Annotated in this window: 92 protein-coding genes (2 of these 92 only partly in view); 28 read left to right on the top strand and 64 right to left on the bottom strand. The window is 36.9% G+C overall.

Going from position 1 to position 115,343, the window contains the following annotated elements:
* The 5 genes from JML65_RS01285 to JML65_RS01305 all read right to left on the bottom strand — a co-directional run.
* Positions 1-668 carry the 5' portion of a heme ABC transporter ATP-binding protein gene (locus tag JML65_RS01285; RefSeq protein WP_047485535.1) on the bottom strand. Its footprint begins 106 nt before the window's first position, so 668 of the gene's 774 nt are visible here — the first part of the coding sequence; the start codon lies at positions 666-668; its stop codon lies beyond the left edge, outside the window.
* Positions 668-1,708 (bottom strand): FecCD family ABC transporter permease, encoded by a 1,041-nt coding sequence (locus JML65_RS01290; RefSeq protein WP_084086056.1) that lies wholly within the window; start codon positions 1,706-1,708, stop codon positions 668-670. The genes JML65_RS01285 and JML65_RS01290 overlap by 1 nt, the downstream gene beginning before the upstream one ends.
* A complete protein-coding gene (locus tag JML65_RS01295) occupies positions 1,692-2,570 on the bottom strand; it encodes a hemin ABC transporter substrate-binding protein (protein WP_202269673.1) in 879 nt (292 codons plus the stop codon). The genes JML65_RS01290 and JML65_RS01295 overlap by 17 nt, the downstream gene beginning before the upstream one ends.
* Positions 2,571-2,679: 109 nt before the next feature.
* Positions 2,680-3,783 carry an HmuY family protein gene (locus JML65_RS01300; RefSeq protein WP_202269674.1) on the bottom strand — a complete coding sequence of 368 codons (1,104 nt, stop codon included), beginning with the start codon at positions 3,781-3,783 and terminating at the stop codon, positions 2,680-2,682.
* 10 nt (positions 3,784-3,793) lie between these two features.
* Positions 3,794-5,911 carry a TonB-dependent receptor plug domain-containing protein gene (locus tag JML65_RS01305; protein ID WP_115917237.1) on the bottom strand — a complete coding sequence of 706 codons (2,118 nt, stop codon included), beginning with the start codon at positions 5,909-5,911 and terminating at the stop codon, positions 3,794-3,796.
* Between the two features lie 96 nt (positions 5,912-6,007).
* On the opposite strand from JML65_RS01305, the gene JML65_RS01310 reads away from it, so the two are divergent.
* Positions 6,008-6,805 (top strand): T9SS type A sorting domain-containing protein, encoded by a 798-nt coding sequence (locus JML65_RS01310; protein ID WP_115917239.1) that lies wholly within the window; start codon positions 6,008-6,010, stop codon positions 6,803-6,805.
* Positions 6,806-6,995: 190 nt separating this feature from the next.
* Positions 6,996-8,288 (top strand): T9SS type A sorting domain-containing protein, encoded by a 1,293-nt coding sequence (locus JML65_RS01315; protein WP_047485549.1) that lies wholly within the window; start codon positions 6,996-6,998, stop codon positions 8,286-8,288.
* 71 nt (positions 8,289-8,359) lie between these two features.
* Here the strand turns inward: JML65_RS01315 and JML65_RS01320 are convergent, their stop codons facing one another.
* The 3 genes from JML65_RS01320 to JML65_RS01330 form a co-directional block, all read right to left on the bottom strand.
* Complete coding sequence (locus tag JML65_RS01320; protein ID WP_047485551.1) at positions 8,360-8,650, bottom strand: putative quinol monooxygenase; 291 nt, start codon at positions 8,648-8,650, stop codon at positions 8,360-8,362.
* An 89-nt stretch (positions 8,651-8,739) separates the two neighbouring features.
* On the bottom strand, positions 8,740-9,627 hold the full coding sequence (locus JML65_RS01325) for a sulfite exporter TauE/SafE family protein (RefSeq protein ID WP_047485553.1): 888 nt from the start codon (positions 9,625-9,627) through the stop codon (positions 8,740-8,742).
* A 203-nt stretch (positions 9,628-9,830) separates the two neighbouring features.
* Positions 9,831-10,238, bottom strand: coding sequence for an RrF2 family transcriptional regulator (locus tag JML65_RS01330; protein WP_047485555.1), 408 nt, complete (start codon positions 10,236-10,238; stop codon positions 9,831-9,833).
* 143 nt (positions 10,239-10,381) lie between these two features.
* Between JML65_RS01330 and JML65_RS01335 the strand changes: the two genes are divergently transcribed.
* The 3 genes from JML65_RS01335 (at position 10,382) to JML65_RS01345 (ending at position 12,606) form a co-directional block, all read left to right on the top strand.
* Complete coding sequence (locus tag JML65_RS01335; protein WP_047485559.1) at positions 10,382-10,810, top strand: DUF4268 domain-containing protein; 429 nt, start codon at positions 10,382-10,384, stop codon at positions 10,808-10,810.
* Positions 10,811-10,922: 112 nt separating this feature from the next.
* Positions 10,923-11,561: a hypothetical protein gene (locus JML65_RS01340; protein WP_047485561.1), complete on the top strand. Its 639-nt coding sequence runs from the start codon at positions 10,923-10,925 to the stop codon at positions 11,559-11,561.
* A gap of 286 nt (positions 11,562-11,847) precedes the next feature.
* Positions 11,848-12,606 carry a T9SS type A sorting domain-containing protein gene (locus JML65_RS01345; protein WP_202269675.1) on the top strand — a complete coding sequence of 253 codons (759 nt, stop codon included), beginning with the start codon at positions 11,848-11,850 and terminating at the stop codon, positions 12,604-12,606.
* 45 nt (positions 12,607-12,651) lie between these two features.
* On the opposite strand, the gene gldG is transcribed toward JML65_RS01345, so the two are convergent.
* The 4 genes from gldG to kbl all read right to left on the bottom strand — a co-directional run bounded on the left by gldG (position 12,652) and on the right by kbl (position 17,035).
* Positions 12,652-14,322 (bottom strand): gliding motility-associated ABC transporter substrate-binding protein GldG, encoded by a 1,671-nt coding sequence (gene gldG / locus JML65_RS01350; protein WP_202269676.1) that lies wholly within the window; start codon positions 14,320-14,322, stop codon positions 12,652-12,654.
* A 4-nt stretch (positions 14,323-14,326) separates the two neighbouring features.
* Complete coding sequence (locus JML65_RS01355; RefSeq protein WP_047485567.1) at positions 14,327-15,055, bottom strand: ABC transporter permease; 729 nt, start codon at positions 15,053-15,055, stop codon at positions 14,327-14,329.
* Positions 15,056-15,114: 59 nt separating this feature from the next.
* A complete protein-coding gene (locus JML65_RS01360; RefSeq protein WP_084086064.1) occupies positions 15,115-15,666 on the bottom strand; it encodes a CopD family protein in 552 nt (183 codons plus the stop codon).
* A 172-nt stretch (positions 15,667-15,838) separates the two neighbouring features.
* The gene (gene kbl, locus JML65_RS01365; protein ID WP_115917246.1) at positions 15,839-17,035 is read right to left on the bottom strand and encodes a glycine C-acetyltransferase; all 1,197 of its coding nucleotides are present in this window, start codon (positions 17,033-17,035) and stop codon (positions 15,839-15,841) included.
* 159 nt (positions 17,036-17,194) lie between these two features.
* On the opposite strand from kbl, the gene JML65_RS01370 reads away from it, so the two are divergent.
* On the top strand, positions 17,195-18,073 hold the full coding sequence (locus JML65_RS01370; protein ID WP_202269677.1) for a cupin-like domain-containing protein: 879 nt from the start codon (positions 17,195-17,197) through the stop codon (positions 18,071-18,073).
* A gap of 61 nt (positions 18,074-18,134) precedes the next feature.
* Here JML65_RS01370 and JML65_RS01375 read toward each other — a convergent pair whose 3' ends face one another.
* From JML65_RS01375 to priA, 3 genes are all read right to left on the bottom strand, one after another.
* Positions 18,135-20,069, bottom strand: coding sequence for a M1 family aminopeptidase (locus JML65_RS01375; protein WP_202269678.1), 1,935 nt, complete (start codon positions 20,067-20,069; stop codon positions 18,135-18,137).
* 83 nt (positions 20,070-20,152) lie between these two features.
* Complete coding sequence (gene dacB / locus JML65_RS01380; protein ID WP_084086068.1) at positions 20,153-21,622, bottom strand: D-alanyl-D-alanine carboxypeptidase/D-alanyl-D-alanine-endopeptidase; 1,470 nt, start codon at positions 21,620-21,622, stop codon at positions 20,153-20,155.
* Positions 21,623-21,783: 161 nt separating this feature from the next.
* A complete protein-coding gene (priA, locus tag JML65_RS01385; RefSeq protein WP_202269679.1) occupies positions 21,784-24,231 on the bottom strand; it encodes a primosomal protein N' in 2,448 nt (815 codons plus the stop codon).
* A gap of 103 nt (positions 24,232-24,334) precedes the next feature.
* Here priA and JML65_RS01390 point away from each other — a divergent pair, with 103 nt between their 5' ends.
* Complete coding sequence (locus JML65_RS01390; protein WP_202269680.1) at positions 24,335-25,099, top strand: sulfite exporter TauE/SafE family protein; 765 nt, start codon at positions 24,335-24,337, stop codon at positions 25,097-25,099.
* Here JML65_RS01390 and JML65_RS01395 read toward each other — a convergent pair.
* The 9 genes from JML65_RS01395 to JML65_RS01435 form a co-directional block, all read right to left on the bottom strand.
* Positions 25,096-26,004 carry an AEC family transporter gene (locus JML65_RS01395; protein ID WP_047485579.1) on the bottom strand — a complete coding sequence of 303 codons (909 nt, stop codon included), beginning with the start codon at positions 26,002-26,004 and terminating at the stop codon, positions 25,096-25,098. The two genes, JML65_RS01390 and JML65_RS01395, sit on opposite strands and share 4 nt — an antisense overlap.
* A 143-nt stretch (positions 26,005-26,147) precedes the next feature.
* Positions 26,148-26,495 (bottom strand): hypothetical protein, encoded by a 348-nt coding sequence (locus tag JML65_RS01400; protein ID WP_202269681.1) that lies wholly within the window; start codon positions 26,493-26,495, stop codon positions 26,148-26,150.
* A 4-nt stretch (positions 26,496-26,499) separates the two neighbouring features.
* Entirely contained in the window at positions 26,500-27,780 is a 1,281-nt protein-coding gene (locus JML65_RS01405; RefSeq protein WP_202269682.1) for an SPFH domain-containing protein, read from the bottom strand.
* A gap of 16 nt (positions 27,781-27,796) precedes the next feature.
* Positions 27,797-29,038: a hypothetical protein gene (locus JML65_RS01410; protein ID WP_202269683.1), complete on the bottom strand. Its 1,242-nt coding sequence runs from the start codon at positions 29,036-29,038 to the stop codon at positions 27,797-27,799.
* Between the two features lie 154 nt (positions 29,039-29,192).
* Positions 29,193-31,664: a beta-mannosidase gene (locus JML65_RS01415; RefSeq protein ID WP_202269684.1), complete on the bottom strand. Its 2,472-nt coding sequence runs from the start codon at positions 31,662-31,664 to the stop codon at positions 29,193-29,195.
* A complete protein-coding gene (locus JML65_RS01420; protein ID WP_202269685.1) occupies positions 31,657-32,043 on the bottom strand; it encodes a GxxExxY protein in 387 nt (128 codons plus the stop codon). The genes JML65_RS01415 and JML65_RS01420 overlap by 8 nt, the downstream gene beginning before the upstream one ends.
* Before the next feature lie 632 nt (positions 32,044-32,675).
* Entirely contained in the window at positions 32,676-33,338 is a 663-nt protein-coding gene (locus tag JML65_RS01425) for a copper homeostasis protein CutC (protein ID WP_202269686.1), read from the bottom strand.
* A gap of 16 nt (positions 33,339-33,354) precedes the next feature.
* On the bottom strand, positions 33,355-33,918 hold the full coding sequence (locus JML65_RS01430) for a hypothetical protein (RefSeq protein WP_202269687.1): 564 nt from the start codon (positions 33,916-33,918) through the stop codon (positions 33,355-33,357).
* Between the two features lie 249 nt (positions 33,919-34,167).
* Positions 34,168-35,163: an isoaspartyl peptidase/L-asparaginase family protein gene (locus JML65_RS01435; protein WP_047485592.1), complete on the bottom strand. Its 996-nt coding sequence runs from the start codon at positions 35,161-35,163 to the stop codon at positions 34,168-34,170.
* A gap of 113 nt (positions 35,164-35,276) precedes the next feature.
* Here JML65_RS01435 and JML65_RS01440 point away from each other — a divergent pair, with 113 nt between their 5' ends.
* From JML65_RS01440 to JML65_RS01455, 4 genes are all read left to right on the top strand, one after another.
* Entirely contained in the window at positions 35,277-35,882 is a 606-nt protein-coding gene (locus tag JML65_RS01440; protein WP_047485594.1) for a Crp/Fnr family transcriptional regulator, read from the top strand.
* 297 nt (positions 35,883-36,179) lie between these two features.
* Complete coding sequence (locus JML65_RS01445) at positions 36,180-36,458, top strand: DUF3302 domain-containing protein (RefSeq protein ID WP_237390754.1); 279 nt, start codon at positions 36,180-36,182, stop codon at positions 36,456-36,458.
* 5 nt (positions 36,459-36,463) lie between these two features.
* Entirely contained in the window at positions 36,464-37,621 is a 1,158-nt protein-coding gene (locus JML65_RS01450; RefSeq protein WP_084086077.1) for an HlyD family secretion protein, read from the top strand.
* Position 37,622: 1 nt separating this feature from the next.
* Positions 37,623-39,023 (top strand): TolC family protein, encoded by a 1,401-nt coding sequence (locus JML65_RS01455; RefSeq protein WP_202269689.1) that lies wholly within the window; start codon positions 37,623-37,625, stop codon positions 39,021-39,023.
* Positions 39,024-39,145: 122 nt separating this feature from the next.
* On the opposite strand, the gene JML65_RS01460 is transcribed toward JML65_RS01455, so the two are convergent.
* The 6 genes from JML65_RS01460 to JML65_RS01485 all read right to left on the bottom strand — a co-directional run bounded on the left by JML65_RS01460 (position 39,146) and on the right by JML65_RS01485 (position 45,857).
* Positions 39,146-39,574, bottom strand: a complete 429-nt coding sequence (locus tag JML65_RS01460; protein WP_115917325.1) for a DUF6691 family protein — start codon at positions 39,572-39,574, stop codon at positions 39,146-39,148.
* 83 nt (positions 39,575-39,657) lie between these two features.
* Positions 39,658-40,221, bottom strand: a complete 564-nt coding sequence (locus JML65_RS01465; protein ID WP_202269690.1) for a YeeE/YedE family protein — start codon at positions 40,219-40,221, stop codon at positions 39,658-39,660.
* Between the two features lie 10 nt (positions 40,222-40,231).
* A complete protein-coding gene (locus JML65_RS01470; protein WP_202269691.1) occupies positions 40,232-41,653 on the bottom strand; it encodes an MBL fold metallo-hydrolase in 1,422 nt (473 codons plus the stop codon).
* Between the two features lie 248 nt (positions 41,654-41,901).
* The gene (locus JML65_RS01475; RefSeq protein ID WP_202269692.1) at positions 41,902-42,696 is read right to left on the bottom strand and encodes a sulfite exporter TauE/SafE family protein; all 795 of its coding nucleotides are present in this window, start codon (positions 42,694-42,696) and stop codon (positions 41,902-41,904) included.
* A 238-nt stretch (positions 42,697-42,934) separates the two neighbouring features.
* A complete protein-coding gene (locus JML65_RS01480; protein WP_084086083.1) occupies positions 42,935-43,573 on the bottom strand; it encodes a Crp/Fnr family transcriptional regulator in 639 nt (212 codons plus the stop codon).
* 16 nt (positions 43,574-43,589) lie between these two features.
* A complete protein-coding gene (locus JML65_RS01485; protein ID WP_202269693.1) occupies positions 43,590-45,857 on the bottom strand; it encodes a family 20 glycosylhydrolase in 2,268 nt (755 codons plus the stop codon).
* Between the two features lie 249 nt (positions 45,858-46,106).
* Here JML65_RS01485 and JML65_RS01490 point away from each other — a divergent pair, with 249 nt between their 5' ends.
* Entirely contained in the window at positions 46,107-46,928 is an 822-nt protein-coding gene (locus tag JML65_RS01490) for a DUF4197 domain-containing protein (protein ID WP_047485613.1), read from the top strand.
* Positions 46,929-47,096: 168 nt separating this feature from the next.
* On the opposite strand, the gene JML65_RS01495 is transcribed toward JML65_RS01490, so the two are convergent.
* Positions 47,097-47,750, bottom strand: a complete 654-nt coding sequence (locus JML65_RS01495) for a CoA transferase subunit B (protein ID WP_047485615.1) — start codon at positions 47,748-47,750, stop codon at positions 47,097-47,099.
* Positions 47,751-47,871: 121 nt separating this feature from the next.
* On the opposite strand from JML65_RS01495, the gene JML65_RS01500 reads away from it, so the two are divergent.
* A complete protein-coding gene (locus JML65_RS01500) occupies positions 47,872-49,674 on the top strand; it encodes an ABC transporter ATP-binding protein (RefSeq protein WP_047485617.1) in 1,803 nt (600 codons plus the stop codon).
* Between the two features lie 56 nt (positions 49,675-49,730).
* On the opposite strand, the gene JML65_RS01505 is transcribed toward JML65_RS01500, so the two are convergent.
* Positions 49,731-50,432, bottom strand: a complete 702-nt coding sequence (locus tag JML65_RS01505; protein WP_047485619.1) for a CoA transferase subunit A — start codon at positions 50,430-50,432, stop codon at positions 49,731-49,733.
* Between the two features lie 385 nt (positions 50,433-50,817).
* Between JML65_RS01505 and JML65_RS01510 the strand changes: the two genes are divergently transcribed.
* Positions 50,818-52,356, top strand: coding sequence for a membrane-binding protein (locus JML65_RS01510; RefSeq protein WP_115917269.1), 1,539 nt, complete (start codon positions 50,818-50,820; stop codon positions 52,354-52,356).
* A gap of 177 nt (positions 52,357-52,533) precedes the next feature.
* Here JML65_RS01510 and JML65_RS01515 read toward each other — a convergent pair whose 3' ends face one another.
* Entirely contained in the window at positions 52,534-55,272 is a 2,739-nt protein-coding gene (locus JML65_RS01515; RefSeq protein ID WP_202269694.1) for a fibronectin type III domain-containing protein, read from the bottom strand.
* A gap of 292 nt (positions 55,273-55,564) precedes the next feature.
* Here JML65_RS01515 and rplS point away from each other — a divergent pair, with 292 nt between their 5' ends.
* Positions 55,565-55,921 (top strand): 50S ribosomal protein L19, encoded by a 357-nt coding sequence (gene rplS / locus JML65_RS01520; protein ID WP_047485623.1) that lies wholly within the window; start codon positions 55,565-55,567, stop codon positions 55,919-55,921.
* A gap of 84 nt (positions 55,922-56,005) precedes the next feature.
* Here rplS and JML65_RS01525 read toward each other — a convergent pair whose 3' ends face one another.
* Entirely contained in the window at positions 56,006-56,449 is a 444-nt protein-coding gene (locus tag JML65_RS01525) for an SRPBCC family protein (protein ID WP_202269695.1), read from the bottom strand.
* A 151-nt stretch (positions 56,450-56,600) separates the two neighbouring features.
* Positions 56,601-57,383 carry an AraC family transcriptional regulator gene (locus tag JML65_RS01530; protein ID WP_202269696.1) on the bottom strand — a complete coding sequence of 261 codons (783 nt, stop codon included), beginning with the start codon at positions 57,381-57,383 and terminating at the stop codon, positions 56,601-56,603.
* 75 nt (positions 57,384-57,458) lie between these two features.
* Here JML65_RS01530 and JML65_RS01535 point away from each other — a divergent pair, with 75 nt between their 5' ends.
* Positions 57,459-58,601 carry a multidrug effflux MFS transporter gene (locus tag JML65_RS01535; RefSeq protein ID WP_202269697.1) on the top strand — a complete coding sequence of 381 codons (1,143 nt, stop codon included), beginning with the start codon at positions 57,459-57,461 and terminating at the stop codon, positions 58,599-58,601.
* Between the two features lie 487 nt (positions 58,602-59,088).
* On the opposite strand, the gene JML65_RS01540 is transcribed toward JML65_RS01535, so the two are convergent.
* The 5 genes from JML65_RS01540 to rpsA all read right to left on the bottom strand — a co-directional run bounded on the left by JML65_RS01540 (position 59,089) and on the right by rpsA (position 67,627).
* Entirely contained in the window at positions 59,089-60,084 is a 996-nt protein-coding gene (locus JML65_RS01540; protein ID WP_202269698.1) for an alpha/beta fold hydrolase, read from the bottom strand.
* A gap of 85 nt (positions 60,085-60,169) precedes the next feature.
* A complete protein-coding gene (locus JML65_RS01545) occupies positions 60,170-61,156 on the bottom strand; it encodes an EamA family transporter (protein ID WP_202269699.1) in 987 nt (328 codons plus the stop codon).
* A 134-nt stretch (positions 61,157-61,290) separates the two neighbouring features.
* Positions 61,291-63,930 carry a T9SS-dependent M36 family metallopeptidase gene (locus JML65_RS01550; protein ID WP_237390755.1) on the bottom strand — a complete coding sequence of 880 codons (2,640 nt, stop codon included), beginning with the start codon at positions 63,928-63,930 and terminating at the stop codon, positions 61,291-61,293.
* Positions 63,931-64,190: 260 nt separating this feature from the next.
* The gene (locus JML65_RS01555) at positions 64,191-65,612 is read right to left on the bottom strand and encodes a T9SS type A sorting domain-containing protein (RefSeq protein WP_047485636.1); all 1,422 of its coding nucleotides are present in this window, start codon (positions 65,610-65,612) and stop codon (positions 64,191-64,193) included.
* A gap of 227 nt (positions 65,613-65,839) precedes the next feature.
* Entirely contained in the window at positions 65,840-67,627 is a 1,788-nt protein-coding gene (gene rpsA, locus JML65_RS01560) for a 30S ribosomal protein S1 (RefSeq protein WP_047485638.1), read from the bottom strand.
* A gap of 279 nt (positions 67,628-67,906) precedes the next feature.
* Between rpsA and JML65_RS01565 the strand changes: the two genes are divergently transcribed.
* A complete protein-coding gene (locus JML65_RS01565; protein WP_202269700.1) occupies positions 67,907-69,169 on the top strand; it encodes a carcinine hydrolase/isopenicillin-N N-acyltransferase family protein in 1,263 nt (420 codons plus the stop codon).
* A gap of 105 nt (positions 69,170-69,274) precedes the next feature.
* Positions 69,275-70,582 carry a DEAD/DEAH box helicase gene (locus JML65_RS01570; protein WP_047485641.1) on the top strand — a complete coding sequence of 436 codons (1,308 nt, stop codon included), beginning with the start codon at positions 69,275-69,277 and terminating at the stop codon, positions 70,580-70,582.
* 122 nt (positions 70,583-70,704) lie between these two features.
* On the opposite strand, the gene JML65_RS01575 is transcribed toward JML65_RS01570, so the two are convergent.
* The gene (locus tag JML65_RS01575; RefSeq protein ID WP_202269701.1) at positions 70,705-71,598 is read right to left on the bottom strand and encodes an SMP-30/gluconolactonase/LRE family protein; all 894 of its coding nucleotides are present in this window, start codon (positions 71,596-71,598) and stop codon (positions 70,705-70,707) included.
* A gap of 255 nt (positions 71,599-71,853) precedes the next feature.
* On the opposite strand from JML65_RS01575, the gene ccoG reads away from it, so the two are divergent.
* Positions 71,854-73,296 (top strand): cytochrome c oxidase accessory protein CcoG, encoded by a 1,443-nt coding sequence (ccoG, locus tag JML65_RS01580; RefSeq protein WP_052188495.1) that lies wholly within the window; start codon positions 71,854-71,856, stop codon positions 73,294-73,296.
* A 69-nt stretch (positions 73,297-73,365) separates the two neighbouring features.
* Here ccoG and JML65_RS01585 read toward each other — a convergent pair whose 3' ends face one another.
* The 3 genes from JML65_RS01585 to JML65_RS01595 all read right to left on the bottom strand — a co-directional run bounded on the left by JML65_RS01585 (position 73,366) and on the right by JML65_RS01595 (position 78,139).
* Complete coding sequence (locus tag JML65_RS01585) at positions 73,366-74,247, bottom strand: AraC family transcriptional regulator (RefSeq protein WP_202269702.1); 882 nt, start codon at positions 74,245-74,247, stop codon at positions 73,366-73,368.
* Positions 74,248-74,376: 129 nt separating this feature from the next.
* Positions 74,377-77,067 (bottom strand): reprolysin-like metallopeptidase, encoded by a 2,691-nt coding sequence (locus tag JML65_RS01590; protein ID WP_202269703.1) that lies wholly within the window; start codon positions 77,065-77,067, stop codon positions 74,377-74,379.
* A gap of 292 nt (positions 77,068-77,359) precedes the next feature.
* Positions 77,360-78,139, bottom strand: coding sequence for a hypothetical protein (locus tag JML65_RS01595; RefSeq protein WP_202269704.1), 780 nt, complete (start codon positions 78,137-78,139; stop codon positions 77,360-77,362).
* Between the two features lie 425 nt (positions 78,140-78,564).
* On the opposite strand from JML65_RS01595, the gene JML65_RS01600 reads away from it, so the two are divergent.
* Both JML65_RS01600 and JML65_RS01605 read left to right on the top strand, forming a co-directional pair.
* Positions 78,565-78,909 carry a MerR family transcriptional regulator gene (locus tag JML65_RS01600; protein ID WP_047485652.1) on the top strand — a complete coding sequence of 115 codons (345 nt, stop codon included), beginning with the start codon at positions 78,565-78,567 and terminating at the stop codon, positions 78,907-78,909.
* A 188-nt stretch (positions 78,910-79,097) separates the two neighbouring features.
* Positions 79,098-80,366, top strand: a complete 1,269-nt coding sequence (locus JML65_RS01605) for a helix-hairpin-helix domain-containing protein (RefSeq protein ID WP_202269705.1) — start codon at positions 79,098-79,100, stop codon at positions 80,364-80,366.
* A 131-nt stretch (positions 80,367-80,497) separates the two neighbouring features.
* Here JML65_RS01605 and JML65_RS01610 read toward each other — a convergent pair whose 3' ends face one another.
* The 6 genes from JML65_RS01610 to JML65_RS01635 form a co-directional block, all read right to left on the bottom strand.
* Positions 80,498-81,721 (bottom strand): YncE family protein, encoded by a 1,224-nt coding sequence (locus tag JML65_RS01610; RefSeq protein ID WP_202269706.1) that lies wholly within the window; start codon positions 81,719-81,721, stop codon positions 80,498-80,500.
* A 326-nt stretch (positions 81,722-82,047) separates the two neighbouring features.
* Positions 82,048-82,770: a 23S rRNA pseudouridine(2604) synthase RluF gene (rluF, locus tag JML65_RS01615; RefSeq protein WP_047485656.1), complete on the bottom strand. Its 723-nt coding sequence runs from the start codon at positions 82,768-82,770 to the stop codon at positions 82,048-82,050.
* A gap of 68 nt (positions 82,771-82,838) precedes the next feature.
* Positions 82,839-83,537, bottom strand: a complete 699-nt coding sequence (truB, locus tag JML65_RS01620; protein WP_084086102.1) for a tRNA pseudouridine(55) synthase TruB — start codon at positions 83,535-83,537, stop codon at positions 82,839-82,841.
* Positions 83,538-83,580: 43 nt separating this feature from the next.
* A complete protein-coding gene (locus JML65_RS01625; protein WP_047485661.1) occupies positions 83,581-84,399 on the bottom strand; it encodes an undecaprenyl-diphosphate phosphatase in 819 nt (272 codons plus the stop codon).
* A gap of 95 nt (positions 84,400-84,494) precedes the next feature.
* Positions 84,495-84,791 (bottom strand): DUF3098 domain-containing protein, encoded by a 297-nt coding sequence (locus JML65_RS01630; protein WP_174772348.1) that lies wholly within the window; start codon positions 84,789-84,791, stop codon positions 84,495-84,497.
* 2 nt (positions 84,792-84,793) lie between these two features.
* On the bottom strand, positions 84,794-85,693 hold the full coding sequence (locus JML65_RS01635) for a cell division protein FtsX (protein WP_115917293.1): 900 nt from the start codon (positions 85,691-85,693) through the stop codon (positions 84,794-84,796).
* Positions 85,694-85,784: 91 nt separating this feature from the next.
* On the opposite strand from JML65_RS01635, the gene rsmA reads away from it, so the two are divergent.
* Positions 85,785-86,555 (top strand): 16S rRNA (adenine(1518)-N(6)/adenine(1519)-N(6))-dimethyltransferase RsmA, encoded by a 771-nt coding sequence (gene rsmA / locus JML65_RS01640; RefSeq protein ID WP_047485667.1) that lies wholly within the window; start codon positions 85,785-85,787, stop codon positions 86,553-86,555.
* Positions 86,556-86,693: 138 nt separating this feature from the next.
* On the opposite strand, the gene JML65_RS01645 is transcribed toward rsmA, so the two are convergent.
* Positions 86,694-89,069 carry a T9SS C-terminal target domain-containing protein gene (locus JML65_RS01645; RefSeq protein ID WP_047485669.1) on the bottom strand — a complete coding sequence of 792 codons (2,376 nt, stop codon included), beginning with the start codon at positions 89,067-89,069 and terminating at the stop codon, positions 86,694-86,696.
* 188 nt (positions 89,070-89,257) lie between these two features.
* On the opposite strand from JML65_RS01645, the gene JML65_RS01650 reads away from it, so the two are divergent.
* Entirely contained in the window at positions 89,258-89,452 is a 195-nt protein-coding gene (locus JML65_RS01650) for a hypothetical protein (protein WP_202269707.1), read from the top strand.
* Between the two features lie 5 nt (positions 89,453-89,457).
* Here the strand turns inward: JML65_RS01650 and JML65_RS01655 are convergent, their stop codons facing one another.
* From JML65_RS01655 to JML65_RS01685, 7 genes are all read right to left on the bottom strand, one after another.
* Positions 89,458-93,036 (bottom strand): choice-of-anchor L domain-containing protein, encoded by a 3,579-nt coding sequence (locus JML65_RS01655; RefSeq protein WP_202269708.1) that lies wholly within the window; start codon positions 93,034-93,036, stop codon positions 89,458-89,460.
* Positions 93,037-93,206: 170 nt separating this feature from the next.
* Positions 93,207-95,564, bottom strand: coding sequence for a choice-of-anchor L domain-containing protein (locus JML65_RS01660; protein WP_084086105.1), 2,358 nt, complete (start codon positions 95,562-95,564; stop codon positions 93,207-93,209).
* 261 nt (positions 95,565-95,825) lie between these two features.
* Complete coding sequence (locus JML65_RS01665) at positions 95,826-96,356, bottom strand: DUF1003 domain-containing protein (protein ID WP_047485674.1); 531 nt, start codon at positions 96,354-96,356, stop codon at positions 95,826-95,828.
* Positions 96,357-96,365: 9 nt separating this feature from the next.
* Positions 96,366-97,136: a TIGR02757 family protein gene (locus tag JML65_RS01670; protein ID WP_410668630.1), complete on the bottom strand. Its 771-nt coding sequence runs from the start codon at positions 97,134-97,136 to the stop codon at positions 96,366-96,368.
* Between the two features lie 7 nt (positions 97,137-97,143).
* The gene (locus tag JML65_RS01675) at positions 97,144-98,058 is read right to left on the bottom strand and encodes a ribonuclease Z (RefSeq protein ID WP_202269709.1); all 915 of its coding nucleotides are present in this window, start codon (positions 98,056-98,058) and stop codon (positions 97,144-97,146) included.
* A 148-nt stretch (positions 98,059-98,206) separates the two neighbouring features.
* On the bottom strand, positions 98,207-98,794 hold the full coding sequence (gene rdgB / locus JML65_RS01680; protein ID WP_202269710.1) for an RdgB/HAM1 family non-canonical purine NTP pyrophosphatase: 588 nt from the start codon (positions 98,792-98,794) through the stop codon (positions 98,207-98,209).
* 28 nt (positions 98,795-98,822) lie between these two features.
* A complete protein-coding gene (locus JML65_RS01685) occupies positions 98,823-99,653 on the bottom strand; it encodes a CPBP family intramembrane glutamic endopeptidase (RefSeq protein WP_202269711.1) in 831 nt (276 codons plus the stop codon).
* Between the two features lie 289 nt (positions 99,654-99,942).
* Between JML65_RS01685 and JML65_RS01690 the strand changes: the two genes are divergently transcribed.
* Positions 99,943-101,538, top strand: coding sequence for a peptide chain release factor 3 (locus JML65_RS01690; protein WP_047485685.1), 1,596 nt, complete (start codon positions 99,943-99,945; stop codon positions 101,536-101,538).
* Between the two features lie 393 nt (positions 101,539-101,931).
* Entirely contained in the window at positions 101,932-102,876 is a 945-nt protein-coding gene (locus JML65_RS01695) for a DUF4349 domain-containing protein (RefSeq protein ID WP_202269712.1), read from the top strand.
* A gap of 360 nt (positions 102,877-103,236) precedes the next feature.
* On the opposite strand, the gene JML65_RS01700 is transcribed toward JML65_RS01695, so the two are convergent.
* Both JML65_RS01700 and JML65_RS01705 read right to left on the bottom strand, forming a co-directional pair.
* Positions 103,237-103,602: a hypothetical protein gene (locus JML65_RS01700; RefSeq protein WP_047485689.1), complete on the bottom strand. Its 366-nt coding sequence runs from the start codon at positions 103,600-103,602 to the stop codon at positions 103,237-103,239.
* Positions 103,603-103,623: 21 nt separating this feature from the next.
* Entirely contained in the window at positions 103,624-104,763 is a 1,140-nt protein-coding gene (locus tag JML65_RS01705) for an acyl-CoA dehydrogenase (protein ID WP_047485691.1), read from the bottom strand.
* A 242-nt stretch (positions 104,764-105,005) separates the two neighbouring features.
* On the opposite strand from JML65_RS01705, the gene JML65_RS01710 reads away from it, so the two are divergent.
* Positions 105,006-106,784: an AMP-dependent synthetase/ligase gene (locus JML65_RS01710; RefSeq protein WP_202269713.1), complete on the top strand. Its 1,779-nt coding sequence runs from the start codon at positions 105,006-105,008 to the stop codon at positions 106,782-106,784.
* Between the two features lie 549 nt (positions 106,785-107,333).
* Here the strand turns inward: JML65_RS01710 and JML65_RS01715 are convergent.
* Both JML65_RS01715 and JML65_RS01720 read right to left on the bottom strand, forming a co-directional pair.
* Positions 107,334-108,110, bottom strand: a complete 777-nt coding sequence (locus tag JML65_RS01715; protein ID WP_047494193.1) for a zinc ribbon domain-containing protein — start codon at positions 108,108-108,110, stop codon at positions 107,334-107,336.
* Between the two features lie 3 nt (positions 108,111-108,113).
* Positions 108,114-109,211 (bottom strand): Nif3-like dinuclear metal center hexameric protein, encoded by a 1,098-nt coding sequence (locus tag JML65_RS01720; RefSeq protein WP_202269714.1) that lies wholly within the window; start codon positions 109,209-109,211, stop codon positions 108,114-108,116.
* A 189-nt stretch (positions 109,212-109,400) separates the two neighbouring features.
* Here JML65_RS01720 and JML65_RS01725 point away from each other — a divergent pair, with 189 nt between their 5' ends.
* Both JML65_RS01725 and JML65_RS01730 read left to right on the top strand, forming a co-directional pair.
* The gene (locus tag JML65_RS01725) at positions 109,401-110,228 is read left to right on the top strand and encodes an ion transporter (protein WP_047494200.1); all 828 of its coding nucleotides are present in this window, start codon (positions 109,401-109,403) and stop codon (positions 110,226-110,228) included.
* Between the two features lie 43 nt (positions 110,229-110,271).
* Entirely contained in the window at positions 110,272-110,430 is a 159-nt protein-coding gene (locus JML65_RS01730) for a hypothetical protein (protein WP_156126115.1), read from the top strand.
* Positions 110,431-110,528: 98 nt separating this feature from the next.
* Here the strand turns inward: JML65_RS01730 and JML65_RS01735 are convergent, their stop codons facing one another.
* Both JML65_RS01735 and JML65_RS01740 read right to left on the bottom strand, forming a co-directional pair.
* Positions 110,529-112,490: a T9SS type A sorting domain-containing protein gene (locus tag JML65_RS01735; RefSeq protein WP_202269715.1), complete on the bottom strand. Its 1,962-nt coding sequence runs from the start codon at positions 112,488-112,490 to the stop codon at positions 110,529-110,531.
* 136 nt (positions 112,491-112,626) lie between these two features.
* Positions 112,627-115,343, bottom strand: the 3' portion of a protein-coding gene (locus tag JML65_RS01740; protein WP_202269716.1) for a fibronectin type III domain-containing protein. Its footprint extends 970 nt past the window's final position; only the last 2,717 of its 3,687 coding nucleotides appear in the window; its start codon lies beyond the right edge, outside the window — the gene reads right to left on this strand; its stop codon occupies positions 112,627-112,629.

A 115,343-nucleotide genomic window follows, 5' to 3' on the forward strand; every position in this document is an offset into this window, starting at 1 on the left:
GTTCCATACGCAGAAACTCTTCCTGATTTCATCAGTAAAATCTTATCTGCAAATTGTGCAGCAAGGTTCAGGTCATGTAAAACAACAATCGCACTATTGGCTTTTTGTGTGAATTTTTTGATAATATCCAACGCTTTATACTGGTGTTTTATATCCAAATTATTCAGCGGTTCATCCAGAAACATGAGTGTATGGGCAATTTCATTTTGAAGCTGAGCCATCACACGGGAAAGGTGTACCCGTTGTTTTTCTCCTCCGGAAAGCGTATTGTATTCCCTGTCTTTAAGGTGAAAAACATCTGTTTCGTACATCATATTATTCATCGCTTCAAGGTCTTCCTTCCCGGGTTGGGAATCAAAATAGGGATATCTTCCCATCATCACAACATCTTTTACTTCCAGGGGAATATCATTGCTGTTGTGTTGGGAAAATTTGGCTTTATGTTTAGAAAGTTCTTTTACATTCCATTCGCTGATGGGTTTGTCTTTAAATAAGACTTTTTGTTTTCCGGTTCTCACCTCATCTGCCAAAACACTTAGCAAACTGGACTTTCCGGCTCCATTTGGACCTACAATTGCCAGAAATTCTCCGTATTCCAGAGAGACATCTACTCCATCCAGGATATGAAAATCTTTATGCTTATAATTAATCTGATGGGCCTTGATCATTAGAGAGCTTTTTTAAATTTAACTAAAATAGCGATAAAAATAGGGCCTCCCATTAAAGCGGTAAGGATTCCTATCGGCAGTTCTGAAGGTGCTACAATACTTCTGCTGAAGGTATCTGCCGTTAAAAGCAGGATACTTCCACATAGGGCTGATAATGGCAGAATAAATGCATAATTGGATTTGAATAAAAGTCTCAAAATATACGGTACAATAAGCCCCACAAATCCAATGGTTCCTGAAAATGCAACGCATGTTCCCACCATTAAAGCTACAATAATAATAATCTGCTTTTTCAGCCTTTCTACATTGATACCCAAATGCTGTGCATCTTTTTCTCCCAGCATCATTGCATTGAAAGCTTTTCCTTTTGGAAGCAGAATAATGTAAGCTATGATTAAAACAACTCCCAAAATAATGTTCTTCGTCCAGGTAGCTGCTGCCAGACTTCCTAAGTTCCAGAATGTCAAATCCCTCAGCTGTTCATCTTTTGAAATATAGATCAGGAATCCGGTAATGGAGAATCCAATTGCCGTAATGGCAACTCCTGTCAACAGCATCATCACCACGTTGGTTTTTCCTCCGCTTGTTGAAATCCTGTACACCAACATCATTGATAAAAAAGATCCTATAAAAGCCGAGATTCCTACCAGTGAGAATTGTACGGCTTCAGGAAGATATTCTTTGAAATGCCCTCCTAAAACAATTGCAATTGCTGCCAATAGTGTCGCTCCCGATGTAAGTCCTATTAAATCTCCCGTCGCCAGAGGATTCTTAAACAACCCCTGCAGGCTTGTTCCTGAAACCGACAACATGCTTCCTATTAAAATAGCCATAATAATTCTGGCTGCCCGTACATCCCAGACCACATATTTATCACTTAAAGATAAATTGGGGTCTCCTTTTATAAACTGCCACAGTACTTTGAATGCGGAATTTCCGCCAAAGTCATAGACTCCTGTATTAAGTGACAGTACTGCTATAATCACAAGCAGTACTGCACTTATAGTAAGATAAAAGTATAGTTTACTTTGTGTTCTCAATTAAAAGTTTATTTAATCCAACTGCTGCTTCTCCTAGTCTCGGTCCAAAACCTGAAACTAAACCTCCGTCCATTGCAATGATCTTTTTATTTTTCCCTGCATTGGTTTGGGATACTCCCGGCATCTTAAGTGCACCTTCGTTTCCTCCTGCTCCCTGTAAACCTGTTGTAAAGAAAAATAATACATCAGGATTAGCTTTTACCACAGCTTCCGGAGTTAACGGTTTGAAATCTTCAAATTCAGTAACTGCATTTTCTGCTCCTGCAAGGTTGATCAGGGAAGCCATTGGTGTATTTTTACCGGCTACCATCAGCATGTTTCCTCTTGCGTAGATAAATAATACTTTAGGTTTTTTAGCGATAAGCTGTACCTGTTTCAGATCTGCATCTATTTTATCATTCAGCTTTTGGTAATCTGTATTTCCAATTGCTTTTGCTACTTCTTCGATCAGTTTTTTAGTACCGTCTACCGTGTACTCCTGCTTGAATACTTCTGCTTTGATTCCTGAAGAATTGATTTTCCCCAATAATTCCGGATTGATATCTTTATCAGAAGCCAGAATTAAAGTGGGATTTACCGCCATGATCGGTTCAATGGTCATTGATCTTACATGGCCCAGGTCTTTAGCTGTAGCTTTTAAACTTTCAGGATAAGTACTGGTAACATCAGTTCCCACGATTTCTTTTTCATGCCCTAAAGCACTTACGATCTCGGTGATTCCACCGCTTAATGTTACAATTTTATTATTGCTTTTGGGAGCTTCAGATGAAGCTTCCGTAGTATTTTCTTTTTTAGCTCCTTCTTCTTTTTTGCAAGAATATACTGCTACAAGAACAGAAGCTGCAAGGATGAATTTTTTCATAAGTACAGATTTATTTTTTCTAGGTCTATGCAATTACCATCCTCATCTGCCTTTGTTTACCGGAGAGTTTCGTTAATGGCAATTTCATGATATATGATTATTTGATTTTTTATAATGCTTTATACTGGAACATGGGATGTCCTCTTTCTCCTTTGTCATCGGTAAGCTGTACGAATCTTAGCTTAAAATAAGATCCCGATGCATCTTTAATGATATAAAATACATCTCCTTTTACCTTAGATCCGGAAGGTCCTACTTCTCTCCAGTTTCCTCCAATTATTCTTTGTTCGTTATATACCAACTTTGAATCATCCACATCAGCTTTTTTAAATTTATTATAAGCGTCTACAGCAGACCCGGAAGCTATTTTCACTTCATAAGCTCCTACCTTAGCAACATTATTGATGGTTACAAAATCTGAATTCACATAGCTTCCTGCCCCCTGAACAATATTGGTAAACACAGAGAAACTGATGTCCCATTTATTTTTCTCAGGCTGAACAGCTACTTCCTTCCCTGTTTTTGAATTGAAGAAAGTAAAGTTATAGGCGTTATTTTTCTTGATGATCACCTCTTTTATTGCACTGCCAACAGCATTGATATCTCCGTATCGTACTTTGTAATCATTAGCCTGTCTTGTCACCTGTATTTTCATCCAGCCTCTTTCATCTCCTCCTGCAATGGTAGATCCCACAGCAATGCTTCCTTTATAGATTTCTTTCCCCAAATTCACAAGATAAACTGCATTTTTAGCAGGATCTGCATCGATTTCTGCTATCGCAGTTTGACTGGAAGGATAGTTCCCTTTCACATCGTCAATATAAATGGTATTTTCAGTATCAAAGTTGGCAACCTGTACTACCTCTTTTAGACTGCTTACGTCAGATTCTTTCACAGATGCAATGTCTGCAACATTGGGAATTTTAGCCGCAGCCATCATGATGGATGTATTTAAAACCACTTTAAATTCAGTCCCTGAATAAAATGCAAGATCCCAGTCTGTCCGGCTGTTTACCGTCTGTCTTGGTTGCCCTTCCTGATCTACATCACTAAAATCTATCCATACCTGATTCGGCTGTGCAGAGCCTCTTACATCCGGTTTTACAGATACTCCCTCTGAAGGAACTACAGGTACCGGATCTTCGTTATCATTGATGCAGGACTGTGATACAAATGACACTCCCAGCATAAGATAAAATAGTATTTTTTTCATTTTTAGAATTTTAAAAATTGTAGCTTAATCTGGCCAGATAACTTCTGCCATAGAAAAGATTAATATTCGGATCTGCAGCCTCATGTGTATTTCCCGGAAGTGTTGTATCCCTTATGGCAGATACATCAAAAATATTCTTTACTCCCAGGCTTAGTTCCAGTTGGTTCTTGAAAAAAGGCTGCGTAACAATGAAATTCATCATATGGAAATCATCTCTTTCTCCAATTCTGTATTCAGGATTCTTCAGGTCAGATGATAATACAAACTCCTGAGTTTTTCCGGTGTATTTATAGAATAGTGAAAGTGTAGTATTGATATTCGGAACAGTATAATTCACTACTGCATTAGCTTCCAGTGTATAGAAGAAATCGTTGGGTGAAACTGCATCTCCGTCTTTTAACTGCTTAGCAATCCCATAGTATGCTACATTGGCAGCTAAAGCAAGCTGATTTTTCTGTGCTCTGAAATTGGCTTCAAATAAATAGGATTCATATTTATTCAGGTTAAGATACTGGTATTTCAAAGGCTGTCTGCTTACTGTTACAGACTCTATTCTATCCTTCACATGAAGATAAGTAGCACTCGCTCCTACCCCTAAGTTCCAGCCTGAATCTGTAGCAATCTTTTTTTCTCCGTTTACGGAAACGGTCATTCCCTGTTCCGGTGTAAGGTTTTCGTTTCCTCTGATATCATGATTACTGTCTACCATATAGGTATAGAGCTCATCAAAATTCGGAAATCGGTTGGCACTTCCTACGACCAATCTGAAATTATCATTTTCAGTTGCTTTCACTCTGGCAGTCAGTGAATAATTATGTTGGGCATCAAACTTATCACTCAGTGCAAGGCGATATCCCGGACGTAATGATAACCAATCTGTTGCATTCCATTCGATGGACATAAAATTGGCATAGTTAAATATCTTTCTTTTTATATTATCCGTTCCCTGAAAGGTTCCTGCAATATTTCCGGCATATCCGGAAGTGTGATCCAACTCATACCCTAACTGGAAATCAATCTTTTTACTGTCTAAAAAATTACTGAATACCCCTCTTGAATAGAAAACATCTGCTTTATTATACGACTGGTAGGCCACTTTGTCGCCAATTACCTTTCTGTTAGGAATATCGTATTTGAAATCTCTGTATTTTCTGTCCTGAGTTTGATAAGAAAAATCTCCGGTATAGTTTACCGCACCCAGTTTGGTTTGCACATTAAGTTGGTGCAGATATCGGGTGGTCAGATAATCTCTGTCATTAGAGAAGTATGTTCTGTCGGTGACACTGTAAAAATGTTCTCCTACCGTTGGATTATAATAGTTTAGTTTTTCATTGACAAAACCAAATTTGTAAAAAATGGAGGTTTTATTTTTACTGTATCTAACAATTCCGTCTACATTCAGAACGTCCTTAGGCTGCCATAGGTATCCTCTTTTCCCGTCCTGTTCAAAATATTTATATCCTTCCTGAGTTCCTCTGAACCCCTGAAAATCATTATGATTAATATTGGCTCCTACATACCAGTGATCATTGATATTGTATCCTACATTCAAAGTCTGGATATGTCTTCCTTCTCCTTTTTTCTTGAAATCATACTCTTTTCCCACTGTTTCTTCCTGTACAGAAGCGTTCAGGGTTAAGGGTTTCTGACTGTTTTTCTTGGTGATGATATTAATAACTCCGGCAACAGCATTGCTTCCATAATCAACACCCATTGAACCTCTTACAACCTCTATTCTTTCAACATTATTGACATTAAGCTTGGTAAGGTCTATATTATTTCCAAGACCTATGTCTCCTACAACAGGAATATTGTCTATCAGCACTTTAGTGTACTCTCCTCCAAGTCCCATTAAATTGGCTGTAGAATTTCCTGATTGACGATCAGAAATAATCAGTACATTCAAACTTTGGTTAAGAACATCTGCCACATTGGTAGCTGCCATATTCTTAATCTGTTCCGCATTAATAACTTCAACTTTATATATAGATTTATTAATAGACTGTTGTGTATATTGTCCCGTAACGACAACTTCTTCTATTTTTTTCTGTTTAAGAGAATCCTGCTGTTGTGCACTCACCAAAAAAATGGCTGACAGAGATAGTATTGAAAGCACTTTCTTCTTCATAAAGGCAAAAAATTTTCGACAAATATAAGGCTTTATTTAGAATAGTTAAAAATAATTATATATTTTTGTGGAATAATTCTAAATAAAAATAATGCTATGAAGTTACAATTACTTTTAGGAACTTTAGTGTTAACAGCAGCTACAGCGAATGCTCAGTTAGCCACTATTAATGAAAACTTCGATACTTTCGTTGCGGGTCCTGCAGGTCCTGCTGCGGCATGGCCACAAAAAAACTGGAATAGAGTTCAAAATGCGACGGATGGTCCATGGGTATATGCAGCCGGAACAACCAATAAGACAGTTCAATATTATAGCTTCAGTTCAGCCAATACGGCGGGTTATCTGATCTCTCCACAGATTGTGGCTCCGGATGGAACAAAAACAGTTACCTTTATTGCAGCACTTACTTCAGGATCAGCATCCGGTGCTACAGGAACTATAGAAGTTGGGCTAGTTAACAGTACTTCTGATATGTCGTCATTTACTCCGATAGCGCCTGTCATCAGCTTAAACCCAACGAATACGCAGTATTCTTTACCGGTACCGGCTTCTTCCAATCAGTATATCGCTTTTAAAATTATCGGAAGTGCCATGCACACGGCTATTCAGATGGATGATGTGATCTACAACAATGCAACGCTTGCTGTGACGGAAAATACAAAATCCAATGACGAAATCAGATTCGCTGTCAACACCAATAATACAGCATTGGAATTTGTGGCAAAAAAAGACCCTAAAAACATACAGATCTACTCTGCTTCAGGTCAAAAAGCAGCGGAAGGAAAATTAGACAGACAAAGTTTTGATATCAGTACGCTTCATACCGGGGTATATTATACCATCATTGAAACAGCTGATGGAAAAACCATCAAATCAAAATTCATAAAAAAATAAGGTTTATTAGACTATTACCTTTATAAAGCCGGTGAGAAATAATTCTCACCGGCTTTTTTATTCCATTGTATCAGTTTCAACCGGAGATTAATAGGGAAACACGATATAAATCATGTTTTTATTTAGACTGATTAAAAATAATTATATACTTTTGTGGAATCATTCTAAATAACGATATAAAAAATAAGTTATGAAAACAAAACTATTATTGGCTTCAGTATTGGCTCTTTCTGTTCAGCAGACTGTTTTGGCACAAACTGATGCATTGGGATACTCTCAGGTAAATATGACGATGGGAAATCAATATCAAAACCGTGTATTTTTTGATTTTGCAGATGCAAACGTGATTTCTCAACCAGCCAATACCTGGGATATTGCATTTTATAGAAACTCATCCTATGCATTTGGTTCAAGAATTAATGATGCTCTTGACATCCAAGTATATGCAGTTTCAACCAATTTAGCTGACTGGGACAATATTAGCCTGAATAATGAATCTTCGTGGGGTGAACCTCTCTACAACCCGGATCAGACCACTGATATAAGCCAGGGAGCTTTTGAACAAGGGCCTGTGACCCCAACAACTCCAAACCAGATATCAACAGGCTGGGGTCTGTACAACGGTATCACTCACCATATCGATGGAAAAGCAATTTTTGTTTTAAAATATCCTACGGGAGCTTACGTCAAATTTGCTATTGTAGATGCTTACGGCGGATATACTTTTAAATATTCAAAATGGGACGGAAGTGCATGGGGCCCTACGGAAACAAGAACCCTTGCTAATGGAACAGATGACGCTTTCTTTAATTATTTTTCATTTAACACAGGGGCTAAAGTTCCCAATATGGAACCATCCAGAAGTGCATGGGATCTGATGTTTACCAAATATTATACATTCTATATGGGGGTTCAGATGTATCCTCTTTCCGGACCTATCCAAAGCCCCAACATCAAAGTGGCGATGGTACAACCTGAGAGCCAGGCGACTTCTGCCTATACAATCCCCGCCACGACGAGCTTCTCTTCCAATATTACAACTATTGGCCACTCATGGAAAGGGATCAGTACCGTGAAGAGTGATGTGGTATATTACATTAAAAAAGGGAGTGATTATTACAGAATGTACTTTGTAACCAATGGAGGAGCAACTACCGGAGATATGTATTTCAAATACAAAAAAGTGACAGCTACCTTAGGAATAACAGAGGTAGGAAAAAAGGCTTCTTTTGGAATTTATCCGAACCCTACTTCAGCTGACAAAAAAGTTACTGTTCTTTTTGATGTCAAAGAAAGAGCCGGCAACAAAGGAAGCGTAGAGGTTTACGATCTTACGGGAAAACAGGTTTACTCATCAGAATTGACCAACCAGACCGGTTTCTATAAACAAGACATTAACTTATCTCACCTTACTTCAGGAAATTACCTTGTAAAAATAACTTATGGTGGTACTACTGAAACGAAAAAACTTATCGTGAAATAATTTATTTTAATACTTTCTATTTTTTCTAATAAAAGGGCGGTTTCAGAATGTTGAAACCGCCTTTTATATTATTAATAGATTTTAAATCCTTTGTATACTTCTGCTGAACTTTCCATCATTCTGGAAGTATCTCTGCGAAAGTCTAACAGGTGGTCCTGCCCTATATGCCTGTTGTGATGATCAACACTTTCCCAAAGCTCTATCAGGAAGAAAGTTCCTTTGTTATCTTTGTCTTCCACAAGATCATACTGCAGGCAGCCTTCTTCTTTTCTTGTTTCTTTTACAAGCTTCTGAAACAGCTCTACAGCATCCATCAGGTAATTTTCATTAAACTTAAAAAGTGCAATGATATGTAAATTCATTTTTAATTATTTAGTGATGTAAAAGTAAAATATTTTCAAAATCAAATACACTTTTGAGCCTTTTATTTTTCAATATCAGGTCATAAATTTTAACTGAATACTGATTTATAAATAGTTATAGAACTCATCACAATCACCAGCAAGCCTATGAACACAAACATTTTCTTTACAGGAAGCTTTGCCGTAAGCATGGCAGAAAAAGGAGCTGTAATAATCCCGCCTATTAGAAGTCCTAAAATAATGTTCCAGTGCTGGATGCCGAGGGTAAAGAAAAAAGTAACTGCAGCTGTTATCGTCAGTATAAATTTTGCAACCGTAGAACTTCCTACGGCAAATCTTGGAGTGAAAGCATTTTTAATTAATGTTCCTGTTACCAGCGGGCCCCATCCCCCTCCTGCGAAGGAGTCTATGAAACCTCCGATCACTCCAAGTCTTGTCAGATTAGTCTTCTTTTTAAGTGCTTTATTCTGTTTTCCTTTAAAGGCATTGGATAGTATCTGCAGTCCCAGATAAAGGGTATAGAAGGCAATAAGTGTTTTAGTAATCTTAGCATAATATTCTCCAAGATAGGTTAAACTTACAGCCCCAATGACCGCTCCGATAACAGCAGGGATTGCTAATTTTTTCACCAAAGTCTTACTTACATTTTTGAGTTTAATATGACTTATACTTCCGGCAGCTGTGGTAAAGCTTTCTGCAGAATGTATACTGGCGCTTACAATATGGGGTGGGATCCCCAGAAACATAAGAGTGGTTGTACAGATGACCCCATACCCCATTCCCATCGAGCCAGCCACAACTTCAGCAAAAACACCCACCAGAAGCATCCAATAAAAAATGTAATGGTCTTTAGCCAAAATGGTTAAAAGCTCATCGAGATATCCCCATTCATACATTAAAAAACCAGCAGTAAATAATACTGCAAGGGTTACAAAAAGTACATTGAGTCTGATCTGAATTTTTCTTGAAATCACCATATTATAAAATCTTTATAACTTCAACAGCATTTATCTTACTTTCAGGGGTTTCAAAATTTTTAAAAACTAATGGTGTAAGCTGCTCCAGTAGATCTGCTTCTTCTTTTGAAATCATAGTTTATTCATTTGAAGTTATGCAAATATCCAATAAAAATATTATCCTACCAAACAAGTAGACTAATAATTCGAAAAAAAGGACCGGGTTAATCAACCAGATCCATTAAAGTTTTTTTCTCAAGAATATTCAGTGAGGCATCCCGAACCTCAATCAGTACATCATGGAGACCGCAGTGATCTTCATTACAGTCTTCACATTTTTCATAGAAGTTCAGGCTTACACAAGGAAGCATGGCAATAGGACCATTAACCAGACGGATAATCTTGGCCAATTTTACATTTTCCGGGTTTTCTTTCAAAAAGTAGCCTCCTCCTTTGCCTTTTTTGCTGTCGAGGATATCTGCTTTTTTCAATTCAAGCAGAATATTTTCTAAAAACTTTAAGGGTATCCTTTTATGTTCCGCAATTTCGGAAATAAGAATAGGACCTTCATTTCTTTTTTCTACAAGAAATGAAAGTGCTTTAAACGCATATTGAGATTTTTTTGAAAGCATCACAGCAAAAATACGAAATTTGTTTAATATGGATCATCTAAAGTAAAAAGGCTCATCTGCGTATGTACAAATGTGTGTACAAATTTGGGGTATTCTATTGCCCTATTTTGCCTTTTTGCCATTAAATCATTAAGTTTGTCTTTATGTTCAGTAAACAAGAAGCACAGCAATTAAAGAAGGAATTTTGGACGGCTTTCGGGAAATCTTTTCCCAGGAAATGGGTCTTATATGATACTAAAGTAAAAGATCTATCCTTCAAATTTTCTGCAGATAACAAAAAAGCAGAGGTTTCCTTAGACATCGAAATGAAGGATGAGATCTTTAGAAATGCATATTATGAAAAAATATGGTCTTTGGAAGATATTCTTAAAGATTTTATCGGTGATTTTCAAAAAGAGGAATATTTTTCACTGGAAAATGGCAAGGTAATAAGCCGCATATGGGTTGATATACAGGGAGTTTCAATTTTTAATAAAAATAAATGGCAGGAAATTTTTGAATTTTTCGTTGATAAAATGGACGGATTTGAAAGATTTTACTTTGAATATGAGGATTTTATAAAGGATATTTGAAATACTTACGAAATAAATACTATTTTAAGCTTACCATTAAAATAAAAAAAGAAACTTATCTTTGCTTCACACCCGCTTAAACTAATAATGAAACTAATTAACGTGCTAAAAAATGAGAAAAGTGTACAAAAACATTTTTGGAGAAGTTATTTCCAAAAATAATGCTGTGAAGCAAGATGAATATCATCTCTATTATTACGAGAAGGATTCAGACGTCTTGAAAGAAATTGAGTTTATTAGTGAAGACAGTATCTATAACATCAATTATTTCATAAGTGAAGACGAGAATGAAAACCAGGTATTAAACTACCTGAAGGAAAAGTCCGATTTTTTTGATGTTGAAAAAAAGGACACTGTGGATGGTTTCATTATTTCTACCAACAAACTTTATTCATTATCTGTAGATGATCAGCCTTTAATTTCAAGAACTGTTTTCAATAATGATGATCCTGAAAATTTTATTTGTTCTCAGGTCATCAATAACGAAACCCAGAAACCGGAACTTGAAAAAACTGTAAAATGCTGGTATACTACTGATGAAAACGGGGAAAAGTATGCAGCTATTGAATGCAGCTATCAGGAAGACGGAAAACTGGAGCTTGCAGTAGATAAAACTTCTGACCCTGAAAATGAGCAGAACTGGGAACATTTTGATTATGACACTTTCCAGGATCTGCAGGCAAAATTTGATATGGATATCAGCTATTACAAAACGGCTGAGTTACTTCCTCAGGAAGCATTTCAAAAATAGTAGTATATTTCTAAATTATTATTGAAAATAACTACTCAACTATTTTTTGACTGAACGGAAACAGTCAAAATAAAAAAATGATTAATCGTAAAAAAACAAAAGAAGCTTTAGGGCTTCTTTTTTTATGGTACTGCTCTGGAACCAATCTGGAAAATTCACTATATGTACCCGTTATTTTATTACTTTTGCACAAACTAACCCATGAAAACACTTACCTCAAGTATTTTACCTTGCTGTAAAATTTTGAGAAAAAATAATTTCAATACATAATTTCAAATTTCTAAACATGAGAAAACTTCTATTTTCTATCGCCATGCTTGCGACAGGATTTGCTTTTGGGCAAATAAACTTAGTACATACATTTCCGGCTTCCGAGGATGCAGCCATGTACATCAATGACAATCAGCTGTTATATTGTACTCAAATAGTAGATACCCCTGTCATTAAAATTTACGGTCAAAATTTTAATTATATCAAAACCCTTAATATCACAATGCCTGCAGGGTATGACTGGATGACATTTGACACAGATTTAGACCATCAGGTTTCCAAAAATATATTCAACAGCAATGATAAACTGGAATTTATCGTTTATTTCAAAGCTAATGGAACTCCGGATTCCAAGGTGAAAATTATTGATGAAGACGGTGCTATTATTAAAGATTTCCCAGGCACTTACAGAATTGAATACACTAAAATCTATCATGATCCTGTAGACAACACCAATAAGATAAAATTATTTAACGAAACGACTCAACAAACAGAAATTTATTCACTACCCACCTCCACTCTTGGCAATAAAGAGATTTTAACTGTAAAGAGTAAATTGGTTGCCTTTCCTATCCCTGCAAAAACAGTATTGAAAATCAACAATCCTCAGAACAATGCTCATAAAGTTGAAGTTTTTGATACCACAGGAAAACTGGTTATTACGCAATCTTTCTCTTCCCACGACGATTCTATTAGTCTGAATGTACAAAACCTGACCAATGGGCTTTACATTTATAAAATTGGAGATCTGAGTGCTAAATTTATTAAAGAATAAAAACAAATAAAAAAGAGAAGCTGATGAGCTTCTCTTTTTTATTTGTTATCCGAATTTCTTCTTCCTCAGCCAGAAGAATAATCCTCCGATAAGGCCGATGATAATCAGTGGAAGCAATAAATTCAGCCACTGCCAATTGGTTTTTTCATCAGTAATTCTCTGTCTGTCCAGCAGTCTTTCTTCAATATTTCTGTTTCTCAGTTCCATCAGGTTGCTGTCATCTAACAGATAATCTAAAGCATTTCTCAGGAACTGCTCGTTTCCGAACTGTTCATTGGTCAATAGATCTACGCCTAACGGAAGCGGTTTTCCTTTGATCACTTTATTTCTTCCAACGTCTCCGTCAGCAATAACGATCATTTTATTTTCAGGACTGCCTGCTTTGAAGCCAGGATAGCCTTTTCTTTCAATTCTTGAAGCATAAGCAGAGTTAAACTTCCCTTCCAGTGCTACCGCAAAAATCTTTGGTGTGCTTGGCTTTTCCATTTGACCAAGACTGTCTACACTGGCAATCTCCTTCAGATCCACATAATTCGGAACCTGCTTCAGCAATGTTCTTTCACTGGATTCAAAAAGAACCTTTGTCTTGATATTCTTTCTGCCTCCCAACGTATCTATGGAAGTAGGGAATTCAAATTTTACAGGATTGATATTTTTAGTGATTGGATTGTTGTTCTCAGCAATTCCCAACGGATAATATGGCCACGGTAAGCTTGTATACTGAGGATTTCCACTCACCTCTCCTGTGACTAATCTTAATAGTGCAAACTTCTTCACATCTTTTACCAGGGCTGGATTAATTCTTAATCCATAGTTGAAAAAGAAATCTGTCATATTGATATCAACCGGGAAAGGCATTACCTTTTTAGATCTTGTCAAAGTATCCATTTCAGCATTTACCGCATCGATCATCCAAAGTGTTTTCCCACCATTCATGATGTATTGATCAAGGATTACCTTTTCATTATCTGTAAAAGCTTTACGCGGTTTTGCAATCACCAGGGCACTCATCTGCTTCAGCAAAGGAACATCTTCCAATGTAAGCTCTGTCTGATTTTTAGGAATAATAGGTCCTGCATCATAGTTTTCCATCGCCAACTGAACAAATCCCTGAAATTCATCAGGATTCAGCTCGTCATGGTTGACCAGAATACCTACTTTCTTTCTCTTCGCAGCGGCAATATTTTTAATATTGGAAACAAGACTGTATTCCAACCCTTCAATCGATCTTGTAAGCTGTTGATCTGCATCAATACCTGCCTGCTGCACGACCAAAGGAATAGACACCCCATTTTTGTCATATTTTATCACCGCATATGGGAAAAGCGTGATCTGTGAAATTTTTCCGTCTTTAACATCGGGAAGAATGGAAGGCTGCATTCCCATTGCCATCAGGGTATCCTGAGACATTTTTGTTTTGATGGGATCTATAAACTTAAAGTCAATCTTTGGATTGATCTTTCTGAATTCTTCCAGCATAAATTTCGTTTCTCCCTGAAGCTGTTTAAAGCTTGCCGGAAAATCACCTTCCAGATACACCTCAACCGTTAAAGGTTTCTTCACAGATTCCAGTACTTTAATGGTATTATCGGAAAGGGTATATCTTTTTTCTTTTGTTAAGTCTAATCTGATTCCTGAATACGCCAGGATTACAACCAAAGGAACAATAATGATCAGGAAAATTCCCAGTGGAGATTTAGCATTGAACTTCTTCATAATTTTACTTCTTCTTGTTAATAAAATGATTGGACAATACTAAGGAAGCACCAATAACCAGTACAAAATAGGCAATATCTTTACCGTCAATAAGACCTCTGGTAAAACCTAAGAAATGCTGGTAAAAGCCTATATTCTGAAGGATAAAATCTGCTCCACCCAATAATTTATAACTCGCCAGCTGCTCGATTCCAAAATACATAATAAAGCACATAAATACCCCTAACAGGTAGGCCATAATCTGGTTCTGTGATAGCGAAGAAGCTAAAATACCAACTCCTGAAAATGCGGCAATCAGAATAATCAATCCGATATAACTTCCGAAAGTCATTCCAAGGTCAATATTTCCTTCCGGAACTCCTAAGACATAGACCGTATAAAGGTAGATCAGTGATGGGATAAGACATAAAATCCCAACAATCCATACAGAAAGGAATTTCCCGGCTACCAGGTCGGAAACTTTTAAAGGTTGCGAAAAAAGCCAGTTCAGTGTTCCTGTTTGCTGCTCTTCTGCAAAAGTCCTCATAGAAAGTGCCGGAATAATAAACATCAGCAGCCATGGGACTAAAACAAAATAGCTTTGTAAGGATGCCATCCCGATCTCAAAAATATTAGAATCGTTGTCGAAAAAGAACAGAAAAAGAGTGGCTATCAGACTGAATGCAGCAATAATAACCCATGCGCTCCAGTTTCCAAAGTAACTCCAAAGTTCTTTCTTTAAAATTGCAATCATAGTTTTTTTGTAAAATGTAAAAAGTAGTAATGGATTAACGCATACATCCTACTCCACAATTATTTGTTTTTTTTATTTTTATTAACGAGTTTAACGGTCATCATGATCAGAAATACAAGAACGAAAAATCCTGTAATTAATTGCCACCAATAGTCAATTACCATAGATTTTAAAATAACGGTAAATACAACCAGAAACAGAATAAATGTAGCAATCTCATTGGCCTGTCTCAGTTTAATATTCGGGATTTCTAAGGTATTTCCACTCAGCGTCTTCAGCTGAAGCACTTTCTTCCAGCACCAGAAATGATAAGCCGCAAGACCGATAAGGAAAGTCAGTTTTAAATGAAACCACGGCATTTTCATAAGCCCGGGATTCAAAAAGATCATTACCAGTCCGCATACTGCCATAATAATACCGGCAGGAACGGTAATGATATTCCACAGCCTTCTGGCCATGAAGGTATACTGCTCTCTGAGAATTTTCTTTTTTTCTTCCGGAAATTCATCAGTATCTTTATAGTAAACAAAAATTCTCACGAGATAAAAAATTCCCGCAAAATAGCTTACCATAAAAATAATATGCAGCGCTTTGATTATTGTATAAAGCATTCAGAAAAAATTAAAAGCAAAGATAAGCTTATTATATAATTGGTAAAAATAATTTTCTTTTGATCAGGAAAATATAACCAAAAATGGATTTATATAAAAAATAGTTCGGCTCGGGGCAGCAAAGCTGCCCGAGCCGAACATTATATTTTCTGTACTCTGATCAAATTCAGTATTAAGAGATCACTCCCAGCTCTTTTCCTACTTTTTCAAAAGCAACAATTGCTTTATCAAGGTGCTCTCTTGTATGTGCTGCAGATAGCTGAACTCTTATTCTTGCTTTTCCTTTCGGCACTACCGGATAGAAGAACCCAATAACATAAATTCCCTCATCCATTAGTTTTTCCGCCATTTTTTGAGCAAGCGGAGCGTCATAAAGCATTACCGGAACAATAGCAGCATCCCCATCAGGAATATCAAAACCTTTGGCTTTCATTTCCGTTCTGAAATAGTCTGCATTCTCCATTACTTTATCACGAAGTGAAGTATCATCAGAAATCATATCCAATACTTTCAAAGCTGCTCCCACAATTCCTGGTGCTAATGAGTTCGAGAATAAATAGGGACGTGAACGCTGTCTCAGCATATCAATGATTTCTTTTTTACCGGAAGTAAATCCTCCCAAAGCACCTCCCAGGGCTTTTCCTAATGTAGAGGTAATGATATCTACTCTACCCATTACTTCATTAGCTTCATGAGTTCCACGGCCTGTTTTTCCGATAAATCCTGTAGCGTGAGAATCATCAACCATTACCAAAGCATTATACTTATCAGCAAGGTCACAAACTCCTTTTAAGTCTGCTACAATACCGTCCATTGAGAAAACTCCGTCTGTTACGATAATTTTGAAACGGTGATTTTTCTCAGAAGCAGCAATCAGCTGAGCTTCAAGATCCGCCATATCGTTATTTTTGTAACGGTATCTCGCTGCTTTACAAAGACGAACTCCATCGATAATAGAAGCATGGTTCAGTTCGTCAGAAATAATAGCATCCTCATCGGTAAACAAGGGTTCAAAAACACCTCCATTAGCATCAAAAGCGGCAGCATAAAGGATAGTATCTTCAAGACCTAAGAAATCTGCAATTTTTTTCTCCAATTCTTTGTGAATATCCTGAGTTCCACAGATAAAACGTACAGATGACATTCCATAGCCATGAGATTCAATCATATCCTGTGAAGCTTTCATCACTTGTGGATCATTGGACAATCCCAAATAATTATTCGCACAGAAGTTTAAAAGCTTTTTCCCATTAGCTTCTATTTCCGCACTCTGCTGAGAAGTGATAATTCTTTCTCTTTTGTAAAGTCCGTCATTTTCAATATTCTGAAGCTCATTCTGTAAATGTTGAAGGTATTTTTCAGAGATCATTTTTAGTAATTTTTTAGATGTGCTAATTTACTAAAAAGGCCGTAAAATAAAACCTTTTATAAATTTTATTCTAAAAATATAAGGTAAAAAACAGTTTTAACAGCATTAGTCTACTAATTTACTAGGATAATATTTATATTTGTTTAAAATTTAGAGAATATGAGATTGATCCCGGTAGAAAAAACAAAGAAAATAAGTTCAAGAATCTTTATCAACAAGCATATGAAACCGCGGATTCCCATTATTCTTGAAGATTTCGCAGATCCCGATAGCCCGGCTTTTAAAAAATGGAACTATGATTATTTTAAGGAAATAGCAGGCAGCAATAAAGTTAACATCTATGGAAGTGAGTTTGATTCTATGGACAGAGTGGCGAGCAGCCCTATTGCACAGACTACCTTTTCAGACTACCTGAATCTTATAAAATCCCAGCCAACGGAACACCGTCTTTTTCTATTTAATTTACTGACCGTTAAACCTGAGCTTAAAGAAGACATTATTTACAATGATGTCACCGGAGGTAAGATATTAAAATGGCTACCTTTTATGTTTTTTGGAGGCGAAGGCTCTGTGACCAGAAATCATATTGATATAGATATGTCTCACGTTTTCATCACCCAATTCCAGGGTATCAAGAGAATTTGGCTTTTCCCCTGGGAGCAGTCGGACTTTATGTATAAACTGCCTTATAATTTTCACAGCCTGGCCAACATTAAAGAACCGGATTACAGAAAATACCCTGCACTCCTCTACTTAAATGGTTATGAAGCTGTGTTACATCCGGGAGAGACATTGTATATTCCCTCCGGATGGTGGCACTATATACAATATGATACCGAAGGCTATTCCGTTTCAATAAGGGCACTACCTTCCAGTCTTCTTGAAAAATGGCGAGGCTTTAAGAACCTAGTTGTGACAAGGAATTTTGATAATATCATGCGTACTCTCTTCAAAGAAAAATGGTTTACCTACAAAGTAAAAGTTGCTAAGGCAAGAGGAGCAAAGGCTGCCAGAAAACAAAGAAGCTTTCAAATATGAAAGCTTCTTTGTTTTTAGTATCCATAAAGTTATTCGATAGGATAACCTGTTCTGTATCTTTTTAATGTTTGATAAATTTAATATTTTTCTCCTGAACAGTAAAGATATAGGCTCCCGGAACCAATTCTGAAATCCCTATTGCTTTACCAGGCTGATAAGTTCCTTTTCTTAGTAATTTCCCATCTATTGCATGAATAGAGAAATCTGTTGTTTTTGTGATCCCTTTCAGATAAAGTTCATTTTTTGCAGGATTAGGATACAAGCCAAAGTTTTCTTTGTCTACAGAAGAAACACTCAGGGTATTATCCTGGGTAACAGTAGAGTTTCTTTCCAGGATCTGGTATTCATAATTAAACTTCACACTTGCTACCGGAAAGGTTACGGCTTCAGATAGGTATTGATTATTAGTAGTATTGTTCAGGACAAGATAAGCGATCTGCCCTCCCGTTCCTGTTACTTTTATAGGTAAAGGCATCTCAAAAAAGCTTACCGAAGAATGGCTTTGCGTCTGGCCAATATTAAACACAAGCTCATTTCCCAGCTGTCTCCATTTAATGGCATAAGTAGGATATCCTTCCCCATAGATCCAATCGTTAAAAAATTCAGTAAAATCTTTTCCCGTAGACTGAAGCAGTGAGGCATTAAAATCTGATGTTCTTACATAATTATAAGCTAAATTGGGTCTGGAATGATAGTCTTTAATTGCTTGATAAAAATTGGCATCACCCAAAATCCATTTCAACATTCTCAATACATAGCCTCCTTTTGCGTAGCTAAGTCTTCCGTCAAATATTCTTCCTACACTGGAAAGGCTCGCATCAGGAACATTGACGCTTCCCCCGGTATTACCTGTTATAAAATTAACCTGGCCGGATAAATAATTAAGGAATTCAGGATTCGACATCAACAGTTTTTCGTATGCTACATGTTCTCCAAAAGTAGCAAACCCTTCATTCAGCCAGATATCATTCCATGCACCGCAAGTTACTTTATCACCAAACCACTGATGGGCAAGCTCGTGAGCAATCAGTGTTTTGCTCCATCCACTCATGGATGACATCGTCTGATGTTCCATTCCTCCTCCATTGAGATATTCCATATGTCCATATTTCTCATTACGGAAAGGATAGGCACCAAAATACGTTTCAAAGGTATTCATAATCTGTTTGGTCCATTCAATACCGGACATACTGTTAGGATCTGCATTGGTAGAAGGATATATATAATTTACAAAAGGGAATGGCGGGTTTCCAATAGTATCATTCAGTTTCACATAATTGGTAATCCCCAATGCTATCAGATAGGCAGGTGTAGGGTACATGGTTCGCCAAAATGTAAGTTTTCTTCCGTTTAAAATAGGAGTTTCAGACATTAGCTTCCCATTGGCAGCTACACTATATTGTAAGGGTGTATTGATCTTAAAGTCAAAACGTTCAATCTTATCATTCAGACTCTGCTTTGTAGGAAACCAATCCTGGGCACCATAAGGCTCATTAAGTGTAGACATAGCGGGTGTATTCGCTCCCCCCTGGGTTCCAAACATAACAGTACTGTACACAGGATCCGGAGCTCCGGAATAATGAATGGTAAGGGAATCAAGGGTATTAGCCGGCAGAGCGGAAGGAAAATTTATCTTTATTTCCTTTGTGGGAAGTTGCTGGAAGCTAAGGTTTGTTCCGTGATATTGTACCTGAGAAACTGTCAAAACATTTGATAGATCAAAATAAATGCTTCCCATACTCTGATTAGGTTTAAAATGAGAAGTCACCGAACCTGCAATACTGTTAATACCGGGATCTAAAACAACATCCATTCTTTGATACTGGAGGTCATAGTTCAAGGTATTAGGATTGACATTTCCTGCAGCCATCTTATTGGTATAGGATTTCATTTCCTTTTCAATAAGCCCTTTCATCTCAATGCTTTGATGATGCTTTTGTCCATAAGACGGTTGAGATACTAAGAATCCCAACATCAGGAGGTAAAATTTTCTCATAGGTACAAATATTGTAAGATTCAAATATAAAAAAAACCTTTTAATCATTGATTAAAAGGCTTTTATAATATTCAAATATTTTTCTAAAGATCCAGAGCAGGTTCCAGAATTTTTTCCATTCTTTTCTTCACCATATCTACAGATCCTGCATAATTGTTTACCATTAAAGAAAAAACTAAAGTCTTTCCTGAATTTGTCTTCAAATAACCGGCTAACGTTTTCACCTTATTTAAAGTTCCTGTTTTTGCAAATACCTGTCCGTTTCCTCCCCCGATAAACATTCTTTTTAATGTTCCGGATTGTCCGCCTACCGGCAGTGAAGTAAGGTAAGACTTATAGTATTTCTCGTCCATTAAAGAAGTTAAAAATTTCACCTGAGAAATAGGAGTTACATTATTACTTCTTGAAAGTCCGCTACCATCCATATAGTTCAGACCATTCATATCAAAACCGGCATCTCTTAAATGACCTGTTACGACAATTCTTCCTGAATCTGAAGTCTGATCCCCCATTTTCTGAAATCCTACGGTTCTCAGCAGGGCTTCAGCTAATGAATTATCACTATGTTGGTTGGTATAATAAATGATATCCCCTAAAGTTGGAGATTTATACGCTGAAATCATCTTTCTGCTTTCCGGAGCTGCATCCGTCATTTTAGGAGTCACTTTTCCGGTAACGGGAATTCCGCTTTTCGTTAAAGTTGTTCTGAAAGAATTGGCCAAATACGCCGGTGCATCAGGAAGTTTGGTTGTCAAAACCCCTTCTCCATCATATTTTTCGGCATAAACCATCTGGTTGGCGTAAGGCGAAACGTAGAAAAACTTCTTCTCCGGAGAGAAATTAGCTTTTTTGACGATCAGCTTTTCGTTAGCAGGATTTATTCCACGGGTTGTTCCTACAGGCAAATAATAATTATTGTTCTCTAGCCATACAACATTTTCCGGAAGCATTGAAATATTGCCTTTGAAAAGCGCTGTCTGAATAATAATATCACCATTTACCTTTCTAATCCCTTCTCGTGAAAGACCGCCAATGAAATCTGAAATAATATCCCTGTAAGACCAGGCTCCTGCTTTATTGGTTCCTAAAGAAGGGTCACCACTTCCTACGATATAAAGATTACCATTCAACACTCCATTTTCATCTACAGCTCCTGAATACTCAAGCTGGGTCATCCAGCGATAGTTTTCTCCAAGTAAGCTTAAAGCTGTTTCAGTAGTCAGCAGCTTCGTGGTAGAAGCCGGAACTAACGGAGTATTCTCGTTGTACGAAGAGATTACTTTCTTCGTTTTCGGATCATACACTACGAATCCCCAGGTTGCATTTTTCAGCACAGGATCCGCCATCATTGTGTTTACATTAATATCTACTAATTCTTTAGCCGACAAAACAGTCTTCTCCACCACCGAGCTAACGGGTGAGGGTAGATTTAAGCTGTTTTTCTGATTGTCATAGGCTTGTGAGTAAAGAACAGTAGAAACGGTAGATTGAGCTAGGAAAAAACCAGAAGCCAATACCGCTGCGCTTGAAATATATTTTCTGAAATTTACCATCTATCTTCTTTTTGTTCTATAGTTTCGACGCTATAAAAAATGATAAGTTATATCATTCAATAAAACGGCCAAACACTTAATCAACGTCCAAAAGTAGAAATTATTGTCAGAAAACAGGTCATCACCCCGTTATAAAAGAGGCTAAAGTTTGTTAAAAATTGTTAAAAATCAACAAAAACACCTTTTTTAATACTTTGATATGCAGTGATTTCATCAAATTCCTTCAAACTTATCAAAACCATACTCTTGAACTTTTCATAGTTTTTCCCACGGGGAAGTTTCAGTAAAATCTGGAATTGATATAAATTATTCAACCTTGCAATTTGTGCTCTTTCCGGTCCTAAAACACAATCTTCAGGGAGGTATTTTCTTAAGATAGATCCCAGAAACTGTGAAGCACGGTCCACTTTATCATCTCTTCGGTGTTTCAGCTCTATCATAATCAGCTTGGTAAAAGGCGGATAATGGAATTTCTGACGTTCTGTGAGGATGTATTTATAGATCTTGGCAGGGTTGTTCATCTTGATCAGCTGAAATACAGAATGCTCCGGATTGTAAGTCTGGATCAATATCTTTCCTTTTCCGGAAACCCTTCCTGCTCTTCCGGAAACCTGAGTGATCAGTTGGTAAGCTCTTTCTTCGGCTCTGAAATCCTGAACATATAATAAGGAGTCAGCTTTTGGAATCGCTACCAATTCTATATGATCAAAATCAAGACCTTTGGAAATCATCTGCGTTCCCACCACAATATCAGTTTCACCTTCTTCAATTTTTTCATAGAGCTTTTCATAGGCAAACTTCTTACGCATGGAATCTACATCCATCCTGTCCACTTCATTCTCCGGGAATAATTTGGAAACCTCTTCATGAATCTGCTCTACCCCTACTCCTCTTTCATTCATATTTTCAGAATTACATTTCGGACAGGTTTTAGGTTTTGAAGCTCTTTGCCCACAATAATGGCATTTCATTTCATTGGCTGCTTTATGATAAGTCATTACCACATCACAGTTGGAGCAATAGTTCACATAACCACAGCTTTCACATTCCACAACATTAGCATAACCACGGCGGTTGTGAAGAACAATAGCCTGTTTGTTTTCATCCACAGTCTTTTTGATCTCGTCAATAAGCCTTGTAGAAAAATTTCCGGAAACTTTTTTTGAATCCTGGGCTTCTTTAAAATTGATCAGTTCATATTCAGGAAGGTCTACATTTCCAAACCTTTCAGTCAGGAAAATGTATTTCATTTTATCTTTTCGGGCGCGGTAATAGCTTTCCACAGAAGGAGTAGCAGAGCCTAATATCACCCCTGCTTCATAGAAACCACCAAGCACCAGCGCTGCATCTTTAGCATTGAAATAAGGCGTAACTTCTCTGGGTCTGTACGCAGAATCATGCTCTTCATCTACCACAATTAAGCCTAAATTCTGGTAGGGTAAAAACAAAGCGTTCCGGGTACCAATAAGAATCCGGATATCATTTTGCCTGATTCGTCTCCAAACCTCTACTCTTTCAAAATCAGTCAGTTTTTGATGGTAGAACCCAAGTTGTCTACCGTATTTTTTTTCTAATCTTTGAGTGATCTGTTTAGTCAGAGAAATTTCAGGAAGCAGAAATAATACATTCCGTCCCTCTTTGATACATTCCTCTATTTTCTCTAAATAAATATGGGTCTTTCCGGATGAAGTAACCCCATGCAGTAAAACATTTTTCCCTTCTTCAAAAGCTTCATCTATCTCAGATTTTGCCAGTTTCTGTTGTTCGGAAAGTTCTTCCAGCTCTTCTATTTCTCCTTCATAGCTTTCAATCCTGTCTTTCTGCATATAATATTCCTCTACAAGACCCTTATCTGCCAGGGCTTTGAAATGAGAACTTCCAAAATAGCCGTCTTCAAACAGCTCAGCCTTCTTAACAGGAAGGTCGGGGTGCTCAGTCTGTTTCTCCAGAATAAGAAGGAACAGATCTTTCTGTTTAGGAGCTTTATTGAGCTTTAAAAGGATTTCTGTAAGATTTTGGTTGCCTAAAACATCATGATTGATTCTTACATAAGCCACTTCCTTAGCTTTATATTTTTCAGCAATTTTCTCATCAATCTCAATATACTGCAGATCAATCAGCGAATTGATGGTTTTAATAATATCCTTTTTAGGGATAAATGCTTCAATATCTGTTAAATTAATAAGCTGGCGTACTTCCAATGCCTGGATAAGATACATCTCATTAACATCGAGATTCTCAAAATTTACTGTAGCCCCAGGTTTCAATTTTAAATACGTTTCGCTTTCCAGCTTTAAAGAAGAAGGAAATGCTAACCTGTAGATTTCTCCCAAACTGCATAAATAATAGCCTGAGAGCCAATTCCAGAACCTGATCTGTTCTTCAGGAAGTATTGGTTTATCATCCAGAAGGCTGATCACTTCTTTTGCTACGAAGTTTTCCGGTGCATGATCATGAAGTTCAAAAACAATTCCCGTATAAATTTTCTTACCTCCAAAAGGAACCAAAACACGCATCCCTATTTGGATTTCCGGCATCAGGTCTTCCGGAACTTTGTATGTGAAAGATCCTTTTAAATTCAGGGGTAAAACAATTTGGACGTATTGCAAGGGAAATATTTAAAGTGTAAAATTAAATTTTTCTTCAGAGAACTGCAATCTTTTATTGATGATTCCCTTTTTTTTGTCCTACCTTTATTTACTATTCTTTTTCATGGAAAACTATATTTTATTATTTTTAATCGGACTTATAGCTGGAGCCCTTAATGCAGCGGCAGGTGGTGGGTCATTCATTACTTTTCCAGCTTTTATTTATGCGGGAGTTCCTCCCATTCAAGCCAATGCTTCAAGCACAGTAGCGTTGTTTCCTGGCAGTCTGGCCAGTGCATGGAAATTCAGAGAATACATTCAACCTTTTCCTAATATCTCAATAAAGGCAATGCTTATCCTTACTTTATTAGGTGGGTGTGCAGGTGGGTTACTGCTTTTATATACTCCATCAGCAGGTTTTAACTTAATTGTTCCATGGCTTCTTTTATTGGGTTCCCTTGCTTTTGCTTTTGGAAAACAAATGGGGTATTGGCTTAGAAAAAAAATACATATTGGCTCTGGGCTGGTATTAGGAGCTCAATTTATTTTAGGAATATACGGTGGTTATTTTGGAGGAGCTGTAGGAATTATGATGATGGCAGTATGGTCATTATTTGGATTATCAGATATTAAAGTGATTAATGCTAATAAAACTCTTTTTACAGGAATAGCGAATGCTGCAGCTGTTATTTTATTTATTTCGGCCGGAAAAGTATATTGGCCGGAAACCTGTACCATGATGGCCGCAACTATTTTAGGAGGCTATTTTGGGGCACATTTCACTAAAAAAATTGATCCGGTGAAGTTAAGAAGCGGAATTGTAATTTTCAATTTTGTCATTACTACTGTTTTCTTTATCAAAACCTATATTTTGACACCTTCTATCTAAAAAAACAATTCGGTCATCTCATACCAAAAGGCAGAAGTAAAAAAGCCTACAATAATACTGACTCCGATAATCAGATTGGTTAACTTCGTATTCAGTCTGAACTGTTCTGCAATAATGCTTGAAGTAACCAATGTAGGCATGGCAGCTTCAAATATGGTTATTTTGGCAATGTCTCCTTTTATTCCCAACAGTAAAGCCAGTCCTAAGACCATTGCCGGTGCCAAAATAAGTTTATAAAGCATGGACATGGACATCTGAGGAATCAATTTTTTCCATCCGTTAAACTTTAACTGTAATCCCACTGAAAACAAAGCTAAAGGACTTACTGTAGCAGCCAGTTTATCAAAGAAGGGTTCTGCTGCTGTAAAATCTATAAACTGAGACAATACCAAAGCCGAAATACAGCCTATTAATGGTGGAAATGTCACCAAACGTTTTAAAATAAACTGAGCACTCACCTTTCCTGATCTACTGCCTCCTTTCACGGCTGCAATAATTCCCAGTGTTGAAAGGGCAAAAAACATGGTCTGATCACAGATAATAGCAATACTAAGCAGCCCTTCTCCATAAAAGGCACTAATCAAAGGGAAACCGATAAATGAAGTATTGCTGTATCCGCTTGCCAGTTCTAAAGTACTTCTCGATCGCCTAGAATATCCTCTGCTCTTACTGTAGAACATCATAAAGAAAAAACAGAAAACAGAGATTAAAAAGGTCGCAACAATCGGGAACAGCATTTCTGTCGTCCACTTTACTTTTGGAAGATATTTAAATGAAACTGCCGGCAGAGCAAGATAAAGAATCCAGGTATTGATACCTTTATGGGCATCAGGGTGGATAGATTTTGTTGCTTTGAATACCATTCCTGCAATAATGCACACTGCAATCAGAACAAAATTTACCATAACTATAGTGAAATATGATACAAATTTACGGTTGATTTTTGAGTTGGAAGGGTAAAATTTATATTTTTTCGAGTATTATTTCTCATTTTTTCACAACCTTACAGGCTTAGAAAACCTATAAGGTTGATTGTTAAAAAAGAATTCTATTGTTGCGCCTTACTCACAGAATAAGTGATCAGGGAATAGAATAAAAATAAAACTCCACATACAATAATATATAGTGCAGGTTCCTTGAAACCTATTAGTGAGAAGGCAAGATTGCTTATGATCGCCAATCCAAAAAACAGCGCTGAAACTGTTTTTATCAGTGAAGTTGTGCGGGGTAGATGGAATGTAACACCAACCGTTAAAGCTAAGGTTGGTATCAGGAAAATCAGGCTTCCGACAGTCAGTAATTCTTTATAGTCTCCGGTGTTCAAAGTATAGAATCCATAAGCGATCAGGCAGCTTACAGCAACGGCAATTATGGTTTTAATAAAATCTAATTTCATGGTCTTAAATGGTTGGTGGTGGCGGCGGTGGTGGTGTTACACTAAATAGTCTGGCAGTTTCAGGGGTATTCCCTGCTAGTTCCCAGTTTTGCATTCCTTCTTTCCAGACATGATGATTCATGGAAAACTGCCCGGATTGTGCAAGCTGTCGAAGGGTTTCAAGATTGTAAGGGCCGGATTGCTGACCGTTCACTGCAATATGAAACATTGGATCAGAAGCAATATTGGGCGGTGGCGTATGGGTCATAGTATCCATCATACCTCCAAGCTGATTTCTCATTGAAGCCCCTACTCCCATTCCTACCATAAGTCCGGCAGCATTTAAACCATCTCCACCACCCAGATCTACATGGCTCATTCCTCCCAGGCTGGCGGCAGCTGTCTTCAGGACATCCGCATGCTGATTCAACTGATGAACGGCAAAGTGCTTCCCTTCTACTCCCAACTCCAGGTCTTTCCGCTGAATTCTGGTCATTTCGGAAAGGTTTTCAATTTCAATAGTTGTTTTCGCTTCAGTAAATTTCGTCTGCTGATCTGCAGTTGCCCTTTTAAGCTGTATGTAATGAGGATGTTGCTTGTCTAGCTCAATGCTTCCGATATCCAGACGTTTTAAATTGACCCCGAAACAGTCTTCCAATTCTCCTTTTAATCTGCTTTGTATGATATCACTTACCTCATCTATTTTTCTTTCAATCTGCATCACAGGAATAGTATAGTCCTGGGGCGCGCTGATAAGGACAGATTTGATTTTCCTTTGAAAAAAATCTTTGATCTGCGCCTTAAAATCATCAAGGTTAAAATTGATTAACCGGTTTAGTTTAATGAAATTTTTATAATCGGTAAGGTTAAAAGTGAGTGTTCCACGAACGGCACAGGGTACCCCAAGATCCATAAACCTCGGATCATACATATCAAAATAAGGGATTCCAAATCTGATCTGTATATTTCCGGAAAGGTTAATAAAGTAGATCTCTGCCTGAAACGGAGAACCGCCTCCGAATGCCGCACCCACCATATTGGTGAGAACCGGGAAGTTTGCCGAATGAATGGTCTGATCGTGAGGTCCCTGGATAAAATCCTGCATGCTTCCGTCATTTTGTTTGTAAAAAAACACGGCAAGCTCTCCCTCCTTCACGCGTAAACTGCTTCCATAGCGGATACTGTTTTCTTTATTTGTAGAATTGGCAGAACCGGAGGGTCTCCATTTCCAGACCAGATATTCCTGTTCGTCACAACGGATCACATCCATTAGCCCGCCTTCTCTTTTATTTCCAAATAGTTTCATCGCTTTTCTTTAAAATTTATAAGTACATGCTTTCAATTACGGCTCTTTTTCTTTCCGGTAACTGATTGTTAATCGCTTCTTTCTTTTCTACAAAAATTTTGTAGGAAACACTCTCGATATCCTTTGTTTTATAATCTGATTTATTACTGACTCTGGCCCATCTCAATTTTTCCAATGCCAGACGAATCTTGGAATATTCTTTATTTTGGATTAATGGTTCTAAAGTATCCAGCTGTTCTGTAAGCTTTGCCAGCTGTATCTTACTCCTGATTTCAATGCTATGGTCATTATCGATATCGGCAGCAAGCGCTTCAGCTTCATCATATTTTTTACTTTCTATAAGTTTCTCAGCTGATTTAACTTTTGAAGCATAATTACTATTTCTGTTTTCATTCAATTTATTTGAAATACCAATGCAGATACCAACGGCAATCAGCAGGATAACCATTCCTCCTAATACTTTAAAAACCTTCCTGTTATTTTCTTTGGTAATACTTCTGGAACTTTCTACAATGGTAAGTACTTCGCTGTAAGTTTCAGTGTCACTTTTCATGGAAATGGAGGCTTTGGAATTAATCTGTTCTATTTTCTTAAGCCATATCTTATTCCATGTATTTTTATACTTGGTTTGTTCTGAAAACAGAGAGAAATAAGATGCCGTATTGATTTTACTTGCTGATAAGGTTAAAAATTCAAGTATTCCTTCTTTGGAAACAGGAACAGGATAGTTCAATACCAGCTCTTCTTTTCGTGCATCGGTGGTAGACCATTTAGCAGGTTTGGATTTATTGATGATAAACTGTAATCCTTTGAAAAATATAAGAAAAGGCCAGAAAAACAGCCAAAGTGCAATAGTAACAAGATTAATATTACTACTGGTATTCTGAGTGTAGAAGCTACTATCTCTGGTTGCTTCTATTTCATCCAATTTTTCAAAAAATCTGATGACACTGCTTGAGACTTCTATATTCCTGAATTCTGTTCCGCAATCTGAGCATTTAGTCGCAAAACTTTCTGCAATCGCTCCACAGGCTGGGCATTTTCTTACATCTCCCAATTTGTCAGAGTGAGGGGCTGCTGATTGTGAATTTTTATCATTTGTTTTTTCAAAAAGCCTGGCTTCCAGCACAATTTCAAATTCATCCAGATCGATTCCTTCAGCTTCTGCATTTTTAAAAAGCACCTGTTTTTCTTTCTCTGTTAATTCTCCATCAGCCAATGCCAATTCAATGAGTCTCTCCAATTTTTCGTTATACATACTATAGGTATTAGTAATTTTTTACAATGTTATAAAAAAGCCTCAGGGAATTTTTACGGGTTTCCGTAACCACTCATCACCGGATAGGAGGCAACAAAAAAAGGACTGGCCATTTGCCAATCCTTTTTACTTACCTTTCACGTCCTTATATCTTTCAATTTTTCATCGTCTCCCAAAGGCTCAATACTTCAATGTTATCCAAAGGTTTTGAAAGGATAATTCTCTTTGAGGTTTTAGGTAACAGATCAAAAAAGTTATCGCTAAAATGAGCATCTCCAATTAAATAAACATCTTTTGCCAAAACATCGGTAGACAATTCAATTTCTGTCGGTGAAATTTTCTTAATACTAATAGTGGGTTTCAGAAGCTTTAGGTCTTTAGGTTTATTAAAAAAGAACAGCCTCTCCTGTTGTACTGAACCGTTTGCAACATACACTCTTAATACAGATTTTGACAAATCGAATTTTGAGAAGTTATCTTTTTTTACTTCCATATGCTTTGCACTTGAATTGGCCAGTAGCTTATCCTTAGCTTCCATTGACCAAAGAACCTTACCTTCAAAATCAATCAGTTCAGCTCCTGAACTGATTTCTAAATCATTAAGCAGATCATTAACAAAATACATATCAAATGCTTCCTTTGTTTCAGAAGCAGATATTAATATAGGTTCAAAACTTCTTTTTGCCTGATAATGAAATGCTTTCCAGTTCCCAAGATAATCAATGGAAGACCATGAAACTACCGGCCAACAGTCGTTAAGTTGCCAGTATAAAGTTCCCATATTATAAGGTCTGGCCCGGCGATGGGCTTCAATAGCAATCTGCATTCCTCTGGCCTGCAGCAATTGAGAAACATAATTATACTGTACAAAATCAGTCGGAATTTTATAATCGCGTTGCATATATGCATTGATAATCTCCCAACCCCGGCCATGTTTTTCGTGAGCTTTAATTGCTGGGTTCTGCAGATTCAATTCCGGAGTTCCACTAAATATAGATTTTGTAGTTTCTAAAGTAGGCATTCCCTGAAATCCATATTCAGACATAAAACGTCCTACTTTTTCATTATAAATTTCAAAAGGCTGTTCGCCCCACCAAACGCCCCAATAATGGGAATCTCCTTCTGTAAGGCTTTCCTTATGCCCCCATCCGATTGACGGAGAACTTGGCCAATAGATATTCTTATCTGCTGTAAGGTTTTCTTTTAATGTATTCGGAATAAGGTCATGGAAAAGTTTTTTATAGTCTTTCCAAACCTGTACGGAATCGTTTTTGGAATATTTAAACTGCTTCTGATATCCCCAGTTGACAATCGCTTCATCAATTTCATTATTTCCACACCATAAAGCTATAGACGGATGGTTCTGAAGCCTGTTGACCTGATCTTTTACTTCTTCTTTTACATTATTTAAAAATGCGGCATCTGCCGGATAAAAACTTCCCGCAAACATAAAGTCCTGCCACACTAAAATTCCGTTCTCATCACAAGCTTTGTAAAATTCATCATCCTCATAAATTCCACCTCCCCAGATACGGATCATATTCATATGAGCTTCTTTGGAATCTCTGATGAGTTTTTGATATTTTTCTTTGGTAATCCTTGGAGAGAAACTGTCCGCAGGAATCCAGTTTGTCCCTTTGATATAGAGTGGATTTCCATTAACTTTAAAATAGAAAGACTTCCCTTTTCCATCCTTTTCCTGTACCAGTTCTACTGTTTTCAGACCAATCTTCAGTGTTTCATCAGACAAGAGTTTTGAGTCTTTCTGCAACACAATCTTTATGTTGTATAAGTAAGGTTCTCCCCATCCATTAGGCTGCCAAAGTCTGGGATTTTGAATATGGTAAGGAATACTGATCTTATTCTGTCCTTTTTTTAAATGTACACTGTTAGTTTCCTGGTTAATGTTTACCGTATATTGTCCCTCTTTATCAGCAAATACTAAAGTATGAATACTGAGATCTGCATTTTTATCTGATATATTTTTCTGCTCAACCTTTACATTTTCCAATCTGGCTGTATTCCAGAATCTAAGCTTTACATCTTTCCAAATTCCTGCCGTGACAAGCCTTGGTCCCCAATCCCATCCAAACTGATACTGTGCTTTTCTCACAAAACTTCTTGGTGATTCCGGCATTGTAAAAGGAACTTTTTGAGCCAAAACTTTTCCTGTTGCAACTGCTGATTTAAATTTGACCTGCAATATATTCTCACCACTTTTCAAATCCTGTTTCACCGGAATTTCCCATTTCCTGAACATATTATCTGTTTTTTTCAACAGTTTCCCATTAAGATAAATTTCAGAAAACGTATCCAGCCCATTAAAAACCAAGTCGATATTATGATAGTCCAGCTCTTTCGAGGAAACTGTAAAAGTGGTTTGATAATCCCAATCTTCGTTCTCAATCCACTGTGCTTTTTTTTCATTCTCATCTTTGAAAGGATCCTGAATGATTTTGTTGCTCATTAAATCCAGATGAACCGTTCCCGGTATCTTGGCAGGAAGCCAGTTTTTATCTTTTGAGTTTTTAAATTGCCAGCTTTCAGAGGACAAATCTCTTGCTGAAGATTGTGCAAAAAGAATATTCTGAATGAAAAAGAGAGCAAAAAAGATCGTTTTATTCATTAATAAGTTTATTTACAATTCTATGGATTCCGTATTTAATAAGTTCATTATTAAAATTAATAAGTAATCCTAATTTAATATTTGCCTGCTTCAGATAAGTCAGTACTTGTGAATGAAAAATAGGATGTAGTTCCAACACAGATTTTACTTCTATAATAACTTTATCATCAACTATTAAGTCGATTTTATAGGCATTTTCTATTGTTATTTCTTTATAGGTTAATGGTAAAGATATCTGTTGCTTTACATTTAGTCCTAATGTTTTTAATTCATAAACTAAAGCTGCTTCATATGCGCTTTCCAATAGTCCAACTCCTAGGGTTTTATGTACTTCTATAGCAGCGCCTATTATTTTGTAGGATAGTTCGTTTTCTGTCATTCATTTGTGTGTTTTTAATTTAATCATTTCATCTTTATAGCTTATTTTAAACGCAAAGTTTTATTCTTCCTATGCCAAAATTTTAAGTAAGCTAAGAATGAATCGATTTTCAATTGATTGGATGAAGCAAACCGTTAACCTTTAGCTTCATCAGTGGCTTCGCCGCTCCTCTTTGCTTTTCTTCAAATAATAAAATCCCCATATAAACTTTGCGTTTAAAACAATTTTCACTTAATATCTAAACGCAAAGCTTATTCTTCACTATGCTAAACTTTAAGTAAGCTAAGTGTGAATCAATTTTCAATTGATTGGATGAAGCAAACCGTTAACCTTTAGCTTCATCAGCGGCTTCGCCGCTTCTCTTTGCTTTTCTTAAAATAATAGAATCCCTATATAAAACTTTGCGTTTAAAACAATTTTCACTTAATATCTAAATGCAAAGCTTATTCTTCACTATGCTAAACTTTAAGTAAGCTAAGTGTGAATCAATTTTCGATTGATTGGATGAAGCGAACCGTTAACCTTTAGCTTCATCAGCGGCTTCGCCGCTCCTCTTTGCTTTTCTTAAAATAATAGAATCCCTATATAAAACTTTGCGTTTAAAATAACTCTTTCAAAATACTTGAGTAATTTTACTTAGTCTTCAAGGCAACAACCTCACCGGCATTAGCAAAAGCGCCGCCATCTGTAATTGCAGAAGAGTGAAAATAACCGGCATGGGTCAGCGCACGTATTTCTTCAATATTTGTGGAACGAAGTCCACCACCTACAAGGATTTCTATTCTTCCATTGGAAAGTTCAACCAATTTTTTAAGGTTTTCTTTTCCTTCTGACACATTAGGTTTCTGACCTGACGTAAGAATGGTTGTAAATCCGCATTCTATTACTTTTTCCAAAGATTCTTCCAGGCCTTTCGCTCTATCAAAAGCGCGGTGAAAAGTACATGGAAGTGGTGTTGCCAATTTTACCAACGCTTTGTTCTGCTCAGTATTCACCTCATCATTTTCGTTCAGAATCCCAAAAACAAAACCGTCAACCTTTAAAGATTTCAGTTGAATCAAATCATTTTTCATTTGTTCAAATTCTGCTTCTGAATAGGTAAAATCACCTCCTCTTGGGCGGATCATCACAAAAATCGGAATGTTTATTTTTTCTCTGAGTTCCTGGGTTACTTTAACACCCGGTGTAGTCCCTCCTTCACTTAATCCGTCGCATAATTCTATTCTATCCGCTCCATTTTCAAAGGCAATTACTGCGGATTCCGGATTGAAACATGCTATTTCTATTTTTGACATTTTTACTTTTTATATACTAATTAAACTTTGGAATTTCCTGCAGTACATCTGCAATCAAAAAGGAAACATTCTCTTTACTCACTTTAACCTTAATTGGATATTCAGCCTTAGTTTCTTTATCTGAAAGGATCACGTCAAACATAAAACTATTTCCATTTTCAGAAATCAGCTGACATTTTGCTACTTTTATTCCAGTCCAGTCCTGCCCAGATATTAAGAATCCAACTCCAATTCCGGCCTGTTTTATATTAAACTTAGTTTTCCATTTATCTTCAAACTCATTTTCGGTAAGACTACCATCAACATCCATATCAACATTCATTGCATCTGTTTTATAGTCGAAATAGTCTTTGGTGGTTATTTTCTGCATCGCCTTTTCTTCATTCCCAATATCAGCTTTAAAATAATCTTCGATACTTTTTTCCAACCATTTTTGAGCTTCTCCGGATTCATTAACCTGAGGTTTTGCTTCCTGAGCTACCTCTTCTTTCACCTGAGGTCCGGTTTGTGCTGTGATCTCCTTCTTTTCGTCCTTACAGCCTATAATTAAAAATAAGGAAGCGATAATCGTTCTTTTCATATTTTGTTTGATCTATATTTTGTTTTGGCTAAAGCCAATATACCTATGACTTATTTGTTGGAATACAAAAAGACGCAAAAGCTTGTTCATTTGTATGTTTATAAGGCGCAAGGATTTTATCTCCGATAAAATTGATGAGTGTTTAGTAGAGAAAATATACTTCTTGCTGAAAATATTCGATTTTCTCTTACCACTTAAATGCAGCTTACTATTTTAAAACTTTTGTGTCTTTGCATATTCCAAATTCATTTATTTTAAAGCAAATTCAGGGGTTTCAAGACGGTTTCCTTTCTGGTCATATACCGCAAAATTAAATCCATCCTGAATGCAGTAAGATCCGTATTCTCCTTTTTTATTGAGAGCAATAAATCCTACCTGAATATCTTTTAAATTTTTATTTCTTCTCTGATTGATCTTTACAATTCTCTCTACAGCTTCTTTACAGGCTTCCTGTGGATTTCTTCCCTGCCTCATAAGCTCAACCACAAGGTGTGTTCCTACTGTTCTGATCACCTCTTCTCCATGGCCGGTTGCCGTTGCTGCCCCTACTTCATTATCTACAAATAACCCTGCTCCGATAATGGGAGAATCCCCTACTCTTCCATGCATCTTGAAAGCCATTCCGCTGGTAGTACAGGCTCCGGAGAGATTTCCTTGTGCATCCAGGGCTATCATTCCTATGGTATCATGGTTTTCAATATTGGCAATAGGTTTATACTGACTGGTTTTAAGCCATTCTTTCCATTCTTTTTCTGATTCGGGAGTAAGAAGATTTTCTTTTTTAAACCCTTGTGAAAGGGCAAACTGAAGGGCTCCATCTCCTACGAGCATAACATGGGGAGTCTTTTCCATTACTGCTCTGGCCACAGAAATAGGGTTTTTGACATGTTCCAGGCAGGCTACTGAACCTATATTATAATTTTCGTCCATAATACAGGCATCAAGCGTTACCCTTCCATCTCTGTCCGGACGTCCACCATATCCTACACTTCTTTCTTTTGGATCAAGCTCTACAAGACGAACTCCCTTTTCAACCGCATCTAAAGCTTTTCCGCCTTTCCCAAGAACAGTCCAAGCTTCTTCATTGGCTTTTAGCCCGAAATTCCATGTAGAAAGGACTATAGGTTTGTTTACCACTTTGGTATTTTCCGGTAATTCACTAGCCATTAAGTCTAAAGGATTTACCGCAAGTGCTGCTGTTGCGATCCCCAGTTTTTTGATAAAACTTCTTCGGTTATTGTTCATTGTATTCAAAATTATATAATACAACGCAAATATCTAAAAAAAACTTCAATGAAATCCCCGAGATGATGCAACTGGAGCATCATCTATTATTTTTATTTATCTTTACCCTCATAATGGACTTATTCAAAACTTTCAGGAATATTGTATTCTTTCAGGAATTATCTGATGAGGAAATTACCATTTTGGTCAATATCAGTACTCCAAAATTCCTTCACAAAAAAGAAAAGCTGGTAGAGCCTGATCAAACTTTCACCCATTTATTTATACTTTCTCATGGGTTATTAAGATTTTTCTTTGATGATGAAAACGGGGTTGAAACAAATCTTTTTTTACCTTCAGAAAAAGAAGCTGCCATTATGGAAAGTCCGGAATCCTATTCACAGGGAAGTACCAGAAGATATACAATTGAAGCGGTCATTGACACTCAGATTTTTCTGTTTAATAAAAATGAATTTGAAGAAATAGCATTTCAGCACAAAGGCATCTATACGATGTACCTTAGATCTTTAAAACAGATTATAAGTATATTAAAAGTGCGCACGGAACAATTCTGTTCTACTTCTCCGCATTCACGTTATGAGGATTTTCTGGAAAACCGGCCTTTTACCTCTCAAAATGCCAATAGAAAGTATATTGCAAACTTTCTGGGGATTACTCCCAACTCTCTTTCACGGATGACCGCAAGGATTCATAAAAAAAGGAACGAAAGAAAAAAATAACTTAGGAATATTTTTTCTCATTTTATTCCTCCTACTTTTGCTTACTCAAAGTACTAGTACACAAACAAGTAAGTCATATGAGAAAAATATCACCCATAAAAACAGTATACTATTGAACAATCTTTAATCTTCCCTAAGATTCAAAGTGGCCGGCCGGATATGCATTGATGGTAAGGTTACACCCTTGTTTTACACTTAATTTTCATTATTACCTTATTCAATTATTTTATGCAAAGAATATCCTTACTTCTTTGCCTGTTGTTATCATGCAATTTGGTTCAGGCATCAACGGGCAATATGGAAGACAATATAGCGAATGCCGCTTCATGGTTGATTTTATTTGTTCTACCCATTGCGGGAATTTACCTTTTCTGGAAAGTTCATATTTATCCGGAAAAAGTAGCAGAAAAAAAGAATCACCCTCAATTGAAAGCCATAAAAAGTATGTGCCTCCTTTCCCTTGTTTTTGGAGGCTTATTATGGCCGGTTGCTTTAATCTGGGCCAACTATGATTATGATGATCAAAAAAAAGAAACAGACACTCCTGAAAAAGAACTTACAACGATAGAAAACTAACACGTATGCTGGAATTACTCATTGCCATATATGCCGGAATCTGCTGGCTGCTTATTAAAAAATTTAAACTTATTCCCTGGACATTTACCACACAGGTGGTTGTTTATTCACTTCCTATTTTTGGTAGTATCGCTTTAATATTAAGCCTTAACTATTATTGTCCTATTACCTCTGATGTTAAAGTAGGAAACAGAAGTGTAGATATAACCACCCAGGTTTTGGGAAAGGTAAAAAAAGTCTATGTAACGACCAATCAGGAAGTGAAGAAAGGAGATACCTTATTTGTACTTGACAGAGAACCTTACATACAGGAAATTAAATCTTTGGAAGCCAAACTCAGTAATATGAAAGCTACTGTAAGCTCTTACGACACTGATATTTACGCATCCAAAAAAAATATTTCCGGTTTACAGTCACAGCTGGATCTTGCTAATAAAAGAGTGAGCCAGTATCAGGAATTGGTGGAAGCCGGGGCAGCCAATAGATTTGATCTTGAACAAGCTGTCGCCAATGCACGTGATTTACAATCCCGTATCAGTGCCGCCCAATCCCAGCAACAATCTTTGGAAACCAAATCCAATGCTTCCTACAATGGAGAAAACTCTTCTGTATCTGAAATTCAGGCTAAACTGGATCAGGCAAAATGGAATTTATCTCAAACCGTTGTTTTGGCACCTACAGATGGGATCATTCCTAATGTTCAGCTTAATGAAGGGGCAATTATGGCACCTTTTAAATCAGCTTTTGTTTTAATTCAAAAGCAGCAGTCTATTATCGGTTTTTTTGCTCAAAATGAATTGGAAACGGTGAAAAAAGGAGATGAAGTGGAGCTGGCTCTTAAAACAGAACCGGGAAAGGTGGTGAAAGCCAGACTTGAATATGTAATCGATGCAACCAGCCAGGGGATCATGAATAATGCGGGAGGAATGCTGGGAGGAAACGGTTCTACTGCCGGACTTCCTGATACGGCCAGACAATTACCGGAAACCGACGGAAAGCTTATCGCCAAATTTGTACTGGAAGAAAACCAGAAACAGCTCACTGTAGGGGCACGAGGAACGGCTGTCATCTATTCTGATCACATCAAACCTTTGCATCTTATCCGAAAAGTAATGGTCCGTGTAAGTAGTAAAATTAACTTCCTGATTCCCAAACTTCATTAAAATGTATAAAAAAATAATCTTGCTGGGGGTACTTTCTATAAGCTTAAGTTCCTGTATCGGCTATAAAGAGCCCACTGAAGAAAATATGCATCAGCTCAAGGAGAACAGTGAAATTGCCACTCACATTCAAATTCCGGATCATTGGATTTTTGACAGAAAAGCAAATGCAAGATCCCTTTCCTATGAATGGATTACAGAGATAAAGACTCCTCAGCTGGATACACTGATCCATGAAGGGATGCTGTATAATGCAGATATTATCATTGCTAAAGAAAAGCTTAATCAGATTGAATTGGCTATGGAAATTGCAGGAAGTGATCTTTATCCAAGTATCAGTGCCGTAGCCAACACATCCCATAATTTGGTGAGTGAAAGGCAAATCCAGCGTCTTGCGGTCAAAGCCAGCTGGGAAATAGATCTTTGGGGTAAAAATAAAGCTTCACAAATGGCGGTTACAAGTGATTATTTTTCAGCAAAGTATCAAAATATCCTCCTGCATCAATCTATAGCTACGATGATAGCCAAAGCTTATTTTTTAAATATTGCAGGAAATATCCAGGAGTATAAAATTGAAAGTTATATTCAAAAATCAAAAGAGCTGGAAAAGCTGTATATGATCCAGAAAAAGGTGGGGACAGCTAATGCATTAGACATATCCAATATATCTGCAGAAATTATTTCGCTACAGGGATATCTTGAAAAGGTTAAAAATGCAAATATCCAATCCAGAAGATCCCTGGAATTACTGACGGGGAAATATCCGGAAGGAAAACTCACTACACAAAATTCTTTTGCTGCTTTAGAAAGTGATATCCCATCCTCTTTCCCGTTGCAGCTTTTAGAAAACAGATCGGATATACAGGCTCGTCATTTCCAAATAGAAAAAGCTTTTTATGAAGTACAGCAGGCCAATGCAGCAAGACTACCTTCACTGAGCATTAATACTTCTTTAGGAACAGCCAGCAGCAATGCAGAGTCTATCAATTCTTTGTTTTCCAATCCATTGGTAAAAGTGGGCAGTGGACTGGTTTCCCCGTTATTCAACCATGGAAAGCTGAAAAAAAATGTAGAAATAAAAAATTCCCAACAAAAGCAAGCTGTAGAGGAATATTCAAAAACAGTTCTGAATGGTTTGAGTGAAGTAGAATCATCTTTAGCAAACCTGCGTTCTATAGAAAAACAACACTCTTATAACCAAAGTGCCATCGATGAACTTAAAAACAATATTGAACTCACTCAAAAGCAGATAAAAGTGGGTTCGAGTAATAGTTTCATCCTGGTTCGAAAACAGAGGGATCTTCTTAAAAATGAAATGAATCTCATCAATCTGGAACTTCAGTACAGGATAGAACGGATCAACCTCTATATGGCTTTAGGAGCAGGAAACTTCATATTTTCATAATTTTATACCAAAAGACTGCTGATTCTGTCAGCAGTCTTTTTTATTCAATACCCATTAAATCTTTAGGTATTATCACGTCTTCAACGGTGATGTATAAAGTTGGCCGTTGTCTATATTCGACATCAATGTGGGAGTCTATCTCTGAAATATCCGTACACCCATGTTCCTGCAACAGCACTTATAAGAGTAATGGATACGGCTACAGCTCCTGTGCCTATCTGGGCAAAGAGCGGCCCGGGGCATGCTCCTGTAAGCGCCCATCCAAAACCAAAAATCAAACCTCCGTAAATCTGGCCTTTATTAAATTTTTTAGGAACCAGTGTAATAGGCTCTCCGTCAATTGTTTTTATATTCATTTTTTTGATCAGCCATACCGAAATTATTCCCACTAAAACAGCACTTCCGATAATTCCGTACATATGGAAAGATTGCAGGCGAAACATTTCCTGTATCCTGAACCAACTGATCACTTCGGCCTTCACAAAAATAATTCCGAATACTACTCCTGCAATAAGATACTTCAGGTGATGATACCATTTATTATTGTTCATACCGATATATTCCGTATCAACTGTATCATTATTTTGATCTATTTTTTTTATCATTACTTTTTATTCAGTTTTTAAAATTAGACTTATAAGGAAAGGATAACCGGCAGAATAAGGTTGGCCATTAAAAATCCTCCTGCCATAAAGCAGATGGTAGCGACTAAAGATGGCCACTGTAAATTGGAAAGCCCCATAATAGCATGTCCACTGGTACATCCTCCTGCATATCGGGTTCCGAATCCTACCAAAAATCCACCCACCACCATTATGATAAACCCTCTCAGGGTAAGCACATTTTGGAAATTCATCAGCTCTACAGGAACAAGGTTGCTGTAATCTGTAATTCCATAGCCCGCCAATTCTGTTTTCAGATGAGGATTAACAGTGATTTCTGCTGGATTAATCATAAAATGAGCCGCGACAAACCCTCCGAAGAAAATCCCCAACACAAAAAATAGATTCCAGGCTTCTTTCCTCCAGTCATACTTAAAAAAGCTCACATTGGACGGTATACAGGCAGCACATATATGCCTCAGCGAGGAGCTTATCCCAAAGGATTTATTTCCCATAATCAGTAATGCGGGAACAGTAAGCCCGATCAGCGGACCTGCAATATACCAGGGCCATGGTTCTTTTATAATCTCCAACATGTTTATTTTTTTAGTCTAATTTATTTAAAATTTTATTCTGACACATAAAATCACTTTTAGGAACATCGGTAGAAGCTATGGCTTTAAAACCTCCTTCAATTTCTGTAAAATTCCTGTAGCCTCTTGCCTGAAGAATACTGGCAGCCATCATGCTTCTGTACCCCCCGGCACAATGCAGATAAAAATGTTCTTCAGCGTTGATCCTGTTGATCCATTCGTTAATGTAGGCTAACGGCTTGTTATAGGCATTATCTACATGTTCAGCACTGTATTCGCTTTCTTTTCTTACATCAATAATCTGAACCTCTTTATCTTTTATTTCTTTCTCAAACCGGTCTGCAGTAATTCGCTTTACCGAGTCTGTTTCTTTTCCGCTTTGCTCCCATGCTTCAAAACCTCCTTCTAAAAAGCCTAAAATATGATCGAAACCTACTCTGCTCAACCTTGTTACAGCTTCTTCTTCCTTTCCGAAGTCTGTTACCAGCAGAACAGGTTGATTAACGTTTCCAATCAGTGTTCCTACCCACGGAGCAAAATCACCATCTAATCCTATGTTCACAGATTGAGGGATAAAACTTTTGGCAAATATACCGTTACTTCTTGCATCCAAAATTAATGCACCTGAAGCTTCTGCCAATTCTTCAAACTGCTCCGGAACAAGAGCGTGTAGCCCTTGTGACAGCACTTCATCAAAGCTATGATATCCTTTTTTATTCATCAGCACATTCATTCCAAAGTAAGCTGGTGGAGGCAGAAGCCCATCTGTAACGGCATGAATAAAACTTTCTTTATCTTTTTGATTGAGTGCATAATTGGTTTCTTTCTGATTTCCCAATGTATCAATGGTTTCTTTCTGCATATTTTTTCCACAGGCAGAGCCTGCTCCATGGGCTGGATATACCGTTATATCATCCTTCAGGGGTAAAATTTTCTTATATAAGCTATTGTACAGCAGCCCTGCCAACTCTTCTTTGGTCATCTCTGCTGCTTTCTGAGCGAGATCCGGACGTCCTACATCTCCCAAAAATAAAGTATCACCACTAAACAGGGCTTTTTCCTCTCCATTTTCATCAATCAGCAGGTAGCAAGAGCTTTCCATTGTGTGCCCGGGTGTATGAAGAACTTTAATCTTAATATTTCCCACTTCAAATATCTGATTGTCTTCAGCTATTATAGCCTGAAACTCAGTCTGAGCAGTAGGCCCGTATACAATCCGGGCTTTTGTCTTATTACTTAAATCAACATGTCCGCTGACAAAATCGGCATGAAAATGAGTCTCAAAGATGAATTTCAGTTGAACCTTATCTTTTTCCAATCTTTCCAGATAAGGATGCACTTCCCTAAGTGGATCAATAATTGCCGCCTCTCCGGCTGAAGTAATATAATATGCTCCCTGGGCCAAACATCCTGTATAAATCTGTTCTATTTTCATTTTATTTATTTTTGATTTTGTTTTCTTATACAAAGTTCCCTTTTTCTGTTTTCTCCTACAGTTACTTTTGTTACATAGCAGAATTTTGAAACAGCTATCTACCTTTTCTAACCACAAAAGGCACAAAAGATTTCTTTAACACTTTAGTTCACTTAAGAAAGTTTAGAAACTGTTGCATAACAAGTTCACAGAAGATGAAAATCTATGGTTTTCATAAAAATTAAGTACTCTTTCCACTACATAAATACTTATAGAAATATTTCCCTGGTAATAATGTAAATACCCATCACCAGAATAAACCATCCAAATATTGGCTTCAACTTTTTGCCATCTATTTTTTTTGACAATTGCGAGCCTATTATAATTCCTATGACAGCAATAGCTGTAACAGATACCAGTAAATTCCAGTCTATTTTTGTATTGTGCACGGAAGAGAAGAAACCGATCAGAGAGTTTAGAGAAATAATAACCAAAGAAGTCCCTATTGCTGTTTTCATAGGAATTCTCAACAGATTTACCAATGCCGGAATGATCATAAAACCACCTCCTGCTCCAACAAATCCGGTCAATATACCCACCATTACGCCCTGTCCGGCGGCCAACAAAGTTTTACGGCTTTCTGATCGGGTCTCTAAAGTTTTCAGAGGAGAATTATTTCCTATCATTTTATAGGAGGCCAGAATCATTAAGCCTGCAAAAATCAGGAGGAGAAAAATATTTTTGGTGACTATAAAAGTACCTATTCTGGCAACTTCTTCAGGAATTAAAGGCAGCAGGTAGCTTCTGGTGAGAAAAATTGAAATAATGGAAGGCAATCCAAAGATTAATGCCATTTTACTATTGATCAATCCTTTTTTGAAATATGACAAAGAGCCTACCGCACTGCTTATTCCTACTATAAAAAGAGAATATTCTGTTGCCAGAAAAGCATCTAGCCTAAAAAGATAAACCAATACAGGAACTGTCAGAATACTTCCGCCGCCGCCAATCAATCCAAGAGAAATTCCTATTAAAATTGCGGCTGCATAACCTATGATTTCCATTTGTTCAAATAATTATGATGCAAAAATGGAAATATTTAAGAACAGCCACAGCTACTTTTGTTACATAACGAAGAAGCTAAACACAAATAACACCATTATTATCATAGTGGAAGATTTTTCAACCTAAGAATATTGTGATGAGATTAAAGGATGTGATATAACCACCCCGTCAAATCTTTGATTTGCCTCCTCTCCGATGGAGGGGAATATGAGTGCTTATTATTAACCTGGGGTTTTGCTACCCATTGTCTTTTTTCAGGAGAACGATTTTGTTTCTGCCCAGTTTTAGTCTTCCTTCCTCTTCCAGTTGTTTAAGAAGCCTTGATACCACTACCCTGGCTGTTCCCAGTTCATTGGCAAGCTGTTCATGGGTGGTACTGATCGTTTCGGAGCCGGTAATTTCAGATTTTTTATAGAGCAGCTTCAATAATCTTTCATCCACTTTTTTAAAAGCAATAGCATTGATGATATCCAGTAAGTCTTCAAAACGTTTATGGTAAAGCCTGAAAATATAATCCAGCCATTCCGGATGTTCTTTGATAAAAAGGGAAACCTGATCTACCGGAAGAAAAAGAATCTCCGCATCTTCTTCTACCTCAGCTTTAACGATACTTTTCTCATTGTGCATTCCACCAAGGAAGGACATGATGCAGCTTTCCCCGGATTTAATATAATACAACAGGATTTCCCGGCCATCTTCTTCCGTTCTGATCACCTTGATCATTCCCTTCATTACAATAGGAATAGAACGTATAGAGGCATTTTCGTCTAAAATAATATCTCCTTCACTGTAATTTTTCGTTACTCCCACCCGGTACAATTTTTCTACAAGATCCGGTGATGATGAGAATTCTGAATAAAGTACGCTGTCCTGCATTTTATTTCAATTTTGGCTAAAGTACACCAATTTCATCAACAAACAACCACGCTTTTGAATCAGCTCCAGGATTTCCTGCCGGAATAATTCCTGCATTTTCTATGATCACCTTCAGGTATTTTGCATTTTGAGAACCTGCATTCAATTTTATTTTCCCTTTGGCATTTTGAATCTCTTCTTTTCCGATCTCTTTTATAAGTTTAAAATTCTTATTATCATCGGACACAAAAATTTTGGCCGATTTAGCAAGATGAATCCAGCTTCCTTTATTTTCCAGGGTATTAAAGTAAACTTCTGAGAAACCTGTTTTCTGTCCAAAATCTATGGTTGCCACCACATCTTTTCCCTGAAATCCCAGCCATGTTTTACCAAGCTGTTTTACATTACCTATAATACCGTCTACTAAAGTAAAAGCACCTCCAAAGGAATAGTTTTCGCTCGGTTGTTGCTCAAGAGTGATTTTTTTTCCTGTCGTTTTCGAAATGCTAAATTCCTGAGATGAAACAGCACTTTTCAGCTGACCATTCTCAAAATATGCGGATTGAATTGTTAAAGAACCCGGAATTGAAACAGGTTTTTGATAGGTATTAGAATTGATGGTGGGAGCTATTCCGTCTACTGTATATCTGATCCCATCTGAATTTTGTGAAGTGGATAGTTCGTAAGCAATACCATTATTGGCCGGAATTACCTTTCCTGAGATATTGTAAATACTCTTGGCATAATTCACCTTCATTTTATCCAAAACTCTGAACTGGCTGATCACTCTGTTTTCAAATTCTTTATAATTTTTAGGATCTGAGGTTCCCCATCCTACTTCAGAAAGAGCCAGTAACCTTGGGAATATCATATACTGTACCTGTTTAAAGTCCAGAATATATTCCGTCCATAAATTCGCCTGAACTCCCATAATGTATTTTGCCTGTTCTGCATTCAATTCAGCAGGGATAGGGTTATAAGAATACACTTTATCAAGTGGTGTAAAGCCCCCAAAAGCATTGGGCTCTGATTGCGGATCTCCCTGATAATGGTCAAAATAACAGTATGCACCCGGTGTCATTACTGCAAAATGTTTTGATTTTGCGGCTTCAATACCACCATTTACTCCAGTCCAGCTCATTACAGCAGCATTTGGAGCTAATCCTCCTTCCAAAATCTCATCCCAACCGATGATTTTTCGGCCTTTACTGTTTACATATTTTTCTATTCTATGAATAAAATAGCTTTGCAGGCCATGTTCATCCTTTAAATTATTTTTCTTAATCAATTCCTGGCAGTGGGCACATTCTTTCCATCTTGTTTTCGGACATTCATCACCACCAATATGGATATATTGGGAAGGAAACAGCTGAATCACCTCATCTAAAACATTTTCCAAAAAGGTAAAAGTTTCATCTTTAGGGCAGAAAACATCATCAAAAACACCCCATTTTGTAGCGGATTCAAAAGGTCCTTTGGTACATGCCAATTCAGGATATGCTGATAAAGCTGCCAAAGCGTGTCCCGGCATTTCTATTTCCGGAACAACGGTTATATGTCTTTCCTGCGCATATTTCACCACATCTTTGATCTGTGCCTGGGTATAAAAATAAGGCCCATAAGGTTTTCCATCAAAAGTGTTATCAACATAAGCTCCAATCATAGATTCCTTACGTTTGGAACCTATCTGCGTAAGTTTCGGATATTTTTTAATTTCAATTCTCCATCCCTGATCATCGGTTAAATGCCAGTGAAAAGTATTTAATTTATACATCGCCAGATAATCGATATACTGTTTCACCTCATCCACTGTAAAAAAGTGGCGACAAACGTCAAGGTGCATACCACGCCATGCAAACTTGGGCTGATCTTCAATTCTTAATGCTGGAATTTTTCTATCTTCTCTATGTTCTTCAAAAAGCTGAAGCAAGGTCTGAAGTGCCAGAAAATATCCCTGTTTTGTATGAGACGTGATAAAAATTCCTTTTGATGAAATGGAAAGTGTATATTTTCCTTTCACCTCTTCAGTAGTCACAGGAATTTTGGGCTGTGGAACCAATGCCTGGGTAAGGTGAGCCTCTTCTCTTTTACTGCTGTACTTAAATTTAACCAGTGAGCCGAGACGCTTTTTGAAATAGTCTGTTTCTTCTTTTGGAAGCTGATCACTCAGTATCAATGTTTCCGGAATGATAAACACTCCATCTTCCAAGGTTATATTTTGTGGATAAGGAATCAGATTAAGCTTCTTTTGAGCCCCCAAAACAGTTGAGAAAAGAATAGAAAATAAAAAAAGAAAACGTTGCATTTAAGTATGATTAAGGTTTTAGCTAAGATAATTATTTTCTAAAACTTATTGACTCATTTTAGATAATTAAAAACTTTTTCTGGTAAAAGCTACAACCGGCCTCACAGATAATGAAAAATCGATAAACATTTAAGAATAACTTTTTAAGAAGATTGAAGTAATCCCAGGGGTAAAAAAAATTGTGGTTTATTTTTTGCTAAGTGTAAGCAACTACAAAGAATAAACATTTAAATTTGTAAAAAAAATACGATGAAAAAAAACATTTTTATAGCAGCCGGGTTATTATTTTCAATTTCTACACAGGCTCAGTTTTTAGATATTTTAAAGTCTACAGTGAAAGATAAAACAGGTGTTGATCTTAATGCTCCTGTAAAAACAAAAGGTTCAGCCACAACAACAGCGACCACTCCTTCTACTTCTACGAAGACATCTGCTACTTCAACTGCCAATCTTGGTAATCTTACGTCTTCACAGATCTCATCAGGATTAAAAGAAGCTTTAAACATTGGAGTCACTGATGGAGTGAAGAAACTGGCTTTAACCGATGGATTTTTCAAGAATGAAGCTGTAAAAATTTTAATGCCTGAAAAATTAAGAAAAATTGATACGACCTTACGTTCTCTGGGAATGGGAAGTCTTGCTGATGAAGGGGTAAAATTACTAAACAGAGCTGCAGAAGATGCGGTAACAGAAGCTGCCCCTATCTTTACCAATGCCATTACCTCTATGACGATTACAGATGCTAAAAACATTCTGTTGAGTACTGATAATGCTGCGACCAATTATCTTCAGGGCAAAACCCAAAGTCAGCTATTTACTGCTTTTCAGCCTAAAGTAAAAGCTTCTCTTGGGAAAGTAGGTGCAGACACAGTATGGAAGAACCTTATCTCAAAATACAATACCTTCACAGGACAGGCCGTAACTACTGACCTTAACGAATATGTTACTACAGAAACCATCAATGGAGTTTTCAAAATGGTGGCTCAGAAGGAAAGTGGAATCAGAAACACTCCGGCAATGAGAACGACAAGCATTTTGCAGAAAGTTTTTGGGGCGCAGGATGGGAAATAAATTTCATTTGTCTTGAAACAAAAATTCAGAATCCGGATTTCTTCGCTAACCATACATTCTGTTCTCTGAAAATTCTAAACTCGTGCAGATCGGTATGTGTTTACAACCTATTAGAAGAATTTATATCACATAAAAAAGCCTTGTCAGTGACAAGGCTTTTTGTTTTATTTAGAATTGCATTTCAGGAATTTCTCCTTCGATGATCAGATCCGCTTCTGTAGCATTGATGATATGTTCTACTGAAATACCGGGAGCTCTTTCCACTAGTTTGAAACCTTCGGGAGTAACATCCAGTACGGCTAATTCAGTAACCACTCTTTTTACACAGTTGACTCCTGTCAGTGGAAGTGTACACTTTTTCAGGATTTTGCTTTCTCCTGCTTTGTTGACGTGCATCATGGCTACGATAATATTCTCAGCAGAAGCTACTAAATCCATAGCCCCTCCCATTCCTTTCACCATTTTTCCAGGAATTTTCCAGTTGGCAATATCTCCGTTCTCTGAAACCTCCATAGCCCCAAGAATGGTAAGATCTACCTTCTGACCACGGATCATTCCGAAACTGAATGCAGAATCAAAGAATGAGCCTCCTTCTAAAATAGTGATTGTTTGTTTTCCGGCATTGATGATATCTGCATCTTCTTCACCTTCGAAAGGGAAAGGTCCCATCCCCAAAACTCCGTTTTCACTTTGGAATTCTACGGAAATACCATCCGGAACATAGTTGGCAACCAATGTAGGAATTCCTATTCCCAGGTTTACATAATAGCGATCTTTCAGTTCTTTTGAAATTCTTTTGGCAATTTGTTCTTTTGTAAGCATAATAAAAACTTAGACTGCAATTTAATTATTTTCAACTGAATACAAAAGGTCTTTGTTGCGCTTGACAATTAACAGTGTTAGTTAAAATAATATCTGTAATTTTGCAACATTATTTACTAGAATGAAAATACTTTTAAGATACCTTAAACCTTACCAATGGTTGATCATTATATCTTTGCTATTGGCAACTATTAATCAGGTTTTCTCATTATTTGCTCCGGCAATTACAGGGAATATCCTGGACCAGTTGGTCACCCATCCTAATTTTTTTGATAAAGAAAAACTCTTACCGAGAAATCTGGATGACTATTTATACGGAAACAAAATATACCATGGTGCCTTTTACTTTTTAGGATTGCTTATCGGAACAGCAATGGTAAGCAGAATTGCCAAAGCTTTTCAGGATTATGTGGTAAGTGTTATCACCCAGAAGTTTGGGGCAAAAATCTTCACAGACGGCTTAAAGCACTCCATGGCACTGCCTTATCAGGAATTTGAAGATCAAAGGAGTGGTGAAACATTATCTATTTTAACGAAAGTAAGAGAGGATTCTGTAAAATTCATCACCAATTTCATCAATATTTTCTTTGGAATCTTAGTCAGTATCATTTTCGTTTCTGTGTATGCTATCCGTTTACATTGGTCGATTATGCCGGTATATATCTGCGGAATATTTCTGATCGCATTTATCACCAATTTACTAAGTAAAAGGATAAAAAGCATTCAGAAAAATATTGTTTCTGAAACTACGGCTTTAGCGGGAAGTACAACGGAAAGTTTAAGAAATATAGAAATTGTAAAGAGTTTAGGCCTCACCAATCAGGAAGTTATCCGATTGAACAATAATACCTACAAAATTTTGGGTCTTGAGCTTAGAAAAGTTAAAAGCATCCGTTCTTTAAGTTTTATTCAGGGAACGATGGTCAATTTTCTTCAACAGCTGATCACGCTGACCTTATTATTTTTAATTTTTAAAAATGTTGTGACTCCCGGACAATACCTGTCTCTGATGTTTTATGGTTTTTTCATTTTCGGGCCGATGCAGGAAATTGGGAATATCATCATTTCTTACCGTGAAGCTGAGGCTTCTCTCTTCAATTTTGACAGTTTAATGAAAAAAAATGTGGAAGAAAAACCTCTTCATCCCAAGCAGATTGGTGCTATTGAGGAATTGGAGTTTAAGCATGTTTCTTTCAAACATCAAACGGCTCAGTATAAGGCACTGAATAATATTTCTTTTGACGTTAAAAATGGAGAAACCATTGCTTTTGTGGGACCCAGCGGTTCTGGAAAAAGTACATTGGTCAAATTACTGGTGGGACTTTACAGGCCTCAGGAAGGAAATATCTTTTATAATACCATTAATGGAAAAGAATTTGATTTTGATGAACTGAGAAATCAGATTGGTTTTGTAACTCAGGACACCCAGCTATTTGCAGGAACCATTAAAGAAAATCTTCTTTTTGTCAATCCGAAAGCTACAGAATCTGAACTGGCGGCAGCTTTGCAGAAGTCCAGCTGTACCGCATTACTGGAAAGAGCAGAAAAGGGTATCGAAACAGTGATTGGAGAAGGAGGACTGAAACTGAGTGGTGGTGAAAAACAAAGAATTGCCATTGCCAGAGCACTTTTAAGAAAACCCCATCTATTGATATTTGATGAAGCAACTTCAGCATTGGACAGTATTACTGAGGAAGAAATAACTTCTACGATAAAAGATATTTCAAAAGAAAAAGAACAAATTACCGTTCTCATTGCTCACCGTTTAAGTACGATCATGCATGCAGACAGAATTTATGTTCTTGAACGTGGGCAAATCGTGGAAACAGGATCTCACGAAAACTTAATTTCTGAAAAAGGGTTGTACTATGCCATGTGGCGACAACAAATCGGAGAAAGGAAAACGCTTATTTCACAAGCATAAAAAAATAAAGCGCTGAAAATACATTCAGCGCTTTATTTTTTTATGATAATCAGGAGTTACTCTTTAGTTCTCACTGTTCTCTGCTCTATTCTCTTTTCAAATTTTTCTCCCTGGAAAATCCTCTGGATCATGATTCCCGGAATATGAATCTGATTAGGATCCAGTTCTCCCGGTTCCACCAACTCTTCTACTTCGGCAATGGTTATTTTAGCGGCTCCCGCCATAGGGTGGTTAAAGTTTCTGGCAGATCCTTTAAAAATAAGGTTTCCGGCATGATCCCCTTTCCATGCTTTCACAATAGAAAAGTCTGCATCGTAAGCATGTTCCAGGATGTGTGGTTTTCCGTTAAATTCTTTTACCTCCTTCCCTTCTGCAACTTCAGTACCATAGCCTGCCGGCGTATAAAAAGCTGGAATTCCGGCCTGAGCTGCTCTGCATTTTTCTGCTAAAGTTCCCTGTGGAGTAAGCTCAACATCCAATTCACCTGAAAGCATCTGTCTTTCAAATTCAGCATTTTCGCCTACATAAGAAGAGATCATTTTTTTAATCTGTCTTTTGTGAAGCAATAATCCTAACCCGAAATCATCTACTCCTGCATTGTTTGAAATACAAGTCAGCTCTTTCACATCACTTTCTACCAAAGCATTGATTGAATTTTCAGGGATACCGCAAAGCCCAAACCCTCCAAGCATCAATGTCATCCCATCTTTAATTCCGTCGATGGCTTCCTTTGCATTTTTTACTCTTTTATCTATCATGAAATATTAGATTTTTCTGTTGGCTAAATTTAATAAATTTTCCCATATATATGATGATGGGAAATGATACTGAATTCCCTATTTTACCAAATGGTTCTTTTTTACTATTTAAAGCCATAAAAATCAAATTATTACTGCTAAAAACGAACAAGTCTGTTCATTTTTTTCGTATTTCTCAACAAATTGATTTATATTTGAAGCTGTAAATTCAGAAATATTATACACTATACTTCCGATGTAATTTATGTAAACACAATTTCAATGTAAAATTATTTCCCGGCAGCCCAGTCTCTGCCCTACTATCCTTTTCGACCTTATAGGCTTGTCTATTTTCAATACGAAAACACACTAATCAGCACATAAACCATAAACTTAATAAAAAAGCATGAAAAAATTATTTACGTCAGCGTTACTGGCTCTAGTACTCAGCATCAACGTATATGCACAGGAAAAAACTTATTTTGATGAAAACTGGGAAAAAACAACCCAGGCTAATATGGAATATTACCGCGAGACTACTCCCAAAGGTAAACTTACCCTCATCAAAGATTTCTATAAAAACGGAACGCTGCAAATGGAAGGTCTTGCTTCTGATACCACTCCAAACAGTGAAGTTTTCGAAGGCAAAGTAACCTGGTATACTCCTGAAGGCAAGATTATGAACTTCGTCACCTACTCCAACGGCAAACAGGTAGGTCCTTCTCAATCTTATGATGCCAGCGGAAAACTGATAGAAGATTTAGTATATAAGGCTGACGGTACGTTCAGTGGAAAATCCTTTAGCTATAAAGACCCGGAAAGTGAGTATTACTACAACTCTCTCACTCTATATGAAAACTCTACACCAACCCAAACGATTATTTATGACGAGGATATCAAAGGGATCAGATCTGAATCCATTATCAATAAAAATGGGGGCTATGAAAATAAATACTATGGTGAAAAGGGTAAGTATATTGGCAGTGCAACCTCTGAATCCGGTAGTGAAAGCACACAAGTAGAATATTACTATAACCCGATGAGGGTTTCCAAAATTGAAAAATATAAAAGCGATGGCAGCATAAAAGAAGGTGTTATCTATGGAAAGAATGGAAAAATTCTGCAGGAACAGAAAAGAAATAAAAAAGACGGCTATAAAACCACATATGATGAATCCGGAAAAAAAATAGCCCATTTAATTTATCAATACGATAAAGAAAGTGATACCTATACCCCTATGGACGGTGATGACTATCAGTTTAGCTATGATTACAGCTATATTTCAACCGTTGATGTTTATAAAAACGGACTCGTTACACTTAATAAAGTATTTGACGAAAACGGGAAGCTTTCTACGGAAACGTTGCTAAAGGACGGTTCTACCCAGGAAATTAAATACTATTCGCCGGAAGGTAAATTAAGGTCCACATTGACATATAAAGATGATTTGCCTTTTAGCGGGACTTCCTATGATGGACTTACCGAAAAACAGTATAAGGATGCCGTTTTAGTCAGCAGCAAAGTATATTATGAGGAAAAAAAACTGAAATCCGAAAAGAAATTAAACTCTAAACAGGATGCTTATGATGCAACGGTTTATGATGATAAAGGAGTAATTTTATATACCTATAACCAACCATTAAGCGAAGATGGAGACGATGATTACAGTTTTACAGCACAGGTTGTACAGTATGTAAAAGGAAAGCCGGCCAACAAATCTTCTGTAAAAGCCGGCATTCTTCAGAGTGGAAAAATCAAATTCAAATTAGCCAGCGGAGCAAGGGAGCTTGAGCGCAATGGAAAATGGATCTTATTAAAAATTTACAGTTCGGAAGGAAAACTTCTTCAGGATACTAAGATTCTGGCAGATACCGGGGAGAATTCTTTTGCTACGGATAATCAAACTTTTATTCTCGAAGAGTATTTACACCCAGATTTTGAATAACATCTCAATCACTTTATGATACGAAAAGCAGCTTCAGTTTTTGAGGCTGCTTTTTTATAAAATAAAAGGTCAGTATCCTACAAAGGTCAGGTATGATGTGCAAAACCTTTTTATTTACTGCAAAAAAACAGGCTGCCATTTCTGGCAGCCTGTTTATCTCTTATGTTAATTTCCTTTTTACTGAATAATCAATTTTAAAGTAAATAATTTTCTACCATGTACTTTCACAAAGTATACTCCTTTCGGAAGGTTTTCATTCACTAAAGAGAAACGTTGATTATTGATATTTTTTGATACATACAGCAATTCGCCTGATGCGGATACCAATTCAATTTTCTCAATCGGATAATCACTCTTAATGAAAGTAGGTTCTCCCGGTTTAGTAGGGTTTGGATATAACACTACATTCTTTTCGGTACTTCTTGTCTCCTCTGTTCCTAAAGTAGGTGAAGTCACCTGAAACTGTACTCTGTTTGAAACCTCGGTATAAGAATCATTGGTAAACATCACCATATAATAATTGCCCGGTGTGGCAGGTACTGCCGTTCCCTGAATTGTTTTTGTTCCCTGTGTAATCCCGTCAAAGTAAGTATAGGAAACAAAATTATCATCCGGAGTCTGAATATTTTGCGGATAAATTCCTAACCAGTCTTTAATAATTCCCGGAGAATCTGTCCATGATGCAGTAATACTCTCTCCAAGGGTATAAACAGGTTTGTTGGTCCATAATTCGGTAACAATGTCTCCTACTTTAAAGAATACTTTCTCCCCAATTCCGGTATAACCATCTTCCAGTAGGTACTGAGCATAATAATATCCTTTGGGAAGACCTGTAAAATTAAGAGTTCCTGATGCCGTTGTCACATAACTCCATTTTAAAGAATTTGTGGTTCCCGGAGTCTGTCCCATTTTATAGATCCCGATCCAGTCTTTCACCAGGTTGGGTCCGTTGCTGAAATTAATCACTACAGTCCCTCCTACAGGATAGGCATCAGCAGTAGTTTGCAGCTGAACTTTCGGGCCTACATAGAAGTTTTTTCTTGGGGTAATTTCCGTATATCCACCGTTGGCAAAAAAGCCTGCAAAGTACTGCCCTTTCGCAGCTAAACCATTATTGAAAGTAACCGTTCCTGCAGTCTGTCCGTTGGTATAGATAAATCCCTGTGAAGTTGTAGTGGCCGGTGTTTGTCCTTTTTTATAAAGTCCTACCCAATCCTGCTGATTTCCGGGACCTCCTGTAAAAGTGGCAACAATAGGTTCGCTTTGAGTGTATTCAGTTTTGTCTAAAGCAAATGTAGGGTTGGATACCACACTTCCTACAATTTCAAATTGTTTTACATCACTCCAGTCACTCCATTCAAGATTTCTGTCTCTGTATCTTGTTTTCACATAATAAGTACCGTTCGGGATAGAATTGGCTGCCAGCATTACTTTTGTAATATCTACTCCATCATTAAGGTTTTTGGCTTTATCCGGATTTCCGTTACCGTCTTTTCCGAACCAGTTTTCAAAATCACGGTAGACTTCTTTTTCAATGACAGAAAAATCTGCTGCTTTACTGATCAGGAACTGAGTGGTATTTAAAAGTTCCCCGTTTGAAGATGAAAATGCACTTCCATTCAATGTCAAAGGTAAGGTAATTGGACCGGTAAAAGTATTGGTAACAGATGGTTTCGCAGGTTTTGGCTGGTTCTTATATCTGTGGAAAGAATCTACCAATTCATTGTTTTTCTTAGTATATACACCTCCGATAGAGTAACATTCTACGTCTACCTTTCCGCTTTGTACATCTACTTCTACGATCTGGTACGTCCAGTCCGTTAGTGTTTTCTGAACATCATCAAAATCCTGCTCATTAGACATTCCCCAATATTGATCCCAGGCAGTTCCTCCTGAAATAATCTGATAATTCGGTGTATTTTTCAGCTGACCTCTGTGGTACAGGTGATGGTGAGCTCCTACATGCATTAAGTATTTATCAGAAGTCACTAAAAGTGGTACCGCATTATTTCTTACCCATGTAGAAATATCTCCTACATATTGTTCTGCCTGATAGGGTCTGTGGCTTAAAGAGATAATCCAGTCTACCGTAGGATCATTATTGGCTTCATTTAAAATCTGCTGCAGCCAGGTCTGTTGTGCAGCACCGGTATGCTCGGAGCTCAAACTTACAAACAATACATTTCCTGCCTGCTGAGCATAGTAATTCTCATTTCCGGAAGTGATATTCTTATATTTAATCTCATCAATATAAAAATGAGCATAATAAGAATTCATTCCTAAAGTTCCATAGGTTTCATGATTTCCTACGGTTGTCTGGATAGGCAGGTAAGGTGATAATTTGATATTCTTTTTAAAATGAACATTTTCATAATGATCCAATGTTCCTACATCTACCTGATCTCCTACCATAAACGTAAGGGCAATATTATCCGAAGGGTCGGCTGTGGCACCAAACTTTTGCTTTAATTTTTTAAAAGCATTCAAAGTAAGGGTATCATATCTTGGTTCTGCCTTGATCTGATTATCTCCCATGATAAGGAAACGGATTTTCCCATCAGCCGTTACAGGTTGCCCCGGTAAAGGAAGTGTTCTGAAATTATAAACTGCAGACTCACTGGTTCCTGTTTTTATCTTATAATAGTATTTTGTATTGGGCTGTAAGTTGGTAACTTTTGCCGTGTGATAATAGTAATTGTTATTATATCCTGTATCTGAGAAGATATTGGTTGTCCCGGTTACAGTTACATTCAGATTCGTTGGAGAATTTCCGTAAATTACGGTTGTTTCGTTATTGGAAGCTGTTTTCCAATTGACGATCATAGAATTCGGAGTAGGGTTTTGCAGATAGGGAAACAAAGCCTGCCCGAATGCCATCTGGACCGCGAAACAAAAAAAGAAGAAATAATGTTTCATAGTAGTTTAATTTTAAAATAGCATATAGAGTTTTAAATTGTAAATCAGTGTTTTAAAAATCTTTATCCTGATTTTTATTTCGGGCAAAAGTAGACTTCCCATATAAACTGTGGCTGATGGAATCTTAACGAAAATGTTAATTTTTTAACAAAAACTCAATGAAAAAATTATAGTTTTTACTACATTATTTGTTTGGTATATATAAAAACTATTTTGTACATTTGCAACCTGTTATTCAACCTCTGACGAAAAGCGTGTAAGTTGCTTAGCTTTAACATTTTATTTATTAATAATGGATTTATTAAAGTACGTACAAGACAAGTACATTACAAAAAAAGAATTCCCTGAATTCAAAGCAGGTGATACAATCACTGTGTATTACGAAATTAAAGAAGGACAAAAAACAAGAACTCAGTTCTTCAAGGGAACAGTTATCCAATTAAGAGGTGCTGGATCTACAAAAACTTTTACCATCAGAAAAATGAGTGGTGATGTAGGTGTAGAGAGAGTATTCCCTATTAACTTACCTGCACTTCAAAAAATTGAAGTTGATAGAAGAGGTAGAGTTAGAAGAGCTAGAATTTACTACTTCAGAGACCTTAGAGGTAAAAAAGCAAGAATTAAAGACGCTGCTTACAAGAAGAAATAATTCAGACAACAATACATACAAAAAGAGGCTGTTTACATACGTAGATAGTCTCTTTTTTTATACGTGATAAATATTGGGGTAATGTCACGCTGTATATGGATTTCCTTTTCCGGTTTCCAGGAATTGTTTCAGGCTTCCGGTAAATTGTATCCAGCCTTCAGAGCATATGTCGTAGCATTCAATAGCCGGGTGTAATCCCAGGTGGGTAAGATGCAGGAATACATCTGTTTCCTTCTGCTCTATCTCCCAAATTATTGTTGTACCTATCCATTCCGTCTGATTCTTTAATTCAGGAAGGGCAATCAATGAATCTTCCACATACCAGATTATTTTTGAATTGGGAACCGACTCTTCCACCCGTATTGTTTTGTGAATATTTTCCCCGAATCTTATAGTGAATACTGCACCGGCCCCTGCTGATGAGCCACTAAACATTTCAGACCACCAGAGAGGAACCTGATGGGTCAGAGCTTCATACACCTTATCTGCTGTTGTTTTCACTGCAATAATAGTACTGTAACTTTCCATAAGATTTGTATTTAATATGGTTTTGTCATACAATTTTATGCAAATTATTTTTCAACAGACTTTGCATAAGGCAAGAAATTGACCTCTTTATCAAATCTTCCACTGGCCGCTCGGAAACAAGTATGTCTTATACAGATGTTTGCTGTACATTTTACTCATTTTTCATCAGATACTGTAAAGGTGTAGACCCTGTGTGCTTTTTGAAAAACTCTATGAATGCACTATCTGATGAGAAATCTAAAATATAAGCTGCCTCTCCAATAGAATTCCCTTCCACTAAAAGTTCAATCGATCTCTGGAGACGCCATTGCTGTCTCCATTCCTGATAAGACAATCCGGTTTCTTTCTTAAAAATACGGCTTATCGTTTTTTCAACAGCGCCAATTTCTTTGGCCAGATGAGTCAACATAGGTGGTATAGAAAGTCGCAAAGTCCATTGCTCTACTGTTTTTTTTAGCCGTATGTCCTGAGGCATGATAAGCGTTAGCTTTTCTTCAGGTGCAGTAATGATTTCGTTCCAGAATACGCTTAGAATATTCTCTTTATTAAGATCAGGAGCTGTCCATTCCCAAAAGCAGATCCTTTCAATAATTTCTTTTAATAAAGAATTGACATGTAAAACTTTAAGTCCTGAGCTCATATATTTTTGAGCGTAGCTTTCATCAAAATAGATCGATCTGTACGCCACCATATTCCAAAAATTTACCCTATGAATTTCATGGGTAGGAATCCATAGCATTCTGAATGGCGGAAGAACAAACTGTCTGTCAGAAGTCGTAACCGTCATACAGCCTGAAGGAGCATACAGCAACTGGGCTTTAGCTTGATGAAAATGAAACCCGGAATCATGCAAAACCATATCCGAAGCAATCCCTATGACTTTTCCGGGGATGATATCCGCATCAAATTCCTGATCCTGTTTCAGTATAGCCATGTCCTATTTTTGATATTTTTTGTTTTTATATCATTATAAATATACGTTCAATTTTTCAAAACTTTGCAGAAAAAAATGAAAAAGACAAATCCCCTTTGGCTGATGATACTGCTGGTCATGCTTCCACAGTTTGCAGAGACTATATATAGCCCTGCTTTACCATTGGTACAGGAGCATTTTGGAGTAAAAGAAGGATCAGCTGCACTCACTATCAGTCTGTATTTCATCGCGTTTGCATTGGGAGTGGCATTCTGGGGAGTTCAGTGCGATAGGATCGGAAGGAAAAAATCATTGGAATATGGGCTTATCACCTATGGAGTAGGAACGCTGGCTGCTGTCTTCGCTCCCAACTTCACCATCTTACTTATTGCCAGGATTATTTCCGCGTTTGGAATTTCTGTAGGATCCATTGTTACCCAAACTATTCTGCGTGACAGTTATGATAAAGAGAATATCAGTAAAGTATTTTCCTGGATTGGAATAGGTTTATCCATCAGCCCGGTTATCGGCATGATTACAGGTTCTGTATTGGCTTCTACTACAGGGCATCAGGGTATTTTCATTACCTTATATCTGCTGGCTGTTTTATTTTATATCCTATCCAGAAGAAAGATATCTGAGACCCGCTATCCGGGGAAAAAAATAAATAGGAGAACTCTGACTGATCTATTAAAACGAATGCTTAAAGACCGCGAAATAATCAAATGCTGTTTATTAATTATGAGTTTTAATGTACTCTTATTTTCTTACTATGCGCTGGCTCCTTTTATTTTTAAACAGAATCATTATTCTTCCTATGCTTTTGGATACAGCAGTATTATCCTGGCTGGAGGAACGTTTATAGGGGCAAAACTTAACAGGCTTCTGTTATTAAAAAATGCATCACCCAAAACTTTAGTTAAAATAAGCACCCTGGGATCATGTATCGCTTCTACTTTTGTATGGATACTGGCAGGTAAAGGAATATACTTCTTAATCCCTTATTTTTTCATTGTCATGGCATTCAGTATTGCCATTCCCAATATCCTGAGTACAGCACTGATACAGTATAAAAATGAAACAGGAAGTGCGGGAGCCCTGCTGGGTCTTATCTACTATAGTATGATAGGAACAGGACTGGTAAGCGTTGGGTATATTCAGAACTTAGGAATTTCCTCTCTCATTTTTTCAGGAATTGGGGTCATGGCCCTATTTATATTTAGTGAGAAAAAGAATTAATCTAATGTGAAATATTATTATAAAAAAATGATTACCAGAAATATATACAAATAACAAATCCCGGTTATCAACCTGCTTACAGCTTAAAAGCTTAGAGCCTGTTTAAATTTTATTCGGGAATTCTTATATATTTTATTGATAAGACTCAATAGGTCAGTTTGAAATTATTTTTTGATTAAAAAGATCAACGCAAAGCTTATGAATAATTCCGCTTTATTTTAAGTGGGATGTATGCTTATCCATACACTTCGACGAATCAACGAAGTTGGTTCTATCCTTTGCTCCCTGAAAATATGGATAATGAAGCTAAAGCTTTGCGTTAGGAAAGCACATCATCAGTACATGATCTTTTTAATTAAAAAAATCCTTAAAGAATGTGATTGGGATAAAGATTTGAATGTTATACAAAAAATCAAATTTAGAAATAAAAAAGGCTTAGCATTTCAAACAGTAAAATATTTGAAATACTAAGCCTTTTATTTCTATCCTATTGTATAAAGTCATATAAAGCTTTAAAAAATTTAGGATAGACTTCTATATGTGGCAAATGTCCTACATTCTCAAGTTCCACAAGTTTTGAACCGGCAATCTCCTGCTGGGTTTTCTTTCCCAATTCCTGGTATTGCCCCATTTTAGGTTGAAGTGCTTTAGGAGCCCTATCCTTTCCTATTGCGGTTCTGTCCCTGGTTCCTATAATCAGTAAGGTTGGAGTCTTTATATTTTTAAATTCATAGCAAACCGGCTGGTTATAAATCATATCAGTAGTCAGGGCAGCATCCCATGCTACCTGTGGATAGTCTTTATGAAGCGTCCATCCGGCAATCAGATCCAGCCAGGGCTGATATTCATCTTTCCATTTATTGTCATAATAAAATTTCAACTGATAATTTTTATAGGTTTCGGCGGTATTTTTTAGCTCTGCCTGGTAGGCCTTATCTATGGTCTGATATCCGGCAAAGGTTTTATAATCTTCAAGCCCTATGGGGTTTTCAAGGATCAGTTTCTGAACTTTTTCCGGATATAGCAGAGTAAACCTGGTAGCTACCATCCCTCCCATTGAATGTCCCAGGACAATAACTTTATCAAGCTTCAATTCATCCAATATGGCTTTGGTATTTTCTGCCAGCTGTGAAAAAGAGAACTGATAATTCTGAGGTTTAGACGATTTACCAAATCCTATCTGATCCGGAATAATTACCCTGAACCCCCTAGCAGACAAATCTTTAGCCGTGTGTTCCCAATAGGCCCCATTAAAATTCTTCCCATGAAGAAGCATAATTGCCTTTCCATTGGGATTTTTGGGTTTTACATCCATATAAGCCATTTTTATATCATTATTCTGAGATTGTAAACTGATAAAATGGACATCGTAAGGGTATTTATATTCTGAAAGTACAGCATCTAACGGTTTTACCTGGGAAAATGCTACTCCCGGGCTAACGGTTAACACCAGCATCGCAACTATATTTCTGAAATATTTCATGAACTTTATTTTAGTTATTAAAATTAAAAAAAACCGCTTCAAAAGAAGCGGTTTTCAACTGTTATTTTTATTTAAATATTATTTTTTAAGATAATTCTGCAACGGAAATTCCCTTTTCTTTTTTGGAAGGCAGATTCATTAAAACAATGGCAAAAAGAATCAAAACGATACCTACCCATTGTATCAAAAACACTTTTTCACCCAGCAAAACAAAAGCCATCGTTACTGAAACCGGAAGTTCCAGAGAAGAAACAATACTTCCAAGTCCCAGACCGGCATTAGGGAAACCAATATTAAATAAGATTGGTGGAATAATAGTACCAAACAGTGCTAAAACAAATCCATATGTCCAGAATATTGAATAATTAAAGGAGTGTATATGCTCTGTATTTTCCGTAAAGTTTAAATACAATGATTTTAAGCCATCAAAATACATTGGGCCTATCTGCGCAAAGAATAAAAATGTGAAAACCACTATAGAACCTCCCGCCAGCATAATAATACTCTTTCTGAATACCGGAAGATGGGTAGCCAGTGTATTGGACGTAAACATCGTCAAGGTATATGAAGCAGCGGCCATTAATCCCCAGAACACTCCATGCCAATCCAGTTCTATTTCCATATTAATAAGATTAGTAGCCAGCACTGTTCCCAGCAATACGATCACTACAGAAACTACTTTTCTTGCATTAGGCAGTTTTTTTGCCAGAATACTTTCTACTACTACACTGAACCAAACCGACTGCATCAACAGTACAATAGCAATGGAAACATTGATATACTGCACAGCAATATAATAAAACAAACTTGTTCCTCCCAGGGAAGTTCCCGCAAGGATCAACATCCTTACTTCCTTAGAATTCGGTAATGATAATTTTTGTTTTGAGGTAATCGTCTGGATAAAATTCAGGATCAGCAAACCAAGCAGTCCCAATACAAACTGAGAAGTGGTAACTTCTGAGGTTGTAAAGCCATCATGATAAGCCATTTTCACAAAAGTGGCTAACATACCATATATACTAGCTCCAATTCCTACAAATAAAACACCTTTTAGTATATTTTTCTTCTTCATAATTTTTTTTACAGCCTGCAAAGTTACGACATATAAATTAAACTACCCTGCAAGCTTAATCTTAATAGATAAAATAAGATCACCACAAGCAAGCTTGTGGTGATCTCTGAAATTACTAATGATATAAAAATTAATTATTTTTTTATGATTACTTTAGAAGTAGATTCAAAACCAAGTCCTTTTACTTTTACCATATATACTCCATTGACTAAATGAGTTGTAGAAATTGCTTTTTTAGCATCCGGTGAAATTTTATCTTCGGAAGAAACCAACTTACCACTTGTATCATACAATTCCACACTTACTTTTCCAAGGGCATTGCTTGGGAAGTTAATGTAAAACTCATCTTTAGCAGGGTTCGGGTAAATAGAAATCTTGCTGTCTTTTACAGATTTCACCTCATTCGTAGCCAACGTACATTCTGCCGGTACCGAGAAATTTTCCACCTGGTCATTGATATTGTTTTTAAGTCCTGCTGAAGCCCCTACTCCCAGTCCTCTTCTTGCAAAAACATTCCAGATCATACATTTATCCTGACCTAGATTTGATGCTGCGTCTGCAGCTAATATAGCATCTCTTCCATCAATGAATGAAGGGTTACAGCCCTGAAGTTTCAATGCATCAGTCACGATCTGTAATACCCTGCTACTTCCGTTAGTGGAGTTTGCCAATACATCAGATGAATAGCCATATTTTTCAACATATTTCCAGTGAAGATCCCACAGCATGGTGGCCCAAACAAATCCAATAGAGTGAACATCAAGGGATAGCCCTCCACTCGCATTAGTATATACCATACCATTAGTACGTCCATAGGTATAATTATTGATGGTAAGGTCCGGAGAATACTTAGCAGGTCTGATACCTCCTCCATCTATCGGCTGACCTCCTACATAAGTTCCCATTCCTCTTGGCACCGATGCATTATCTCCCGCTTTATTGGTAAGCATTAACGCAAAGAAGTCTGACCATCCCTCACCCATCTGTTCTCTGCTGACGTTTGCATTCAAACAATTAGAACCCGTTCCTGTAAGTCTATTAGATATACCGTGTCCATACTCATGGGTTACAATACCATTATCAAAACTTCCATCCGGTGTTACGCTGGTAGTCGGATCATCCTTAAGGGTAACATTTACCGTTACATTAGCAGTAAGCTGACCATTAATATAATCTCCTTCAGACTTGGCAACTAGAACAGTAGGAATAGTAACTGCAGGATCTGTTCCTGACATATTACCTATCGATTCTCCATTTACTGCATTGTTATAAATAATTACAGCTGTAGCTCCGGCATCCTGCAGGTTTTTTGTTTTAACAACAAAAGAACATGTTCCTCTTTCTACCAAGCCTATTTTTCCTGTAAGCGATCCTGCAGGTAAAGCTGTACATCCTTCCGGCACTGGAGATAACTGTACATTACCCGTAATTCCGGTAGCGCTTAAAGGAGCACCAAATTCTGAAGTTCCTGCCCTAGGTTTACGTATAACAGCTCCCGCAGGGGTGTTATAATAAAACAACTGATTCACTCTATTCCATAAATACATTTGCATTCTAGGGTTAAATCCGTCTGCCGGAGAAGAAAAGTTGGCATTATTTAAACCACCACCATCTTGAGCTTCCGCATATACAGAATCATCATCTTCCCCACCTTTTCCAAAGTTATTCTGCTGAAAGTTTTTAGCAGATTCTGTGAATCCAAACTGATAAAAAACATCATGAATTCTATTATTCAGATAAAACAAATTAGTAATTGATGCATTTCTGTTAGCCACAGGAGTTCCATTGATACTAAAAGGGAAATCAAAGCTTCTTGCCGCACCTCCATCTACCGGTGTTCCGGGTAGATAATCAGGATCCGTTAAAGCTGTTCCGGCAACATCTTCATAAGCAAAAACGTTGTTTCCTCTCGTTACGGTGTAATGATTAACACCATCAGAGTGCCATCCCTCAGGAGATGCAACAGAAATCCATGGATTGGTAAGAATTGATCTTGAGCCAAAAGTAGGGGCTTCAATAGGCATAGGAAAAACGTTATACGAAGCATTGTCCGGAAGTAATACGAAAGCGCTGTTTTGAGCTGTCTTATTATCAGGGCCAATAAGTAAATTTTCAAGATGTGTATGATGATCATGCCCAGCCTCAGAGCCATATGCGTCAGGAAGGAAATTACATGATAACGTTAAATTACTTTTCTCAAGGATATTTCCATTATAAGCATCAACCAAAATATTCCAATGATTTGGAGATTTAGGCTCCATCAAACTGTATTCGTACACGAGACGTAAATTCCCGTTTCCATCATTGGCATATACTAATCTTTGATTAGCCGATCCTGTTCCTTTCTTTTTGTTCTTCTCAAGATATTCCAGGATCGTAAAATGAGCAATGTCTGCATTATTTAGTTCCTCTGCTATCTTTTGAAGTGCCGTAGTTTTATTGATAACGGCAACACTTGATGTTGCTGAAACATAATCTTTAATAAAATTGTCTGTATAATATACAACTTTATGATCCTTAATAAGTGCTGTTCCTACAGAACTGTATACTGGTAGGCCGTTATAGGTCTGTACAAATTTTACAACATTCCCATTCAGTGACTTTGAGTCATCTACATTATCTATAATAAAATGAGTAAGGTCTGATTTTTTATATTCTCTCATTTTGTTTTGAGAAATATAATCCTTAATCAAATTTTCATTATCTTGTCCAAACAAAAAAGCTGGAAATGCTGAAAACACAGCAAATAAAATAGGTAAAGTTTTATTTTTCATGTCAATTATTAAAGCCGCTAATCTACAAATAATTCACAATACAAAAGTTAAATTATTAGCTTTTTAATTAAAATAAATTAATATATATGAATTTAAAAACAAAATAAACCATTGAATATTTCTCAACAAAGAGAATCCACACTCTGTTTTATGAGTATAAGACAGTATGCAGCTGCCATATTATTTTTCTTTACTTACATTCTGTACCCAAAATACTCATTAAAAGAAACTGCCCTTACGGACAGTTTCGTTACTAATAATTATTTTTTTATAATTCTACCTACGTTTGTTTCCCCTTTATCTGATGTCACTTTTACAACATACACACCCTGCTGTCTATTTTTCAAATCTGCATCAAATGTTTTTCCTTCCACCGTTTTGGTAAGCAATACATTCCCATTCAAATCCAATACTTCAAGCTTTCCCGATCCAATTTCTCTGTTCAAAACTCCCTTGAATTTGCCATCAGTAGGGTTAGGTGTAATTTTAATGGAGCTGTCTGCAGCTTCAGGAACTCCTCTTGTACATGAAACTCCCAGATCCAGGTCGTAAGGGAACATAGGATAATGATTCCAGCTCATTACATCCATTGTTCCACTGGAAAAACTATACTGCACGGTCATGATAAATTTATATTTCGCTGTAGATCCCGGAGGAAAATTAATATCCGAAGGATAGAAGTGAAAATACACCTGATTACCACTGATGAAGGTAGGAGTTGTGGAAATACCGTAATCCACTCCTGTACTGATATCCCGAACCACCATTTTACTGTGGGTCACTGTAGCTCCGGGAGGCAATGTATAATCACCATAAATATTAAAGTCTGGAGATACTCCACAACTATTGTATTCGTAATAGAATTTCAAACTTCCCCACACTCCGGTATTACAAGTGCTATTAATTATTTCATCAACTTTAGGCATCTCTGACACAGATTCAAATACAAAAGATTGAGGTCTTGGATAATACAGTCTTGGTAAAACTCCGTAATCCGGGTCATTAACATTAGTTTCAACTCCCCCAGAATATGATCCTCCGGCACTCGCAATAGAGGCCCCCGTAGCAGAAGACTGCGCATTAGGACTCATATGCATCATTACAAATTTAGCACCCCGGTTTACTTTAAAGTCTGTCACATTTTTAAATGCTCCCGGAGTATTTAATGCTGTATCATAATAATTCGCAAGATATGATCCTGTAAGTAAATCCCCTGTATTTCTGGAGCCGTCAGTAAGTACCAATACTGCAAGTTTGGAGCTTCCATTTTTATGTAATGAAGTCTGCGGACTTACAATCTCCGGGCTATAACTGCCATCCAATGCATTCCCTATTAACCCCAACGCTTCATTAAAATGCTGACCATAGCTAAGCCTTCTATTGAGATAAGGTTCCGGAAAGGTAAGTGTAGTAAAATCTGACTCTATATATATTCTTGGAGTAAGCCCTAAGCTGGGACCGTTATTCAGGCCTGTTCCATAATGAACTACCGCATATCTGTTTTTAGGATGACATGCCATGATACGTTCAATTAATTTAGCCGCTGTAAGCTTCATCTCCTGGAAGCGTGCATTATTTATGGTAGAACCATTATCAAGACAGATAATATAGTCCGTCTGTGCCTTTAAAGAACTTCCCACCATCAGACAGGCTAAAAAGAAAAATAAGAATGCTTTTTTCATAAATCAATATTTTAAATTAAGTTGAATTAAAAATAACATTAATATTATCCATAACATAAAATATTTAACCATTAACCATTCATTAACGTTAGACCATGAAAAAGTAATAAAAAACTCCCGTCTGTTATCATAAATTAATAAAAGTAAGTGATCGGGATTGTATCCATTATAAAGCATAAAAAAAGCCGCTCAAATGAGCGGCTCCATATTATAAATGGTTTCAAAGATTATTTACCTTCTTCCATTTTTCTTTTCAATTCTGCTAATGCATCGATATCTCCAAGAGTTGATCTTTCTTCGTTGTTTGAAGAAGAGATATTTCTAGAAGAAGAGTCTTTCACATTTTTCTTTTCCTCATCTCTGAAGATTCCTGTGTGAGAAACTACTACTCTCTTGAATTCTTTGTTGAATTCGATTACTTTGAATTGAGCATCTTCACCTTTTTTGATTTTAGATCCATCTTCTTTCTCTAATAATCTTGAAGGGCAGAATGCTTCTACTTCAGCATCTTCGAATTGTACAGAAGCTCCTTTATCGTGAACTTCTACAGCTTTACCAGCGTGGATAGTTCCTTCAGCATACTTAGTTTCGAATTTATCCCAAGGGTTTTCAGTCAATTGCTTGTGACCTAGAGATAATCTTCTAGCTTGGATGTCTAATTCAAGAACTACAACATCTAATTTATCACCTACTGCACAGAACTCAGATGGGTGCTTGATTTTCTTAGTCCAAGAAAGATCAGAAATGTAGATTAATCCGTCGATACCTTCTTCTAACTCTACGAATACACCAAAGTTAGTGAAGTTTCTTACAGTTCCTACATGCTGAGATCCTACCGGGTACTTAACCTCGATATTCTCCCATGGATCTTTAGATAATTGCTTGATACCAAGAGAAATTTTTCTTTCTTCTCTATCTAAAGTTAATACTTCAGCTTCTACTTCATCACCTACTTTCACAAAGTCACCAGCAGATCTTAAGTGAGTAGACCAAGACATTTCAGAAACGTGGATTAATCCTTCTACACCTGGAGCGATCTCTACGAATGCACCATAGTCAGCAAGAACTACTACTTTTCCTTTTACTTTGTCTCCTACTTTCATGTCAGCAGAAAGAGCATCCCAAGGATGAGCTTCTAATTGCTTCATACCTAATTGGATTCTTGTTTTCTCGTCATCGAAATCAAGGATTACTACTTTCACAGTTTGTCCGTCTTCTAGGATTTCAGATGGGTGGTTCACTCTAGACCAAGAAAGATCTGTAATGTGAATTAATCCGTCTACACCTCCTAAGTCGATAAACACACCGTAAGAAGTAATGTTCTTAACAGTACCTTCAAGAACTTGTCCTTTTTCAAGCTGAGCGATGATTTCTTTTTTCTGACCTTCGATATCTGCTTCGATCAATGCTTTGTGAGATACAACTACGTTTTTGAACTCAGGGTTGATTTTCACAACTTTGAACTCCATAGTTTTACCTACGAACTGATCGTAATCTTTAATTGGCTTAACGTCAATTTGAGAACCTGGTAAGAATGCTTCGATTCCGTGAACGTCAACGATCATACCTCCTTTAGTTCTAGACTTAACAAAACCGTTAACGATTTCTCCAGTTTCGTGAAGTTCGTTTACTTTATCCCAAGCTTTAAGCGTTCTAGCTTTTCTGTGAGATAACTGTAACTGACCAGTTTTGTCTTCTCTCTTGTCAACCATTACTTCTACCTCATCACCTACACTTAGGCCTTGGTTGTAACGGAATTCGTTAAGAGAAATAACACCTTCTGATTTGAAGTTGATGTCTACGATAGCTTCTTTGTCAGTTAATCTTACTACTCTACCTACTAAAACGTCATTGTCGTTTAGGCTGTTTAGAGATCCGTTGTAGATTTCTTCTAAGTCGCTTTTTTCTTTTCTCGCATCTGCATCAAGACCTGATTCGAATGAATCCCAATCAAATTGTTCTGGTGCTACGTTTTGGTTTAAAATAACCTCTGCTGAATTTGTCTCTTTTGACATTTTCTAATAAAATTTGTATTCCTTCTTTTTTAATGGTTTGAATAAATGTGGATTTAAAAAATACGGAAGTAATTAATTTTTAATATTTTACCCTATCAAACCTCTCCCACAAAAAGTGGATGCAAAGTTACGTAATTTTTTAATATCAACAATGAATTTTTCACAGTGTTTTATTAAATATTAAGAGTATTTTAAGTTGAAGTGTAATACATTTACCCTCAGAATTGTTTTACTAAAAGAACTTCATACTAAGTGAGCTTCCTACTAAAGAAATAAATCATGAAAAAAATCCTTCTTATCACCATCGGCATACTGCTCTGTACTATCAATTCCGTAAGAGCCTGTACTATTTTCTCATGCTCTAGAGGAGGGGAAGTGTTTGCTGCAGCTAATGAAGATGACACTACGCCGTTTACAAGGATATGGTATAACCCCTCCACAAAAGACAGGTATGGATCTGTTTGTTTTGGAGGCCCTGATATGCAGGTAGCTTCGGCGATGAATGAATATGGATTGTTTTTTGATTTTGCTGCAGCCAACTATGATCTCAGCAAATTGAAACAGCTCAACCTTTACAAAGGTTTTCTGATGTGGGACGTTTTAGGAAAATGTAAAAACGTAAAAGAAGCAATAGCTATTATCAAAAAGTATGACTACAACTCTCCCTCCCAAGTTTTATTAGCCGACAAAGAAGGAAATTCTGTTTTGATCAATCCTGAAGGTATTATTGAAAAAAAGGGTGAGTTTCAGGTTAATGCCAACTGCAATAGCATCAATGGGAAATTATCGTGCAGAAGACCGGAAATTGTAAACGAAGAACTTTCTGCCTCAAAGACTGTCAATGTGGATTTTTTTAAGAATATTTTAAACAAAACCCATCAGGAAGGGGATCTGCCAACCTTATACTCTACGATCTGCGATCTAAAAAGAGGAATTATCTATGTTTATCTTTTCCACGATTATAATAATGTATATACAATTGATCTAAAAGCTGAACTGAAAAAAGGATATCGTATTGAAAACCTGGGCGACCACTTTCCGGCTTCTTTTGCTTATGAAAGCTTTTCAAAGAATCATTCATTATATGTAAAAGAATCTATCCTGCAGGAGATGAAAACCAAAGGCACAGATTCAACCATTGATCATTATCTTGCAGAAAGCAACAAACAGCTTCCTCAGAACAAAAACTTAGATTCAGCCTTATTAGAGGTTGCTTTGCAGCTTGTAAAATATTCATGGAATGAGCATACTCATGGTGGAATGTGGGACTATTGGTTCAGTTTTCCAAAAGGATATGAAATACAGCAATATCACGATCCCAATCTTAAATCAGCAGAAAAAATTTTTAAATATTTATCCGAAAAAGAAAATCCGGATCCCAAACTTAAAAATTTCATTTATGAAATGTATGGGTATATCAATCTCATACAAGGAGATCATAAAACAGCAAAAGAATACTATAATAAATCGGTGTCCAACCCTGAGGATTCTTACAAGGTGACCTTAATACGAGGAAAAGAAATACTCAGCAGGATTAAATAAGAGTGAGAATCATTATACTGGACTTTAAGATTGGGGCAGCTTACCACTACACTCACTTCTCTATCCCTTGCTGCAACCTACCGCCTAATTTCTTACCTTTGCACCATGGAATTAGAATCAATTTATCAAAAACTGCAGATTCAGGAAATGAATCAAATGCAGAAATCTACATACACTGCCTCTGAAAACAATACCGATATCGTCCTGCTCTCTCCTACCGGTTCAGGAAAAACCCTTGCTTTTTTATTTCCGGTTCTTAGAAACCTGAAAAAAGATGTGCAGGGTGTTCAGGCTTTACTATTAGTTCCTGCAAGAGAACTGGCATTACAGATCGAACAGGTTTTCAAAGCAATGGGAACAGATTTCAAAGTTTCTGTATGTTATGGTGGACATGATAAAAAAATTGAGGTCAATAATTTAATTGAAGCACCTGCTGTTTTAATCGGAACTCCGGGAAGGGTTGCTTACCATATAAGAAATAACAATTTCGATCCGAGAACGATTCAGACTTTAGTACTGGATGAATTTGATAAAGCCTTAGAACTAGGATTTCATGAGGATATGGAATTTATTTCCGGTTCATTAAAAGGTCTTTCACAAAGAATTCTGACTTCAGCTACAGCAATGGATGAAATTCCCAAGTTTACAGGCTTAAAGAATGAAAAGACCATTGATTTTTTAAAATTAAGTGAAGTAAAGCCGGATATCCAATTACGAAAAGTGATGACTATTTCTGAGGAAAAGTTAGATACTTTATTCAATTTAATTTGCAAGATCGGCAATAAAAGAACATTGATCTTCTGTAATCACCGTGAAGCTGTTGACAGAATTTCTGAGCTTTTAAGAGAAAAAGGTATCGACAGGGAAACCTTCCACGGCGGCATGGAACAGGATGAAAGAGAGCGTGCTTTACTGAAATTCAGAAATGACTCTGCAAGAATTCTTATTACGACTGATCTGGCTTCCCGCGGACTTGATGTTCCTGAAGTGGAATCTATTGTACATTACCAGCTGCCTCCAAAAGAGGATGCTTTTATTCACAGAAACGGACGTACCGCCAGAATGAATGCCAAAGGTTTTGCTTACCTTATCATGACTGAAGATGAGAATTTCCCATTCATCAAAAATAACACACCTGAAGAAAGTGTAGCAGGCTTTACTAAAGTTCCGGCGAAAACACCATTTCAAACCATTTATATCAGTGCCGGAAAAAAAGATAAAGTCAATAAAGTAGATGTAGTGGGCTATCTTATAAAAAAAGGGGAACTCCAAAAAGAAGACATCGGATTGATTGAGGTAAAAGATACCACATCCTATGTTGCTGTTTCCAGAAATAAAGTAGGTGCTACCCTGAAAAAACTTCAGAATGAAAAACTGAAAGGGAAAAAAGTGAAAATGGAGGTTGCTTATTAAGATTCAGTATACTGTTATTAAGAACCGTATCTTATTAATTAATTTTCAATCCATAAAAGTCACTGAAGTGTTTAGAAATAAATACTTCAGTGACTTTTATGGTAAAAACAGTATGGGTAAAACTACTTTATTCCTTTCACTCTCATCGGGAAAGTATAAACAGCAGTTGAAGCAGTAATAAATAAAACATCATTATTTTCTCCTCCAAATGTTACATTGGATGTCCATTTTTCAGGAATGGAAATATGGTAAATTTTCTTACCGTCCCGGTTAAAAATATGTACTCCATCTCCTGTTAAATAAAGATTTCCGTGTTTGTCCAAAGTCATTCCATCTGAACCCATTTCACAAAAAAGCTTTCTTTCTGACAGCTTCCCTTCTCCAAGAATATCATAAACATAGGTTTTTCCGGCATCAATATCCGAGAGGTATAATTTCTTTAATTTCTCACTTCCTACAATACCATTGGGCTGTGTAAAAGTTTCCAGCTTGACTGTTTTACCTTCTTTATTTCTGTAGTAAAGACTTTTATGTGCTATTTCCTGCTTAAAGTCAGTCCAGTAATCCCTTTCATACAAAGGGTCTGTAAAATACATTCCCCCTAAAGCATCATTCCATACGTCATTGGGTCCGTTCAATCTTTTTCCTTCAAATCCTTTCAGAATAACCTCTACTTTTTTATCTTTTGATATTTTCCAGATCTCTCCGTGATCATCAGAACAGGTAATCAGATAGCCGTCTTTATCAAAGTGGGTTCCGTTTGCTCTTCCGGTTTTATCCAAAAACTCTATAACCTGATTGCTTTTCCAGTCCCAATAGTAAATTTTATCATTAGGCTGATCTGTAAAATAAACATTTCCTTTATGATCTGCCGACGGTCCTTCCGTAAAACTAAACTTATCTGAAACCTTTTCAGGTTTTACTCCTTCATAAAACATTTTACTATAATTTACTGATTGACAATTTATCAATGCGAAAACCAAACCAATCATTCCTATTTTACAGATATTCTTCATACTTCATTTTTAAAACTGCAATTTACAATTTGAATAATAGGATTCAAAGTTATTTTATCATTTTGATCTAATATAACACTCAAATAAAAATGTCCCAATTGTCCTATTTTTGAAGTAGATCATATTAGTAGTGGGAAGATATAATTCGGAGCTTTGCAGTAGTAGGATCAATAACTTTTTTCACAAAAAAATGTCCTAAAAACAAAATTGATTTTACGATACAATATTACCTTAATACTTTTATAGCATACGATAATGAGTGCAGAGTCCAACAATATCAAATCTTTAGAAATCGAAAATGAAGATTTTAGAAATTCAGTAGGAACAATGGATGAAACGGGAAAAAGAAAATGGATCTTCCCGAGAAAGCCCAAAGGAAAATATACCAATTACCGGAATTACACCAGCTACGTTTTGCTTGCTTTGTTTTTTGGGTTGCCTTTTGTAAAAATCAATAACAATCCTTTTCTGCTTATTAATGTTATTGACGGGAGATTCTTCATTTTCGGACAGTCTTTTTATCTTCAGGACTTTTTTATTCTTGCTTTAGGAGCTGTAACGTCGGTTATTTTTGTCATGCTCTTCACAGTGGTTTTCGGAAGAATATTCTGTGGCTGGCTGTGTCCCCAAACTCTTTTTATGGAAATGATTTTCCGTAAAATTGAATACTGGATTGAAGGTGACCGAAATAAGCAGATGAAGCTCGACAGACAGGAGTGGGACACTGAAAAAATAAGAAAAAGGCTGACAAAATGGTCGGTATTTCTTTTCATATCGCTGGCTATTTCTCACTTTATGTTCATGTATATCGTAGGGTATGAAGAGGTTTTCCGTATTATGAGTGAAGGTCCGGCTGAAAACTCACTCAAATTTACGGCTATGATCTTTTTCACGATGACCTTTTACTTTGTTTTTGCATGGCTTCGTGAGCAGGTTTGCACACTGGTTTGTCCGTACGGAAGACTCCAGGGGGTTTTAATTGATAAGCAGACTATTAATGTATATTATGATTTTAAAAGAGGAGAAGGCCGCTCAAAATGGAGAAATAATGAAGACCGAAAAGCTGCCGGAAAAGGAGACTGTATTGACTGTAACCAATGTGTAGTGGTTTGCCCTACAGGAATTGATATCAGAAATGGCCAGCAACTTGAATGTGTCAACTGTACAGCATGTATTGATGCCTGTGATGAAGTAATGGACAAAGTAGGAATGCCTAGAGGACTGGTTCGTTATGCTACAGAAGCAGAGATTGAGAACAGGGAAAAGTTTACATTCACTTCAAGAATGAAAGCGACCACCGTTTTTCTGGCTTTACTCATTGGATTCCTTGGGTTTTTAATGTACGACAGAGGATCCATGGAAGCCAAGTTCATCAAACCGGCAGGATCTACGTTCTTTATTAAAGACGGTAAAATCACCAATACTTTTATTTATACCCTTCTGAATAAGTCTAATGATAAAAAAGTATTGACAATTAAAGTCATAACGCCTGCGCATGCAGAAATCACTTATTTCGGATCTGAAAAAATCATTTTAAAAGGAGATCAAATCCTTAAAGGAAACATCAATATCACCTTCCCTGAAGAAGATATTAAGTTTTCAAAACAAAATATGGTCATTGGAGTTTTTGATGAAAAAGGAAAAATGGTAGATTCATTTGAAACTACTTTTGAAGGACCATTTAAGCTGGTGTTATAGGTTGCAGGTGACTGATGAGAGACGGTAATATGAAGATGGAGCGTCACCAGCAACTTTATATGATACAATTTACACCTTGTATTCCTTAATAAACTGAGTAGGGGTCATTCCGGAATTTTTCCGGAATACTCTTACAAAGTAGGAATATTCTTCATATCCCAATCTGAAAGCAACTTCAACAAGGCTTTCATCAAGATACATCAGCATTCTTTTGGCTTCCAATACTACTCTTTCTGTGATGACGTCTGTAGCTGTTTTCTGAACAACAGTCTGGGCAATTCTATTGAGGTGCTTGGGCGAAATACCTAATAAAGAAGCGTAATAAGCAATCGATTTTTCATCGGGAAAGTGTTCTTCAATTAAATTTTCGAAATCCTGATAATGCTTAAAATAGGAAAGCCCCGCCGAGGAATCCACTCTGTCAAAATCTTTTGAAAATAATCGTGTGGCATTGATAAAGATCTGAGACATCAATGAAAGCATCAATCCTTCTTTCATAATATTCTTCTCCTGGTATTCTTTTTCCAGCTCCTGGAATAATTGTATATTTTGTTTGAGTTCCAGGATATCCAGCTGAAGTTTTCTTGGAAAAGAGACTGATCCGAAAAATGGAAAATTTCTCAGCTTCTGATTCACATAGTGCATTTCATAAAACTCCTGGGAACAAAAGAAAATATATCCTTCAATATCTGCAGAAAGCTCCCAGCTATGAATCTGCCCGGGAGACAGAAAAAAGAGACTGCCTTCAGAAACTTCATATTTTTGAAAATCAATTTCATGAAACCCTGTTCCTCCGGTAAAAAGAACCGCTGCATAAAAATCATGCCTGTGTGGTTTTTCGATATGCCGATGCCCTACAACCAGATGATTTTTCATGGTATTAAAATAAAAGTCTGAAGCATTTCTGCCAGCTTGAAAAAGATCAATATGAAGAACTGAAATCGAATTCATCACCTGCTATTTATAAAAGAAAACGGATTGAATATTGATAAAAGTAGTATAAATAAAGATAAGCCGCAAATTTCAAATAAAAAAGGACCGGTATAACCGATCCTTCTTCTCTTTACATTCAATAGTCTGTTATTTTATGACCAGTTTGCTATTGTATGTCCCTTTTGAAGAATTGATGCTTATAACATACACTCCTTTAGGCACATTCACATTAAACTCTTTAGTTTGATCTCCCCCACTCTGATAAGCTGAAGAATAAATCAATCTTCCGCTTGAGTCAAACATATTTACTTTCACTTCTCCTTTTAAGTTTCTGGACTTCACAAAGAAATGCCCATCACTAGGATTAGGATAAATTTTAATATCATCACCTAAAGAAGGCGTTAGTTCTTTGGTTCCTAAATTTTGGGTTTCCTGAGTACATACCTGAAGAGACCAGCCCGTGATACTGCCTACACTACCCGGATTATTATCTGAAGCAAACAACTTCCATGTTCCCTGGGCTTTATGTCCTTTAAAAATAGCTAAAGATTCATATGATTTATTCTCTCCTTGAACTGGTGAAGCACAAACAACATTGGCCCCTGCATCACTGAATGTAGCAGTAATCCCTGAGTTATTCGCACAGCTACGGTTCCAGATAAGAGCAGAAGTTCCTATCGGGCTTTCAATTCCAATAGAAAGATGTCTTATGTTTGGATGAGTAACAGTTGGAGTGACTTTAATTTTAGTAATTGTTCCATTGTTGCTAACCATTAAAGGAGCTTTTACAATAGGTGATGAAATATTGGCCCCGCCAGGTCCATCTGTAATTGCTACCGGAGTACCACTATAAGTATAAGTTGTACAATTTTCACCAGTCACAGTATAATCGATGACAAAACTTGGAGTCATTGCATAATAGACATTACCTACCGCTTCTATCATAATATAAGCATTGGCTGAGGTAGAACCTGCGGGTATTGTCACTCCCTCACTACCATCATTAGGGGTATTAGCAACAATCGTAGTAAAGGTCTGCCCTCCATCTGTTGATAATTTAATATTTACATTGGCTGTATTAACCGGTGCTGCGTTTGTACCAGCAATATCCCAGGTTACAGCAAAAGCTCCTCCTGAAGATAATGATTGTCCAAATGTTGGAGCAGTCACCTGAAAAGGACCAGAAGCTCCAGATACAGTAACCGTAGATACAGCTTGTCCTATCTGGGGCTGCAGAGGATTATTATCTCTTACCGACATATTAAAGTTAAGAGGTCTTGCCACACTGGAAACAGATTCCCATCGGGTCGTTAACACACCGGACAATACAGTATTAAAATCAGGAAAATATCTTGCTGGAGTACTGATTGGTGTCTTTGATCTGAAAGTGGGGCCCGAAGGCTTTGTAGGAAAAGCATAGGAATTGGCTGACATTTCTGCAGTAGCTGCCTGATCCGTTTGCTCTACTGTGTAGGTATAGGATGCTGTATTAGCATCGGTTGTTGTTCCTTTTAAAACAAATGGCGTTGACTTCGGGATAGTATAATTTCCACCAAGTGTTACTGAAGGTGTCGGATTTGTAAATGGTGTATTTATACCACAAGTAGCTGCATTTACAACACTTTTTATTTGATTAATACTATTGATATGATAATAATCGTTGGAATTAAATTGAACATCTAAGTTTCCTCCTATGATTCCTGTATAAGCCATAATAGTGGTGCCACTGGCGGGTTCTACTTTTTGGTCCGCCTGGCCTGTATGGGAAGTATATGTGTGTCCGGCACCTAACTGATGTCCCATTTCGTGAGCAACATAATCTATATCGAAAGTATCACCTTCTGGGAAATTGCACGAAGTATAGCCTGCTGCTTTTATATCTTCACATATCACACCTAATGAGGCTACACCATTTGCATTTCTTTTGTCAACCAAATGTCCCATATCATAGTCTTCAGCGGGAATACGAGCAGATATGGCATAATATGCACCTGCATTATCATAGTCATTAGTATCATCTGCATCCGTTTCATCAAATGGATCTGTTAACGGATCCAGAAATACAATAGCATCATTATTCGCAATCAGATTAAAATGTAATGACAAATCTTTTTCAAAAACGCCATTCATTCTGGTTAAACTCGCATTCATAGCAGCGATAATCACCGCTTTTTTCTGGACATCTGTTGCCGTCGCCGGAGTTCCTGCAGCTGTCAAATGATACTGTGCATATTCTCCTGTACAGGTAAGTGCCATTCTGAAAACATTGAAACCTGCTGTTTTTTTATTCGCAACACCGTTTTTTTTTTCAACAGAATTCCTCTTCATATCATCTACGGTAGAACATTCGAAAAGTTCTTTATCCTGCCCTCTTCTTGCATTGGAATCAAATACAGCATACACTGTTCTGTCTTCCGTATAAGGTTCAATAAATTCTGATATTCCGGATCGTGTAATCATGGATGAGAATCCTACCGGAGAAAGGCTGAACCTCAGATATACGGAAGGGTCTTCTATCCCTGTTCCTACATACGATTTAATATCCGGAAACTTTGCTTGTAATTCCGGAGCCATATTGGAAAATTCCCAAACCTGAAATCTTTCTAATTTTCCATTAGCAGCAGGAAGTGAAATAACAACTCCTTTTTCATTTGAAAAACGGTCAGGTGCTTTTTGTAAAGTTTGTCTAAGCTTAGCAGTATCTAACAGATACAGAGCGGCAAACTCCAGTTTTTCCTGAGATTTTTTTACTTTCTGAGATCTCAGCTCAGTTCTTGTCCACTGTGAAAATCCTGAAAAGGGGATCAACAGTATAAAAATAAAGAAATAATGTTTCATTTAACTGTAGTTTTTTGTGTATCACTAAATTACATAAAAAACTAATTGATCGAAGTTTTTTCACGATATTATGAATAAATCGCATCTTAATGGAAGTAATCAAGAGGATAATTTTTAATCAATATCGATTTTTACAATCATTTTTCTGGATTTAATGACTGAATTGTTTCAGAAACAATCCTCTTTACCATCATACACTATAGTATTCAACGTTTCTGTATTCACAAGACACCTGGGTAGAGTCATAATTTTCTGCTAAGTATCAATAAATAAGTAGGTGTATATTGATGTTTTAATCATCTGTCAAACGCTCAATAAATACAGTTGCCTGTCTGGGTAATGCAGCAATATTATTTACCGCATCTGCCGGTAAAGTGCCATTAAACATTATCGATATTCTATATACATCACCTGTGGAATTCAGTGATAAAATCGTACTACCCGTGTCTCTTGTTTCCGGATTATATTCAAGTTCAAGAACTGTATATGGAGAAGTAGTATCACCAAAAGGTACTCCTTTTATGGTTCCTGCATAAAACCTTGTTCTGAATTCCCCGCTTTGATCTGTTGGCTGAATAGTATCATCACTACTCAAAAAATTGGATCTCCTAACCAGCATGGAACTGCCAGTCCAAACACTTCCTGTACCTGATGCATTAAAAAATTTGAATTCCAGTTTTCCTCCGATTCTCCTTTCACAGTTAATTCCAAAACAAGATGGATTATTTCTATATCTGACTGATATATTTCCTATATCCACAGCTTCAGTGAGGTAACTATAAGTACTGGGAATTGCCACTTTTTTTACAACAAATTTTATCGTCTTAATTGTTGGAGTTTCAACATCAAATTTTGTTATGGGCACAAAATCTACATCTCCCTGACTATTCCCTACCAAAACCCTGTCATATACATTTGTACTGTCCTTTTTATCAGCAAGTGAACGTATTCTAACATTTCCGTTGATATCCAGATTTCTGGTAGGAGTTACTGTATTAATACCTACTTTACCGATCTGCCCAAAAAAAATGGCATGTACTAACAGGCATAATAATAAAAATTTTATTTTCATAACATTATACTTTGTATTTATTATAGAAATTCAAAAAATGATAACAGATTATTTATTCCTAAAATTTTTTACATCAGATTTTTCCTAAATCTAATTAAGAATATTAATTATTAAAAAAAAGGATATACTACACAGATACTCTATCAACAGAAAACTACTGATAATGAAAAACATACAATACTATCCTACTCTATAATAAAATCAAATTAAGCCAAATACTTCTGTCCCATCCTCTGTATTTTTATGAATAATGCACATCTGTTTCTTTACTTTTTGCCCTCATAACAACTGGAATAAAGGAAGCTATTTACCTTCGTAACTTCATGTGTATAGTTTCATATAAGGGGAAAGTATTCCAGCACTTTAAATATATATTTGGATACAACTTTAAAAAATTTTTATCTTTGAGGTTTAGGAGTTGTAAAATGAAAATAAATTTACCTGACAAACTGTATTATTCTATAGGAGAAGTTGCAAAAGCATTCGATGTAAACACTTCATTAATACGTTATTGGGAACAGGAATTCCCTATCATCAAACCTAAAAAGAATAGAAAAGGTAACCGTTATTTCACTCCTGAAGATATCAAGAACCTCCAGATGATCTACCATTTGGTAAAAGAAAAGGGCTATACCCTTGACGGTGCACGTGTTGCTTTAACCACCAACAGCAAAATTTCCGAAACCATTACGCTTATTGACAGACTTGAATTTGTAAAAGCTGAACTTATCAAGCTGAAAGAGTCTTTGGGAGAAAGAGATTCTGAATAATCCTTATCCTCATAAAAGTATTTCCACAGATTTTTTTCGTTGTTATACTTCTGATGAACCTTTAAATAATTCTAATTTTAAGGGTTTTATATGCATTTTAAAAGCTATTAAAAGGAATTTGTATGGTAAAATAGTTCATTTAATAGCCAGCCATTGCCTGGTCTTATTTTTATCAATAGGTTTACCTTATGATGAGAAAAAGCTATTATCGGAAACTGGCGTTTATGGTTTTGCTGTTGACCATCCTATTCGCCTACCAGAAATACACCAGCAGGGAAAAGAAATCTTTTCCCGAAGTGAAATTTATGATGGAGTCTTCTGCTCCCGTCAGTTTATCTGATTTTGATCCCAATACATTAAGTAAAGAACAATGGCAACAGCTGGGATTCACAGAAAAACAGGTATCCACCATTCTTAAATACAAAGATATAGTGGGAGGCCAATTTGTTTCGAAAGATCAGTTGGAAAAATGCTATGCTATTTCTGAAGAGAAATTCAGTGAACTAAAATCCTTCATATTACTACCTGAAACAAACGAAAAAAGCAATCCTCAAAATAGTAATCGTTTTGGAAAGAAAGCAATGGTTATTTCCGGAAAATTGAACCCTGATAAGCTTTCTGCCAATGATTGGGTACAAATAGGATTCAGTGAAAAACAGGCCGAAGCTATTTTAAAATATAAAAATTATCTGGGAGGCAGCTTTATCAGCAAAGAGAAGTTTAAAGAATGTTTTATCATTTCTGCCGAAAACTATACTCAACTAGATCCCTATCTCTTATTACCGGCAAAAACTCCTGAAAATCTTAAGAATCTACATAGAAATACCGTTCTAAAATCTAAAATATCGTATCACCCCTTTGATCCCAACACCCTGGATACAGAGGGTTGGATGGCAATGGGATTTTCTGAAAAACAAGCCAATGTTATTGTTAACTATCGAAAACGGAATCTGGAAGAAGGTTTTAAAACAGCAGAAGATCTTCAAAAGTGTTTTGTAATTTCTGCCGAAAAATTTCAGGAATTAAAGCCTTATATCCAGATAAAAGAGAGGATAAAGCAACAGGAACAGACGGATTTCACAAAAACGAACCTCAACGCGATAACCTTTAAACAGCTTTTGGAATTTGGATTGGATGAAAGAAGTGCAGGATCCATCATTGGATTTAGAAAAAAGCTGGGCGGTTTCATGAATAAGCAACAGATTCTAGACACCTACAATATTGATAAGGAACTGGTTCAGAAGCTGGTTTCCCTATGTCCGCTGGATGTCTCTGCTGTTCCCAAATATTCTTTAGCAGAAGCTCCCGAAGACTGGCTTAAGAATCACCCTTACTTTAAATATTCAGCAGACAAAATCATCTTCTACCGCATTACCTATCCTGATGATAAAAAAATATGGAAGTTTCTGAAATTAAAGCCTGAATATGAGGAAAGAATGAAATTATACGTAAAATAATAAACATAAGCCTGGAAAAATTAAATTTCAACTACTTATGATTTTGGGAGATCACTTGATCTCCGGTAAAAACTATCCCAAAAAGATCTATATTTTGGGATAATTTTTAATATAAAACACTATTCTCAATTTTAATGATGCATATAATTGCTTGGGCCATTGGTTCCCTCAATGGATTCCGGTAATATGCCGTATCGGGTACGTAAGTTGACAGTCCCTAAGTTTTTTCCGGTGTTGATATCAATTATACTAATGGTGCCGGAATTTAAGTTGGGAATATTTAGTAAATTATTCTGTACGGCTACCACTTCTTTTCCTGATTTGGTTTTGAAGAAAGCCATATGATGTGCTCCTTTATCCGCAGTAAAAGTTTTCAGCAGTTTTAGCTGAGGAAGATTGCTTAAATCGAAGACAAGTACTTTTCCGGGATCTGCAAAGCTTACATAGAGTTTGTTTGTATCATCAATATACATTTCGAGCGCCCAGCCTAATCCTTGGGTACTTCCTTCAAACACTTTAGTAAAAGCATCATATTTTTTGGTTACAGTATTATATGGAGCGATCCAGATGTCACCTCCAAGCATGGTGGTCGCAAGAGCATATTGTGGAAATTTTCCGCGTAGTAATAAAACCTCAACAGGACTGGACATATCTGTTGGGGAGTCTGCAACCTGATAGGTTTCCTTTAATTCATAGGTATTGAGATCCAGCAAAGTACACGTATTACCCATTCCGGTACTAAGATCCGGGTGAATGGTTGACGTTACCATCATTAATCCTTTTTCTTCATTAATGGAGATCCCATGGGGATACATTATAAATTGATTCGGATTGTCTTGAATAGGTGCTTTAATAGTTTTGATCAGCTTATTGTTATCAGCGTTAAAAACTCCTATACTACCATCTTTGGGGCCTCCTGTCCCTCCCATAAAGGTCATAAAATATCTTCCGTCATTGGTAAAAAACAGATTTTCACCTACCGTATTTTCACCTGTATCAATAGGTGTCGCATTAATTAATTGGGGCTGCCCTTTTTGATCTCTTCCGGTTTTTATCTGATAAAGATAGCTGCCTCCCAAAGCAGTGGTAAACATTTTTTGTTCAGTATGATTATAATAAATGTGATGAGGCAGTACACCCACTCCCAATTCAAGCTTGTTACTGATGTTTCCAAAATTGGGGGCTTCAGGATCTAGTTCAATGACAGCAATCCCATCAGGCAATCCCTGTAAACTTCTGTAGTCAATATAAAACAAAGAATCATGGGGAAGATCCGGGCTGTGATGATCATTGTGACAATTAGTGAGTGTTATCAAAATAACAAATAAAATAGCTACATTAAATTGTAATTTCATGATTTTCAGGTTATAGTTATTAGTATTATAAATATAATACATTTTCAATGAAAAGTAAAATATATTACACCACTAAGTGAAAAACAATTAAATAACCTGAGATTCCGGAATAAAAAATAATCTTATAACCCACAACCTTATAGGATGTAGAAATCTATAAGACTTAACAAAACTACTATGTGAAAATCATTAAACAACAAGAGTTCACCCATAAACTCAGGTGTTTTTGTATACAATAAAATATAGGTATGCTACAAAACTTTGTAAGTAATGTAGGAAGAAGATCAAAAAAAGAAATTGGAACTGCTAAGATAGACGTATAGATCTTAGTCGATCGTTTTATTAGAATCTACCAATAAAGTATTTAGAGTATTAAGTTCTTCATCAGTCAAATCTCTCCATTTTCCGATAGGGAGATCCAGTTTAATGTTCATGATACGGATCCTTTTCAGCTTTTTCACCTCATAACCGAGATATTCACACATTCTTCGGATCTGTCTGTTCAGCCCCTGTGTAAGAACAATCCTAAAGTTCATATCATCAATTTTCTCCACTTCACATTTTTTGGTCACCGTATCTAAAATAGGAACCCCATTTCTCATTTTCTCCAGAAACCTTGGGTTGATAGGCTTATCTACGCGAACAATGTATTCTTTTTCGTGGTTGTTTCTCGCTCTGAGGATTTTATTGACGATATCACCATCGCTGGTTAAAAGAATAAGCCCTTCACTGGGTTTATCCAATCTTCCGATAGGGAAAATCCTTTTAGGATAATTGATATAATCTACAATATTATTTTTTTCACGTTTGGTGTCTGTCGTGCAGACAATACCTACCGGCTTGTTGAAAGCAATATATACCGGCTTATCCTCCTGTTCTCTGATAGGCTTTCCATCTACTTCCACTACATCTTCATCTGAAACCTTCGTTCCCAGTTCAGGAATTTTACCATTAATGGTTATTCTTCCTTCTTCCAAAAGTTTATCCGCGGCTCTTCTCGAACAGAACCCAACTTCTGATAAATATTTATTAATACGTGTTTTTTCCATTAATCTATCCCGTAACCGTTATCATTTTTATTGCCCACTGAAATAAGTATACCTTATCTATTCTTTCTTTACATTCCTTCAAATCGAAAGTCATTGTTCAAAAACTGATCTGTAGCATCTTCAATTTTATAATCACCGATCTTAGTACGTCTCAACTGGGTCAGGTAGGCTCCTACTCCAAGCTCCTGTCCTATATCATGAGCCAAGCTTCTGATATAGGTGCCTTTTGAACAACCTACCATAAAACTAACCAAAGGAAACTCAATCTTGATATCTTTGATGTAATGAATGGTTGTTTTTCTGGATTTCATTTCAACTTCCTCTCCTGCTCTGGCAAGATTATAAGCTCTTTGACCATCAATCTTTATGGCAGAATAAACGGGCGGCTTCTGCTCAATTTCCCCTACAAATTTTTCCAGTGCCTCTTTTACCAGTTCTTCTGAGACAGCCGAGATATCCTGCTGAAGAATCTCCGGCTTCTCGGTATCATAAGACTCTGTCTGTACCCCAATTTTAATTTCTGTCCAGTATTCTTTTGGGGCATCCTGGATTTCGGGAATATTCTTTGTGAATTTTCCACAGCATACGATAAGAAGTCCTGTTGCTCTGGGATCTAATGTTCCGGCATGCCCAATTTTAAATTTCTTGGGAAGGTCAAACTCACGTTTAAGTTTATATTTCATTTTATTGACAGCCTGGAAAGACGTCCAGTCCAAGGGTTTGTCTAATAAAAAGGTATATCCTGATTTCAGTTCTTCAGCGGTCATGAATGGTAGCGACTAAGCAATTAATAATGAATGAATGTTTTGTTTATTTAAAGAAATAAAAATAAATCAACAAGGCTACACCTACAAAAATACGGTACCAACCCCAAGGTTTGAAACCATATTTGTTCAGCACTCCAATGAATGCCTTAATTGCAATAAGAGCTACAATAAATGCCACTACATTCCCTACAATAAAGATCATGATGTGATCCTGTGAAGCCATAATCATTTCGTATCCTTTCTGTGGATTTCCGGTTTCTTTTCCCCATGTTTTCACAAACACAGAATATACTGTTACTGCCAGCATCGTAGGAACCGCAAGGAAGAAAGAGAATTCAGCCGCTGCTTTTCTTGTAAGCCCCTGAGCCATTCCTCCAATAATAGAAGCTGCACTACGGCTTGTTCCCGGCATCATCGCAAGACATTGCCAGAATCCAATGGTCACTGCATTTCTTATGGTAATTCCTTTTTCGTCATCAATTTTAGGATTCTTAAACCATTTATCCGCAAACAGTAAAATAACACCTCCCAGTACCAATACTGAAGAGATAGCAATCTGATTTCCAAGAATGGCCTCAATTTTATCATCAAATAAATACCCTAAAACCAATGCAGGTACTACGGCAAAACCCAGCTTAAAGTAAAACTGAATATTTTTTAAATCAAAAAACTTTTTCCAGTAAGCCACTACTACAGATAAAATAGCTCCAAACTGAATAGATACCTGAAACATCTTCAAAAATTCATCTTCAGGAAGCCCCATCAGGTTTGCGGTGAATCCCATGTGTGCGGTAGAAGAAATAGGAAGATATTCCGTAAGCCCTTCTACAATAGCAATAATAATTGCGTTAATTAAATCCATATTCTTTCAAAAAATTAAAAGATTAAGAGATTCTGAAGCTTAGAATACATGATTCTAAATTCCTAAATCTCTTAATCTCTAAATATAAATTATTTCTATTTTCTTTTTAAAATAGCATATACTTCTATTGCAAAACCAATGACTACAAACAGAGGTGCTATCCTGATCCTTCTAATAGAAAAAATGCCATCGTTCCATGAGTTGGGGTCAAGTTTACCGTCTACTGTATTAGCATCCGGGCCCATCATCAGTAGAAAACCACCTACGATAAATGCAAGACCTATCAACATCCATTTGAAGTTCTGCTGTCCGAAATAAAAGGAGTTTTCCTGTGGTACTTCCACTTCTCGGCCGAACTCCGTAGCGGAAAATTTATTTGTTTTTTTGCTCATTGTTAAGAGTAATATAAGTCGTCAACGTTTGATCTTAAGAATCTCCAGGTTGCAATAATGGTACTTAGGACAGTAATAAAAATTCCTACTCCGAATACCAGTAGCACAAGCCATACATACTGTTGATTATCCTGTACAAATGCTGATCCAATCTGGTTGGTAAAGTAATACCAAACTCCAAATAAAGCTAAAAGACCAATCAGAGCACCAATAGCTCCTAAGACAATAGCCTCAATAATGAATGGCTTAAGAATAAATCTTCTTTTGGCCCCCACCAGCTGCATGGTCTTAATGATAAATCTCTTGGAAAATATTTTCAGACGAATCGAATTGTTGATCAATACAACAGCTAACACCAGGAACAGAACTGAAAATCCTAAGATCCACTTTAAGATTCTGCTCAGGTTATTGTAAACATCCACCATCAATGTACTATCATTTTTAACATCTACAATACCAGGCACAGATTTGATTGCCTTAATGGCTTCATCAATTTTTGCAGGATCTACATATTCAGGTTTTAACGCAATTTCGATAGATGAAGGGAAAATGTTTTCTTCAAACAATGCGTCACTATCGATACCCATACTTTTCTTGGCTTCTTTTGCAGCCATACTTCTTGAGATATAGGTAGCTTTTTTTACAGGAGCTAAGGTCTGTACCTTTTTTAAAGTTTCTTCCTCCAGTTTCGCAATCTTTACAGAATCTTTAGCATCATAGTTTTGATCAAAGTAGGCATTCACTACCAATTGTTCTTTGATATAGTCAGAATACTTCTGGGCATTAATCAGAATAAGCCCCATTAAGCCTAACAAAAATAACACTAAGGCAATACTTATCACTACTGTAATATTGCTGGACCGAAGCCTTTTCTTATTAAAATCATCTACAGATTTAGCCATTAATATTAAAATTTTTGGCTAAAATAGAAAAAATCTTCCGAAATTTGGGACGAAAAAGAGAAAATCACTGTTAATAAAATCATAAAAAACTTTGAGTGTAAAAGCAAAAAAACATCTTGGTCAGCACTTTCTGACAGATGAAAACATCGCAAGAAAAATAGTAGAAGGTCTTAGTTTTGAGAACTATACCAACATTATGGAAGTAGGTCCCGGAATGGGAGTTCTTACCAAGTATCTTCTAGAAAAAGATCAGAATATTTATCTCGCAGAAATAGACACGGAATCTATTGAATACCTAAAAAAGAACTATTCCAGTATTACAGAAAATACTTTTGTAGGAGATTTTCTGAAACAGGACTTCAATTTTATCAAAGATGAGCAGATTGCTATCATTGGAAATTTCCCTTATAATATTTCTTCACAGATATTATTCAAGATCGTAGATTATTATGGACTGGTCCCTGAAATGGTAGGGATGTTCCAAAAAGAAGTTGCCGAAAGAACAGCGGCTGTACCCAGAACTAAAGATTACGGTATTCTTTCCGTTCTTATTCAGGCCTATTATGATGTAACGTATCTGTTTACAGTTCATGAGAATGTTTTCAATCCACCACCGAAAGTAAAATCCGGGGTAATCAGGCTTACGAGAAATCCGAAGGAAGGTTTAAGCGGTAATGAGATCTTATTTAAGCAGATTGTAAAAGCAGGATTCAACCAGAGGAGGAAAAAGCTTTCGAATGCATTAAAAGTTTTGAATATACCTGAAGCATTGAAAACCCACGAATTCTTAGACAAAAGAGCGGAAGAGCTCAGTGTCTCAGACTTTATAAGCTTCACCAAGCTTTGGAAAGAAAATCAATAGCGCATACTCACTGTTTTATATTCCATTAATTTTTTAGTTCAGGTATAAAACAAAAAAGTCTGTCTAATCTATTTTGATTACAACAAAAAAGCCTTTCAGATGTACTGAAAGGCTTTTTTGTTGTTTATCTTTTATTTTTTATTCCCTGTTTTTCAGCATAATCCATCCTGATGAATTCATCTGAGCTTTTGACTTAGGGTATTCAAAATTAAACTTATACCAATAGGTAGCCGTTGGAAGTCTCTTTCCTACAACAGTTCCATCCCATACAGGGTTTTCTTTTGAGAACCTGAATACTTCCACACCATATCTGTCATAAATAGAACCTGTAAAGTTTTTAAATTCTCCAAGCGCTTTAAGATCCAGTACATCATTGATCCCATCCTGATTCGGAGTAATGATATTATTGATCTTTAAGGTAAAGAAATCTAAAGTACCCACACAATGAGTTCCTACTCTTCTTACCAGAATAGTATAGGTAGTATTATCTAAAAGCCCGGTAAAGGTATTAGATTCCTGCCATGTAATTCCGTTATCTATAGAATATTCCAGCTTGCTTGGTGTATTGTTCATTGGAGGATTTTCCGCTGTTACCACCATAGTTTTTTTGGCCCCATCATAGTTGATTGCTGTAACATAAGGCGTAGCAGCTCCCATCACTTTAACAGAGAATACCTTTTTACAGATTCCGTTATCAATTTCTACGGTATAAATCCCCCACTGGTCTACTTCAATCTTCCGTGTCGTAGCGCCTGTGCTCCAAAGGTATTTATAATTAGGGCCTGCTCCTGCATCCAGGGTCACTTTGTCACCCACACACATTTCAACATCATGCAAAGGGGTTGTAATTTCCGGGGTAACCTCTATTCTTATGGTGGCAGGATTCAGTGATCTACATCCTTTTGGTCCTATTGCATATACTGTAAAAACAGTAGTCTGGTGCAATGTAACCGTCTGTGTACTTCCGGTACCCGGGAAATTATCCCAGAAATAAGTTGTTCCTCCTTCAGCAGAAAGCGTCACAGATTCTCCCGGACATATTTTTATCTTGGATGATTTTAATTTTGCCGTAGGGGTTACTTCTTTTAGCAATTTCAATTCTATCATTTTACTACAGAAACCTCCGTTTGAAACCACTACATATAAAATCTGACCATCTGTACCATTATAATTCAATATATTCTGGATATTATTACCGTTTTGGGCAATAGCATCTGCCTGATCAACATAAAATTTGAATACAGCACCCGGTGTTGGACTGATTGAAGGCATGATGGTACTTAAATCAAAGGTGGTAATATCCGGGGTAGTACAAAGGAGCAATGTTGCATCCTGAGCCTGTGGGGTAGTTCCACCGTGAATTTGAATAGATGCCTTTCCGGGACATGGATTTCCAGGAACGCTTACCTCAATAGTATAACTTCCCGGTTGTGTGGCAGTAATGGTATTACTGGTCGCATTAGGAATTGCTACTCCATTCAGATACCACTGATATAGTAAATTAGGATCACTTACAGAAGCTGTAATCACCTGTGGTACATTATCGCAGACATTGATATCAGAAGGCAGTGTAGCTCCACTTGGATCTAACAGCTCTACTCCAATATTAAAAGAACCTCCTTCAAGGAATACAGCAGAATCATATGAGTGGTCAGCTCCATAAGGCCCGTAATCGGCAATTACCATTTTAAAGTGATATTCCTGCCCTGGGGTTACTGTAGCTGTAGCCGTAAGGGGAATTGTTCTTCCATTAAAGTTTGTTTCAATATGGGCTGTGTTATATCCTGCAAAATACTGTTCATTGACAGCAGCACAACCTCCTCCACCGGGAATTGCCGGACGAATATTGGTAATGCTTACAGGACCTGCTCCATTGGGAAGTACAGCCATATTGGTGTAAGGACCTCCGGATGTAGGTCTAAGCAATATAGCAAAAGCATCCGCATAGTTACATGGAAAAGTAGAAGTATATTCCTGAGATGCCAGAATATAATTAAACTTTATTTGAGAAGTAGTAGGTACGAAATCAAATTCCAAAAGTACAGCATCAGTTAGTGTTCCTGTTGCACCCGTAGCCTGAGCTAAGTCGGAATCAGTACCTCCTCCATTGGTATCACTAAGATAATCCTGGAAGTTATTCCCTGCTTTATTGGCATATCCTGTAGAAAGAATAATACCATCTTTAAACGGGAAATTGGTCGTGGCTTTGTTAAAATATCCCCATGATCTGTTAGCGTCTCCCACAGCATGATTAGGGGTAATCTTTACGTTGGTCACATTGGGAGTTACACAAGTATTGGTTCCTGATGAAATCAGGACATCTTTCACCAGTTTTTCTATGGTATAGCTGGTTTCAGTATAACTTGGAGCATTTACATCAATAAAAACACCCGCCCTTCTGGATTGTTCAGTTCTTACACTTTTAATGATCTTTCTGGGTTCGTGTATTTGTGAGTATAAAAAATTAGAAACAATTAAAAAAAATAAATAAAACGGTAGATATCTTCTTCTCATAATACTTTGTTTCAACAAATTTAATTTTTTTTTAAATATACCACATACATATTTATTTTTTTTTATAAAAAAACTATAAAAATACCTATAAAAGCTTATCACAAGCTATTTCAAACAACACCTATTATTTCAGAATAAAATAACCCACAGCTATTAACTCTCTTTAAAGACACTAGCAAATGAAGCATATGAAATCAAAAATTAATTCTCTGAAAAATAAGATTGTTCCCAGACTCTGCCTTATTATTTTTTTCATCAATTTCGTGCAGACCTATTATCCCGATAATGATTTCAGAAACATTCAGTTTGATTCCAATATCTATTGTAAAAACAAACAAAATCTTCCGGAAATGGAAGATTTTGTTATGTTGTCTATTTTATAATTGTATTAATTTCTATTTTTCAGTAAGATCCAACCTGAACGCTGCTCCAGTTTTTTACTGGCCGGATTTTCCCATTGTACCCTATACCAATACGTACCGGTAGGAAGGTTTAACCCTTTCATAGAACCTACCCACACCGCATTATCTTTTGTTGCTTTAAATACCTCAGCTCCATACCTGTCAAAGATAGAGGCTGCAAAGTCTTTATAACCACTGATTCCTGTAAAGTCTATTGTATCATTGAAGCCATCCATATTAGGAGTAATGGCGTTACTGATAACCAGTGTAAAATAATCCAGTGACGTACCACATTTTGCACCTACTACACGTACCATTAAGTGGTAGTTCGTATTATTTAAAGTACCATAAAATATATTAGAAGACTGCCACGTTGCCCCTCCGTCAATAGAGTATTCTAAAATACCTCCTGTCGGATTACTTGCCGTAAGGGTAAGAACATGATTTTCATAAGTTATATTCGTAAACTGAGGTAAATCAGGATTAATCAGCTGAGCTGAAAACACTTTGGAACATGTCCCGTTACTTATGGTGACACTATACGTTCCAGGAAGATTAACAGAGATGGTCTGAGTAGTTGCACCTGTACTCCACAGATAAGTATAATTAGTTCCTGCCCCGGCATCTAAAATACCGCTATCTCCAGCACAAACATACACATCTTTTAAGGTAGACTTAATAGCAGGTACTACTTCTATTTTTACGGTAGCAGGATTTACTGAGCTACATCCATTTCCTCCCAGCGCATAAACAGAATACTCAGTAATACCTACTGGAGGAGTAACTACCTGGGTATTTCCATTTCCGGGAAGACCTACCCAATTATAAGTAATTCCTCCCGTAGCTGTTAATGTAACAGATTCGCCTTCACAGATTTTTGACTTTGAAGCTGATATTCCCGCAATAGGAGGACCCACCTCAACGGTAACTGTAGCAGGAGTTGCAGAAACACATCCGTTAGCCCCTACTGCATAAACCGTGTATACGGTTGTTGTTCCCGGAGAAACTACTTGTGTACTTCCGTTTCCGGGAAGACCTGTCCAGTTATACGTAGCACCACCGGTAGCCGTCAGTGTTACAGATTCTCCCAAACATATACGGGGTTGCGAAGAAGTAAGACCTGCGGTTGGCAATGTGGTGTCCTGAGATACTGTCACATTTGAAGTGTACGTACAGCTTAAATTTCCAGGCTGAGATACATTCGTAACAGTTAATGTATAGGTACCGCCTGCACTTACTACAGGGGTAAGAGTATTAGCTCCCGATACTATAGTTCCTCCTGCTGTTGTCCATGCTATGGTAGAGCCCGGAGGTACTACTGAAGCCGAAGCATTTAAAGTAATCTGAGGAGTTGTACAGGTAACCGTTTGTGGCTGTGCTATAGTTAGAGTTGTCACTGCCGTTCTTAATAATTGCAGGGAAACTACGTAGCTACATCCTCCGTTGCTTACCAAAACATATATCGTTTGATTTCCCGGTGGTGAATATGCAGTTGGAGTTGCAATAAAATTAGCATTCCCCGCATTGGCATCAGCCTGATTGACATAATAAACAAACGTAACTCCTGCCGCAGTGGTAATCTGAGTCTGTGCTTGTGTAAGGTCATAGGTTAATCCGGGTTCATAACATTTATGGAGTGTTGCATTTTGTGCTGTAAACGGCTGAGAGACCACTATGGTTATGGTTGCAGGATTCTGAGATACACACCCATTCGCTCCTACCGCCGTTACCGAATATGTAGTAGTGGTGGTAGGTGATACTGTTTGTGTATTTCCTGTTCCGGGAAGACCTACCCAGTTATAGGTAGTACCTCCGGAGGCAGTCAATACTACAGAATCTCCGTTACAGATATTTAGTTTAGTTGCTGTAAGCCCTGTTGCCGGCGGCGCACTGTCTCCTGTCACAGTAACGGTAGCGGTAGCCGTACAAATAATATTTCCAGGCTGAAAGGTATTAGATATTGTTAAAGTATAAGTACCTGCTGCATTCACAACAGGAGTCAGCGTATTACCTCCGGAAACAATATTACCTCCGGTTGTAGTCCAGTTAAATGTTGCTCCTGCAGGATAAACAGATGCAGATGCATCCAGTGTGGTCTGTGAGTTAACACAGGTTAATACCACCGGAGGAGCGATAGTCCCTGTCATCTGCGGTGCTTTTATCAACTGCAGCTGAGCCACTTTGGAACAGAAACCGTTTTTAACCAGAACATAAACTGTTTGGCCTCCAGCACTTGGATAGGTTGTAGGATTAGGAATTGTATTTGCATTTCCTGCATTGGCATCAGCCAGTGTAGTATAATATTGGAAAGTAGCGCCCGGAGTCGTACTTATTGATGTTTGTGCAGACGGTAAATTAAAAATAGCATTTCCAGCAGTGTAACAAGCTGTTAAACTGGCATTCTGCACTGTAGGAGATGTCCCTCCTACTACAGTAATACTGGCTTCTCCCGGACATGTATTTCCCTGGATATAAACCTTCACAGAATATACTCCAGGTTGGGTAGCTGTATAACTGGCTCCGGTAGCTCCTGCAATAGCATTAGGACCTAGAAACCATTGATACGTAACATTAGCTCCCTGAACAGAGGCTGTAAAAGTCTGTGGAGAATTATCACACATATTCACAGAGGCAGGAAGCTGTACTCCTGCAGGATCCAGGATCTTTACTCCAATATCAAATGATCCTGCTTCCAGAAAAACAGCGGTATCAAAGTTACGGTCCTGAAAATCGGCAAGCACCATTTTAAAATGATAAGTCTGCCCCGGAACAACAGTTGCTTTTGCTGTTAAAGGAATCGTACGTCCGTTAAAATTAGTCTCGATTTGAGCAGTATTCGTTCCACCATAATAAGCTTCGTTGATAGGTCCGCAATTGGGATAAGCAGGGTGGATATTTTTTACACTTACCGGTCCTGCACCAGCTGGAAGCACAGCCAGATTGGTATAAGTAGGATCACCCACTTTTTTTAATAAAAGGGCAAATCCATCGGTAATGGTACAAGGAAAATTTTGTTGATATTCTTTGGATGCAAATAAATACCTGAATGAAATTTCGGTGGAGGAAGCCACAAAATCAAATTCTATAGAGGTAGCATCAAACAATTGATTATTAGGAATATTCAATACAGTAGCCAGATCATTATCTCCACCGGAAGGCAGTGCATCACTCAGTGTTGACTGAAAATCATTTCCTGCCTTGTTTGCATACCCTGTTGAAAGAATAATCCCTTTACTAAAAGGAAAATTGGTAGTTGCTTTATTAAAATATCCCCAGCTTCGTTCCGAATTCCCCGGAGCCAGATTAGGAGATACCGTTACATTATTTACGGTAGAGGTAGTACATCCGCCTCCGGATATCAAAACATCCTTCACCAGTTGTGTAATATTATAGCCTGATTCAGGATAGTTTGGTGTATTTACGTTAATAAAAGCTCCGGCTCTCATTGAAGCAGAGCTTCGTTTTACGGCCATCTCTGTTCTATCTCTGTTTTGAGAAGAGACAAAGGTTCCCATAAAAATAAAAAATAACGCAAAAAATAAACTTCCTTTCCTCCTATTTAACATTTTATATTATTTTAAACAAAAATACTATTTTTTTTGATTAAAATTCAGTTTAATGCAATTTACATTATTACTAACGCAAGTTTATTTATTATAGGATATCAACTTTATTTATTTCAAAATAATTAAAAAAAGACTGACAAAATAGTCAGTCTTTCAATGATAATTCAAAATTACTCTATATTTTTAAGCAATATCCAGCCTGTTTTTACAGTAGGCTGTTTACTGGCGGGATCTTCGTAGGTTATCTGATACCAATAAGTACCTGTAGATAATTTTTTACCCTGGAAATAACCATCCCAGTAAGGTCTTATTTTTTCAGCTTTATAAACTTCTCTTCCATAGCGGTCAAAAACAAAACCACTAAATCCATTATAACTGCTCACTCCTCTGAAGTCGATCACATCATTGATATTATCTCCGTTGGGAGTAATTACATTTTTCATAACAAAGGTAAAGTACTCCAGGAATCCTACACAACTTGTATATTTAACTCTCACCCGAATAGAAATCAGCTTATTCTTTGGTACATTTCCAAATACATTGGAAGACTGCCAGCTTACTCCGTTATCTATTGAATATTCCAGAGTTCCATTACTCGGATTGCTTGCAGTAAGGATTAAAGTACCGTTCTCATTAAAATCCACTTTTGTTATTGCTGGAATTACTGCGCGGATCACCTGAGTCTTAAATACTTTAGAACATACTCCATTACTGATTGTCACTGTATATTCACCCGGTGTATCCACGGTAATAGCCTGAGTTGTTTCTCCTGTACTCCATTCGTAGGTATAAGAAGGTCCAGAACCCGCATCTAAAAGGATCCGATCTCCCTGACAGATATGTCCTCCTTTCAGTGATGAAACAATAGCAGGTACCACTTCTACGGTCACCGTAGCCGCCTGCAGAGATTTACATCCCTGAGCTCCTATCGCATACACTGTATAAGTGGTGGTTTGAGTAGGGCTTACTGTTCTGATCGCTCCTGCTCCGGAATTATCATTCCATTGATAGGTTACCCCGCCTTCCGCTGTAAGCAGTAAAGATTCTCCTACACAGATTTTTAACCGTGAAGCTTTAAGCGATGCAACGGGAGTCTCTTCTTTTCTTAAAGTAAGGGTGGCTATTTTACTACAGAATGCTCCGTTGGAAACATTTACATATAAAATCTGGCCATCCGTTCCGTTATAATTTGTAAGATTTGTAATGAAGCTATTATTCTGAGCCTGAGCATCAGCCTGAGTGGTATAAAAACGGAATACAGCTCCCGGTGTAGTACTGATCATAGGTTTGGCATTTTCCAAATTGAAAGTACTCAGCGTAGGTGTTGAACAGAGTTTCATTTCTGCATTCTGTACCGTTGGGCTGGTTCCTCCTATAATAGTAATAGTAGCTTCTCCCGGACACTGATTTCCAGGAATCATTACTTTTACGAGATAAACACCCGGCTGGGTTGCAGTATAAATCGCATTGGTTGCTCCGGGAATTAAAACCCCATCTTTATACCATTGGAAAGTCATCCCAGGAATGGTAGCTACCTGTGCTTTAAGCTGTTGTGGTGTATTATCACACATATTAATGGTACCTGGTAAGGCAGTTCCTGTACCATCTACAATTTTAATTCCAATATCAAAAGATCCTCCTTCTAAAAAAACTGCCGAATCATACCCCGGATCCCTGGCATCTGCCAGTACCATTTTAAAATGATAGGTCTGCCCGGGAATTACATCTGCAACAGCTGTTAAAGGAGTGGTTCTACCGTTATAGTTAATCCCCACATGCGGAGTATTCATGGCTCCAAAGTATGTAGCATTGATAGGACCGCAAGAGAACCCATTTCCAGCAGGAACAATATTTGTTACACTTACAGGCCCTGCTCCACCGGGTAATACCGCAAGATTTGTATAGGTAGGATCACCCACTTTTTTCAATAAAAGGGCAAAGGCATCTGTATAGTCAGTACACGGATAATTGGAAGCATATTCTTCAGAAGCAAATATATAATTAAACTTTACCTGAGTAGAGTTTGGAACAAAATCAAATTCAAGTGCTACAGCATCCTGTAAGTTATAAGGTGGATTAATAGCTGCTACAAGATCAGGATCACTTCCTGAGCCCGGGGATGATCCAAGGTGGCTATTGAAAGTATTCCCTCCTTCTTTTGCATAACCTGTAGTCAGTACAATACCATCAGTAAAAGGAAAATTTGCAGTCCCTTTATTGAAATACCCCCAGAATCTGTTTACATTATCCAACCCCTGATTGGGTGAAACAGTAACGTTGGATACATTAGCTGTAGTACAGTTGGTTCCCCCGTTGATCAGGATATTCTTCACCAATAATTCGGGAGTATAATTGGAGGCTGCATAAGGAGGTACATTTATATCTACAAATGTTCCCGCCCGTAAGCTTTCTGCAGAAGGCTTCACTTTTAAAGGTTTTCTTCTAGGTGATGTCTGAGAGAAAACAGAAATAGAAGTCAATAAAAATACTAAAAGAAAAAAATAGTTTTTAGATCTATAATGTAACATTTTAATTTTATTTGCCCAAATGTAATAAAAAAAATAGATACCAAATTCACTCTTTCAAAGCTTTCTTCTAATTTTAATGTCAGAATTTACAACAAATGCTTTTTATTTTTAAATTTTTCATAAATCCCTGGCGATAATTTTAATCAGGAAAAATAGCTATTCATCAAAAAAAAACAGATCAATGTTTACTGATCTGTTTTTATGTATTATGACAATATAAAATATTATGCCTTATTTTAAGACACCTGAGGTATCAGAAAATCAGTTCTTTTTCAACTGATCAATTTCGCCCTGCAACTGGCTAATAATATCCTTTAAAGCTTTTATTTCATTTTTATTGGAATTCACATTGCTTTTCAATATGACATTTTTTGCTCTTTCATTATGATCTTCATCTTCTTCATCCTCAGCAATCTCCTCAATATCTTCACTGATCTCTTCCAGATCCTCCTGAATATCTTCAATATCTTCATTGATCTCCTCAATATCCTCACTGATCTCTTCGATATCTTCCTGGATATCTTCAATATCTTCCTGAATGTCTTCAATTTTCTCGTGATTTTTATTGACAGACATCTGAATAAATATAGCCAGATAAATTGCCTCTAAAGAAAGTACTGTGGTAAGAATAAGAAGCATTTTATCAAATTCCACAATATTCAGAATAGGAAGCAGAAACGAAGTAATAAAAAGTAGGGTGTGTACTATCAAAGATGGGATAGAGCCTATCCACGATGTGATATTATCTGCTATTTTTTCAAGAACTTCTGCTTTTTCATTATATTTTTTCATCCATTTTTTTTACAAGAGTTCTTTAGTTACTCCAAGTCCAAACAGTGCAAAATCATATTTTGCGGGATCATTTTTATCAAACTTTCTAATGGCTATATCGAGTTCTTCTACGGTTTTCCAGTCGTTTTGGGTTCTTGAAATCAAACCTAACTTTCTCGAAATATTACCGGTATGAACATCCAATGGAATTGACAGATATTTATGATCTATCTTTTCCCAAATTCCAAAATCTACTCCCCGTTTATCCTTGCGGACCATCCATCGTAAGAACATTATGATCCTTTTTGCAGATGAATTTTTACCGGGAGAGCTGATATGCTTATGACTTCTGTGCTTTTCTGTTTCCAGAAAGTTATTTCTAAACCTTTCAATAGCATGCAGAAAATTCGTTTCTGATTCCCGTACTTCAAACAAGCTTTCCAGGCTTTCATTTTCTTTATAAATCCTGTTGAACTGCCTGATAAAGTAAGCAAAATCCTGACCATTAAATGTCCTGTGAATGCTTTTATCCTGAATATCTTCCAAATCCTTCTGTGAATAATTCATCACAAAATCATAAGGAGAATCCCCCATAATGCTGAGCATTTTCTCAGCTGAACTGATAATTGACTTTCTGTTTCCCCAGGAAATTGTTGCCGCCAAAAACCCTGCAATCTCAATATCCTGTTGCAAAGAAAAACGGTGCGGAATCTGTATCGGGTCATTTTCAATAAAGTCTGGAGTATTATACCGGTCAGCCTTTTCGTCCAGGAAACTTTTTAATTCTTCAAACTTCAACATATTCAATTTAAATTTTTACACTCTCCAACGCTTTAGGTAAAAACGTATTGGGGAAAATATTTCTTGCCTCATCAGTAAATACCGTTAGATCTCCATATCGATTGGAAAAGTGTCCCAATATCAGTTTCCCGACCTGAGCTTTCTGGGCAATAGTTGCCGCCTCTAAAGCTGTGGAGTGTCCTGTATAATCTGCCATTTCCTTCAAATCATGCAGGAAAGTGGATTCATGATATAAGACAGTGACGTTTTTAATAATCGGAAGCACACTTTCCAGGTAACGGGTATCGCTGCAAAAAGCATAAGATACTGCCGGTGCCGGTTCAAGAGTTAAGATCTCATTTTTAAGGACGTAACCATCACTTAACACGAAATCTTTTCCTGCTTTAATATGATGATAATCACAGGTTTCAATTTCACTGTATTTGGCAATTTCTTTCATATTAAGATGCCTGTCCTTTGGTTTTTCCTTAAAAAGATAACCATTACAATAAATCCTGTGATCTAAGGGAATAGTATACACCTCTACCCTATTATCTTCATAAATTTTTTCTGAATAGTTTTTATCCAATTCATGGTACACCACTTCAAAACCACGGTGCGTTTCTGTAATATCAAAAATAGTATCCAGCATCTTCTTGATCCCCTTCGGCCCATATACATGGAGCGGATTATCCCTTCCTAAAAGGCGGAAGGACGCAATAAGTCCCGGAAGCCCGAAACAGTGATCCCCATGAAGATGAGAAATAAAAATATGGTTGATTTTTGAAAATCTTGCTTTGGCCTTTCTCAGCTGTACCTGTGTCCCTTCACCACAATCAATTAGAAAAAGTCTTTCTTCCATGTCCAGCAGCTGAGCAGTGGGTGAAGTATTGATAGTCGGTATTGCTGAATTAAAGCCTAATATCGTTAAATAAGTACTCAAATCAATAATTTATTATAACAAATGTACAACAGAAAATCTAAAACGTAAATTTTACCTTACAATTTAAATAGGAAAAGCATAAGACCCCGGATTTTTCTCTTCCATCAGAGAAGGTGAATACCCGGATCATAACGCTGGCCTTGATATCCTAATCTGTCACTTTTAAAAAATCCATAAACAGGTCTAATGCCTGTCTGCGGTGGCTGATTTTATTTTTATCCTCAGGAGTCATTTCTGCAAAAGTCCTGTCGTGCCCTTGCGGAACAAAAATAGGATCATACCCAAATCCTTTGAATCCTTTATTTTCTGTCAGTAGATTTCCATGAACTCTTCCTTCAAAATACTGAGCTCCATTCTCATCATAATAACACAAAACAGTAACAAAATAAGCTTTCCTATTCTCGATCCCTGTCATTTCAACTAAAACTTTTTCAATATTTTTAGCAAAATCATGATCTCCTGCATACCGAGCAGAGAATATTCCCGGTCTCCCGTCTAAAGATTCTACAACCAAACCGCTGTCATCACCCAAACTTGGAATTCCTGTTTTTTCAAAGCAGTATTTTGCTTTAATCAAAGCATTGGCATGAAAAGAATCTCCGTCTTCTACAATTTCCTCATGAATATTGTAGTCCGTAAGGCTTTTCACTATACAATCACTTCCTAAGATCTGCTGAATTTCTTCTTTTTTATGTTCATTGTGTGTTGCGACTAATAATTCCATTTCTTTATTCATTTTCCAATTTTATTTTTAGCTGTATATATTAAATTTCAGAGTAATGGACTTTATATTTTTTCATAAACAGATAGTAGAATAATGAAAAAAGGACAAGTCCGGCGGCGAGGATAAGCCACTCTGAAACATTAAAAACTTTTGCAAAGCTTTCATCTTTACCATAAAGAACCAGCAATGAGAGGCTCAGGTTATTGAATGCATGCAAGAGTATAGGCAGCAGTAAAGTTTTCGTTTTATGATACACCAATCCCAATATACATCCCAGTATCACTGCACTGATAAACTGCCATGGATTTCCGTGAACAACTCCAAAGATAATGGAAGCATATACAATAGCTTTCCATGGTTTAATTCCTTTATTGACCAGTCCTTTCTGAATAATTCCTCTGAATATAATTTCCTCAAAAATAGGAGCCAAAATCACAGTCATAATAATCATCACTACCGGGTCGTCTGTCAACTGGCTCATAAGTTGAATAAAATATTCATAAAAGTCTCCAAAAACAGGACCTGTGGTTGGGATTAAAGAGGTAATAAACTCTGCAATAAACATCATCCCGGCCATCATTGGAAAAATCAGAAGGTAGGTATAGAAATTAACTGAAGAAAGGTTGAAGTTGAGTTTCTTATGGGTGGTACGCCTTACAATGAAAAAATCAAAAAAGGCAATGGCCGTTAAAAATCCTACAGAATTAGCCACCATTAAAAACCAGTCTTTTAGTTCAAGGTTTTCTTTGAAAGTCACTTTCCAAAAAGTACTGAATAAAGAAACAGCCATTGTTCCTACAAACAGTCCAACGACCAAAGTCAGCCCTCCTAGCCACGTGAAAGTAAACTTTGGATATTTGCTATTTTCCATTCTTTTCTCTGTAAAATTTTATGGAAACAAAGATAATTTTTTTGAATGCCACAGGCAACTAAAAAAGGAAATTCTTATTTTTCACCGCGGTAGTTATCCTGATACAAAAATGAGGGCTAAATCTCTATTTCTCTGTATTTATTTTCCATTTAATATAAAACATGAAATCCCCCATCTCCCCCATCGTGAAACACTCAAAAGCTGGAACCTGAACCTCCCAACCAACATTCTTGTATTTTATTTGAAAACCTCGTAAAAAATCACGATTTTTGCAACTTCAAAATACAATATGTCAGACTTAATCAAAGAAATACAAAAAAGAAAGACTTTTGGGATCATTTCCCACCCGGATGCCGGAAAAACGACTCTTACGGAGAAATTACTTCTTTTCGGGGGAGCCATCCAGGAAGCGGGTGCGGTAAAATCCAATAAAATAAAAAAAGGAGCTACCTCCGACTTTATGGAAATTGAAAGACAGAGAGGGATCTCTGTAGCTACTTCCGTATTGGCTTTTGAATATAAAGATCATAAAATCAACATTCTCGATACTCCGGGTCACAAAGACTTTGCTGAAGATACCTACAGAACGTTAACTGCTGTAGATTCTGTAATCGTTGTCATTGACGTTGCAAAAGGGGTTGAGGAACAGACAGAAAAGCTGGTGAAAGTTTGTAGAATGAGAAACATTCCGATGCTTGTTTTCATCAATAAACTTGACCGTGAAGGTAAAGATGCTTTTGATCTGCTGGATGAAGTGGAACAAAAACTTGGATTAAGAGTAGTTCCTCTTTCTCTTCCTATTGGTATGGGAAGTGACTTCCAGGGTATTTATAATATCTGGGAAAACAATATTCAGTTATTCCTGGAAGAGAAAAAACAAAAAGTAGGAGAATCCATCACTTTCGATAATATCAACGATCCTTCTATTGATGAGGCAATTGGTCCAAAAGCTGCCCAGTCATTAAGAGAAGAATTAGAACTTATCCAATCTGTATATCCTGAATTCAGCCGGGAAGAATATATGAACGGTGATCTTCAGCCGGTATTCTTCGGTTCTGCTTTAAATAACTTTGGGGTACGTGAGCTTCTGAATGCATTTATTGAAATTGCTCCAATGCCACAGCCTAAGGAAAGTGACCTTCGTATAGTGAAACCTGAGGAAAGCAATTTTACAGGATTTGTTTTCAAGATCCACGCTAATATGGATCCTAAACACAGAGACAGACTGGCATTCGTCAAGATTGTTTCAGGAACATTTAAAAGAAATGAAAATTATTTACTGGTAAGAGAAGGTAAAAAGATGAAGTTCTCGTCTCCCAACGCTTTCTTTGCTGATAAAAAAGAAGTCGTGGAGGAAAGTTTCCCTGGTGATATTGTAGGTCTTCACGATACAGGTAATTTCAGAATTGGTGATACCCTGACCGGTGGGGAAAAACTTAGCTTCAAAGGAGTTCCTAGTTTCTCTCCGGAACATTTCCGTTATATCAACAATAATGATCCGCTTAAAGCCAAGCAGTTGGCAAAAGGTATTGATCAGTTGATGGATGAAGGAGTTGCACAGCTATTCACCCTGGAAATGAACAATAGAAAAATTATCGGAACAGTGGGAGCACTTCAATATGAAGTAATCCAGTACCGTCTGGAGCACGAATATGGTGCTAAATGTACCTACGAACCCCTATCTATGCACAAAGCATGTTGGGTAGAGGCTGATGAAAAATCAGAAGAGTTTAAAGAATTTGCAAGATTAAAGCAAAGATTCCTTGCCCGAGATAAATACAACCAGCTTGTATTTTTAGCAGACTCCTCATTTACGATTCATATGACACAGGAAAAATTCCCGAATGTGAAACTGCACTTCATCAGTGAGTTTAAAGACCATTAATAAGCAAAATTGCTAAAACATACATCCGCAGAGGTTTTCTCTGCGGATTTTTTTATTCATACTTTTCCCTTAAGATTTAAGAAGAACTAAAAAGGTCTTACTTTAAGACAAGGTTATTTCCCTTATTTATTTTCTTAAAAAGTCTGCATAATCCCTTCAGTCTTCAGGTGAATAAAGATCTCCTCAGCTATAAAGCCTGACAGATCCAAATATATCCTGGTAAAATCCCATCAAAAGCAATATGGGATCTGCAAAACGGCTTTGTAAATCTCTTGTAAAACAAATACAAAATACTGATACTATAACAGTTATCATTTTACCAGTATAATACATTCTATTTACAAGTGTTTCGGGTGCTCTCCTCCTAATTTTACTTCATCAAAAATTAATGTTATGAAAAAGTTCATCTTACTAGTGGCTGTATCAAGCACCTTCATTATGTGTAAAAAAGGAGAAGCTGCACAATCTCAACTTGAAAAAACAATACAGACGGCAGACAGTGCTTCCAGTGTTGCTGCAGAAGCTGTAGACAATGCCAGCCATACCATCAGCAAAACTCTTGATTCTGCCAATATCAAAATAAAAGATTTTGAAAACACCAAAAACGAGATCCAGCAGAAAATAGAAAACACATCAAAGGTTGTGGATTCTTTATCTGATAAAATTGCCTCTACAAAACTGGAGTCTAAGGTGGAGAAAAAGGATTCTGCAGCAAAGAAATCTGAAAAAATAATCGTGAATGTTCCTGCTCCCAAGGTGATCAAAGAAACCAAAGTCATTTATAAAGACAACCCTAAAAATGACAGTTACGAACTGAACATACCTAAAAACAGAATGGTAAAATCCGGTCAGATCTCTATCAAAGCAGATAATGCGGAAACTGTGAAAGAAATCATCAAGGAGGAAGCCCTTAAGAATAACGGTTATATCAAAAGTGAAGATCTTTCTTATATAGAATCTGCGGACCGCAGACGTGAGGACCAAAAAGTATACACCATGGACATCAAAGTTCCTATTCAGAATTTTGATGGTTTAATGGATGCTTTAAACAATAATATTGGTGATATTGAGAGCAAAAACATTCAGGTTTCAGGAACTAATTATATGGATAATGCTATTTGCAGCATTTCAGTAAGTCTTACAGACAAAACAGAAGCTGAAAAAGCGCCTAAAAATTTCGGAGAAAAATCACTGGCAGCCATTTCTTCAGGTTGGGATGTGATCACCTCCATTTTCCTTTTTATCCTTCCGTTGTGGCCTCTGTTCCTAATCGGCGGTATTGGATATTATTTTTACAAAAAAAGAAATAAAAACCTTCCTAATAACGATTCTCACTAGAATTTAAAATCCATCCTCGTGATGGATTTTTTTTGCCGGAAAAATGAATTTAAATAATCCACATTGTGTCAATTTCTAGTCTTCTTTACTTATTAAGTCTGGCTAAATGGTAGTATCATTTTAGAAAGCTGACCAAAGCCCACCCCTATTGATATGTAACAACCACATTATACATTATACATTATACATTATACATTATACATTATACATTATACATTATACATTACTCATAAAATAGCCCCGATAGCAACGGTTACCCCGCAGCAAGTATCAGCCGGAGAGCTGGCGCGAGGAGTATGAGTGGATAGCGGGAAACAGCTCCTAAAAAATAAAAAGGCCTCCAAATTGGAAGCCTTTCTGTTATTTCATATTCACTACTTTATCTACGACAAACTTTGTGTTTCCTCTCCAGGGAAGTGCCCCATTGTATTCTTTGTAATGGAGATCAAAGGTTTTACCGCTATTGGTTTCCAGCTGTTTGAAAACTTCAGGGTCATCCACAGAAAATTCAAACTCATAGCTTGTAATACCTCCCGCTTTACCTTTTCCAAATCCTTCCTGAATCAGTTTACCTTCATACGTTTTGAAGACATAGCCTTTTTTCATGGCATAATTCAGGTATCCAGATTTCACACCTTCTCCAAAAACGAAGAAGTACTTATACCATACAAATACTCCTAACAATAGCAGTACGACACCGAGGGTGATCCACAAAGATTTTTTCATAGAATGTGTGTTTTAAAATAGTTATTTTGCGATACTTCTTGAGATCACGATTTTCTGGATTTCAGAAGTTCCCTCGTAGATCTGAGTGATTTTTGCATCTCTCATTAATCTTTCTACGTGGTATTCTTTTACGTATCCGTATCCACCGTGGATCTGTACTGCTTCAATGGTAGTATCCATCGCTACCTGAGAAGCATATAATTTTGCCATAGCTCCGCTTTCAGAGATATCTTTTCCTTCATCCTTCTCACATGCTGCCTTGAAGCATAGCATTCTTGCTGCTGTAATCTGAGTAGCCATATCAGCTAATTTGAAAGCAATTGCCTGGTGGTTGATGATTTCGGTTTTGAAAGCTTTTCTTGTTTTAGCATATTTCAAAGCTAATTCATAAGCTCCCGAAGCAATACCTAATGCCTGAGAAGCAATACCGATTCTTCCTCCGTTCAACACTGCCATAGCAAAGTTGAATCCGAATCCGTCTTCACCGATTCTGTTTTCTTTCGGTACTTTTACATTGTTAAAGATCAAAGAGTGAGTATCACTTCCTCTGATTCCTAATTTGTCTTCTTTTAATCCGATTTCAAAACCTTCCCATCCTCTTTCTACGATGAAAGCATTGATTCCTTTATGTTTTTTCTCAGGATCTGTTTGAGCAATTACGATATAATAAGAAGCTGTTCCACCGTTTGTGATCCAGTTTTTAATACCATTTAAAAGATAATAATCTCCTTTATCTTCTGCTGTTGTTTTCTGAGAAGTTGCATCAGAACCTGCTTCAGGCTCAGATAATGCAAATGCCCCGATTACCTTTCCACTTGCCAGAGGAGTAAGGTATTTTACTTTTTGTTCTTCAGAAGCAAACTTTTCAAGACCGGCACACACCAATGAATTGTTTACAGACATTACAACGGCAGCAGAAGCATCAATTTTTGCAATTTCTTCCATTGCCAAAACGTAAGAAACGCTATCCATACCTGCCCCTCCGTACTGTGGATCAACCATCATTCCTAAAAGACCCATCTCACCCATTTTCTTAACCTGTTCTGCAGGGAATTTCTGGTCACGGTCTCTTTCAATAACTCCAGGTAATAATTCATTTTGTGCAAAATCTCTTGCTGCCTGCTGAATCATCAACTGTTCTTCTGATAAATTAAAGTTCATAAAAAAAATAATTAGATAGCCGTAAATTTACACTTTTTAAGCAAATCTGGAAATATAAATTAGAAGTTAGAATAGAGTGATTAGAAGTTAGTTAAAAAAAGTATATTTCAACGGGGCCTATCGTTAGAAAAACTCCTTCAATAATCAATATATTATGGTAAACATTCAATTATTTCATTCAAACTTCTAAAATTAAAAAAAATGCTTATATTTAGATTTCTTTATAAATTACTTAAAAAATCATGACGATAAAGAGATTATTCGATATTCCTCACTACGCTTTGGAAAAATATCCTAAAACGGATATGTTTGTCACTAAATACCATGGTGAATGGAAAAAAACTTCTACACAAGAGTTTATTAATGAGGGAAATAAGATATCCAGGGGATTACTGAAGCTGGGAATAAAACCAGGAGATAAGATTGCATTGATCACTACCAATTCCCGTACGGAGTGGGCTATCATGGATTTCGGAATGTCTCAGATCGGTGTTGTTTCGGTACCGGTTTATCCTAGCATTTCTCCTGAAGATTATGAATTTATCTTCAATAATGCAGAAATACAGTATTGTTTTGTTTCTGACAAAGAACTGTTCAATAAAGTAATGAAAGTAAAACACAATATTCCCAGTCTACAGGGAATCTTTACTTTCGACAATATAAGCGGTGCTGCCAACTGGAAAGAAATTCTGGATCTTGGTAAGGATGAATCTACACAAATTGAAGTGGAAGATCTGTCCAATGCCATCAATACGGAAGACCTGGCAACGATTATCTACACTTCCGGTACTACCGGCAGACCTAAAGGAGTGATGCTGACCCATAATAACATTGTTTCCAATGTTCTGGGATCTATTCCAAGAATTCCCAAGAAAAGAAGCCTGGACTACAAGGAAACAAGAGCGTTAAGCTTCCTTCCTATCTGTCATATTTTTGAAAGAATGCTCTTTTACCTTTACCAATATAACGGATTCTCACTTTATTTCGCCGAAAGTATCGAGAAAATGGGAGAAAATGTAAAAGAAGTGAAACCTCATTATATGACGGTGGTTCCAAGACTGGTAGAAAAGGTATATGATAAGATTTACAATACCGGTTCTTCCGCAGGAGGATTGAAATCAAAGATATTCTTCTGGGCATTGAATTTAATTACTAAAAAGAAGGAAATTTCAAAACCGTCCGGAATACAGGAAATCATCGCAGACAAACTGGTATTTTCTAAATGGAGAGAAGGTTTAGGGGGTGAAATTGTCACTTTAGTTTCCGGATCTGCAGCTTTGTCTACAAGATTAAACCTGATGTTCCAAAATGCGGGAATTCCTATTTTGGAAGGATATGGCTTAACGGAAACATCTCCTGTAATTTCAGTGAACAGCTTTGAAAAAATGAAAGTGGGAACCGTAGGAGTGCCATTGGATAACTTAAAAGTAAAAATCCAGGAAGATGGTGAAATCACGGTAAAAGGACCTTCTATATTCAAAGCCTATTTCAAAAATGAAGAAATGACCAAAGAAGCCTTTACTGAAGATGGATTTTTCAAGACCGGAGATATCGGGCATATTGACAGTGATGGATTTTTACAGATTACAGACCGTAAAAAAGAAATGTTCAAAACTTCCGGTGGAAAATATATTGCGCCTCAAACTATTGAAAATTTGGCGAAAGCATCTAAATTCATTGAACAGATCATGGTTGTGGGTGATGGTGAAAAAATGCCGTGTGCATTGGTACAGCCTGATTTTGAATTTGCAAAAAGCTGGGCCATGCGAAATAATTTAAATATCGGCTCTACCCCTGAAGAAATTGCTAAAAGCACGGAATTAAAACAAAGAATAGAAAAAGAAATTGAGGGTATTAATGAGCACCTTGGAAACTGGGAGAAGATCAAAAAGATTGAACTGACCCCTGAAGTATGGAGTATTGAAAGCGGATTGCTTACCCCAACTTTAAAGCTAAAAAGAAAGGCGGTAAAAGAGAAATTTATCGCCCTGTACAATAAGATGTATGAACATCATGAATAAAACCAATTAACCGCTTCTTTTGGAGCGGTTTTTTTATGCTTAAAAAAGAGCATGATGTTTAATGTTTAGGCTAAAGCCATTGGAATATGGATCTTAAAGTAAAACGGGCTAAAGCCCGTTTCTATTGAATATTTTACTATTTCAAACTATTCAACGCCCTGTTTGTCATTCCGAAGGAATCTAAACCAACATTTTTATAAACAGCAAAGAGCATTGGTGTTATTTGTGAAAACATTGGTGCCATTAGTGCTGAGTAACCACCATATATTTTTAAATATAAAACAGACCAGGACCATTCCTATTGAATACTTTCCCCTTTAGCCTATCCGATTATCAGATATTCCCAACCACTCAACGTCCTGTTTTGTCATTCCGAAGGAATCTAAACCAGCATTTTCATAAACAGCAAAGAGCATTGGTGTTATTTGTGAAAACATTGGTGCCATTCGTGTTTACACCCATCTCCCAAAACAACATCTATTTCAAAAAGACTATAAAAAAAAGCTGTCTCATTTCTGAAACAGCTTTTGTATTATTTAAAATCAATAATTAGAATTTAATTACAGACTTCATTTTTTCGTTTTCTTCCATTACCAACTCATCGTCTACAAGAATTTTTCCAGAGTGTTCGTCAATAATAATTTTCTTTCTCTGAGCAATTTCCATTTGCTTTTGAGGAGGAATAGTGAAGAAAGATCCTTTTGGAGCACCTCTTTCTAATCCTACTACTGCAAGACCGTTGATAGAGTTTGTTCTGATTCTGTTGTAAGAAGCCAATAATCTTTCATCAATTTTACCTGCGAATTCTTTAGATTGCTCTAACAGATATTCTTCTTCCTTTTGAGTTTCAGACACAAGATCGTTTAATTCTTCTTTCTTGAATTTCAAGTGGTTTTTTAAATCATCGATCTTTGCGTTCAATTCGCTTAAAGTTTCGTTTTTGTGAGCAATTTTAACCCCGAATTCTTTAATTCTCTTATCAGCAAGCTGAATTTCCAGATCCTGGAATTCCATTTCTTTTCCTAATGCTTCAAACTCTTTGTTGTTTCTTACATTATCCTGCTGAGATTTATATTTCTCAATTAAAGCCTTTGCATGGTTAATAACTTCATGCTTGGTTTTAATCTGATCATCCTGTTCTTTGATGTCTGCATGAAATTTTTCAGCTCTTTTCTCAAGACCTTCAATCTCGATTTCAAGATCTTCAACTTCAATTGGCAATTCTCCTCTAGTATTTCGGATTTCATCCAATCTTGAATCAATGATCTGTAAATCGTATAAAGCTCTTAATTTTTCTTCAACTGAAATATCGTTGGTTTTTGCCATATGTTAAATGAAATAATTTACTGGGTTTGTTTTTTCAATAGATTTTGAAATTGCAAATGTACTAAATTTTTGTGATAAAATTTCAAATAATTGTTGACTTACAAATTGTTCTGATTCATAATGACCTATATCACAGATCAGCATTTTGGACTCCGCTAAAAAATAATCGTGATATTTAATATCTCCGGTGAGGTAAACATCACATTTTTTGGAAATTGCAGCTCTGATTCCACTGGCTCCGGATCCTCCGAGAACCCCTACTTTTTTTATTTTTTTATGATTAAAAGCAGAATGTTTTATCACTTCAAGACCGAATTTTTCTTTTACAAACTGCAGAAAATCCTTTTCATCCATTTCATCCTCCAGCTCACCGTACATTCCTAATCCGGCATGCTGGTTTTTATTATCCAGAGTATAAACCTGATAAGCCACTTCTTCGTATGGATGTGCGGTCTTCATTGCACCAACAATCTGTCCCTGCTTATAAGATTCAAAAATTACGGAAATCATATCCTCATCAGCATTTTCACGAATATTTTTCTCTCCGGAGAATGGGTTGGAACCTTCTACCGGCTTAAATGTTCCGTTCCCATTGACAGTAAAACTGCATTCATCGTAAAAACCTATATTGCCCGCTCCTGCTGAAAACATAGCCTCTCTTACTTTTTCAGAATAGTCTTTAGGTACAAAAACCGTCAGCTGCTTCAAATTATTTTCTTTAGGCTGAAGAATTTTCATATTCTTTAATCCCAGCTGGCTACATATTCCGTGGTTGACCCCAAAGAAATCATTATCAAATGCTGTATGAATAGCATAAATCGCAATCTTATTTTCAATAGCCTTTAAAACAGCTCTTTCAACATAGTTTTTCCCAGTTATGGATTTTAGCCCGGAAAATATGATCGGATGAAAACAGACAATCAGATTACAGTTTTTCAGAATTGCCTCTTCTACTACATTTTCCAATGCATCATGGCATACCAGAATTCCGCTTACATCACGATCCGGAACACCACACAGCAATCCTACGTTATCAAAATCCTCTGCCTGTCTGATACTTATTTCCTCTTCAATCTTTGAAATTACAGCTCTTAGCTTCATTAGTCTATTTTTACAGTTACAGCGAAGATATTAATTTTACAAGGATTCCGAAAAAATTTCTACGTCAATAAAAAACTATTGATATATCATAATGACGTAGGTAATATTGGGAATTTCCTTTTAACAGACCTATCTTTACGCTATACTTCATGAAAATGATTATCTTCACTGTGAAATAACCCAATTTAAATGGAAAGAGAACACAATCTTGTTCCGGAAGATACACTCTGGAAAAGATATCTTTACAGGATCATCTACCGCTCCGACACTAAGCTCGGAAAACTTTTCGATATCATATTATTATCCTTAATTCTTGTCAGTACTGCTATCATTATGATGGAAAGTGTACCTCAGCTTGACAAAAGATTTCACTATACATTTTTAATTCTGGAGTGGATTATCTCTATTTTCTTTTCCATTGAATATTCCATGCGGATTGCCGTGGTAAAAAATAAGAAACATTATATTTTCAGTTTTTTTGGAGTTATTGATTTTTTTGCACTGGTTCCATTTTACTTAAGCTTTTTCTTTCCGGTAACGAAGTATTTCCTGATTTTCAGAATGCTGAGAATGCTCAGAGTTTTTAGGGTTTTCAATCTTATGGACTTCATGAATGACGGTTCCGTGATTGTCAGGGCCTTAAAAAACAGTTCCAGAAAGATTTACATTTTCCTTTTATTCTTAATTATTTTTTCGGTAATCGTTGGTTCCCTGATGTTTATGGTGGAAGGAGGAAGACCGGGATTTGAAACTATTCCACAATCTATTTATTGGGCTGTCGTTACTGTAACTACCGTAGGATATGGAGATGTCTCTCCTATTACGCCTTTAGGGAAGTTTTTTGCGGTTGTTCTGATGCTGGCCGGTTACTCTATTATTGCTGTTCCTACCGGAATTGTAACTGCAGAAATGCGGAATAAAAGACAGAACCTGGAAAAGGTATGTGAACAGTGTGGTAACGAAGATATTGATGATGATGCCAGATACTGCAAACAATGTGGCAAGAAATTAGCTTAATATTTAGTATTCATTTAATTTATCAACCAAATACCACAAAATCATGGAACCACAAAAGAAAAACAAGCCCAATAGCTTAGTCATTATCCTTTTTGCATTAGTTGTACTAATGATTATCATCTACTTTATTCTTGTCATGTTCTTTCCAACAGTTTTTGAGATGATGAATACTGGAGATATACAACCCGTACCCAATAAATAATGAGTAATAACTTATAAATACACGATATCGGCATAAAAAAGGAAGAGTGAAATATTTCACTCTTCCTTTTTTATAGTAAGAAATTAAAGCCTATTGTTTTATTTTTTAATCGCTTTAATGGTTTGCTTGGATCCGTCTTTCATATTCAGAGTTACTAAATAAATTCCTGATTTCAGATCTCCTAACTGAAGAACAGAAGCCGGTTGATCAATACTTTTCATTAATCTTCCTGAAATATCAGAAACAGAGATTGATTTTACCTGATCAATCTTTGAAATATTCAGTACTTCCGTAAATGGATTCGGATATGCCTGAACCGTATTTTTAGCTTTAGAAGTTTCTGAAGTTGCCAGATTTTCTTTGTTAATAGAGATGGTAAATGTTCCTTCCAAATCATCAGACCATGTACTGTAATTCCCTACATTCACATAATAGACCGTCCCGGCAACCGTTGGGATAGAAATTATTTCTGTTTCTCCGGATCCATTCCCATCTATAGTGTCCACACAGGTTAAGCTGCCACATGCGCCGCTAAATACACCGATTTGAGAGTCAAAATAACTATCTGCAGGAGTGGTTACAGTGATATCGAAAGTACTTCCATCTCCTGTGAAAGTAAACCACGTCCCGTCATTCATCCCATTAGTACACATTTCAAGGTAGGCCCCATTATTAGTAGCCCCTGCAGCATCAGACTGTGTATAGGTATATGGGAATGCAGCAGCAGTTAAAGCACCTGAACATTCATCATTGGCCGGTGGTGGAGGTATAGTTCCCACACATAAATTAAAGCTCTGGGCTTCTCCAGCTCCGCCATAGCTGTATACTCTTATATAATAGGTATTTCCTGCTGTAAGACCGGTAAGAATTTCCATTCCACCATATCCACACACGGTACTTACAAGATTTGCACAATCTCCGCTAAAAACCTGATAATAGGCCTCATCATTAAAATCACTTCCAATAGAAACCACATTGCTGAGCGTAACTACATGACTGGTGCCTGTTGCGGTAAATTTAAACCAAACATCATCATCTGCATCGCCGTAGCACGGATCAGTCAATAATCCTGAGTCACTAGCACCCAGGGTATATCCTGATGCTACACTGCCACAGTTCATATCCGGATTTACCGTAAGTACTACAGCATCAGTACAGTCATCGTTAGCCGGAGCTGCCGGAGCTGTTCTGAATTTAATGACAGAGCATCCTACAGACTCGCCTCCAGCACCTACTGCTGTTACTTTAAGATAATAATCGGTATCAATAGCCAGTGGAGAGGTAGGTGTAAAATTATTGGTCGTTACAGACTGCTGATTAACAATATCAGTTCCTCCAGGTGTTGTTCCTATAGAAATCTTATACCCTGTAGCTCCCTGAGGGGCATTCCACGTAATATCCGGTGACACCGGTATAAATGTTGAATTATTTCCCGGATATCCAACCATAGGACAAGCAGGAATAGGATTAATCGTAAGCCCCATAAGACTCACCACAGATCTATATTCCAACAAATCACCTGTTGGAGGGCTTGCTGGGTCAGGATTTGTAGAATCACTGCTGTAAGAAAGGGTACGGTCTGTTACCGAACCATACTTAAATACAGAGAATATGTCATCATCATCATAGTCTTGGGAATTTTCTTCTGCTGCAATGACTAAATTCTGCGTGTTGTTATAGGGAAATGGGGTAGCAAAAGTTATTTCTATTACTCCATTAGCATTCGTAACAGTTCCCGCATATACCTGTGTCAGCTGGGCTACAGGGATCCAGTCATCATCAGATGTAAAATTTGTTTTGGCTGTATGTCCCAGATAAACAACCCAGTCAGATGAATTATCAATAGAGGCTGAAGCATCCAGGTAAAATTTAACGCCGGTGATATTTCCCGCCGCATTAGCATTAATTTCCTGTTTGGTAAAGATTTGCTGAATATACGAATATCCATAATAAGGATTGATCGGGGCGTTCCCGGTTTCAGTGCTCCCTTCTCCAAGGTTGATTTGAGCATTTAGTACCATGCTTATTGTAAACAGGCATAAAAGTAGTATTTTCTTCATATTTCTTTAATTTAGTGTTAACTTGATTACCAAATTAATAATAATTTTAACACAACGTTTAAAAAAATTAAAAAAATATTAAAAAAAGCAGCAACTCTAGAGTTGCTGCTTTGTAATTATTAAAAATTAATGAATTTTATTTTTTTATGACTTTAAAGATCTGTTTAGATCCGTCTTTCATATATAATACAGTCAGATACATTCCGTGATTTAAATCTCCCAATTGAAGTACAGAAGAAGGAGACTCTACAGTCTTCACTACCCTTCCTGCCAAATCAATGATTGAAACAGATTTCACCTGAGATACATCCGAAATGTTAATAACATCAGTAAACGGATTAGGATATACTTTAAGTCCTTCTTTTACCTTAGTCTCAGAAGTGGCCAACTGTGAAGCTGTCACTTTAAAATTATCTATAAAGAAGTCATAGTCTTCAGCATCATCTGTGGTACCCGAAGAACCGTAAAATGCAAAGATTGTATTAGGATTGGTATATCCTGTAAGATCCAAAGAATAAGTATTTAATGCATTGGAAGGCCCATTGGCTGCTGTCCATGTATTCAACACTGTCCATGTAATTCCACCATCTGTGGAAACGACAAACTGCATTGTATCATCACTTCCCATAGCAGATGAAGTAGTATCAGCAAAGTCTGTCACTGCGTAATCAAATTCAACTTTATACCCTCCGGCAGAAAGGTCGAATCCTGCAGTCTTAAGCCATCCAATTCTGTTATCGTTGTAAATATTCATTTTGGCAGCCCCAGTAGTTCCGGAATTAAGGAATCCGTCAGCAATCCATAATGCTGTAGATCCTGTAGATCCTGTAGAAGACGATCCTCCGGATGCTTGTGACCAACACATTCCCGGGAATGTTGAAAAATCATTGGTATAAGCCGGAACAATAGCAAGGCAAGCCGTAGTAAATGTTACCGCACCTACCCATGCTCCTTTATCTGTACCATTACAGTTAGATCTTACCCAAACATAATATGTTGAGCTCGCTGCAAGACCTGATAAAGCTCTGTTGGTAGCTGTGATATTAGTTATCGTTGCCGGAGTTGCTACACTAGGAGTTGCATTGGATGTAGAATAATAGATTTCATATCCACTGCCCGGAGCGGTTGCAGGAGCAGTCCATGAAACATCAGCACTCTGAGCAAGAACAGCAGATGCCACTAATGCTGCAGGATCTGCACATGCAGGAGTCAGTTCGTAGTTTACATCATCGATAAGAACACTATTGGCAGGGCTTCCTGTGTGTCTGAAAGCAAGTGTTGTAGTTCCTGCCGGAGCAGTAATACTATTCACTATAAAATTATCTGCAACAGTGGTACTGGTCGTTGTAAAAATCCCAAGACTTACAAAAGAAGATGCCGCTGTAGGGTCTGTTAAATATCCCACTTCAACTTTCCCTCCTAAAGTAGAGTTTGATCTCGCTTTGAATCTCAATCTGTAAAGACCTGTATCTAATGTGCTTACCGGTCTCATTTTCACTATTGCAATATTACTGGTACTGGAAGAATAGATATAGAGAACATTTGGAGCACTTCCTATTGAACCGGCCTGAGTATTGGCACTTCCTGTCGTTCCTACTTTTCCCCAGCATGCAGGCCAGTTTCCTGCTGTCACACCATCAAAATTTTCAGAGAAAGAGGTTACAGTACCACAAACAGTCGAAAAATTTCTTTCTGTACAGTTCGTTGAACTTTGTGTAGCTGTATAAGCACCTACCGAATAATAATAGGTTGTTGAATTATTAAGAACTGTAGGTAAGGTATAGGTCGTTACATTTCCTACATCTACATTATTCATAACATCCGTTCCTCCGGGAGTAGTTCCTATTCTCAATTTGTATCCATTCACCCCTGTTACAGCCGACCAGGTAAAGGTAGGTGATAACGAAACGTCAGCAGCAGCAGATGCCGGTGCAGAAACCGTAGGGCAAATTGACAAAGTAGTGAAGTTTCTTTCCGTACAACCCGTAGAAGTTTGGGTAGCATTATAAGAATTGATTGTATAGTAATATTTTGTATTGTAAGCCAACTCATTTGGTAATGTATACGTAGTAACATTTCCTACATCAAAAGCACTTAAAACATCCGTTCCACCTGCAGTCGTTCCGATAGATAATTTATAACCGGTAGCGTCAACATTGGCAGTCCACGTAAAAGTAGGCTTCAAAGCCACTCCGGTTGCTGATAAAGTTGGAGCAGATACCGAAGGACAGAATGTTTTGGTCGTAAATGTAGCCCCATACACCCAGATACTTTGATCAGTTCCACAATTCGATCTTACCCACACATAATAAGTACTGGATGGTGTAAGTCCTGTAACCGTTTGAGTTGTCCCCGTAGCGCCGGTAAAAGTTGGTGTAGAAGCAGCAGTAGGTGCTGTTCCTGATGTACTGTAGTAAATATCATAAGTAGGTGCGGCAGTAGTAACCGTCCAGTTGACAGGAACAGTGGTAGCCGTTGTCGTTCCGGTAGTAACCGTCGCAGGCATCAGACAGTTCATAGCACTCACTTTAACATTGTCTATGAATATATCATCACTTCCAAAATCCCCCGTTGCAAGGAATCTTATCACTGCAGTAGAGCTATTGGAGCCTAAAACAACATTTTTACTGGACCATGTAGCAGAAGTTCCGAAAGCAGTACCTACCGTTGTAAAGGTAGCCCCGCCATCAGTTGAAAGCTGTATTTTAAGATTATCTGTACCGGATACATTGACATAATCAAAAGAAAGAACTCTCTCTCCTGTTCCGGAAGATAAATCAATATACAGGTCCATATATCCATAAAGACCTGCAGAAACATGGTAAGAATGGAATCTTGCCGCAGGAGCCGTTG

It is taken from the genome of Chryseobacterium sp. KMC2 (assembly GCF_016756935.1).
Taxonomy (GTDB): Bacteria; Bacteroidota; Bacteroidia; order Flavobacteriales; family Weeksellaceae; genus Chryseobacterium; species Chryseobacterium rhizosphaerae.

Bases quoted from the DNA above. Each gene is read 5' to 3' on its own strand.
- JML65_RS01430 (WP_202269687.1), bottom strand. From the start codon at position 33,918: ATGAAAAGAACGATTATCGCTTCCTTATTTTTAATTATAGGCTGTAAG.
- JML65_RS01410 (WP_202269683.1), bottom strand. From the start codon at position 29,038: ATGTATAACGAAAAATTGGAGAGACTCATTGAATTGGCATTGGCTGAT.
- JML65_RS01535 (WP_202269697.1), top strand. From the start codon at position 57,459: ATGAAAAAGACAAATCCCCTTTGGCTGATGATACTGCTGGTCATGCTT.
- JML65_RS01735 (WP_202269715.1), bottom strand. From the start codon at position 112,490: ATGAAGAAAATACTACTTTTATGCCTGTTTACAATAAGCATGGTACTA.
- JML65_RS01690 (WP_047485685.1), top strand. From the start codon at position 99,943: ATGTCAGACTTAATCAAAGAAATACAAAAAAGAAAGACTTTTGGGATC.
- JML65_RS01425 (WP_202269686.1), bottom strand. From the start codon at position 33,338: ATGTCAAAAATAGAAATAGCATGTTTCAATCCGGAATCCGCAGTAATT.
- JML65_RS01585 (WP_202269702.1), bottom strand. From the start codon at position 74,247: ATGAATTCGATTTCAGTTCTTCATATTGATCTTTTTCAAGCTGGCAGA.
- JML65_RS01390 (WP_202269680.1), top strand. From the start codon at position 24,335: ATGGAAAACTATATTTTATTATTTTTAATCGGACTTATAGCTGGAGCC.
- JML65_RS01665 (WP_047485674.1), bottom strand. From the start codon at position 96,356: ATGAAAAAATATAATGAAAAAGCAGAAGTTCTTGAAAAAATAGCAGAT.
- JML65_RS01555 (WP_047485636.1), bottom strand. From the start codon at position 65,612: ATGAAAAAAGCATTCTTATTTTTCTTTTTAGCCTGTCTGATGGTGGGA.
- JML65_RS01360 (WP_084086064.1), bottom strand. From the start codon at position 15,666: ATGCTTTATACAATAATCAAAGCGCTGCATATTATTTTTATGGTAAGC.
- JML65_RS01530 (WP_202269696.1), bottom strand. From the start codon at position 57,383: ATGGCTATACTGAAACAGGATCAGGAATTTGATGCGGATATCATCCCC.
- ccoG (WP_052188495.1), top strand. From the start codon at position 71,854: ATGAGTGCAGAGTCCAACAATATCAAATCTTTAGAAATCGAAAATGAA.
- JML65_RS01715 (WP_047494193.1), bottom strand. From the start codon at position 108,110: ATGGCAAAAACCAACGATATTTCAGTTGAAGAAAAATTAAGAGCTTTA.
- JML65_RS01300 (WP_202269674.1), bottom strand. From the start codon at position 3,783: ATGAAAAAAATACTATTTTATCTTATGCTGGGAGTGTCATTTGTATCA.
- JML65_RS01335 (WP_047485559.1), top strand. From the start codon at position 10,382: ATGTTCAGTAAACAAGAAGCACAGCAATTAAAGAAGGAATTTTGGACG.
- JML65_RS01400 (WP_202269681.1), bottom strand. From the start codon at position 26,495: ATGAAATTAGATTTTATTAAAACCATAATTGCCGTTGCTGTAAGCTGC.
- JML65_RS01490 (WP_047485613.1), top strand. From the start codon at position 46,107: ATGAAAAAAAACATTTTTATAGCAGCCGGGTTATTATTTTCAATTTCT.
- JML65_RS01550 (WP_237390755.1), bottom strand. From the start codon at position 63,930: ATGAAAAATAAAACTTTACCTATTTTATTTGCTGTGTTTTCAGCATTT.
- JML65_RS01320 (WP_047485551.1), bottom strand. From the start codon at position 8,650: ATGAATTTACATATCATTGCACTTTTTAAGTTTAATGAAAATTACCTG.
- JML65_RS01295 (WP_202269673.1), bottom strand. From the start codon at position 2,570: ATGAAAAAATTCATCCTTGCAGCTTCTGTTCTTGTAGCAGTATATTCT.
- JML65_RS01510 (WP_115917269.1), top strand. From the start codon at position 50,818: ATGAAAAAATTATTTACGTCAGCGTTACTGGCTCTAGTACTCAGCATC.
- JML65_RS01635 (WP_115917293.1), bottom strand. From the start codon at position 85,693: ATGGCTAAATCTGTAGATGATTTTAATAAGAAAAGGCTTCGGTCCAGC.
- JML65_RS01645 (WP_047485669.1), bottom strand. From the start codon at position 89,069: ATGAGAAGAAGATATCTACCGTTTTATTTATTTTTTTTAATTGTTTCT.
- JML65_RS01695 (WP_202269712.1), top strand. From the start codon at position 101,932: ATGAAAAAGTTCATCTTACTAGTGGCTGTATCAAGCACCTTCATTATG.
- JML65_RS01495 (WP_047485615.1), bottom strand. From the start codon at position 47,750: ATGCTTACAAAAGAACAAATTGCCAAAAGAATTTCAAAAGAACTGAAA.
- JML65_RS01420 (WP_202269685.1), bottom strand. From the start codon at position 32,043: ATGACAGAAAACGAACTATCCTACAAAATAATAGGCGCTGCTATAGAA.
- JML65_RS01685 (WP_202269711.1), bottom strand. From the start codon at position 99,653: ATGGAAAATAGCAAATATCCAAAGTTTACTTTCACGTGGCTAGGAGGG.
- truB (WP_084086102.1), bottom strand. From the start codon at position 83,537: ATGACCGCTGAAGAACTGAAATCAGGATATACCTTTTTATTAGACAAA.
- JML65_RS01525 (WP_202269695.1), bottom strand. From the start codon at position 56,449: ATGGAAAGTTACAGTACTATTATTGCAGTGAAAACAACAGCAGATAAG.
- JML65_RS01415 (WP_202269684.1), bottom strand. From the start codon at position 31,664: ATGAATAAAACGATCTTTTTTGCTCTCTTTTTCATTCAGAATATTCTT.
- JML65_RS01370 (WP_202269677.1), top strand. From the start codon at position 17,195: ATGAGATTGATCCCGGTAGAAAAAACAAAGAAAATAAGTTCAAGAATC.
- JML65_RS01575 (WP_202269701.1), bottom strand. From the start codon at position 71,598: ATGAAGAATATCTGTAAAATAGGAATGATTGGTTTGGTTTTCGCATTG.
- JML65_RS01655 (WP_202269708.1), bottom strand. From the start codon at position 93,036: ATGTTAAATAGGAGGAAAGGAAGTTTATTTTTTGCGTTATTTTTTATT.
- JML65_RS01505 (WP_047485619.1), bottom strand. From the start codon at position 50,432: ATGATAGATAAAAGAGTAAAAAATGCAAAGGAAGCCATCGACGGAATT.
- JML65_RS01700 (WP_047485689.1), bottom strand. From the start codon at position 103,602: ATGAAAAAATCTTTGTGGATCACCCTCGGTGTCGTACTGCTATTGTTA.
- JML65_RS01340 (WP_047485561.1), top strand. From the start codon at position 10,923: ATGAGAAAAGTGTACAAAAACATTTTTGGAGAAGTTATTTCCAAAAAT.
- JML65_RS01515 (WP_202269694.1), bottom strand. From the start codon at position 55,272: ATGAAACATTATTTCTTCTTTTTTTGTTTCGCGGTCCAGATGGCATTC.
- JML65_RS01595 (WP_202269704.1), bottom strand. From the start codon at position 78,139: ATGAAAATAAAATTTTTATTATTATGCCTGTTAGTACATGCCATTTTT.
- JML65_RS01650 (WP_202269707.1), top strand. From the start codon at position 89,258: ATGAAATCAAAAATTAATTCTCTGAAAAATAAGATTGTTCCCAGACTC.
- JML65_RS01705 (WP_047485691.1), bottom strand. From the start codon at position 104,763: ATGAACTTTAATTTATCAGAAGAACAGTTGATGATTCAGCAGGCAGCA.
- gldG (WP_202269676.1), bottom strand. From the start codon at position 14,322: ATGAAGAAGTTCAATGCTAAATCTCCACTGGGAATTTTCCTGATCATT.
- JML65_RS01465 (WP_202269690.1), bottom strand. From the start codon at position 40,221: ATGTTGGAGATTATAAAAGAACCATGGCCCTGGTATATTGCAGGTCCG.
- JML65_RS01305 (WP_115917237.1), bottom strand. From the start codon at position 5,911: ATGAAGAAGAAAGTGCTTTCAATACTATCTCTGTCAGCCATTTTTTTG.
- JML65_RS01625 (WP_047485661.1), bottom strand. From the start codon at position 84,399: ATGGATTTAATTAACGCAATTATTATTGCTATTGTAGAAGGGCTTACG.
- JML65_RS01605 (WP_202269705.1), top strand. From the start codon at position 79,098: ATGATGAGAAAAAGCTATTATCGGAAACTGGCGTTTATGGTTTTGCTG.
- JML65_RS01500 (WP_047485617.1), top strand. From the start codon at position 47,872: ATGAAAATACTTTTAAGATACCTTAAACCTTACCAATGGTTGATCATT.
- JML65_RS01445 (WP_237390754.1), top strand. From the start codon at position 36,180: ATGGAAGACAATATAGCGAATGCCGCTTCATGGTTGATTTTATTTGTT.
- kbl (WP_115917246.1), bottom strand. From the start codon at position 17,035: ATGATCTCTGAAAAATACCTTCAACATTTACAGAATGAGCTTCAGAAT.
- JML65_RS01710 (WP_202269713.1), top strand. From the start codon at position 105,006: ATGACGATAAAGAGATTATTCGATATTCCTCACTACGCTTTGGAAAAA.
- JML65_RS01440 (WP_047485594.1), top strand. From the start codon at position 35,277: ATGGACTTATTCAAAACTTTCAGGAATATTGTATTCTTTCAGGAATTA.
- JML65_RS01405 (WP_202269682.1), bottom strand. From the start codon at position 27,780: ATGAAACTATTTGGAAATAAAAGAGAAGGCGGGCTAATGGATGTGATC.
- JML65_RS01540 (WP_202269698.1), bottom strand. From the start codon at position 60,084: ATGAAATATTTCAGAAATATAGTTGCGATGCTGGTGTTAACCGTTAGC.
- JML65_RS01565 (WP_202269700.1), top strand. From the start codon at position 67,907: ATGAAAAAAATCCTTCTTATCACCATCGGCATACTGCTCTGTACTATC.
- JML65_RS01345 (WP_202269675.1), top strand. From the start codon at position 11,848: ATGAGAAAACTTCTATTTTCTATCGCCATGCTTGCGACAGGATTTGCT.
- JML65_RS01720 (WP_202269714.1), bottom strand. From the start codon at position 109,211: ATGAAGCTAAGAGCTGTAATTTCAAAGATTGAAGAGGAAATAAGTATC.
- JML65_RS01455 (WP_202269689.1), top strand. From the start codon at position 37,623: ATGTATAAAAAAATAATCTTGCTGGGGGTACTTTCTATAAGCTTAAGT.
- JML65_RS01485 (WP_202269693.1), bottom strand. From the start codon at position 45,857: ATGCAACGTTTTCTTTTTTTATTTTCTATTCTTTTCTCAACTGTTTTG.
- JML65_RS01310 (WP_115917239.1), top strand. From the start codon at position 6,008: ATGAAGTTACAATTACTTTTAGGAACTTTAGTGTTAACAGCAGCTACA.
- JML65_RS01725 (WP_047494200.1), top strand. From the start codon at position 109,401: ATGGAAAGAGAACACAATCTTGTTCCGGAAGATACACTCTGGAAAAGA.
- rdgB (WP_202269710.1), bottom strand. From the start codon at position 98,794: ATGAATAAAGAAATGGAATTATTAGTCGCAACACACAATGAACATAAA.
- JML65_RS01470 (WP_202269691.1), bottom strand. From the start codon at position 41,653: ATGAAAATAGAACAGATTTATACAGGATGTTTGGCCCAGGGAGCATAT.
- JML65_RS01590 (WP_202269703.1), bottom strand. From the start codon at position 77,067: ATGAAACATTATTTCTTTATTTTTATACTGTTGATCCCCTTTTCAGGA.
- JML65_RS01670 (WP_410668630.1), bottom strand. From the start codon at position 97,136: ATGTTGAAGTTTGAAGAATTAAAAAGTTTCCTGGACGAAAAGGCTGAC.
- JML65_RS01395 (WP_047485579.1), bottom strand. From the start codon at position 26,004: ATGGTAAATTTTGTTCTGATTGCAGTGTGCATTATTGCAGGAATGGTA.
- JML65_RS01730 (WP_156126115.1), top strand. From the start codon at position 110,272: ATGGAACCACAAAAGAAAAACAAGCCCAATAGCTTAGTCATTATCCTT.
- JML65_RS01630 (WP_174772348.1), bottom strand. From the start codon at position 84,791: ATGAGCAAAAAAACAAATAAATTTTCCGCTACGGAGTTCGGCCGAGAA.
- JML65_RS01315 (WP_047485549.1), top strand. From the start codon at position 6,996: ATGAAAACAAAACTATTATTGGCTTCAGTATTGGCTCTTTCTGTTCAG.
- JML65_RS01325 (WP_047485553.1), bottom strand. From the start codon at position 9,627: ATGGTGATTTCAAGAAAAATTCAGATCAGACTCAATGTACTTTTTGTA.
- rpsA (WP_047485638.1), bottom strand. From the start codon at position 67,627: ATGTCAAAAGAGACAAATTCAGCAGAGGTTATTTTAAACCAAAACGTA.
- rluF (WP_047485656.1), bottom strand. From the start codon at position 82,770: ATGGAAAAAACACGTATTAATAAATATTTATCAGAAGTTGGGTTCTGT.
- JML65_RS01450 (WP_084086077.1), top strand. From the start codon at position 36,464: ATGCTGGAATTACTCATTGCCATATATGCCGGAATCTGCTGGCTGCTT.
- JML65_RS01570 (WP_047485641.1), top strand. From the start codon at position 69,275: ATGGAATTAGAATCAATTTATCAAAAACTGCAGATTCAGGAAATGAAT.
- JML65_RS01610 (WP_202269706.1), bottom strand. From the start codon at position 81,721: ATGAAATTACAATTTAATGTAGCTATTTTATTTGTTATTTTGATAACA.
- rplS (WP_047485623.1), top strand. From the start codon at position 55,565: ATGGATTTATTAAAGTACGTACAAGACAAGTACATTACAAAAAAAGAA.
- JML65_RS01600 (WP_047485652.1), top strand. From the start codon at position 78,565: ATGAAAATAAATTTACCTGACAAACTGTATTATTCTATAGGAGAAGTT.
- JML65_RS01435 (WP_047485592.1), bottom strand. From the start codon at position 35,163: ATGAACAATAACCGAAGAAGTTTTATCAAAAAACTGGGGATCGCAACA.
- JML65_RS01480 (WP_084086083.1), bottom strand. From the start codon at position 43,573: ATGCAGGACAGCGTACTTTATTCAGAATTCTCATCATCACCGGATCTT.
- JML65_RS01355 (WP_047485567.1), bottom strand. From the start codon at position 15,055: ATGATTGCAATTTTAAAGAAAGAACTTTGGAGTTACTTTGGAAACTGG.
- JML65_RS01375 (WP_202269678.1), bottom strand. From the start codon at position 20,069: ATGAGAAAATTTTACCTCCTGATGTTGGGATTCTTAGTATCTCAACCG.
- dacB (WP_084086068.1), bottom strand. From the start codon at position 21,622: ATGGTAAATTTCAGAAAATATATTTCAAGCGCAGCGGTATTGGCTTCT.
- JML65_RS01330 (WP_047485555.1), bottom strand. From the start codon at position 10,238: ATGCTTTCAAAAAAATCTCAATATGCGTTTAAAGCACTTTCATTTCTT.
- JML65_RS01545 (WP_202269699.1), bottom strand. From the start codon at position 61,156: ATGAAGAAGAAAAATATACTAAAAGGTGTTTTATTTGTAGGAATTGGA.
- JML65_RS01660 (WP_084086105.1), bottom strand. From the start codon at position 95,564: ATGTTACATTATAGATCTAAAAACTATTTTTTTCTTTTAGTATTTTTA.
- JML65_RS01475 (WP_202269692.1), bottom strand. From the start codon at position 42,696: ATGGAAATCATAGGTTATGCAGCCGCAATTTTAATAGGAATTTCTCTT.
- JML65_RS01460 (WP_115917325.1), bottom strand. From the start codon at position 39,574: ATGAACAATAATAAATGGTATCATCACCTGAAGTATCTTATTGCAGGA.